This window comes from Neorhizobium puerariae, assembly GCF_042429745.1.
Classification (GTDB): Bacteria; Pseudomonadota; Alphaproteobacteria; order Rhizobiales; family Rhizobiaceae; genus Neorhizobium; species Neorhizobium puerariae.
This window is the reverse complement of sequence record NZ_JBHMAA010000028.1, coordinates 1-115343: the sequence shown is the minus strand read 5'-3', so window position 1 is coordinate 115343 and position 115343 is coordinate 1. Positions and strand designations below refer to the sequence as shown.

94 protein-coding genes and 1 other RNA gene are annotated in these 115343 nt (G+C 62.7%); 43 read left to right on the top strand and 52 right to left on the bottom strand.

Annotated features, from left to right (window positions below; all coding sequences use genetic code 11):
• Positions 1–217: 217 nt before the first annotated feature.
• The 17 genes from murB to ACFFP0_RS23245 form a co-directional block, all read right to left on the bottom strand.
• A complete protein-coding gene (gene murB, locus ACFFP0_RS23325; RefSeq protein ID WP_377264604.1) occupies positions 218–1192 on the bottom strand; it encodes a UDP-N-acetylmuramate dehydrogenase in 975 nt (324 codons plus the stop codon).
• Positions 1189–2604, bottom strand: a complete 1416-nt coding sequence (gene murC / locus ACFFP0_RS23320; RefSeq protein WP_377264603.1) for a UDP-N-acetylmuramate--L-alanine ligase — start codon at positions 2602–2604, stop codon at positions 1189–1191. The genes murB and murC overlap by 4 nt, the downstream gene beginning before the upstream one ends.
• Complete coding sequence (murG, locus tag ACFFP0_RS23315) at positions 2601–3755, bottom strand: undecaprenyldiphospho-muramoylpentapeptide beta-N-acetylglucosaminyltransferase (protein WP_377264602.1); 1155 nt, start codon at positions 3753–3755, stop codon at positions 2601–2603. Before murG ends, murC begins: the two co-directional genes overlap by 4 nt.
• A gap of 6 nt (positions 3756–3761) precedes the next feature.
• Complete coding sequence (gene ftsW / locus ACFFP0_RS23310) at positions 3762–4916, bottom strand: putative lipid II flippase FtsW (RefSeq protein WP_377264601.1); 1155 nt, start codon at positions 4914–4916, stop codon at positions 3762–3764.
• 2 nt (positions 4917–4918) lie between these two features.
• Positions 4919–6337 (bottom strand): UDP-N-acetylmuramoyl-L-alanine--D-glutamate ligase, encoded by a 1419-nt coding sequence (murD, locus tag ACFFP0_RS23305; protein ID WP_377264600.1) that lies wholly within the window; start codon positions 6335–6337, stop codon positions 4919–4921.
• A 4-nt stretch (positions 6338–6341) separates the two neighbouring features.
• Positions 6342–7445, bottom strand: a complete 1104-nt coding sequence (gene mraY, locus ACFFP0_RS23300) for a phospho-N-acetylmuramoyl-pentapeptide-transferase (protein ID WP_377264598.1) — start codon at positions 7443–7445, stop codon at positions 6342–6344.
• Positions 7446–7473: 28 nt separating this feature from the next.
• On the bottom strand, positions 7474–8907 hold the full coding sequence (locus ACFFP0_RS23295) for a UDP-N-acetylmuramoylalanyl-D-glutamyl-2,6-diaminopimelate--D-alanyl-D-alanine ligase (protein WP_377264597.1): 1434 nt from the start codon (positions 8905–8907) through the stop codon (positions 7474–7476).
• Entirely contained in the window at positions 8904–10364 is a 1461-nt protein-coding gene (locus ACFFP0_RS23290) for a UDP-N-acetylmuramoyl-L-alanyl-D-glutamate--2,6-diaminopimelate ligase (RefSeq protein WP_377264596.1), read from the bottom strand. Before ACFFP0_RS23290 ends, ACFFP0_RS23295 begins: the two co-directional genes overlap by 4 nt.
• Positions 10365–10418: 54 nt before the next feature.
• Positions 10419–12161, bottom strand: a complete 1743-nt coding sequence (locus ACFFP0_RS23285) for a peptidoglycan D,D-transpeptidase FtsI family protein (RefSeq protein ID WP_377264595.1) — start codon at positions 12159–12161, stop codon at positions 10419–10421.
• Entirely contained in the window at positions 12161–12622 is a 462-nt protein-coding gene (gene ftsL, locus ACFFP0_RS23280; protein WP_377264594.1) for a cell division protein FtsL, read from the bottom strand. The genes ACFFP0_RS23285 and ftsL overlap by 1 nt, the downstream gene beginning before the upstream one ends.
• A 3-nt stretch (positions 12623–12625) precedes the next feature.
• A complete protein-coding gene (rsmH, locus tag ACFFP0_RS23275) occupies positions 12626–13651 on the bottom strand; it encodes a 16S rRNA (cytosine(1402)-N(4))-methyltransferase RsmH (protein WP_377264593.1) in 1026 nt (341 codons plus the stop codon).
• 14 nt (positions 13652–13665) lie between these two features.
• Positions 13666–14100, bottom strand: a complete 435-nt coding sequence (gene mraZ, locus ACFFP0_RS23270; RefSeq protein WP_377264645.1) for a division/cell wall cluster transcriptional repressor MraZ — start codon at positions 14098–14100, stop codon at positions 13666–13668.
• A gap of 481 nt (positions 14101–14581) precedes the next feature.
• Positions 14582–15016, bottom strand: an RNA gene (gene rnpB, locus ACFFP0_RS23265) — RNase P RNA component class A.
• A gap of 40 nt (positions 15017–15056) precedes the next feature.
• Positions 15057–16250: an NAD(P)/FAD-dependent oxidoreductase gene (locus ACFFP0_RS23260; protein ID WP_377264644.1), complete on the bottom strand. Its 1194-nt coding sequence runs from the start codon at positions 16248–16250 to the stop codon at positions 15057–15059.
• 67 nt (positions 16251–16317) lie between these two features.
• Positions 16318–16905, bottom strand: a complete 588-nt coding sequence (locus tag ACFFP0_RS23255; protein ID WP_377264592.1) for a lytic transglycosylase domain-containing protein — start codon at positions 16903–16905, stop codon at positions 16318–16320.
• A 229-nt stretch (positions 16906–17134) separates the two neighbouring features.
• The gene (locus ACFFP0_RS23250; protein WP_377264591.1) at positions 17135–17896 is read right to left on the bottom strand and encodes an N-acetylmuramoyl-L-alanine amidase; all 762 of its coding nucleotides are present in this window, start codon (positions 17894–17896) and stop codon (positions 17135–17137) included.
• Positions 17893–18636 (bottom strand): TerB family tellurite resistance protein, encoded by a 744-nt coding sequence (locus tag ACFFP0_RS23245; RefSeq protein ID WP_377264643.1) that lies wholly within the window; start codon positions 18634–18636, stop codon positions 17893–17895. Before ACFFP0_RS23245 ends, ACFFP0_RS23250 begins: the two co-directional genes overlap by 4 nt.
• Before the next feature lie 330 nt (positions 18637–18966).
• Here ACFFP0_RS23245 and ACFFP0_RS23240 point away from each other — a divergent pair, with 330 nt between their 5' ends.
• The 3 genes from ACFFP0_RS23240 to ACFFP0_RS23230 all read left to right on the top strand — a co-directional run bounded on the left by ACFFP0_RS23240 (position 18967) and on the right by ACFFP0_RS23230 (position 22142).
• Complete coding sequence (locus ACFFP0_RS23240) at positions 18967–20178, top strand: pyrophosphate--fructose-6-phosphate 1-phosphotransferase (protein ID WP_377264590.1); 1212 nt, start codon at positions 18967–18969, stop codon at positions 20176–20178.
• Between the two features lie 48 nt (positions 20179–20226).
• Positions 20227–20862 carry a LysE family translocator gene (locus ACFFP0_RS23235; protein ID WP_377264589.1) on the top strand — a complete coding sequence of 212 codons (636 nt, stop codon included), beginning with the start codon at positions 20227–20229 and terminating at the stop codon, positions 20860–20862.
• A 212-nt stretch (positions 20863–21074) separates the two neighbouring features.
• Positions 21075–22142 carry a transglycosylase SLT domain-containing protein gene (locus ACFFP0_RS23230; RefSeq protein ID WP_377264588.1) on the top strand — a complete coding sequence of 356 codons (1068 nt, stop codon included), beginning with the start codon at positions 21075–21077 and terminating at the stop codon, positions 22140–22142.
• A gap of 19 nt (positions 22143–22161) precedes the next feature.
• Here ACFFP0_RS23230 and ACFFP0_RS23225 read toward each other — a convergent pair whose 3' ends face one another.
• Positions 22162–23514: a serine hydrolase domain-containing protein gene (locus tag ACFFP0_RS23225; RefSeq protein ID WP_377264587.1), complete on the bottom strand. Its 1353-nt coding sequence runs from the start codon at positions 23512–23514 to the stop codon at positions 22162–22164.
• Positions 23515–23679: 165 nt separating this feature from the next.
• Here ACFFP0_RS23225 and ACFFP0_RS23220 point away from each other — a divergent pair, with 165 nt between their 5' ends.
• The 5 genes from ACFFP0_RS23220 to ACFFP0_RS23200 all read left to right on the top strand — a co-directional run bounded on the left by ACFFP0_RS23220 (position 23680) and on the right by ACFFP0_RS23200 (position 28887).
• Complete coding sequence (locus ACFFP0_RS23220; RefSeq protein WP_377264586.1) at positions 23680–24927, top strand: BtaA family protein; 1248 nt, start codon at positions 23680–23682, stop codon at positions 24925–24927.
• On the top strand, positions 24927–25595 hold the full coding sequence (locus ACFFP0_RS23215; RefSeq protein ID WP_377264585.1) for a class I SAM-dependent methyltransferase: 669 nt from the start codon (positions 24927–24929) through the stop codon (positions 25593–25595). Before ACFFP0_RS23220 ends, ACFFP0_RS23215 begins: the two co-directional genes overlap by 1 nt.
• A 148-nt stretch (positions 25596–25743) precedes the next feature.
• Positions 25744–26529 (top strand): glycoside hydrolase family 25 protein, encoded by a 786-nt coding sequence (locus tag ACFFP0_RS23210; RefSeq protein ID WP_377264584.1) that lies wholly within the window; start codon positions 25744–25746, stop codon positions 26527–26529.
• A gap of 138 nt (positions 26530–26667) precedes the next feature.
• Positions 26668–27870, top strand: coding sequence for a lytic murein transglycosylase (locus ACFFP0_RS23205; RefSeq protein ID WP_377264583.1), 1203 nt, complete (start codon positions 26668–26670; stop codon positions 27868–27870).
• An 87-nt stretch (positions 27871–27957) separates the two neighbouring features.
• Positions 27958–28887, top strand: coding sequence for a DMT family transporter (locus tag ACFFP0_RS23200; protein WP_377264582.1), 930 nt, complete (start codon positions 27958–27960; stop codon positions 28885–28887).
• 410 nt (positions 28888–29297) lie between these two features.
• Here ACFFP0_RS23200 and metF read toward each other — a convergent pair whose 3' ends face one another.
• The 4 genes from metF to ettA form a co-directional block, all read right to left on the bottom strand.
• Positions 29298–30194, bottom strand: a complete 897-nt coding sequence (gene metF / locus ACFFP0_RS23195; protein ID WP_377264642.1) for a methylenetetrahydrofolate reductase [NAD(P)H] — start codon at positions 30192–30194, stop codon at positions 29298–29300.
• Between the two features lie 4 nt (positions 30195–30198).
• Positions 30199–31194 (bottom strand): ArsR/SmtB family transcription factor, encoded by a 996-nt coding sequence (locus tag ACFFP0_RS23190; RefSeq protein ID WP_377264581.1) that lies wholly within the window; start codon positions 31192–31194, stop codon positions 30199–30201.
• A 152-nt stretch (positions 31195–31346) separates the two neighbouring features.
• A complete protein-coding gene (locus tag ACFFP0_RS23185; RefSeq protein WP_377264580.1) occupies positions 31347–33668 on the bottom strand; it encodes a methyl-accepting chemotaxis protein in 2322 nt (773 codons plus the stop codon).
• 227 nt (positions 33669–33895) lie between these two features.
• Complete coding sequence (gene ettA, locus ACFFP0_RS23180) at positions 33896–35545, bottom strand: energy-dependent translational throttle protein EttA (protein WP_377264579.1); 1650 nt, start codon at positions 35543–35545, stop codon at positions 33896–33898.
• A 90-nt stretch (positions 35546–35635) separates the two neighbouring features.
• Here ettA and ACFFP0_RS23175 point away from each other — a divergent pair, with 90 nt between their 5' ends.
• The 3 genes from ACFFP0_RS23175 (at position 35636) to ACFFP0_RS23165 (ending at position 39730) form a co-directional block, all read left to right on the top strand.
• Positions 35636–36574, top strand: coding sequence for an alpha/beta fold hydrolase (locus ACFFP0_RS23175; protein ID WP_377264578.1), 939 nt, complete (start codon positions 35636–35638; stop codon positions 36572–36574).
• Positions 36575–36881: 307 nt separating this feature from the next.
• On the top strand, positions 36882–38084 hold the full coding sequence (caiB, locus tag ACFFP0_RS23170) for a succinate--glutarate CoA-transferase (RefSeq protein ID WP_377264577.1): 1203 nt from the start codon (positions 36882–36884) through the stop codon (positions 38082–38084).
• Entirely contained in the window at positions 38081–39730 is a 1650-nt protein-coding gene (locus ACFFP0_RS23165) for a thiamine pyrophosphate-binding protein (protein WP_377264576.1), read from the top strand. The genes caiB and ACFFP0_RS23165 overlap by 4 nt, the downstream gene beginning before the upstream one ends.
• Positions 39731–39789: 59 nt before the next feature.
• On the opposite strand, the gene ACFFP0_RS23160 is transcribed toward ACFFP0_RS23165, so the two are convergent.
• The 3 genes from ACFFP0_RS23160 to ACFFP0_RS23150 all read right to left on the bottom strand — a co-directional run bounded on the left by ACFFP0_RS23160 (position 39790) and on the right by ACFFP0_RS23150 (position 41461).
• Positions 39790–40131, bottom strand: a complete 342-nt coding sequence (locus ACFFP0_RS23160) for a RidA family protein (RefSeq protein ID WP_377264575.1) — start codon at positions 40129–40131, stop codon at positions 39790–39792.
• Positions 40132–40204: 73 nt separating this feature from the next.
• A complete protein-coding gene (locus ACFFP0_RS23155) occupies positions 40205–40543 on the bottom strand; it encodes a protein tyrosine phosphatase family protein (protein WP_377264574.1) in 339 nt (112 codons plus the stop codon).
• 78 nt (positions 40544–40621) lie between these two features.
• Positions 40622–41461: a DUF4432 family protein gene (locus tag ACFFP0_RS23150; protein WP_377264573.1), complete on the bottom strand. Its 840-nt coding sequence runs from the start codon at positions 41459–41461 to the stop codon at positions 40622–40624.
• Between the two features lie 194 nt (positions 41462–41655).
• Between ACFFP0_RS23150 and ACFFP0_RS23145 the strand changes: the two genes are divergently transcribed.
• Positions 41656–43041, top strand: a complete 1386-nt coding sequence (locus ACFFP0_RS23145; RefSeq protein ID WP_377264572.1) for a L,D-transpeptidase — start codon at positions 41656–41658, stop codon at positions 43039–43041.
• A 186-nt stretch (positions 43042–43227) separates the two neighbouring features.
• Here the strand turns inward: ACFFP0_RS23145 and ACFFP0_RS23140 are convergent, their stop codons facing one another.
• From ACFFP0_RS23140 to ACFFP0_RS23105, 8 genes are all read right to left on the bottom strand, one after another.
• Positions 43228–43944, bottom strand: coding sequence for an AAA family ATPase (locus tag ACFFP0_RS23140; RefSeq protein ID WP_377264571.1), 717 nt, complete (start codon positions 43942–43944; stop codon positions 43228–43230).
• A gap of 206 nt (positions 43945–44150) precedes the next feature.
• Positions 44151–45296 (bottom strand): iron-containing alcohol dehydrogenase, encoded by a 1146-nt coding sequence (locus ACFFP0_RS23135; protein ID WP_377264570.1) that lies wholly within the window; start codon positions 45294–45296, stop codon positions 44151–44153.
• A complete protein-coding gene (locus tag ACFFP0_RS23130) occupies positions 45293–46678 on the bottom strand; it encodes an aldehyde dehydrogenase family protein (protein WP_377264569.1) in 1386 nt (461 codons plus the stop codon). The genes ACFFP0_RS23135 and ACFFP0_RS23130 overlap by 4 nt, the downstream gene beginning before the upstream one ends.
• Positions 46679–46696: 18 nt before the next feature.
• The gene (locus ACFFP0_RS23125; RefSeq protein WP_377264568.1) at positions 46697–47119 is read right to left on the bottom strand and encodes a type II toxin-antitoxin system VapC family toxin; all 423 of its coding nucleotides are present in this window, start codon (positions 47117–47119) and stop codon (positions 46697–46699) included.
• On the bottom strand, positions 47106–47537 hold the full coding sequence (locus ACFFP0_RS23120) for a helix-turn-helix domain-containing protein (RefSeq protein ID WP_377264567.1): 432 nt from the start codon (positions 47535–47537) through the stop codon (positions 47106–47108). Before ACFFP0_RS23120 ends, ACFFP0_RS23125 begins: the two co-directional genes overlap by 14 nt.
• Before the next feature lie 77 nt (positions 47538–47614).
• A complete protein-coding gene (locus tag ACFFP0_RS23115; RefSeq protein WP_377264566.1) occupies positions 47615–48985 on the bottom strand; it encodes a glutamine synthetase family protein in 1371 nt (456 codons plus the stop codon).
• A 58-nt stretch (positions 48986–49043) separates the two neighbouring features.
• Positions 49044–50543: an amino acid permease gene (locus tag ACFFP0_RS23110; RefSeq protein WP_377264565.1), complete on the bottom strand. Its 1500-nt coding sequence runs from the start codon at positions 50541–50543 to the stop codon at positions 49044–49046.
• A 130-nt stretch (positions 50544–50673) separates the two neighbouring features.
• Positions 50674–51450, bottom strand: coding sequence for an N-formylglutamate amidohydrolase (locus ACFFP0_RS23105; protein ID WP_377264564.1), 777 nt, complete (start codon positions 51448–51450; stop codon positions 50674–50676).
• 172 nt (positions 51451–51622) lie between these two features.
• Between ACFFP0_RS23105 and ACFFP0_RS23100 the strand changes: the two genes are divergently transcribed.
• The 6 genes from ACFFP0_RS23100 to ACFFP0_RS23075 all read left to right on the top strand — a co-directional run bounded on the left by ACFFP0_RS23100 (position 51623) and on the right by ACFFP0_RS23075 (position 57231).
• The gene (locus tag ACFFP0_RS23100; RefSeq protein WP_377264563.1) at positions 51623–52525 is read left to right on the top strand and encodes a MurR/RpiR family transcriptional regulator; all 903 of its coding nucleotides are present in this window, start codon (positions 51623–51625) and stop codon (positions 52523–52525) included.
• A gap of 121 nt (positions 52526–52646) precedes the next feature.
• A complete protein-coding gene (locus ACFFP0_RS23095; RefSeq protein ID WP_377264562.1) occupies positions 52647–53750 on the top strand; it encodes an ABC transporter substrate-binding protein in 1104 nt (367 codons plus the stop codon).
• A gap of 69 nt (positions 53751–53819) precedes the next feature.
• Positions 53820–54695, top strand: coding sequence for an ABC transporter permease (locus tag ACFFP0_RS23090; protein WP_377264561.1), 876 nt, complete (start codon positions 53820–53822; stop codon positions 54693–54695).
• 10 nt (positions 54696–54705) lie between these two features.
• Positions 54706–55494, top strand: a complete 789-nt coding sequence (locus ACFFP0_RS23085) for an ABC transporter permease (RefSeq protein WP_377264560.1) — start codon at positions 54706–54708, stop codon at positions 55492–55494.
• Positions 55495–55506: 12 nt separating this feature from the next.
• Positions 55507–56568, top strand: coding sequence for an ABC transporter ATP-binding protein (locus tag ACFFP0_RS23080; RefSeq protein ID WP_377264559.1), 1062 nt, complete (start codon positions 55507–55509; stop codon positions 56566–56568).
• 87 nt (positions 56569–56655) lie between these two features.
• On the top strand, positions 56656–57231 hold the full coding sequence (locus ACFFP0_RS23075) for a DAK2 domain-containing protein (RefSeq protein ID WP_377264558.1): 576 nt from the start codon (positions 56656–56658) through the stop codon (positions 57229–57231).
• Positions 57232–57291: 60 nt separating this feature from the next.
• On the opposite strand, the gene metH is transcribed toward ACFFP0_RS23075, so the two are convergent.
• The gene (gene metH / locus ACFFP0_RS23070) at positions 57292–61056 is read right to left on the bottom strand and encodes a methionine synthase (RefSeq protein ID WP_377264557.1); all 3765 of its coding nucleotides are present in this window, start codon (positions 61054–61056) and stop codon (positions 57292–57294) included.
• Positions 61057–61223: 167 nt separating this feature from the next.
• Between metH and ACFFP0_RS23065 the strand changes: the two genes are divergently transcribed.
• Both ACFFP0_RS23065 and ACFFP0_RS23060 read left to right on the top strand, forming a co-directional pair.
• Complete coding sequence (locus ACFFP0_RS23065; RefSeq protein ID WP_377264556.1) at positions 61224–62480, top strand: AGE family epimerase/isomerase; 1257 nt, start codon at positions 61224–61226, stop codon at positions 62478–62480.
• A gap of 82 nt (positions 62481–62562) precedes the next feature.
• Complete coding sequence (locus tag ACFFP0_RS23060; protein WP_377264641.1) at positions 62563–63048, top strand: MgtC/SapB family protein; 486 nt, start codon at positions 62563–62565, stop codon at positions 63046–63048.
• Between the two features lie 71 nt (positions 63049–63119).
• On the opposite strand, the gene ACFFP0_RS23055 is transcribed toward ACFFP0_RS23060, so the two are convergent.
• From ACFFP0_RS23055 to ACFFP0_RS23045, 3 genes are all read right to left on the bottom strand, one after another.
• Complete coding sequence (locus ACFFP0_RS23055; RefSeq protein WP_377264555.1) at positions 63120–66044, bottom strand: hybrid sensor histidine kinase/response regulator; 2925 nt, start codon at positions 66042–66044, stop codon at positions 63120–63122.
• 173 nt (positions 66045–66217) lie between these two features.
• Positions 66218–68401, bottom strand: a complete 2184-nt coding sequence (locus ACFFP0_RS23050) for a putative bifunctional diguanylate cyclase/phosphodiesterase (protein ID WP_377264554.1) — start codon at positions 68399–68401, stop codon at positions 66218–66220.
• A 207-nt stretch (positions 68402–68608) separates the two neighbouring features.
• Positions 68609–70168 carry a UbiD family decarboxylase gene (locus tag ACFFP0_RS23045; RefSeq protein ID WP_377264553.1) on the bottom strand — a complete coding sequence of 520 codons (1560 nt, stop codon included), beginning with the start codon at positions 70166–70168 and terminating at the stop codon, positions 68609–68611.
• Positions 70169–70321: 153 nt separating this feature from the next.
• Between ACFFP0_RS23045 and ACFFP0_RS23040 the strand changes: the two genes are divergently transcribed.
• From ACFFP0_RS23040 to ACFFP0_RS23015, 6 genes are all read left to right on the top strand, one after another.
• Positions 70322–71302, top strand: a complete 981-nt coding sequence (locus ACFFP0_RS23040) for a Bug family tripartite tricarboxylate transporter substrate binding protein (protein WP_377264552.1) — start codon at positions 70322–70324, stop codon at positions 71300–71302.
• A gap of 268 nt (positions 71303–71570) precedes the next feature.
• Positions 71571–73088: a PAS domain S-box protein gene (locus ACFFP0_RS23035; protein WP_377264551.1), complete on the top strand. Its 1518-nt coding sequence runs from the start codon at positions 71571–71573 to the stop codon at positions 73086–73088.
• A complete protein-coding gene (gene fixJ / locus ACFFP0_RS23030) occupies positions 73081–73695 on the top strand; it encodes a response regulator FixJ (RefSeq protein ID WP_377264640.1) in 615 nt (204 codons plus the stop codon). Before ACFFP0_RS23035 ends, fixJ begins: the two co-directional genes overlap by 8 nt.
• 115 nt (positions 73696–73810) lie before the next feature.
• Complete coding sequence (locus ACFFP0_RS23025; RefSeq protein WP_377264550.1) at positions 73811–74155, top strand: response regulator transcription factor FixJ; 345 nt, start codon at positions 73811–73813, stop codon at positions 74153–74155.
• A gap of 115 nt (positions 74156–74270) precedes the next feature.
• The gene (locus tag ACFFP0_RS23020) at positions 74271–74924 is read left to right on the top strand and encodes a helix-turn-helix domain-containing protein (RefSeq protein ID WP_377264549.1); all 654 of its coding nucleotides are present in this window, start codon (positions 74271–74273) and stop codon (positions 74922–74924) included.
• A gap of 384 nt (positions 74925–75308) precedes the next feature.
• Positions 75309–75977, top strand: coding sequence for a GntR family transcriptional regulator (locus ACFFP0_RS23015; RefSeq protein WP_377264548.1), 669 nt, complete (start codon positions 75309–75311; stop codon positions 75975–75977).
• Between the two features lie 4 nt (positions 75978–75981).
• On the opposite strand, the gene ACFFP0_RS23010 is transcribed toward ACFFP0_RS23015, so the two are convergent.
• The 5 genes from ACFFP0_RS23010 to ACFFP0_RS22990 all read right to left on the bottom strand — a co-directional run bounded on the left by ACFFP0_RS23010 (position 75982) and on the right by ACFFP0_RS22990 (position 81259).
• Positions 75982–76719 (bottom strand): copper homeostasis protein CutC, encoded by a 738-nt coding sequence (locus ACFFP0_RS23010; protein ID WP_377264639.1) that lies wholly within the window; start codon positions 76717–76719, stop codon positions 75982–75984.
• A 1-nt stretch (position 76720) separates the two neighbouring features.
• Positions 76721–77707, bottom strand: coding sequence for an ROK family protein (locus ACFFP0_RS23005; protein ID WP_377264547.1), 987 nt, complete (start codon positions 77705–77707; stop codon positions 76721–76723).
• Entirely contained in the window at positions 77704–78570 is an 867-nt protein-coding gene (locus ACFFP0_RS23000; protein WP_377264546.1) for an ABC transporter permease, read from the bottom strand. Before ACFFP0_RS23000 ends, ACFFP0_RS23005 begins: the two co-directional genes overlap by 4 nt.
• Positions 78570–79490 carry an ABC transporter permease gene (locus tag ACFFP0_RS22995; protein WP_377264545.1) on the bottom strand — a complete coding sequence of 307 codons (921 nt, stop codon included), beginning with the start codon at positions 79488–79490 and terminating at the stop codon, positions 78570–78572. Before ACFFP0_RS22995 ends, ACFFP0_RS23000 begins: the two co-directional genes overlap by 1 nt.
• A gap of 233 nt (positions 79491–79723) precedes the next feature.
• Positions 79724–81259, bottom strand: a complete 1536-nt coding sequence (locus tag ACFFP0_RS22990) for an ABC transporter substrate-binding protein (RefSeq protein WP_377264544.1) — start codon at positions 81257–81259, stop codon at positions 79724–79726.
• Positions 81260–81404: 145 nt separating this feature from the next.
• On the opposite strand from ACFFP0_RS22990, the gene ACFFP0_RS22985 reads away from it, so the two are divergent.
• Entirely contained in the window at positions 81405–82538 is a 1134-nt protein-coding gene (locus ACFFP0_RS22985) for an ROK family transcriptional regulator (RefSeq protein ID WP_377264543.1), read from the top strand.
• Between the two features lie 19 nt (positions 82539–82557).
• Entirely contained in the window at positions 82558–84000 is a 1443-nt protein-coding gene (locus ACFFP0_RS22980; protein WP_377264542.1) for a M81 family metallopeptidase, read from the top strand.
• Positions 84001–84082: 82 nt separating this feature from the next.
• Here ACFFP0_RS22980 and ACFFP0_RS22975 read toward each other — a convergent pair whose 3' ends face one another.
• On the bottom strand, positions 84083–85003 hold the full coding sequence (locus tag ACFFP0_RS22975) for a LysR family transcriptional regulator (RefSeq protein WP_377264541.1): 921 nt from the start codon (positions 85001–85003) through the stop codon (positions 84083–84085).
• A 118-nt stretch (positions 85004–85121) separates the two neighbouring features.
• Here ACFFP0_RS22975 and mdlC point away from each other — a divergent pair, with 118 nt between their 5' ends.
• On the top strand, positions 85122–88205 hold the full coding sequence (gene mdlC, locus ACFFP0_RS22970) for a benzoylformate decarboxylase (RefSeq protein ID WP_377264540.1): 3084 nt from the start codon (positions 85122–85124) through the stop codon (positions 88203–88205).
• Positions 88206–88270: 65 nt separating this feature from the next.
• On the opposite strand, the gene ACFFP0_RS22965 is transcribed toward mdlC, so the two are convergent.
• The 4 genes from ACFFP0_RS22965 to ACFFP0_RS22950 all read right to left on the bottom strand — a co-directional run bounded on the left by ACFFP0_RS22965 (position 88271) and on the right by ACFFP0_RS22950 (position 91619).
• Positions 88271–88729, bottom strand: a complete 459-nt coding sequence (locus ACFFP0_RS22965) for a DUF3237 domain-containing protein (RefSeq protein ID WP_377264539.1) — start codon at positions 88727–88729, stop codon at positions 88271–88273.
• Between the two features lie 9 nt (positions 88730–88738).
• Positions 88739–90034: a TRAP transporter large permease gene (locus ACFFP0_RS22960; RefSeq protein ID WP_377264538.1), complete on the bottom strand. Its 1296-nt coding sequence runs from the start codon at positions 90032–90034 to the stop codon at positions 88739–88741.
• Complete coding sequence (locus ACFFP0_RS22955; RefSeq protein ID WP_377264537.1) at positions 90031–90531, bottom strand: TRAP transporter small permease; 501 nt, start codon at positions 90529–90531, stop codon at positions 90031–90033. Before ACFFP0_RS22955 ends, ACFFP0_RS22960 begins: the two co-directional genes overlap by 4 nt.
• 68 nt (positions 90532–90599) lie before the next feature.
• Entirely contained in the window at positions 90600–91619 is a 1020-nt protein-coding gene (locus tag ACFFP0_RS22950) for a TRAP transporter substrate-binding protein (RefSeq protein WP_377264536.1), read from the bottom strand.
• A gap of 709 nt (positions 91620–92328) precedes the next feature.
• Between ACFFP0_RS22950 and ACFFP0_RS22945 the strand changes: the two genes are divergently transcribed.
• A complete protein-coding gene (locus ACFFP0_RS22945) occupies positions 92329–93717 on the top strand; it encodes an FAD-binding oxidoreductase (RefSeq protein ID WP_377264535.1) in 1389 nt (462 codons plus the stop codon).
• Positions 93718–93920: 203 nt separating this feature from the next.
• Here the strand turns inward: ACFFP0_RS22945 and ligM are convergent, their stop codons facing one another.
• The 4 genes from ligM to ACFFP0_RS22925 all read right to left on the bottom strand — a co-directional run bounded on the left by ligM (position 93921) and on the right by ACFFP0_RS22925 (position 99602).
• Positions 93921–95327 (bottom strand): vanillate/3-O-methylgallate O-demethylase, encoded by a 1407-nt coding sequence (ligM, locus tag ACFFP0_RS22940; RefSeq protein WP_446692717.1) that lies wholly within the window; start codon positions 95325–95327, stop codon positions 93921–93923.
• A 188-nt stretch (positions 95328–95515) separates the two neighbouring features.
• Positions 95516–96610, bottom strand: coding sequence for an ABC transporter ATP-binding protein (locus ACFFP0_RS22935; protein WP_377264533.1), 1095 nt, complete (start codon positions 96608–96610; stop codon positions 95516–95518).
• A 90-nt stretch (positions 96611–96700) separates the two neighbouring features.
• Entirely contained in the window at positions 96701–98467 is a 1767-nt protein-coding gene (locus ACFFP0_RS22930; protein ID WP_377264532.1) for an ABC transporter permease, read from the bottom strand.
• A 73-nt stretch (positions 98468–98540) separates the two neighbouring features.
• Positions 98541–99602 (bottom strand): ABC transporter substrate-binding protein, encoded by a 1062-nt coding sequence (locus tag ACFFP0_RS22925; protein WP_377264531.1) that lies wholly within the window; start codon positions 99600–99602, stop codon positions 98541–98543.
• Positions 99603–100145: 543 nt separating this feature from the next.
• Here ACFFP0_RS22925 and ACFFP0_RS22920 point away from each other — a divergent pair.
• From ACFFP0_RS22920 to ACFFP0_RS22860, 13 genes are all read left to right on the top strand, one after another.
• A complete protein-coding gene (locus ACFFP0_RS22920; RefSeq protein WP_377264530.1) occupies positions 100146–101048 on the top strand; it encodes a LysR family transcriptional regulator in 903 nt (300 codons plus the stop codon).
• Between the two features lie 240 nt (positions 101049–101288).
• Positions 101289–102368 (top strand): amidohydrolase family protein, encoded by a 1080-nt coding sequence (locus ACFFP0_RS22915; RefSeq protein WP_377264529.1) that lies wholly within the window; start codon positions 101289–101291, stop codon positions 102366–102368.
• A 3-nt stretch (positions 102369–102371) separates the two neighbouring features.
• A complete protein-coding gene (locus ACFFP0_RS22910) occupies positions 102372–103475 on the top strand; it encodes an amidohydrolase family protein (RefSeq protein WP_377264528.1) in 1104 nt (367 codons plus the stop codon).
• A gap of 38 nt (positions 103476–103513) precedes the next feature.
• A complete protein-coding gene (locus ACFFP0_RS22905; RefSeq protein ID WP_377264527.1) occupies positions 103514–104638 on the top strand; it encodes an amidohydrolase family protein in 1125 nt (374 codons plus the stop codon).
• Positions 104635–105741 (top strand): amidohydrolase family protein, encoded by a 1107-nt coding sequence (locus ACFFP0_RS22900; protein WP_377264526.1) that lies wholly within the window; start codon positions 104635–104637, stop codon positions 105739–105741. Before ACFFP0_RS22905 ends, ACFFP0_RS22900 begins: the two co-directional genes overlap by 4 nt.
• Positions 105742–105743: 2 nt before the next feature.
• The gene (locus tag ACFFP0_RS22895; protein ID WP_377264525.1) at positions 105744–106157 is read left to right on the top strand and encodes a Rieske (2Fe-2S) protein; all 414 of its coding nucleotides are present in this window, start codon (positions 105744–105746) and stop codon (positions 106155–106157) included.
• Between the two features lie 55 nt (positions 106158–106212).
• Complete coding sequence (locus ACFFP0_RS22890; RefSeq protein ID WP_377264524.1) at positions 106213–107232, top strand: ABC transporter substrate-binding protein; 1020 nt, start codon at positions 106213–106215, stop codon at positions 107230–107232.
• Positions 107233–107410: 178 nt separating this feature from the next.
• On the top strand, positions 107411–109021 hold the full coding sequence (locus ACFFP0_RS22885; RefSeq protein WP_377264523.1) for an ABC transporter substrate-binding protein: 1611 nt from the start codon (positions 107411–107413) through the stop codon (positions 109019–109021).
• Between the two features lie 42 nt (positions 109022–109063).
• A complete protein-coding gene (locus ACFFP0_RS22880; protein ID WP_377264522.1) occupies positions 109064–110053 on the top strand; it encodes an ABC transporter permease in 990 nt (329 codons plus the stop codon).
• 10 nt (positions 110054–110063) lie between these two features.
• Positions 110064–110894, top strand: a complete 831-nt coding sequence (locus tag ACFFP0_RS22875; protein WP_377264521.1) for an ABC transporter permease — start codon at positions 110064–110066, stop codon at positions 110892–110894.
• On the top strand, positions 110891–111673 hold the full coding sequence (locus tag ACFFP0_RS22870; RefSeq protein ID WP_377264520.1) for an ABC transporter ATP-binding protein: 783 nt from the start codon (positions 110891–110893) through the stop codon (positions 111671–111673). Before ACFFP0_RS22875 ends, ACFFP0_RS22870 begins: the two co-directional genes overlap by 4 nt.
• Positions 111670–112452, top strand: a complete 783-nt coding sequence (locus ACFFP0_RS22865) for an ABC transporter ATP-binding protein (RefSeq protein ID WP_377264519.1) — start codon at positions 111670–111672, stop codon at positions 112450–112452. The genes ACFFP0_RS22870 and ACFFP0_RS22865 overlap by 4 nt, the downstream gene beginning before the upstream one ends.
• 18 nt (positions 112453–112470) lie before the next feature.
• Positions 112471–113565, top strand: a complete 1095-nt coding sequence (locus ACFFP0_RS22860) for a pyridoxal-phosphate-dependent aminotransferase family protein (RefSeq protein ID WP_377264518.1) — start codon at positions 112471–112473, stop codon at positions 113563–113565.
• Here ACFFP0_RS22860 and ACFFP0_RS22855 read toward each other — a convergent pair.
• A complete protein-coding gene (locus ACFFP0_RS22855; RefSeq protein ID WP_377264517.1) occupies positions 113553–115121 on the bottom strand; it encodes a VOC family protein in 1569 nt (522 codons plus the stop codon). The two genes, ACFFP0_RS22860 and ACFFP0_RS22855, sit on opposite strands and share 13 nt — an antisense overlap.
• Positions 115122–115343: the final 222 nt, after the last annotated feature.

Sequence of the window (115343 nt, the reverse complement as noted above, 5' to 3'; positions counted from 1 at the left end):
TTCATGCACGATTATTATGCAGCAGTCGCTTATGAATGCCTAGTTAATCAGCAATGACTAAAATAACAGCTTGCCGCGCATGCATGGCGGGTGGCGAATCTGCAACCGATACATGAAAAAGCTACCGTAGCCTGTTGATTCTACGGTAGCTCTAAAAGACGAATCCAGCCCCAGCGAGTCGGAGAACCCTGGTTTGCCTGCCCGGTGCGAAACCGGCCTATTCGGTCGTCACGCCCTGGAAGGGCTTGACCTCGCGGCCGGGCATGAAGATTCCCAGCCGCTTGATCTCCCATTCGAGCTTGATGCCGGAATGCTCGAAGACGCGCGCCCGGACGGTCTCGCCGAGATATTCCAGATCGTAGCCGGTCGCATGCCCGATATTGATCATGAAATTGCAGTGGAGCGAGGACATCTGCGCGCCGCCGCTCATCAGCCCGCGGCCGCCCGCCTCGTCGATCAGCCTCCAGGCCGAATGGCCCGGCGGGTTCTTGAAGGTCGAACCGCCCGTTTTTTCCTTGATCGGCTGCACGGTTTCCCGGTGCTGGCGCACCGCATCCATATCGGCGCGAATCCTGGCGCGGTCTTCCGGATATCCCTCGAAGACGGCATGCGTGAAGATCAGGTCCGCCGGCACCGAGGAATGACGGTAGCTATAACCCATCTCCGCCTTCGAGAGCACATGCTTGTTGCCCTTGCGGTCGACCGCGTGAACTTCCACCACCCGGTCCGCCGTCTCGGTGCCGTTGGCCCCGGCATTCATGCGCAGCGCGCCGCCGATCGAACCCGGAATGCCATAATAGAAGGCGAAACCGCCAATGCCGTTATCCATCGCCATGGCGGCGATATATTTGTCCGGGCAGATGGCGCCGGCCTGGATGCGGTTCTCACCGACGAGGTCGATACCGCCGAATCCCTTGGCGGAAAGGCGCAGCACGACGCCCGGAATGCCGCCGTCGCGAACCAGCAGGTTCGAGCCGACCCCGACCACCGTCAGCGGCACCTCTTCGGGCAGGATCTGCAGAAAGGCGATCAGGTCATCCACGTCATGGGGCTGGAACATGAGCTCGGCGAGACCGCCGGCCTGGAACCAGGTGACACGATCCATCGGAGCGTCCGGCGTCAGACGTCCGCGCAATTTCTCGACGCCATCCCCCAACGACGCCTTGAGCTTTTCCCCATTCACCTGTTTCATCCCTGTCGTCCCGATATGCTTTCCAGTTCCTTCGGCAACGCCGCCGCCCACTGCGTGATATTGCCAGCCCCCAGAAGAACCACGAAATCACCCGGCTTCGCAATGCCCGATACGATCGAAGCAAGCTCGGCGGGCGAGGCCATATAACGTGCGTCCCGATGACCGCCGGAGCGGATGCGGGCCACCAGCGCCTCGGAATTGGCTCCTTCGATGGGCTCCTCGCCAGCCGCGTAGACCGGCGCGAGGACAATGCTGTCCGCATCGTTGAAGCAGTTCGCGAAATCCTCGAACAGGCTGGACAGGCGCGTGTAGCGGTGCGGCTGGTGGACGGCGATGATGCGTCCCTTGCAGGCTTCGCGCGCGGCCCTCAGCACCGCCTTGATCTCGACCGGATGATGCCCGTAGTCGTCAAAAATCGAAACGCCGTTCCAGGTGCCGGTGAGCGTGAATCGGCGCTTCACGCCGCTGAAATTGGCAAGCCCCTTGCGGATATTCTCTTCCGGAATGCCGAGCCGGTTGGCGACGGCGATCGCGGCCGTGGCATTGGAGATGTTGTGGCGGCCGGGCATCGGCAGCGCCAGATCCTTGAAATTGAAGACCTGGCCGGTGCGGCGGCGGCGGATTTCCACATCGAAGATCGCGCGCGTGCCCTCCATGCGGACATTGGAGAAACGTGCATCGGCCTGGGGATTCTCACCATAGGTGATGATCTTGCGGTCCTCGATACGTCCGACGAGAGCCTGCACCTCCGGATGGTCGAGGCAGAGAACCCCGAAACCGTAGAACGGCACGTTCTCGACGAACTGCCGGAAGGCTGCGCGCACGGCGTCGAAATTGCCGTAATGGTCGAGATGCTCGGGATCGATATTGGTGACGACAGCAACATCGGCGGGCAATTTCAGGAAGGTGCCATCCGATTCGTCGGCCTCGACCACCATCCACTCGCCCTCGCCCATGCGCGCATTGGTGCCATAGGCGTTGATGATGCCGCCGTTGATGACGGTCGGATCGAGATTGCCGGCTTCCAGCAGCGCGCCGACCATGGATGTCGTCGTCGTCTTGCCATGCGTGCCGCCGATCGCGATCGCATTGCGGAAACGCATCAGCTCGGCGAGCATTTCGGCACGCCGGACGATCGGCAGCGATTTTTCGCGCGCAGCGACCAATTCCGGATTATTCTTCTTGATGGCGGTCGAGACGACGACGACTTCCGCATCGCCGAGATTTTCTTCCCTGTGGCCGACGAAGACCGGAATACCCTTGTCCCGCAGGCGCTGCACGTTGGCCCCGTCTGCCTGGTCGGAACCCTGCACCTTGTGGCCGAGATTGTGCAGAACCTCGGCGATGCCGCTCATGCCGATCCCGCCGATGCCGATGAAATGAACGAGCCCGATGGCTTTCGGCATCTTCATGCCTGCACTCCCCTGTCTTCCGGCGTCACGTCTTTCGACGCCTTGAATTCCGTGATCGATTTGCGTTCGGCAATAGCCACGACCATATCCGCAAGCAACCCCGTCGCGTTCGGGCGTCCCGCAGCCTTTGCGGCGGCCGCCATCTTTTCCAGCCGTTCCGGCTCCTTCATCGCCGCCGAGATGAGCGATGCGAGCTTTTCCGGCGAAAGCTCCGATTGGGCCACGACCTGCGCGCCACCCATGGCCACCAGGGCCGCGGCATTGGCCGCCTGGTCATGATCCAGAGCATGCGGGTAAGGCACGAGAATGGCGGGGCGGCCGATCACCGCGATTTCGGACACCGTGGAGGCGCCCGAACGGCAGATGACGAGATGCGCCTCGGCAAGCCGTTCGGCCATGTCCGTGAAGAAGGACGAGATGTCGGCCGGCGCCTTCAGCTTGGCGAAGCAGGAAGTGACGAGATCCCTGTCCTCCGGCCGCGCCTGTTGCGTTACCGCCAGCCGATCCCGCTCCACCTTGTCGAGCAGGCTGAGGGCGGTTGGAACGGCAGAGGAAAAGAACTGCGCGCCCTGGCTGCCGCCGAAAACGACCAGACGGAACGGATCGGAACCGCGTGAAGCGATGTAGGGGATCTTGGAGGCGGCAAGCACGGCCGGGCGCACCGGGTTGCCGGTGGTGACGGTCTTGGCCGCAAAGGGACCCTCGCCCTCGGGCAGGAAGCCGCCGGCGATCGCCTGCACCTTGGCGGCCAGGGCCTTGTTCGCGCGCCCCATGACCGCGTTCTGCTCGTGGATCATCGACGGCACGCCCATGGAGGTCGCGGCCATCAGCGGCGGCACGGTCGGATAACCGCCGAAACCGACCACGGCGAGCGGCCGGAGCCTGCCGATCAGACGGCGGGCGGCGCGAAGTCCGCTCCAGAGCCTCCAGCCGGTGCGCAGCAGCGCGACGGGATTTTTCGAGCCGAGCGTGGCGGAGGGCACCACATGGATTTCGTCGGCCGGAAACGTGCCGGCGAAACGCTCTGCACGGCTGTCGGTGACGAGATGGACGGAATAGCCCCGCGCCTTCAGCTCGTGCCCGAGCGCCTCGGCCGGAAAAACATGGCCGCCGGTTCCGCCGGCGGCAAGCAGGATGATGCCTTTGGTCATCGTTTCTTACTCCGCCGGCACGCCTTGGGCAACACGGAATAGGCTCCGTTCCTGCGCCCTCTTTTCCGGCCGGTGACGCGTCAGCGCCAGGATGAAGCCCGCCGTGACGCAGATGGCGATCATCGAGGAACCGCCATAGGAGATCAAGGGCAGCGTCATGCCCTTGGCCGGCATGAGCTCCAGGTTGACGCCGATGTTGATCAGCGACTGCATGCCGATCTGCAGCACGAGCCCCGCCACGGCGAAGCGGTTGAAGTCATTGCCTTCCTTGAAGGCGTGATTGAGACCGCGCAGCACGACGAAGGCGAAGATCGCCACCAGGGCCATGCAGAAGATAATGCCGAACTCCTCCGCGGCAACCGAGAAGATGAAGTCCGTATGGCTGTCCGGCAGGATGCGCTTGACGATCCCTTCGCCCGGCCCCTGCCCGAACCAGCCGCCCTGAAGGATCGCCTCATGCGCGGTTTCGATCTGGAAACGGTCGCCCTCGCCGGTCAGGAACTTGTCGAAGCGCGCGGTCACATGCGGCAGCATGTAATAGGCCGTGATGATGCCGCCCGCCCCGACGCCGCCGAGCAGGAAGATCCACAGCCACGGCATGCCTGCCATGAAGAACATGCCGCCCCAGACGACGCTGGTCAGAATGGTCTGGCCGAGGTCTGGCTGGGCGACGAGCAGCGCCGCGACGATGCCGAAGAGGATGATGGCGAAGAGGTTGCCGGGAATCTCCGGCTGGCGGGCGTGCTCCGCGAAAAGCCAGGCGCAGACGACGACGAAGGCCGGCTTCATGAATTCGGACGGCTGTATGGAGAAGCTGCCGATACCGATCCAGCGCCGCGATCCCTTGACCTCGACGCCGAAGAAAAGCGCCAGCACCATCATGGCCAGCGAGATGACGAGCAGGATGATCGCCGTCCGGCGGACCTGCCTCGGCGTGAGGAAAGACAGGCCGATCATCACCACCAGCGAAGGCAGGAGGAAAAGCGCATGCCTTTCCACGAAGTGGAAGCTGTCGAGCCCGATGCGCTCCGCCACCGCCGGGGAAGCCGCGAAGGAGAGCATGAAGCCGATGCCCATCAGCAGCACGAAGGCGACGAGAAAGAAACGGTCGATCGTCCAGAACCAGTCTGCGAGCGGCCCTCGGTCTGCGCGGCTTACCATGTTCAGGTCCCCTTTCCGGTCTCGATCAACATCGTGACGCCATCGAGAGCCGCGACATGGCCGACGAAGGCGTCGCCGCGAACCTCGAAATTCTTGAACTGATCGAAGCTGGCGCAGGCCGGCGACAACATCACCGCGGACGGCGTGGCATCGGCTGCCGCATCCGCGGCGGCGTGAGCCACGGCCCTTTCCAGCGTGCCCGAAATCTCGTAGGGCACCGCCTCGCCGAGGGTCGCCGCGAATGCCGGCGCAGCCTCTCCGATCAGATAGGCCTTGACGATACGGGAAAAGAGTGGTGCGAGGCTTGCGATCCCGCCTTCCTTGGGCAATCCGCCCGCAATCCAGTAGATGCGGTCATAGCTCGACAGCGCAGGGGCCGCGGCGTCCGCATTGGTGGCCTTCGAATCGTTGACGAACACCACCTGGCCGCCCCCATGGCGCAACTGGCCGACCGGCTGCATGCGATGCTTGAGGCCGGGGAAGGACCTCAGCCCGGCACGGATATCTTCCCGCGACACGCCGATGGCCAGGCAGGCGGCAATCGCCGCGGCGGCGTTCTGGGCATTGTGGCTGCCCTTGAGCGTCTGGATGCCGTCGAGATCGGCAAGAAGCGAGGACGTGCCCCCATGCGCCTCGATGATCCGGCTGCCTTCGGCATAAAACCCGTCGGCCACCACGCTGCGCTTGGAAATCCGCCTGACGGTCGTTCCCGCCCGTTCGACTCGGTCGGCGATCAGCGCGCAATAGGAATCATCGACGCCGATGACCGCCGTCCGGCTGCCGGCGACCAGCCGCTCCTTCACGTCCGCATAATGCTGCATCGTGCCGTGGCGGTCGAGATGGTCCGGCGTCAGGTTCAGCAGGATGCCGGCGGTGGGATCGAGCGTCGGGGCGAGATCGATCTGGTAGGACGAGCACTCGACGACGAAATAACGCTCGGCCTTCGGCGGGTCGAGCGTCAGGATGGCGGTGCCGATATTGCCGCCAAGCTGCGTGTCGCGGCCGCTGGAGCGGAGAATATGGGCGATCAACGCCGTGGTGGTCGATTTGCCGTTGGTGCCGGTAATGGCGATGAACGGGCAGTCCGGCGCATGCGCGCGGCGCTCGCGCACGAAAAGCTCGACGTCGCCGATGATCTCGACACCGGCGGCCCGCGCCAGATCGACGCTCCAATGCGGTTTCGGATGGGTAAGCGGCACGCCGGGCGACAGGATGAAGGCGGCCTGCGCCGGCCAATCGATGGTGCGCAGGTCGGCAGTCGCGATCCCTTCGGCCGTCGCTTTCGCGACGCTGTCCGGATTGTCGTCCCACGCGGTGACATTCGCACCGCCCGCGACCAACGCCCTGGCCGTGGCTAATCCCGAGCCGCCGAGCCCAAAGAGCGCGACCTGCCTGCCCCTGAATGTGGTGACGGGAATCATCGCGTCACCGCAGCTTGAGGGTGGAAAGGCCGAGCATGGCGAGCCCCACCGCGATGATCCAGAAGCGGATCACCACCTGGCTTTCCGTCCAGCCGAGCTTTTCGAAATGGTGATGGATCGGCGCCATCAGGAAAACGCGCCGGCCGGTCATCTTGAAGAAGCCGACCTGGATGATGACCGACAGCGTCTCCATGACGAAGAGCCCGCCGATGATCGCCATGACGATCTCGTGCTTGGTGGCGACGGCAACCGAGCCGATCAGGCCGCCGAGCGCGAGCGACCCGGTATCGCCCATGAAGATCGCCGCGGGCGGCGCATTGAACCACAGGAAACCGAGGCCCGCGCCGATCACCGCGCCGAGGATGACGGCGAGTTCACCCGTGCCGGGAACGAAATTGATCTGCAGGTAATTCGAGAAAACCGCGTTGCCGGCCAGGTAGGCGATCACGCCGAAAGAGGCGGCCGCAATCATGACCGGCACGATCGCCAGGCCGTCGAGACCGTCCGTCAGGTTCACCGCATTTCCCGCCGCCACGATCACGAAGCCGCCGAACAGCACGAAGAAGATGCCGAGATTGAGGAGCAGATCCTTGAAGAAGGGGAAGGCGATCGAGGTGCCGAGCGTCGGGTTGGTGGACGAACCGGTGGCAAGCGCCACGCGCATCATGAAGAAGACGGCGATGCCGGCGATGACGAATTCGATGCCGAGCCGCGCCTTGCCGGAAAAACCCTTCTCCGTCTGTTTCGTCACCTTCAGGTAGTCGTCGTAGAAGCCGATCGCACCGAAACCCAGCGTGACGAGCAGGGTCGCCACGACATAGATGTTGGAAAGATCGGCCCAGAGCAGCGAGCCGCCGACGATGCCGGCGAGAATCATCAACCCGCCCATGGTCGGTGTGCCGGCCTTCTTGAAATGCGTCTGGGGTCCGTCGGCGCGAATCGGCTGGCCCTTGCCCTGGCGAACGCGCAGCGAGGCGATCATCTTGGGCCCGAACAGGAAAACGATGAAAGCGGAGGTAAAAAGGGCCGCGCCCGTCCGGAAGGTGATGTATCGGAACAGGTTGAAGAATTGAATTCTATCCGCCAGTTCCACAAGCCAGATCAGCATTCAGGGCCCTTTCTCAAGCCGCGTCTAATTAAGAGTGGCGCTCCGTGTCGGAAAACGCCGGGTAGTTGTCAAGCAGTGCCGCCACAATCTTGCCGAAGCCGAGGCCGAGCGACGACTTCACCATCACCACGTCCCCGGGCATGACCGAGCGCACGACGAAATCGGCGAGATCCGCCGTTTTCTCGAAATACGCAACTTGGACGTTTCCCGGCAGCGAATCCTTGAGTGCCGCCATTTCTTTTCCCGCAAGCCATACATGCTCGATGCCGGCGGCAAGCAGCGGACCGGCCAGTTCCTCGTGCACCCTGGCGGAGAACTCGCCCATCTCCAGCATGTCGCCGAGCGCCGCGATCCGCCGGCCGGTCAGCTCTGGCGTTGCTGAGGCGAGGAGGGCGATCGCCGCGCGCATGGAAGCGGGATTGGCGTTGTAGCTTTCGTCGATCAGGGTCAGATGCCCCTCGCCGATACCGAGCAGGTGGCGCTCGCCCCTTCCCTTCACGGGCCTCAGGGCGGCAAGCGCTTCCATGGCCTTCGGCATGTCGGCTCCCATCAGGAAACAGGCGCCGAGCGCCGCCATGGCGTTTTCGGCGATGTGACGGCCGGGAGCCCCGATATGAATCTCCGACGTCTCGCCGTTCAGCACCGCCCAGACGGTCGAGCTTTCCGCATCGCCTTCGAAATCGGCCAGCCGGAAGTCCGCCTTGGCATGCTGGCCGAAGGTATAGATGTGGGAGACGCCGGCTTCCTGCGCCTTCCGTTCCAGGAAGTCGTACTGCCTGTTGTCGTGGTTGAGAATCGCTGTGCCGCCCGGCTCGATACCCTCGAATATCTCCGCCTTAGCGGCGGCGATTTCCTCCAGGTCCTTGAAATGGCCGAGATGCGCCGCCGCGATCGTGGTGATGATCGCCAGATGCGGCCGCACCATCTTCACCAGCGGCGTGATCTCGCCGGGATGGTTCATGCCGATCTCGAAAACGCCGAAATCGGCATCCGCCGGCATGCGGGCGAGCGTCAGCGGGACGCCCCAGTGGTTGTTGAAGGAAGCGACGGCGGCATGCACGGCGCCGGAAGGCGCCAGCACATGGCGCAGCATTTCCTTGGTGGTCGTCTTGCCGACCGACCCGGTGACCGCGACGATGCGCGCCCGGCTGCGCTGCCGCGCGGCAAGCGCCAGCCGCCCGAGGGCCGCAAGCACGTCGTCGACCACGATCATCGGCACGGTGAGCCGTCCGAGCGCCGGAAGCTTCGCCTCGCTGACGACGATGAGCGGAGCCCCGTTCGCGACCGCGAGACTTGCGAAATCATGGCCGTCGACACGATCTCCCCTGATCGCGAAGAAGGCCTCCCCCTCGCCGATCGTGCGGCTATCGATCGAAATGCCGGTAATGCCCTCCGGCAGGGTGCCGATCGGCCGGCCGCCCGTCGCGGCCATCATCTCCTCGCACGTCCACAGAAGGCTCATGATTTCAGCTCCTCCAGCGCCTTGCGTACCTCCACATGGTCGGAGAACGGCAGCACGGTCGCACCGATCGTCTGGCCTTCCTCATGGCCCTTGCCGGCCACGATCAGGGTGTCGCCGGAATGCAGCATCCCGACCGCCTCCCTGATCGCCGTCGCCCGGTCGCCGATCTCGATCGCCCCGGGCGCAGCCGCCATGATCTGTGAGCGAATGTCCTCCGGCACCTCGGAGCGCGGATTGTCATCGGTGACGATGACGACATCGGCAAGCCGCATCGCCACCTCGCCCATGATCGGGCGCTTGCCCTTGTCGCGATCGCCGCCGCAGCCGAAAACGACGACCACCCGGCCCGTCGTGAACGGGCGGACGGAGGTCAGCACGTTTTCAAGCGCATCCGGCTTGTGGGCATAGTCGACATAGGCGAGCGCCCCTTCCTTCGTCTGGCCGATCAGTTCGAGGCGGCCGGATGCGCCGACCAGCTTTTCGAGAGCGGCCATGGCGACGGGCGCGGCCACACCGGTCGATATGGCGAGTCCGGCGGCGACAAGGGCGTTCGCCACCTGGAAATCGCCCGCAAGCGGAATGTCGACCTCGAATATCTCGCCGCCGAAATGGATTTCCGCCGTCTGCTTGTGGCGGAAATGCTCGACGCGCTTGAGGCAGAGATAATCACCCTTGCGACCGACGGTGCGGACATCGAGGCCTGAAGCGGCGGCGACCCGGACAGCCTCGTCCGACCATGCATCGTCGGAGAAGATCACCGCCGGCGATCCCTTCGCCATCAGCGTATCGAACAGCCGCATCTTGGTCGCCATGTAGCTTTCCACCGTCGGATGGTAGTCCATGTGGTCACGGCCGAGATTGGTGAATGCGGCAGCCGAAAGGCGGACGCCATCGAGCCGGCTCTGGGCGAGACCGTGGCTCGAAGCCTCCATGGCCGCATGCGTCACGCCTTCGGCCACCAGTTCCGCCAGCAGTTCCTGCAATTCCACGGGATCGGGCGTCGTCAGGGTTCCATAGTCGTTTCGGCTCGGGGATACGACGCCGGTGGTGCCGATCTGCGCAGCGGCATAACCCGCATGCGCCCAGATCTGCCGGGTAAAGGACGCGACCGAGGTCTTGCCGGCAGTCCCGGTCACCGCGACCATGGTCTCCGGCTGGGTCCCGAAGAAACGCGCGGCCGCAAGCGCCAGCAGCCGGCGCGGATTGGAGACGCTGAGGACCGGAATGCCCACATCCGCCGGATGCCCGGCGATCGCGGCTATGGCGCCGCGCGCCGCAGCGTCGCCGATATAGGTGGAACCGTCGGCCTTCGAACCCGCAAGGGCGGCAAACAGCATGCCCGGTTTCACCTTGCGGCTGTCGGAAGAAAGCCCGGTCACATCGAGATCGCCCGCCGGCCCCGCCATCAGTTCGGCTATTTCGGGAAAGTCTCCTCCGGCGAGATCTCTAAGTTTCATCGGCTGAATGTCCATTTTGAGCGTCCACGAATCGTCCGCTCGATTTGTTATCGCTCAATAAGACACGAGCAGGGCAGAACCGTCATTGCCGAATTTCGGCTTTACACCGAGAATGGGCGCCGACCGCGCGATGATCTCCTTGACCATCGGAGCGGCGGACGTTGCCGCCAGCGCTGCGCCATTGCCCTTGTCCGTCTTCGGCTCGTCGGCAAAGCTCAGGACGACATATTGCGGATCATCCATCGGAAAGGCGGCCAGGAACGCATTGAAGTTCTTGTCATGCGCATAGCGTCCGTTGACGACCTTGTCGGCCGTTCCCGTCTTCCCGCCGACATTGAAGCCCGTCACGCGCGCGTTGCGGCCGGACCCGTTGGCGCCGTTCCACTCAAAAAGGAAGCGCATGTCCTTGCTGGTCGAGGGCTTGAGAACCTGGGTGGCCACCTTGTCCGCGTCCTCGCGGGAGCGCGGCAGGAAGGTCGGCGGTATGTATTTTCCGCCGTTGACGAGCGCCGCACCGGCGACCGCCGTCTGCAGCGGCGTGGTGGAGACGCCGTGGCCGAAGGAAATGGTGATCGAGTTGATCTTCTTCCACTGCCGCGGCTGGCTCGGCTGCGCGACTTCCGGCAATTCCGTACGCATCCTGGTGAGCAGGCCGAGCCTGGTCAGGAAATCCTTGTGGCCTTCGATACCGACGGAATCGGCGATCTTGGCCGTGCCGATATTGGAGGAATACTGGAAGATTTCCGGAACGCTGAGCACCCGGCCCTTGCCGTGAAAATCCTTGATGGTGAAGCCGCCGATGCGGATCGGGAAGCGCGCGTCGAACGTGCTCTGCAGGTTCATCTTGCCGGCATCGAGGCCCATGGCGAGGGTGAACGACTTGAAGGTCGAGCCCATTTCGAACGTGCCGTTCGACATGCGGTTGAACCAGCCCTGCTCTCCGCCTTCGGCCGGGTTGTTGGGATCGAAATCCGGTGCGGAGGCCATGCCGAGGATTTCACCGGTATGGACGTCGATGACGACGGCGCCCGCGCCGATTGCGCGATACTTGCCGATCGCCTCGACGACCACTTCCCGAACGATCGCCTGCACGCGCAGATCGATCGACAGTTTCACCGGTTCGAGAGGCTGGCCGGATGTCATCCCGACAGCCGTGAGGTCGGCAAGCCCCTGGCTGTCGACATAACGCTCCATGCCCGCAACGCCGCGGTTGTCGATGTTCACGTAGCCGACGACATGGGCCGCCGTGGGGCCGCCGGGATAGAAACGGCGCTTCTCGGGGCGGAAACCGATCCCCGGAATTCCGAGCGCCAGGATCTGGCTCTGCTGTTTCGGCGTGAGCTGGCGGCGCAGCCACTGGAAGCGCGAATTGGACTTGAGCTTGGAATAGGTCGACTTGACGTCGAGATCGTGCAGCACGGTCGAGAGCTTCTCGATCACCTCGTCCGCGTCGACGATCTTGTGCGGTTCGGCAAACAGCGAGACCGTGCGGATGTCGGTCGCGAGCACCTCGCCGTTGCGGTCCACGAGGTCCGGGCGCGAGGCCATCAGCCGGTCGGCCGGCAGGATGCTGGAGGTCACCAGCGGTTGCGCCATCCCGTACTGCACCAGGCGCCCGCCGATGACGCAATAAAAGGCCGCGAAGCCGGCGATCAGCAGCCCGACCCGGTTCTTCGCCTGGGAGGATTTCCGCTTGCGCGTCCCTTCGAAGGCCCCCCCGGCGGAAGAGCGACCGCGGCTGCCGGCGGAAAAATGCGCCCGGCTCTTCAGGACCATGATGCGAGACAGGAAAGACATCAGCGTTTCACCGATCCTGTGGAGATGATTTCGACGGAGCCGCGCGGCAACGGGACCGGGACTTTCTGGGCGGGTTTGGCCTTGGCTGCGGCAACACCCTTCAGCGCCGCGGCGACTTCGCTGTTCTTGCCGGCGATGATGTCCTCGATCGTCGTCTCCGGTTGCGGGAGCGCCGACCTGGGCATGGGCAGCTCCTTCGGCATGGCAAGCTGCGTCGTTTCGGTCGGCGCCAGGCGGAGTTCGGAATTGTAGACATTGATCAGGCGGTGCAGGCGGTTCGGCTGGGTCAGGAGCGCCCAGTCCGCCTTCAGAAGGTCGATCGTATCCTTCTCCAGCTTGATTTCCGCCTCAAGGCGCCGAACCTCGCTCAGCTTTTCGTCCGCACGATGCTTGATCGTGTAGGTCACGACGGCGGTCGCCGTCATCACGCCAATCAGGACAAGATCGAAGCTACGCAACATGTCTCAGGCTCCCATCTTTGCAAGGCTGGCGAGATCAGGCAGGTCGAAAATGGAAAGGTCGGCCGGCTGCGCCGCCGCATCGGTGCGGATGCCGGCGCGCAGTTTTGCCGAACGAACCCTCGGATTGGTTTCCGCCTCCTCGTCATCGGCGATGACCACCGACTTGCCGAGCGCTTCGAAGATTGCAGGCTTCGCCTCGACCATCGGCATATGACGGGAGCCAGAAACCTTGCCGGAGCGATCGGCGAAGAACTGCTTGACGATCCGGTCTTCCAGGGAATGGAAGGTGACGACGACGAGCCGGCCGCCCGGCTTCAGCGCCCGTTCGGCGGCGAACAAGGCCTGCGCAAGTTCGCCAAGCTCGTCGTTCACGAAGATACGCAATGCCTGGAAGACACGCGTCGCCGGATGGATCTTGTCCTTCGCCTTGCGCGGATTGACGCTTTCGACGAGGTTCGCGAGATCGCGCGTGGTGGTGAACGGCTCGGAGGCGCGGCGTTTTTCGATGGCGCGGGCGATGCGCCCCGCCTGCCTTTCCTCACCCAGGAAACCGAAAATCCGCGTCAGATCGCCAGCCTTTGCGCGATTGACGACATCGGCCGCCGAAACGCCCTCCGCCGACATACGCATGTCGAGCGGACCGTTCTTCTGGAACGAGAAACCGCGCTCGGCCTCGTCGATCTGCATCGAGGAAACCCCGATATCCAGGACGACGCCATCCAGCCCTCCCGGCGCGACGTGATCGGCAAGCCGGGAAAATTGCGAATGAACGAGCGTGAGGCGGCCTTCGCTGGCATCGACGAGCCGCTGGCCGGCCGCAATCGCCGTGGGGTCGCGGTCGAGGGCGAGGACCTGCGCGCCCTGGGCAAGGAGGGCGGATGTGTATCCGCCCGCCCCGAACGTGCCGTCAAGGATAAGCTTGCCGGATCGAGGTTCGAGCGCCTCGACGACCTGCCGGAGAAGAACCGGAATATGACGAACCGGTCCGCCTTCTGGCTCGGTCGCTGCCTCGCCTTGATTCGCCGCCATTCCGCACCTCTGCTCTACATGGGGCGAAAACTCGAACGCCCCTCTCTTGCCGCCGCCTGCGCCTCGTGAAACGCCTGCGGCCGCCAAAGCTGAAAATGATCCGAACGCCCCACGAAGGTAACTTCCGAACTGATTCCCGTGAAGTCGCGGATAAAATCCGTGACCATCAGCCGGCCCTCCGCGTCGAGCCTCATGAAGACACCGCCGCCATGAACCAGCAGCGACATCCGGTTCGCCTCCGGCGAAAAAGGGTCCACGGAGGCGATCTGCCGCTCGTAGCGATCGAGCAGATCCGGCCCTCCGACGCTGATCGCCGGATAGATGAAATCCTGAAGGCAGTAGAGCTCCTGGATTCCCCGCTCCGAAAGAATAGAACGAAAACCCGCCGGGACGGAAACCCGCCCCTTCGCATCGACCCTGTTCGTCGCATTCGACAGGAAGCGGCCCATCACGCCAAACATCCGCCCCATTCAGGTTGAGGACGGAAAACCGTCCGCGCACGCACACCGGCCCGAACACGGTTTCGCGGCCCGGACGGACAAGAAACCGCCCGGCTCGAAGGCCGAAACTCTGGGATTGGCGAGCGATCATTCGCCCTTGTGCAATGCGATTTTGGGATACCATGGGACCATATGGGCGTCAATGGGAGAAGCCCCGCTAGCCACTCCCAAACCGGATTTATTTATAAGCCGTTAAGTTTAACAAAGGGTTATCGGCAGACATGAAGAAACCGCCTTGACCGAGCGGCTCAAGTCGATCTGGAACACATCTTAAGAGACAGCAATCAAAAGAATCTTCAGGATTGCTCATATAAAATGCGGCCGCCCCCGGCTTCCGGCGGCCCGCCCCGGAGGCGCCTGAAACGTTAACGACGGGCCGTCCGTCGGGCAAGAAAGGCCGCAAGCGCCCTTGGCAAGCGAAGAAAAGAGAACCGCCAGTTGGCCTGTAAGCCGGGTTCTGTATGGCCCCGGTGCAAGCACCGGAACGCGGCAGCCATTCATCTGGGACGATGTTTGCACATCGCCTCGCGCAACCCACCCGGATGACTGGCCCGGAAACAGGCTGTAGCCCCGCTTTCGCGTAGGCCCGCGTCATCCCTATTCGGTCTTGCTCCCGGTGGGGTTTACCTTGCCACCCCTGTTACCAGGGGCGCGGTGGGCTCTTACCCCACCCTTTCACCCTTACCCCGCCATCTCTGCCGCTCGTCGCGAGCGGTAGAAAAAGCGGGGCGGTTTCCTTTCTGTGGCACTTTCCCTGGGGTCGCCCCCGCCGGACGTTATCCGGCACCGTGTTTCCGTGGAGCCCGGACTTTCCTCACCTCACCGCCTTTCGGCATTGGTGAAGCGCGGCTGCCCGGCCAACTGGCATGCGGTCCATAACCGACATGGGGAGCGAAGGCCAGAGTTTACAGGTAACTTGCAGCAAAATCCGCCGAATAGGCATCATCGACGATCCGTCCGTGGAAGATCAGCTCCGCACCGAGCCTGCCGATCTCGTCCGAACTTTTGGCGGCCGCCCCGCATCCGCCGCTCAGGATGCCGATGCGGCTCGCCTCCGTCATCGCGATCGCCGGATAACCTGTCGGCGTGAAAGACGTGACGCAAGCCGCCATGGAGGTGCGGGAAAGATCGAGCGACGGCATCAGCCGGCCGATGACCCCGCTCAGGTGCGCATGGGTGCTTTCGCGGCCGCCGGAGCGGAACCAGGCGCGGACCTCCGGCTCGCTCGGCAGCAGCAGATCGTCCGGATCGCCGCCGATCTTGAGATAGAGCCTGCCGTCGGGATAGCGTACCGGCGGCAGGAGATAGATGCCGTCCTCGCCCTCGGTCCATTTCCAGATCAGCGACGGTACGTCGCCAAGCGCATCCATCGCCGCCTCGTCCACCTCGAAGAAGGCGACCGTGCGCGCATAAACCTTCAGGTCAAGACGCACCCCCAGGAGATTCTCGTTGATGGAAAAACCGCCTGCTGCGACAAGGACCTTTTCGCCGGAATAGTGATTGCCCTCGGCCGTGGCGACCGTGACCGCATCGCCCTCCTGCCGCACGGACAGGACCGTCTCGGGAACGATCGCCGCCCCCTGCCGCTCGGCGAGCAGCGCCTGCGCCTTCACAAGCCGGCGCGGATTGATGTGACCGGCATTCTCCGGCTCCCAGACGCCTTCGCTATCCTTCGGGAAGGCAAAGAACGGGAATCGGCCCGCAAGGCCGGCATCGGCGAGGGTTTCCGTCGCGACCCCAAGCTTGCCGGCCGCATCGATAACGTTGCCGACATAGGACGGCGGCTGTCCGGTCCGCTTCGGACCGACGATCAGGCACCCGGTTCCCGAATAGAAGTCGATGCCGCTCCTGGCGGCGATGTCGCCGTAACGGGCGATGGAGCGGTTGGCAAGGCGCGCCCATACCGGATCGGGATCGATGGTCCGGGTGATGCGCGCCTCGTCATAGTGGCTGGCGAACACGCCCTCGTGGCGCCGGTAGTCCTCCGGCTCCCCCGGACCGATCAGCGCGACGCCGTCGGTCCATTCCGAAAGGTGGCGGGCCGCGGCCGCCCCCATCATCCCCCTGCCGATGACGATATACTTGTATCGTGCCGCCATGCCCTGCCCTTTCGATTCGACCATCCGAAATGCTTTTTCCTGGAGGCATTTCTAACCGTTTCCGGAATCAGAATGCTACCGTCGAAAGAGACGCAGTCTGCTCCCTTGTTTCCAGGATGGCCTCCACGCGCTCGCAATAGCGCCTGGAGACCGGGTTCATCCTCTTGGCGCCATGGCCCGCATTGTATTTGAGGATCGTGCCGCAGGTCCCGCCGTCCCCGAGTTCATGGGCGCCGGCAAGATATTTCATGCCGAAGCGAATGTTGGTCTCCGGGTCGTAGAGCCCGTAGTCAGGCCCGTCATAGCCCATCATCCTGGCCGTCGAAGGCTTGATCTGCATGAGGCCGATCTCGCCGGCCTTGCCCCTGACGGTTGGGCGAAAATTGCTTTCCACTTGGATCACCGCATTCGCGAGTTCGACAGGAACATCCAGCTCGTCCGCATATTTCCGAATGAGCGTGGCATAATGAAGCTGCCGGACGAGACGCTTGTCCTCATCGGTGGGGGCGGCAGAACCGGTCTCGCGCGTTTCCCATGGAGTGATGAGCGGCTTGGCAGGGGAAACGCCGTCGCCTCCGTCCTGAGCGCGCACGAGTTCGGTTTCCGCGACGAGCATGGCAAGGCCCGCCGCGGCAGCAATGACCAGTTTTTTCATTGAGTAAGAATGTCTCCGGACCAACAGGTTCGCGGACGTCGTTACGCAGACATTCCCTCACCGCGTCGCCGGATGGACGGCGCGGTGTTTTACGAAACCCGATTGTTTATCTCTGCAACCCCCGTCCTACATGGTGGCTGCGCGAACCGGTCCTTTAGAATGACCTAATAAGGAGATGATGTGGCGACGGGAAAATACGCCGCCTTCGGTCGGGCGACGGCAGCGCGCCCTAGCTGTATCTCGGCAACGCCTTCAGCAGCCGATGCAGCGTGTCGATCGTGGAAAAATCGGCGATTCCATCCACAAGCAGAGGGCGGAAATGCCTCTGGAACGCTTCCACCACGCCCTTTGTCCGATCGCAGAAATTTCCTGTAATTTCAAGATCGTATCCATAAAGCGAAAGCATCGATTGCAGCGCCTCCACGGGCTGGCCGATCTCGCCGTACTGGAAGAATCGCCCGCCGCTGATTTGCGCCGGATCGACCCAATGACCAATTCCGTCAATGTGCAACTTCTGCCAGGGGAAATTTTCGCCCGGATCAACCTTGCGGATGGGCGCCACATCCGAGTGTCCGAGCACCCTTTCGGGGGGGATTCCCCACCTGGTGCCGCAGTCTCGACACAATTCGACGACGGCGCCGATTTGCGCATCGGGAAAATCCGGCAGCCCTCCGGGATGGCCGGAATTGACGATTTCGATTCCGATGGAACAGGAGTTGATATCGGTTTCCCCGGCCCAGGCGCTCTTGCCCGCATGCCAGGCGCGACGCTCCTCCGGCACGAGCTGGACGATGCCTCCGTCTTCATGCACGACGTAATGGCTGGAGACCTGGCTTTCCACATTGCAGAGCCAGGAAAGCGCGCCCTCGGCATTGGGCATGCCGGTATAGTGCAGAACGATCATGTCCGGCTTGCGTCCGCCGACACGCTCACCATGATTGGGAGAAGGCCTTACCGATGCGCCGGCATGATCGGCGGTGAAGAACGTCATGCAGCGCGACGCTCTTTCGCGATCGCCGCATAGGCGGCGTTGAGAGCGGCCATCCGCTCGTTGGCGGCGGCATGCAGCGTCGCCGGCACGCCACGGGCGATCAGCCGGTCCGGGTGATGCTCGGAAACCAGGAGACGGTACTGCTTGCGGATTTCCGCAAAATCGTCGTCCGGAGAAACGCCGAGCACCAGATAAGGGTCCGCGCCGTCGAGGTGAACGTGACGCGCCATGATGCGACGGAAATGAACTTCGTCGATCCGGAATATCTCCGCGATGCGAGCCAGGAAGGCGAGTTCCTTCTCATGCACCAGGCCATCCGCCTTGGCGATGTGGAACAGTCCGTCGATCACGTTTTCCAGCATCGGGCAGTTTTCGGACGCGCCCGAGCCGCAGAGGCCCGCAAGCTTCGTGGCATAGGCCTCGTATCCCGCCACGTCCTGTCGGGCGAGGTTGTAGAGCCGCGCCACATTGCGCGCTTCCTCGTCGGGGAAGTCGAAAATCTGCTGAAAGGCCGTCACTTCGGCCGCCGTCACGATACCGTCGGCCTTCGCCATCTTCGCCGAAAGCGCGATGATGGCCACGGAGAACGATACCTTGCGGCGCGTTTCCGGATCGCCCTCGAACACCGTACGGATGGCTTCGACCACCCGCCCGAGCACACTCCCCGCCGCGTCGCCGATGGCGCCGAGGAGCCGTTCCCACAGGGAGGAGATTTGCAGACAGGCGAAATCGAAGATCATCGCCGCAATGGACCAGATTATCCCCGCGATTGCAAGGCGGCGGACAGTCCATCTCACATTAAACTATGTTCATGTTTTCCGAACAATCAACCCCCGATCACCCGCCGGTGATTACTTTTGCAGGCATAATCGCACGGCGGTTGATCCCGACCCTTTTCCACAGCCCGGCAGCCGCCTCATCATATTGAATCGATTATATTCCGCCGTCCTGCGCCGGGAAGCCGAAATGCCCGTTTTTCTTGAGAAATTCACTTTACAGGGGCTTGTCTCTGTCGCATCCATTCATCGTTTTTTGAGCTGCACGCGAGTGATGCGCGTCAAGGAGGAACGATGGCCAAACAGAAAATAGCAATGTTGACCGCCGGAGGCCTTGCGCCCTGCCTGTCTTCCGCCGTTGGCGGATTGATCGAACGCTATAACGATATCGCCCCCGAGATCGAGATGGTCGCCTACCGCTCGGGTTATCAGGGCGTCCTGCTCGGCGACAGGATCGAGATCAACCAGGACATGCGCGAGAAGGCCTATCTGCTGCACCGCTACGGCGGCTCGCCGATCGGCAACAGCCGCGTCAAGCTCACCAACGCCGCCGACTGCGTCAAGCGCGGCCTCGTCAAGGAAGGCGAGAACCCGCTCAGAATTGCCGCCGACCGCCTCGCCGCCGATGGCATCACCATTCTCCACACGATCGGCGGCGACGACACCAACACGACCGCGGCCGACCTTGCCGCCTATCTTGGCGCCAACGGCTACGACCTGACGGTCGTCGGCCTGCCGAAAACGGTCGACAACGACGTCGTCCCGATCCGCCAGTCGCTCGGCGCCTGGACCGCGGCGGAGGTCGGCGCGCATTTCTTCGACCATGTCTCGAACGAGCAGAGCGCGGCACCTCGCACACTTGTGATTCACGAAGTGATGGGTCGCCATTGCGGCTGGCTTACCGCGGCCACCGCCCGCGCCTATATTCAGAAGACCAAGGGCAACGAATATGTCGAAGGCTTCATGATGAACACGGCGATGAAGAACATCGACGGTCTCTATCTGCCGGAAATGGCCTTCGACCAGGAGAGCGAGGCCGCCCGCCTCAAGGACATCATGGACAAGCGCGGCTTCGTGACGCTGTTCGTATCCGAAGGCGCCTGCCTCGACGCGATCGTCGCCGAGCGTGAAGCCGCCGGCGAGACGATCAAGCGCGATGCCTTCGGACATGTGAAGATCGACACGATCAACGTCGGCAACTGGTTCCAGAAGCAGTTCGCCGCCCTTCTCGGCGCCGAACGGTCCATGGTCCAGAAGTCCGGCTATTTCGCCCGCTCCGCTCCGGCGAATGCCGAGGACCTGCGCCTTATCCACAGCATGGTCGATCTCGCGGTCGAAAGCGCGCTGAACAAGGTGTCGGGCGTGACCGGCCACGACGAGGAACAGGGCGGAAGACTGCGGACGATCGAATTCCCGCGAATCAAGGGTGGAAAACATTTCGATCTGACGGCAAAATGGTTCGGCGAGGTGATGGACCATATCGGTCAGCGCTTCGAGACTGCATGACGCAAGAACGTTGGCGGGCACCATCACGGTCGCCCGGGAGGACATGGGATGACGAATGATACCTGGCTCGCTTTCGCTGCGACCGCGATCTTTCTCATCCTCCTGCCGAGCCCGCTTGCCTGCCTGACTGCCAGCTTCTCGCTCCAGCGCGGCCGCCGCACGGCGGTCGCCACCGTCCCGGGCCTCGCCATCGGTCTGTCCATCGCCTTCCTCATGGCGGTCGCGCCGCTGGCTCTGGTGTCCCTCTACCTGCCCCGGCTCCTGGAGACCTTGTCCTGGGTCAGCCTCGGATATCTGATGTTCTACATTCTCTGGTCCTACCAGGACCCGAGAATCTCGGGGCCGATCGCCGATAACGACAACCTGCCGGAATGTCGGCCCGCCCGTATCTTCGGCTGTCTGGTCGGCAAATCGGTCTTCGGCCCGCGCTATGCGGCCGTTCTTGCGGCAGTACTGGTGCAGTTCATCGATCCCGGTCGCCCGCTCCTGCCCCAGATCCTCGAAATGCAGGCCACATTCCTTGCCTGCGTGGCGCTGGGAGCGGGAATCCACATCCTTTTCCCCCGTCGCGTGCTGGGTCGCAGAAGGCGCGCTTCCACCCTCAATCCCGCTTCCCGCAAGCCTCAGACGCGCTTCATCTCGCGCCGCGCGGTCACCGCCGGATATCGCCGGATCGCCGCCTGATCTTCGCTCGACCGCCGGCATCTTGCCCGCCGCCGCCCAATAGGTTAATGAAAATGTTCTTTCGGTGGCGTTTGGGCTGACTGGGGTAACGAAATTTTCATGAAAGCGACCCGATGGCGATAATCCGATTCCTTGGCCGCGGAACGGTCGTGGCATGTGCCGTGTCTTCAGCCCTCGCTGGATGCTCCAGCGTCGAACATGAGCCCAAGCTCGTGGCGGCTTCCAAGAATGGCCAGTCGACCGGTCCGGTCCAGACGGCGTCCGCGGACGGGCAGCTGAACATTCAATACAGGGCGGATCTGCCGGTCGGTTCCCAGAACCAGACCGTCGCCAATGCGGCGCCCGGCACCGGTCAGGCCCAGACCACACTGGCGGTTGGCTCCCAGCCGACGGTGGCGCTCGCCAAGACAGGCAGGTTCTCGGTGCCTGTCCCGCAGGCTGCCGATGCGGCCTCCGCCCAGACGGTCGCGATGGCTTCTCCGGCCATGGCACCGCTCGTCGCGTTTGCGCCCGCGGCGGTTCCGGCAACCTATTCCGCCTCACCTGCGCCGCAGACATCGACCCTGGTGGCCTCCGCGCCGGTCGCGTCATCCCCGGCACCCGCCACGTCAACGATACTGGCGGCGTCGAAAAGCGGCCGTCTTGTTTCTCCCGCAGTCGCGCCGGCCGTCTCCGAAGGCAGGATACAGCCTGCGGCCGCCCAGGCGATCGCGCTTGACGAAGCGGAACTCACCCCGGACATGGTGGCGCTTCAGTCGGTCATCCCGACGCCCCGGCCGGACAGGCCGACCATCACGGCAGGCCGGCAGCCTGCCGCCTCCACCGCAACGCTTGCCTATGCGGCACAGCCGCATGCCGTCGCGGCGCTGTCGGCGATGGAATTCCCCCCGGCACCCGGCGAGCCCCTGCCCTCCACCGCATCCGACGCGCCGCCGGAGATCAGCAAGCTCATCAAGCGTTACGCCGGCCTTTACGGCGTGCCCGAATCCCTGGTCCATCGCGTCGTTCATCGCGAAAGCCGCTACGACCCCAAGGCCTATCACAAGAACGGCTACTGGGGTCTCATGCAGATCAAGTATTCGACCGCGAAGTCCATGGGCTACGAAGGCACCCCGAACGGCCTGCTCGATGCCGAGACCAATCTGAAATACGCGATCAAATATCTGCGCGGCGCATGGCTCGTTGCCGACAACCAGAACGACAACGCCATCAAGCTCTATGCGCGCGGCTATTATTATGACGCCAAGCGCAAGGACATGCTCCACGTCCTGGAGAAATAAGGCATGCTGAAACGGCGCCTCAGGGCGCCGTTGTCGCCTTGACGGCCTCCGAAACCAGCCTCAGCGGGTTGTAACGCTCCCAGCCCGGCGTCAGCCCGAGCCGCACGACGACGAGGTCGAGCGACGGGACGACGATGACGTTCTGGCCGTCGTGGCCGTCCAGGATGAAAGTATCCGCGGGAAGCCCCGCATCTTTTCCCGGCAGCCAGGTCTGCATCTTCGAGTACCGGCCGTTCGAGGTCCGGTTCGGCTGGCGCATCTGCGCCACGAAATCGTCCGTCAGTATCCTTCTGCCGTTCCAGACCCCGCCGCGCGCGAGAAGAAGGCCCATCCGCGTCCAATCGCGCGCCGTGGCATACATGTAGGAACTGCCGACGAAGGTTCCGGCCGCATCGGTTTCCATCACCGCGCTCGTCATTCCGAGCGGACCGAAAAGCGCCTCGCCGGGATAGCCAAGCGCCGCCTCCCCGCCACCGATGCGGTCCATCCAGACCTTCGAGAGAATCACTCCCGTCCCCGAGGAATAGTTGAAGCGCGATCCGGGATCGGCCTCGAGCGGCTGATCGGCGGCAAAATTCGCCATGTCCCGTTCAAGATAGAGCATGCGCGTGACATCCGCGACCGTCCCGTAGTTCTCGTTGAAGGCAAGCCCGCTCTCCATGGCGAGCAGATCGGCAAGCCGGATATCGCCCCGCTGGTCGTTCCGCCATTGCGGAAAGAGGCCCTTGTCCTCCAGTGACAGCCGGCCGTCGCGGATGAGCGTGCCGACGATCGCGGCTGTGACCGTCTTGGTCATCGACCAGCCGAGCAGCGGCGTATCTTTCGAGAAGCCCGGACCGTAGGCTTCGCCGACAATCCGTCCGCCTTTTGCGACGATGACGGCCCGCATGCCCGGCCCCGTGAGGCCGGCATCTGAAAGAATGGCCGCAACCCTCGGCTCGGATTCGACTGTTCCGCCATCGGGCCAGAGAGCGGAAGCTTCGGCCACCGTCGGAGCGGAACGAGCCGCACCCGCAGCGACGACGGGCGGCACGCCATCCGGCGTGACGGCGCAGCCCAGACCATCACGATAGACCGCGTCATTGCCGGCGATAAAGCCGAGTAGAGCCGCATGCACGCGCTTTTCAGGCCTGTCGACGGAAACCTGCATCAGCCGCAATAGCGGATGGCCCGGCGCCTGAACGTCGACCGCCAGCACCTCGTCGTCGGGGCGCCCCGCGATGAAGACATTCGAGCAGACGATCTTGGCGGCATAACCGCTGCCAACCCTCAACAGTTCGGGCGGCGCCGTGTAAAGCCAGGCGCCAAGACCGATCAGACCGACGATACAGACTCCGACAAAGACCTTCACAATCCGGATCAGCAACCGCATTCCCATCTCCCGTTTCGCGACCGCATGCAATCAGGAATCCCCCCGTTGCGGAAGGGGTCATCGGAGATCGGCGCGCCGTTCCCGAGGTCGCGCACAGGCGGCGTCATCAATCTGTTGCATGACGGGTTTACACGCGCTGAAACCTTGGACAGGCGGGATTCGATCATGGCGGATATTGCACAGGAAGCCGGTTTCCGGAAAAACCAGAAACTGAAGGATGCGCTTCTGCAGCATAAAGCGCTTTCACGGCAAGGTTTTTCAGAAAGACTTTTCGGGCTGCTTTTCTCCGGCCTCGTCTATCCGCAGATCTGGGAAGATCCGGATGTCGACATGGTGGCGATGGAGCTCTCCGAGGGTCACACCATCGTGACCATCGGCTCGGGCGGCTGCAATATGCTCGCCTATCTTTCCCGCTCGCCGAAGCGGATCGACGTCGTCGACCTCAATCCGCATCACGTCGCCCTGAACCGCCTCAAGCTCGCCGCCTTCCGCCATCTGCCCGGCCACGGCGACGTGGTTCGCCATTTCGGCATGGACGGCGTCACGTCCAACAGCAGGAGCTACGACGCCTTCATAGCCCCGAACCTCGATGCCGCCACCCGCACCTACTGGAACAAGCGGTCGATTTCCGGTCGCCGCCGCATCGAAGTCTTCAACCGCAACATCTACAAGACCGGCCTGCTCGGCCGCTTCATCGGCGCCGGCCACCTCATCGCGCGCCTGCATGGCATCGATCTCAAGGAAATGGGGAATGCCCGGTCGCTGCGCGAACAGCGCCAGTTCTTCGACGACCGCATCGCCCCCCTCTTCGACCGGCCGCTGATCCGCTGGATCACCAGCCGGAAAAGTTCGCTCTTCGGCCTCGGCATTCCGCCGCAGCAATATGACGAGCTGGCGAGCCTGGCTTCCGATGGCTCGATCGCGCCGGTGCTGCGCCAGCGCCTCGAAAAACTCGCGTGCCACTTCCCGCTGCGGGACAACTATTTTGCCTGGCAGGCCTTCACGCGCCGTTATCCCAAACCGGACGAAGGCACGCTGCCGACCTATCTCAAGGCAGAGAACTATCGCGCCATCCGCGACAATGCCGAGCGCGTCACGGTTCATCACGCAAGCTTCACCGAACTCCTCGCGCAGAAACCGGCCGCATCCGTGGACCGCTACGTCCTGCTCGATGCGCAGGACTGGATGACAGACCAGCAGCTCAACGACCTCTGGACGGACATAACCCGCACGGCGGCTCCGGGCGCCCGCGTGATCTTCCGCACCGCCGCCGAAAAGAGCGTGCTCGACGGTCGTCTTTCGCCGGCGCTGCTCGACCAGTGGGCCTATCTTGATGAACGTTCCGGCGAACTCAACCTGCAGGACCGGTCGGCGATCTATGGCGGCTTCCACATCTATGTGAAAAAAGCCTGATGGCGGCGGATATGGCGGGCGCTTCCCTCACCAACGACCACGCCGAACGCATGGACCGGATGTACCGGTACCAGCGCCATATCTATGACCTGACCCGCAAATATTACCTCTTCGGCCGCGACCGGGCGATCGCCGGCCTGCATGTCCCGCCCGGCGCGGCGCTGCTCGAAGTCGGCTGCGGCACGGGCCGGAACCTCCTCCTCGCCCACCGTCTCTATCCGACGGCCCGGCTTTACGGCCTCGACATATCGGCGGAAATGCTGGAAAGCGCCCGCGCCAATTTTCGCGGCAAACCGGCCATGCCTGAATTCCGGGTGGCCGACGCCACCGGTTTCCAGGCGCGGGAATTCGGCGTCGAAGGTTTCGACCGCATCCTGGTCTCCTACGCGCTGTCGATGATTCCCGACTGGGAGAGCGCCGTCGACGCCGCGCTGGCCGCCCTTGCCCCGAACGGTTCGCTGCATATCGTCGATTTCGGCCAGCAGGAACGGCTGCCCCGCTGGTTCGGACGGATTCTGAAGGCCTGGCTCACGCGGTTCCACGTCACGCCCCGCGCCAACCTTCACGACGTGCTCGAAAAGAAGCTGGCGGCGGCCAATGCCGACATGATCTTCGAAGAGATCGGCTGGGGTTATGCCTGGCATGCGGTGATCCGCCGCCGAGGCTGATCCCGCCGCCGCACCGATGTCCCGACACGAATTCCCGCTTGCCCTAACCGATTTTTTACGACGTTATGGTGAACATGGAGTTCATGCCTCCTCGTTTCGCATCCACCGGGCAAGAGGCCTCCTGCATCGGCATAAACACGGGACATCCATGCCTCGGCTCCTTTTCGCCCTTCTTGCGACCGCAGTCCTTGCGACAGGCTGCACATCGACCAGCTACGACCTCATGGAGACCTCGTCGGTCAAGAGGATGCGCTTCAAGGACAACGATCCGCAGGATTTCGGCAAGAACAATCCGGGCCGGCACGAGATCCACGGCATAGACCTGTCCAAGTGGAACGACGAGAACATCGACTGGCAGACCGTCAGGAAATCCGGCATCGCTTTCGTCTTCATCAAGGCAACCGAGGGCAAGGATCGGGTCGACCCCTCGTTCGAACATCACTGGCACAATGCCGCCGCCGCAGGCATTCCGCATGCGCCCTATCATTTCTACTATTTCTGCTCGCCCCCGGAAGAGCAGGCCGACTGGTTCATTGCCAACGTCCCGAAACAATCGGTGAAGCTGCCTCCGGTGCTCGACGTGGAATGGAACCATGCCTCGCCCACCTGCAAACTCAAGCCGGATGCGGCGACGGTGCGCGACGTCATGAAGCGCTTCATGGACCGCATCGAGGCCTATTACGGCAAGCGGCCGATCATCTACACGTCGGTCGACTTCCATCGGGACAACCTGATCGGGGCCTTCAACGATTATCACTTCTGGTTGCGCTCGGTCGCCGCCCATCCCGGCGAAATCTATGCCGATCGCCGCTGGGCCTTCTGGCAATACACCTCGACCGGCGTCGTGCCGGGCATCAAGGGCGAGACGGACATCAATGTTTTCGCGGGCACGACCAGGAACTGGAACAGCTGGGTCGCAGCCGTCAGCAAATAAGAGGTTCTCCGAGGTCGGATTGTCATCTGGCATTGTGCGGACGGTTGCGATAAAAACTGCGCCAGCCTGTCTGCCGCCCACGTTTCGGTCACAAATTTCTTCGACATGAGGCGGTCTTATTTCACATTGGGAACCAGAATGTCCGCTGTCTTCGTCCGCCGCCTCGCGCTTACCTTCATCATCACCGGCTGTCTTTCCTCCACCGCCCTTGCCCAGACGCCCTCACCGGCCTGCGGAGGTGATCTCGGAGCCTTTCTGGAGGGAGTGAAGGCCGAGGCGGTCGCCAAGGGCATTCCCGCCAGCGCTGCCGATGAAGCGCTGACCGGCGCGCAGATCGACCAGAAGGTCCTCTCCCGCGACCGCGCCCAGGGCGTCTTCCGCCAGACCTTCCTTGAATTCTCCCAGCGCACGGTCAGCCAGGCCCGTCTCGACATCGGCCGCCAGAAGCTGAAGCAGCATGCCGACGTCTTTGCCCGCGCCGAGCGTGAATTCGGTGTGGCTCCGGGCGTCATCACCGCTTTTTGGGCCATGGAAACCGATTTCGGCGCCGTGCAGGGTGATTTCAACACGCGCAACGCGCTGGTGACGCTGTCTCACGACTGCCGCCGGCCGGAACTGTTCCGCCCGCAGCTTATCGCACTGATCGAGATGGTGCAGCACGGGGACCTGAATCCCTCGACCAATACCGGCGCCTGGGCCGGCGAGATCGGTCAGGTCCAGATGCTGCCCAAGGACATCATCGCCTATGGCATCGACGGCGACGGCGATGGCCATATCAACGTCAAGGGAAGCTCGCCGGATGCCATCCTGACGGCTGCGAAATTCATCCAGAGCCTGGGCTTCAAGGCCGGCCAGCCGTGGGTTCAGGAGGTGACGCTTCCTGAAAACCTGCCGTGGGAAAAATCGGGCCTCGGCAATGAAATCTCCGCCGGCGAATGGTTCAAGCTGGGCGTGACCCCGCGCGACGGCAATATCGGATTCGCGAACCTTCCCGCAGCCCTCATCCTGCCTCAGGGGCGCAAAGGCCCCGCCTTCCTCACCTATCCGAATTTCGCCGTCTATCTCGAGTGGAACCAGTCCTTCATCTACACGACCTCGGCCGCCTATTTCGCGACCCGGCTTTCCGGCGCCCCGACCTACCTCAAGGGCACGCCGGAGACCGGTCTGGATGATGCCGGCATGAAGGCGCTGCAAACCAAGCTCGAAGCCCTTGGCCACGACATCGGCAAGGTCGACGGCATCCTGGGATCGGGCACCCGCACCGCGGTCCAGAAGGAACAGGCGCGGCTTGGCATGCCTGCGGACGGCTGGCCGACCCAGGCGCTTCTCTCCGCTCTTTGATCGGAGCAGTCGCCTCCCACAAGAATCGGGTGGCGACTCTCTCGTCCGGCGGCTATTTCCTGTTTCTCGACACAAGGGAGAAGCCGCATGACGGGTGCCGCCAGCCCGAGGCCCAGCAATACCGCCTGGGCCCTCATTCTGCTTTTGGGACTGATCTGGGGCGGATCGTTCTTTTTCGCGCGCATCGCGGTCCTGGAAGTACCGCCGTTCACGCTCGTCTTCCTGCGCCTTCTTCTCGCGGCGCTCGCGCTCCACATCTACATTCGTGGCCGCTTCGGGCTTTATGAGGCCCTTGCCGCCCACTGGCGGTCCTTCCTGGTGATGGGCCTTGTCAACAACGCCCTGCCCCATACGCTGATCTTCTTCGGACAGACGCAGATCGGCGCAGGCCTCGCCTCGATCCTCAACGCCACCACGCCGATCTGGACGGTGCTGATCGCCAATCGCTGGACGACGGATGAGAAATTGACCTCCACCAAGCTCGCGGGCTGTCTGGCGGGCCTGGCCGGCACGGCGGTGCTGATCGGTCCCGGGGTCGCGGCAACGGCTTCCGTTCCCCTCTGGGCCCTCGTCCTGCCGGTGCTCGCCGCCATCTCCTACGGTGTTGCCGGCACCTATGGCAAACGTTTCCGCGGCCTCCCCGCACCGGTCTCCGCTACCGGTCAGCTGACCGCCTCCAGCCTGATCATGCTGCCCGTCTCGCTCATCGCCGACCAGCCATGGACGCTTCCTGCACCAACCGCTCACGCAGTGCTGGCGATCCTGGCGCTGGCGCTGCTTTCGACGGCTTTCGCCTATCTGCTCTTCTTCCGGATTCTGGGCATGGCCGGCGCCACCAACGCCTCCCTGGTCACGCTCGTCGTTCCTCCGAGCGCGATTCTGCTGGGTGCGCTTTTCCTTGGCGAGCGTCTGGAAGGGACCGATCTGATCGGCATGCTGCTGATCGGTTTCGGCCTCGCTCTGCTCGACGGAAGACTTCTTCGCATCCGCAGCAACCAGCCGAAAAAAGTTTCATAAAAGCACGGAATACTCACGGAATATGACGGACGGTAACACCCGTACACCACTTTTTAAACCTTCACCCACTTGGGCCTGACGGGAAATAATACAACAAAAATAAGACACTTAAGGGAATAGCGAGAGTATCGGGCCTCTTTTTCGACGGCGCCGCAGCATAGAATCCGCTTTCCAACCGCCACAAAAACGACATAGACTCTAACGGTCAACGCAAGGAGGCAGACATGGGACGTACATACTCTCTGAATGTCCTGGTAGTCGGTGCAGCGTTCGTGTTCGTGGCATCCATGCTCTTCATCTGAGCGCCACAGGGGTCCCGCTACCGGTCAGAAATCTGGCATCCATGACCGTTTGATATCAGCACTTAACTGAGACGCATGCTCCTGTGGGGGAGCATGCGTTCCTTATTTTCAGGCAGCCGCGATACGCGGGCTGTCGATCTGCCGGCGGCCGAGCCGCTCAAGCACCGCCGAAACGAGCGGGGCGCGGTTCATCGTATAGATATGGAAATCGCGGAGACCGCGGCGGATCAGGTCCTCGATCTGCTCGGCCGCGATGTCGGCAGCCACCTCGGCGCGATCCTCGGGCCTTTCGTCCAGGCCTTCGAAACGTGCGTCCAGGAAAGCCGGAACGGAAGAGCCGCAGCGGCTGGCAAACCGCTTGAGCTGGGTGAGGTTCTGGATCGGCATGATGCCCGGCACGACAGGGATGGCGATACCCGCGGCACGCACCTTTTCCAGATAGCGCTCGAAAACGTCGTTGTCGAAGAAGAACTGCGTGAGCGCCCGGGCGGCGCCCGCATCCGCCTTGCGCTTCAACGTTTCGATATCGGCGACAAGATCGGCGCTTTCCGGATGCTTTTCCGGATAGGCGGAAACGGAAATGTCGAAATCGCCATATTCCACCAGGCCGCGCACCAGATCGGCCGTTTGGGCATAACCTTGAGGATGGGGAACATAGGCCGTGCCGATCCCCGCCGCCGGATCGCCGCGCAGGGCCACGATGCGGCGGACGCCGGCCGCCCGGTAATCCTCGACGACGGAACGGATGTCTTCGCGCGACGCATCCACGCAGGTCAGGTGCGCGGCTGTCGCAAGCGGCGTCTCGCCGATGAGACGGCGTACGGTGTGGAGTGTCGGCGCCTTCGTCGAACCGCCCGCACCATAGGTGACGGAGACGAAATCCGGCTCCCACGCGGCGAGCTGCTCGACGGTGTCCCAGAGCTGGGCCTCCATCTCATCCGACTTCGGAGGGAAGAATTCGAAGGAAACCCTGAAAGTCTCGCGGGTGGTGTTCATGAGTTCAATTCCCTTAGAGGACGGTTTGTGTTTCTGCGGATGCATGGGAAGCGATCAGCAGCCTGCGGTCGCGCGCCAGCCATACCGTGGCCGTGAGCGCACCCTCCTTGCCGGAGCCGAGATCGATCGCCTCCTCGACTTCGAGCCCCACCTTGTCCAGCCACTCGGCGATGACCTGATGCGAAAAGCCGAGACGCACATGCGCATGCTCTTCCCGCAGATATTCAAGCTTGTGGGGCGCCAGATCGACGACGATGAGCCGCCCGCCCGGCCGCAGCACACGCGCGGCTTCGGCGATCGCCAGTTCCGGCTGGTCGAGGAAGTGGAGCACCTGATGGATGGTGACGAGATCGAAATCCTGGCCTTCCAGCGGCAGGTTGAGGATATCGCCATGACGGACCGAGGCCTTGACGATCCCGGCCTTGTCGAGATTGGCGCGGGCCACGGCAAGCATGTCGCGGCTCGCATCGATGCCGACAGCGCGGCGATAGAGATTGGACAGGAGCTGCAGAATCCATCCCGTCCCCGTGCCGAGGTCGAGCAGCGCGTCGACCGGTGTCGTGCCGATAAGCTTGCGCAGCGTCGCCTCGACCGCCGCATCGCTCACATGCAGCCGGCGAAGCTCGTCCCATTCGGAGGCGTTGCGGCTGAAATAGGCCTGGGCGCGCTCGGACCTCAGGCGCTTGACGGTCGAGAGCCGCTCGCTGTCCCGCAGGAGCACCGGATCGTCCTCGTAGGAAGCCGCCAGAAGCGTCCTGACGAGGGCCGCCGCCTTGCCTTCCTGCTTCAGACGGAAATAGGCCCAGGCGCCTTCCTGGTAGCGATCGATCAGGGCCTCCTCGGCCAAAAGCTTCAGGTGCCTCGATATGCGGGGCTGGGATTGCCCGAGAATTTCCGTGAGATCGGAGACGGTAAGGTCTCCGGCCGCAAGCAGCGCAAGCAGCCGGAACCGCGTGGGCTCGCCCGCGGTCTTGAGCACATCTACCAGCGTATCGAGCGCCAGACCCATTCGCGGCACCTCCATCCAATCAACATATAAAGATATGTTTATATGACTTCACCGCCTGATGCAAGCAAAACCGGTTGATGGAAGCGGTATCGTTCACAACGACGAAGGCGGCCGAAGCCGCCTTCCCCGGTTTTCCCGTCGATTGGCCCGGATCAGAATTCTTCCCATTCGTCCGCGGATTGGGCAACCGCCGCATTGCCCTGGGAAACCGGCACGCGTGAAGGAGCTGGACGGGCAGGCGCGGGTGTGGGTGTGGCTGAAGCCGGGCGGGACGCCTGCACAGGCGGTGCCGGTGCGCGGCGCATGCGGGCTGCCGTATCCCGGAGCAGGCTGGAGGATGCCGCGCCGCCAAGCTGAAAATGCGAGAGCAGGTCGCTGAGCTTGGTGCTTTCCTGCGCAAGGCCGGCGCCCGCCGCATTCATCTCCTCGACCATGGCGGCATTCTGCTGGGTCGACTGGTCCATGTGGTTGACGGCGGTATTGACCTGCGCAAGCCCTGCCGATTGCTCCTGTGCGGCGGTCGCTATCGCATCCATGTGGGCGTTGACCGTCTGGACGAGCTGCTCGATCATGCCAAGGCCCTCGCCGGTATCGCTAACCAGCTTGACGCCTTCGCCGACGGCGACCGCCGAATTGGAGATAAGCGCCTTGATCTCCTTTGCCGCATTGGCCGAGCGCTGCGCGAGCTCGCGAACCTCCTGGGCGACGACAGCAAACCCCTTGCCGGCCTCGCCGGCGCGAGCGGCCTCGACACCGGCATTCAGCGCCAGAAGGTTGGTCTGGAAGGCGATCTCGTCGATCACGCCGATGATCTGGCCGATCTGCTGGGAAGACTTCTCGATACGCTCCATGGCCACAACCGCATTACGGACGACCTGACCCGACTGGTCAGCGCGATCGCGCGCATCGCGAACGACGTCGCGAGCCTCGGACGTACGCTTGGAGGTCGCGACCACATTGGCGGTGATCTGCTCCAGGGCAGCGGCCGTTTCCTCCAGCGAAGCAGCCTGCTGTTCGGTGCGCTTCGAAAGATTGTCGGAAGCATCCGAGATCTCCTTCGAGCCGCTGTTGACGGTGGCAACAGAATTGCCGACGCTCAGGAGCGCGTCCCGGAGCTGGCGAACCGACGTATTGAAGTCGTGCCGCAGATTTTCGAATTGCGGCGCAAACGCCTCGTGAACCTCGCAAAGCATATCGCCATCGGCAAGACGCCGCAGGCTCGCGGCAAGCGCACCCGTCGCCTGGTTGAGGCGGGCCTCGGCTTCCGCCTCCGCCTGCCGCTGCAGTTCGAGACGCTCGGCCTCCGAACGGCGACGATTGGTGTCGGCCTCCGCTTCAAGCTCATGGTTGCGGATCGCGGCCTGGCGGAACACCTCGACCGAACGGGCCATGTCGCCGATCTCGTCCTTGCGATCGGCATAGGGAATCGCCTCGTCCGTATTTCCGGACGCCAGGCTCGCCATGCGGTTGCCGATATTGCGGATCGAGGCGGACACATTGCGCATGATCAGCAGGCTGAGAACAATGGAAACGATTATGAAGGCGCCGAGCGCGAACAGGGTCAGCCGGAGCGTGGAGGATGCGGTATTCGATTTTTCTTCGGCGAGATCGCTGAGTTGGGTCGCGCCCTCCTGTATCAGGCCGGCGACGAAATCGCGCCGCTTCACCATTGCGGCAACCCAAGCGTCGAAATCGCCCGGAGCCGGCGCGTACCCCTTCAGAGAATCCATGGCCGCGATCGTCCTGTCGATCAGCTGCCCGTCCGCTCCCTGGAAGAAGCTGTCGTATTTCTGCATCAGATCGGCTGACACGAATTGCCGGAATGCCTGTTCATAGATACGGATCTGGTGCTTGCCATGTCCGAACTTCGATAGTTCCTCCGCGTTCAGCGAACCATTCCGGGTATATTGCTGACCGATGCGATTGATGATGAGATATCCCTCATTCACCTGCATGAATGCGTGATAACCCTGCACGGCCCGGAACAGTCCCTGATCATCGATCAGATTGCCTACGCGTCCGGTTATTTCCAATCCCGCGGAGGAGATCGGCTGAAGATATCTGAGCGACATAAGAGGATCAGCCGTGCCGGCATCGATTGCCGAGCGATATTCCGAAAGCTTGCTCCACCGTTCCTCCAGGTTCGACTTGATTTTTGACAGGGCTGAATCCTGAACGCCGAAAGCCACGGTCTGGTTATAAATCTCAATAAGTTGCGCATACCGGCCGTCGGCCTTGGCGCGGATTTCCGGCCGCTGTGCCGCACTGGCCGCACCCTCGACCGGCATGATCAGCATCAGCTCGCCGCCTGCACGCGCAAGCTTTTCGAGCACCAATGCCCGCTCCAGTTCCCGATAATGCATGTAGGAGTTTCTGACAACAAACGCACCAAGGCACACCACCGCCAACAACGGCACCAGAGCAAGGAGCGTCAGCGAGGCCCGGAAAGGCAGGCGCTGGATCAAACGCAGCATGAAACAAACCCTCAAGATCGGCCTGTCTTCATGACAGCGTTAAAGGCCCGGCACGACATGGACCTCCCCCTCAAGGCACACTGGTCCGAAACCTTTGCGAATGTCTTGATCAGTCGACGCAAGAAATCCCCCCATTTTTGGGGGTGCGAATTTTACCCGGCATTAAGCATTTAAAAACGCAAAAGCCCCGGATTTCCGGGGCCTTTACTTAGAAAAACCTAAAATTGTCAGCGAGTCAGTCGCTTGTAGGTAACCCGCTTGGGGTTGACCGCGTCGGCGCCCAGACGACGGATCTTGTCCTTCTCGTAATCTTCGAAATTGCCTTCGAACCATTCCACATGGCTGTCGCCCTCGAAGGCCAGGATATGGGTCGCCAGCCGGTCGAGGAACATGCGATCGTGGCTGATGATCACCGCGCAGCCGGCGAAATTTTCCAGCGCATCCTCAAGCGCCGCGAGCGTCTCGGTGTCGAGGTCGTTGGTCGGTTCGTCGAGCAGGATGACATTGCCGCCCGACTTCAGCATCTTGGCAAGATGGACGCGGTTGCGCTGGCCGCCGGAAAGCGTGCCGACCTTCTGTTGCTGGTCGCCGCCCTTGAAATTGAAGGCGCCGCAATAGGCCCTGGAGTTCATCTCGTACTTGCCGAGCTTGATGATGTCGTTGCCGCCGGAGATTTCCTCCCAGACGGTCTTGTTCCCGTCGAGCGAATCGCGGCTCTGGTCGACATATCCGAGGTGAACCGTATCGCCGACACGGATATCCCCATTGTCGGGCTTTTCCTGCCCCGTGATGAGACGGAACAATGTCGTCTTGCCGGCGCCGTTCGGGCCGATCACGCCGACGATGCCGCCGGGCGGCAGCTTGAACGTCAGATCCTCGAAGAGGACACGGTCGCCGTAGGTCTTCGAGATGTTCTCGGCTTCGATGACCACCTGGCCAAGACGCTCGCCGACCGGAATGATGATCTGCGCTTCGCCGGGACGGCGCTCTTCGGCCGCCTGCACCAGTTCGTCATAGGCGCGGATACGCGCCTTGGACTTCGCCTGGCGGGCCTTGGGCGAGGATGCGATCCACTCCTGCTCGCGGGCGAGCGCCTTCTGGCGGGCGCCCTCCTCGCGCTCCTCCTGCGCCATGCGCTTGGCCTTGGCCCCGAGATAGGCCGAATAATTGCCCTCGTAGGGAATGCCCCGGCCGCGGTCGAGCTCGAGAATCCAGCCGGTGACATTATCCAGGAAGTAACGGTCGTGGGTGACCATCAGGATGGCGCCCGGATATTCGCGCAGGTGCTTTTCGAGCCAGGCGATCGTCTCCGCGTCCAGATGGTTGGTCGGCTCGTCGAGCAGCAGCAGGTCCGGCTGGCGCAGAAGCAGCTGGCAGAGCGCGACGCGGCGCTTTTCACCACCGGAAAGGTTCTCGACCGACGCATCGCCCGGCGGGCAGCGCAGCGCATCCATCGCCATCTCGACCTGGCTTTCGAGATCCCACAGGTTCTGGCTGTCGATGACGTCCTGAAGCTTGGCGCCTTCTTCCGCGGTCTCGTCGGAATAGTTCATCATCAGCTCGTTGTATCGGTCGAGGATCGCCTTCTTGTCGGCGACCCCTTCCATGACGTTTTCCATCACGTTCTTGGAAGGATCGAGCTGCGGTTCCTGCGGCAGGTAGCCGAGCGTCGCCCCGTCGGCGAGCCAGGCTTCGCCGGTGAACTCCTTGTCGAGCCCGGCCATGATCTTGAGCACGGTCGATTTACCGGCGCCGTTGGGGCCGAGGATGCCGATCTTGGCATCGGGATAGAAGGACAGGTGGATATTTTCCAGCACCTTCTTGTTGCCATAGGCCTTGTTGAGGCCGGCCATGTGATAAATGAACTGACGTGCCATTGGATAAACTGCTCCGCGAGGGATTTTTGTTTGCCGCTATGTAGGCGAATTGCCCGGCGGGGGCAATGCGTGAGCGACGGGAGGATTGCAATGTTCGACGAAACGAGGTGGCTTTCGAGCCCGACGGGCGCAAGCCTCGCCTGTCGCCATCAGCCGGCGACGGAGCCCGCCCGAGGCATTCTTCTGATCGCCCATGGCCTGGCCGAACATTCCCGGCGCTACAAGGCCTTTGCCGAAGCCATGGCGGGTGACGGCCTTCATGTCTACGCCTTCGACCACCGCGGCCACGGCGAGACCACGGCGTCCGACGCTCCGATCGGCCGTTTTGCCAGACGCGACGGCGGCAGGCTCGTCTCCGAGGATGTGAAAGCCGTGCGGGACATGGCCCGGGAACGTCATTCCGGCCTTCCGGTCCTGCTTTTCGGCCACTCGATGGGGGGACTGATCACGCTCAACGCCGCGGTCGACCATCCCGAGAGCTACGATGCCATTGCCATCTGGAACTCGAATTTCCATCCCGGCATCGCCGGCCGGGCGGCACAGGCCATCCTGCTCGCTGAAAAGGCCCTGAAAGGCTCGGACGTGCCGAGCGGCCTGCTTCCGAAGCTCACTTTCGGCGCCTGGGGCAATGCCATTGCGAACCATCGAACCGACTTCGACTGGCTGAGCCATGACCGCGACGTCGTGGATGCCTATATCGCCGATCTGCTTTGCGGCTTCGACGCCAGCGTCTCGCTCTGGCTCGATCTTTTCGAGATGACGTTCAGGGCGCCGAAGCTGGTCGGCCGATTGCGGAAGGACCTGCCGGTTCATCTGATCGGCGGCGCGGAGGACCCGGCAACCAACGGCGGCAGGGAAATCCTCTGGCTCGCCGGACATCTTCGAAAGAACGGTCTGTCGCAGGTCACCACAAAGATCTGGCCGGGCACGCGGCACGAAACGCTGAACGACACCGTGCGCGCCCGCGCGACCGCCGAATTCGCCGCCTGGGCGAAAACCGTGCTCCCCGTCCCGGAGCCCGCCCTCTGAAAGGGCCGCCATTCCCGGGCGGAGTCACCTGAAACGGAATGAGTTCATGACATTTATTCAAGTGCTTCCGACATCGCTCCCGGCTATAGGAATTCCATGAATTCGCCGTCCGCAAGCTCTGCCGCGTCATCGCCTGAAACCCGGATCGTCCACGGTCCCGGCCCGATGATCCCTTGCAATGCCGACAGCGCCATTCGTCGACATCTTTTCCAAGCTCGCCGCAGACACGCCGCCGCCGCCCTTCATCACCGCGGCCCGCTTCCTTTTTCAGGCGCTCCGCGTGCCGCAGCAACCGTGACCCCGTAACATGAACCAGACAGCCAAGAAACCACCGCTCTCCGGCATCCGCGTCATCGAACTTGCCCGCGTGCTGGCCGGTCCATGGGCCGGCCAGATGCTGGCCGACATGGGGGCCGACGTCATCAAGGTGGAAAATCCCGACGGCGGCGACGATACGCGCGCCTGGGGACCGCCCTTCGTCGAAGGCGGGAACGGCGAGAACCTTTCGGCCGCCTATTATCACTCGACCAATCGTGGCAAGCGCTCCATCGCGATCGACCTCAAGACAGAGGAAGGCCAGGAAACCGTTCGCCGGCTTGCGGCGACGGCGGATGTCCTGATCGAGAACTTCAAGCTCGGAGGGCTTACGAAATACGGCCTCGACTACGACAGCCTGAAGACGGTCAATCCGAGACTGATCTATTGCTCTATCACCGGCTTCGGCCAGAACGGCCCCTACGCGAACCTCGCCGGCTACGACTACATCGTCCAGGGCATGTCCGGCTTCATGTCGATCACCGGCGAGCCGGAGGGCGAGCCGATGAAGGCAGGCGTCGCGATCGCCGACATCTTCACCGGCATCTATGCGGTGACGGCAATCCAGGCGGCGCTGATCCATGCCATGAAAACCGGCGAAGGCCAGCATATCGACATGGCCCTGCTCGACGTGCAGGCCGGCATACTCGCCAACCAGAACATGAACTACCTGATTTCGGGCAAGGCGCCGGTGCGGCTCGGCAATGCACACCCGAACATCAGCCCTTACGAAGTGGTGCCGACACAGGATGGCCACCTGATCCTGGCAGTCGGCAACGACGGCCAGTTCCGCCGCCTCTGCCGCATCCTCGGGGTCGAACAGGCCGCCGACGACGTGCGTTTCGCGATCAACAAGGCCCGCGTCGCCAATCGCGGCGAAGTCCGCCAGCTGGTCACCGCCGAGACCATGAAATGGAAGAAGGCCGATCTTCTCGCCGCCTGCGGCGAGAACGCCGTGCCGGCCGGCCCGATCAATTCGATTGCCGAAATGTTCGACGACCCGCAGGTCAAGGCGCGCGGACTTCGGATCGATCTCGAAGCGGCGGACGGCACCGTTATCCCGGGCGTGCGCAATCCGATCGTGTTATCTGAAACGCCGCTTGCCTATCACCGGCCGAGCCCGGCGCTCGGCGAACACACGGCGGATGTGCTGGCCGAGCTGGCGGACATCGAAAAGAGGGGGAAACAGGCATGAAGACGGGCGGCCAACTCATCGTCGAAGCGCTGAAGGCGAATGGCGTGAAGCGCATCTCCTGCGTTCCGGGCGAAAGTTACCTTGCCGTGCTCGACGCGCTCTATGAAAGCGGCATCGACGTCCTCGTCTGCCGCCAGGAGGGCGGCGCGGCGATCATGGCGGACAGCTGGGGGCGCCTGACCGGCGAACCCGGCATCTGCATGGTGACCCGCGGGCCGGGCGCCACCAACGCTTCGGCCGGACTGCACATCGCAAGGCAGGATTCGATCCCGATGATCCTCTTCATCGGCCAGGTCGCCCGCGACATGAAGGAACGGGAGGCCTTCCAGGAAGTCGAATACCGCCGCGCCTTCACCGAATTCGCCAAATGGGTCGGCGAGATCGACGATGCCCGCCGCATTCCGGAATTCGTGACCCGCGCCTTCGCAATCGCAACCTCGGGGCGGCCGGGCCCGGTCGTCCTGACGCTGCCGGAAGACATGCTGGTCGACGAGGTCAAGGCTCCGCAGGCACGCCCCTACACACGCGTCGAAAGCCACCCGGGCAAAAGCCAGATCGCCGCCTTCGCAAAAGCGCTGGGCGAGGCGAAGCGGCCGATGTTCATCCTCGGCGGCACGCGCTGGAGCGAGGAGGCGCATGCAGACTTCGCCAGGTTCGCCACCCGTTTCAACGTGCCAGTCTCCTGTTCCTTCCGTCGCCAGATGCTTTTCGACCATCTTCATCCCTGTTACGCGGGCGATGCGGGGATCGGCATCAATCCGGCGCTCGCCGCGGAGATCAGGCAGGCCGACCTGCTGGTGCTGCTCGGCAGCCGCATGTCGGAAATGCCCTCTTCCAGCTACACCCTGCTCGACATCCCCTATCCGAAGCAGAAACTGGTCCATGTCTTTCCCGACCCGGAAGAGCTTGGCCATCTCTATCGGCCGGACCTCGCCATCTGCGCAGCGCCGGCGGAATTCATCGCGGCCCTGGGCGAGCTCGAAACGCCCTCCTCCCCGGCATGGGCCGACCGGACCGCCGCGATGCACGAATCCTATCTCAAGTGGTCCACTCCGCCGGAAGCGGGGCCCGGCCCGGTCAGGATGGGACCGATCATGACGTGGATCGAGGAGAACGTGCCGGATGATGCGATCTTCACCAACGGCGCGGGCAACTATGCCACCTGGCTCCATCGTTTCCACCGTTTCCGCAAATACAACACCCAGTCCGCTCCGACATCCGGGTCGATGGGCTACGGCCTGCCGGCAGCGGTTGCGGCAAAACAGCTTTTCCCCGACCGGGAAGTCGTCTGCTTCGCGGGCGACGGCTGCTTCATGATGCACGGGCAGGAATTCATTACCGCCGTCCGCTACGGGCTGCCGATCATCACCGTGCTGGTCAACAACGGCATCTACGGCACGATCCGCATGCATCAGGAACGCGAATACCCGGGCCGCGTCAGCGCCACCGATCTGGTCAATCCGGATTTCGTGGCCTATGCCAAAGCCTTCGGCGGCCATGGCGAGCTGGTCGAGAAAACGGAAGAATTCGGCCCAGCCTATTTACGCGCGCGGGCCAGCGGCAAGCCGGCTATCATCGAGGTGAAACTCGATCCGGAAGCCATCACGCCCGCAAGAACCCTGACGCAGATCCGGGAAAAAGCATAGCCTCCATGAAAAAAGCCGGCCCGTCGCTGGACGGGCCGGCTTTTTAGACGAACGTCAGATCAGATCGCGGCCGTGACGATGAACTCGACCTTGTACTTCGGCGCGGCGAGCTTGGCTTCGCTGGTGGCGCGGGCCGGCGGGTTGGCCGGGTCGACCCAGGCTTCCCAGACGGCATTCATCTCGCCGAAATAGGCGATGTCGGACAGATAGATGATCGTCTGCAGGATCTTCGACTTGTCGCTGCCCACGGCGGCCAGCAGGCGATCGACTTCGGCAAGCGCCGACTTGCACTGATCGGTCACGCTTTCGCCTTCACCCACCTGGCCTGCCAGATAGACGGTGTTGCCGTGGACGACGGCGCCGCTCATGCGGGCGCCCGGCTCGATGCGCTTGATGCTCATGGAAATACTCCTGAAACTGAATTGAGCTGTGGAAGGATGCCCGGCGCGTGACGCGCAAGGCGAGCGAAAAACCTCAGCCGCGAATGTGCTGGCTTTTTTCGTAGATTGCCGTCGAGCGCGCGCCGGAACGGCAGAAGCCGAGCATCGGGCGCGGGAATTCGTCGAGCGCGTCGACCATGGCCTTCACGCCTTCCGCCTCGACGCCCATGCGGCCGACCGGAATGTGACGGATATCGAGACCGAGTTCCTGGGCACGCGCCGCGATGTCGGCATAATGCGGCTGGCCCGGCTCCTCGTCGTCAGGGCGATGGCAGACGAGCGACCTGAAACCCAGGGCTTTGATCTGGTCGAGGTCCTCGACGGTGATCTGACCGGTGACCGAATATTCGTCGTTGATCTGCCGGATATCCATGGCGCAACCTCCATCTTCTTTTGAGGCGCAAGCATTACGACGGTGCCGCAGAGGCGTCAATCACGGAACTGCGCAACCTCAGACGAAGCTGAACCGCAGGCCGTATTCGATGCTCTTGCCGGGCTTCAGCAGGCCCAGTTCGCCCTTCTCGGCAAGCTCGTAGCGGCTTGCGCCGCGGTGGGAGACAGGCTCGATGCCAAGCACATGCGCCGGCGCCTTCTGGTTTCGCCAGACCTGCAGGTGCGGCAGCGTATCGGTCCTGAATTTCACCTTCAGCGTCAGCCCGCCGATCGCGGCGACCGGACCAAGCGCGATCTCCGCCCACTGCTCGTTCTCCTGCCTCGCCGGCACGCAGAAGACCCCGCCCGGCTCCTTGCCGAAGGTCCAGGGAAAGCCGCCTCCCTCAAGCATCCTTCCCGCAAGCCTCACATGTTCGTCGAACAGCCAGGCGCCGATATTCATGTGATACATGTGAACGGGCGCGAACGGCTTCGTACCGGTATTCGTGACCCGGTCCAATAGGCTCACCTCGCCGGTTCCGCCGTCGATGCGCCAGTGGCGCTCCAGGAGGGCCGGCTCTCCCGTCGCCATCGTGACCGGTATGCGGGCATGACATTCGGCATCCTCCCCCTGGGCGTCCCAGAAAAGGATCTCGGCCGGATGCGACGAGAACGACCCGTGCAGCGGATATGCCTTGCCGTCGCCCCTGCCCTCGATAGGCTCCGGGTGACGGATATGGTCCGGACCGCAGGTGAAGAGAAATCCCTCCAGCGAATGATCGATTCGCGGATCGCCATCGTCGGGAATCGCCCGTCCGGGAGAGAGGTCGGTATCGCCGATAAAACAACCTCCGATATCGAGCACGGAAGTTTCGTCGAGGAAAAGCCTGGGGCCGTTAGCCGCCGAAAACGCCTTCATAATCATCCCCTTCACGGTTTCGTCAGGACTTCTAACCGATCATGATGCAAATTTAACCCAGCGTTCATAACGAATTCACTTTTTTCACACTACGGTCAAAATTACCTTGTCTGTGGCGACAGGCGCACGAGGGCGGGAACGAACGGTCGGTTTCCCGATTACGTGTAATTAGGAAACAGGAACTCGGTGACATCGTGAAGCGGCTATTTTTCGCAGGCGTCAGCCTCGCCCTTTTGACCGCGGCCCAGGGCATCGCGCCCGCCCAGGCGCAGAGCCGGTACGATCGGTATCCGGCCGATACGATGCTCGTGGCTCCCGATGGTGCGATCCTCGACTACGTGCCGGATCGCCGCGACGTCGTCATCAGCCGCGACGGCATGGGCCGGCGGGTCTTCATCGACCGCTACGGCAATATCGTCGCCACCGAGATCCGCCAGGATGCCTATCGGCCGGCCCGCACGGAGGAATATCCTCCGGCCCCCGGCGGCTATCGAAACTTCCGCGACGCCGGCGGCTCCCGCGACGGCTACGGTTACCGGGACTACCGCGAATACCGCCCAGGCGAACCGGGCGCGGTCACGGGCGGGATACCGGGCTCCGTCACCCGCATGCCGCTGGAAAACCAGCCCATGCCCGGCGCCGAGGAGGCCTACCCGCAGGAAGCCTCGATCGAGCCGGACCAGCAGGCCATCGAGAACCTGCATCCTCAGAAACCGGTCATCACGGTCACCAAGAAACCGCAGGCCGAGATCGCCGCCCTTCAGGTCTTCCTGGATCGCGAGGGAATCTCGCCGGGCGTCATCGACGGTCACCTCGGAGACAACGTCAACAAGGCGATCGCCGCCTGGCAGGAAATGACCGGCGAAACCCTCGATCCGAACAATTCCGAGGACATCATGCAGCGGCTGACCTATTCGGGCGGCCTGCCGATCATCGACTATACGATCACCGCGGCCGATGCCGCAGGCCCCTATGTGGCGTCGATTCCCGACGACTATGCCCACAAGGCGCAGCTCCCGGCCATGTCGTTCATCTCCGTGACGGAAAAGCTCGCCGAGCAGTTCCACATGGACGAGAACTATCTGAAGGCCCTGAACCCCGGCATCGATTTCACGATCCCCGGCACGATCGTCAAGGTCATCAATCCGGGCCAGCCGAAGACCGGTCAGGTCACCCGCATCATCGCCGACAAGGGCAGGAAGCAGGTCTTCGCCTACGGCGCCGACGGCCGTCTGGTCGCCGCCTATCCGGCCACCATCGGCTCCAGCGACACGCCGTCCCCGACCGGCACGCATACCGTCGAGCGCGTCGCTCTCGACCCGGGCTATACCTACAACCCCAAGATCAACTTCAAGCAGGGCAACAACGACCAGATCCTGCAGATTCCTCCCGGCCCCAACGGCCCGGTCGGCACCGTCTGGATCGCCCTTTCCAAGCCCACCTACGGCATTCACGGCACGCCCGAGCCGTCCAAGATCGGCAAGACCAACAGCCATGGCTGCGTGCGGCTGACCAATTGGGACGCGACCGAACTCGCAAAGATGGTAAAGACCGGCGCGACGGTGGAATTCGTCGAGTAAGCCCAGCCTGCGGAGACGAAACGCCGGCGACCTCGTCGGCCTCCTTCCCGTTTCCGGAAGCCGGTATCCACGACCGTATTTGCTCGTGCGCTCCACGGTGCCGTGAAAACCGTGACGCGGCCGACTCTCTCGAGCCGACCGCGTCAGGAACAAGTTCCGGGCTGAACGAAACTTGAAGCTGTTCTGTCAGGCCGCGTTGCGCCCCAGCCCGAAAAGGCGGGATGCGACCGAGCGCGTGATCTTGACGGGCATCAGGCGCAGCACTTCCTTTGCAAAGGCGCCGGCGTTTTCCCTGGCCTTGTCGACATTGCTGACCTTCATCGGATCAAGCGTATGGAGCGTGCCGCCAATCTCGAAAATCTCCTTGAACGCGATGCGCTCGCCGATCGGCGTATCGAGAACATGAACGCCACGGGCGGCCAGCAGTCCCTTGATGGTGAGGAGCGCCTTCGTGGTGACCATGGACGTCACCCGGGTCAGAACGACCGAATGGGCGATGTTGAGATTGGCCTTGTCCTTCAGGAAGGAGAGAAGGTCGAGGATCTGCGCCGCTCCCTTGGCATCCATGGCCGAGCCCTGGACCGGGATCATCACATGGTCGGAAAGGCCGATCGCCGTGGTGACCAGCGCGTCGCGAGCGCCCGCCAGATCGATGATGAAATAGTCGGTGCGCGGGGCCATCTCGCGAAGATGACATTGCAGCGACGCGATGGTGACTTCGGAAACGACCTCGATATTCCGAATCGGGCCGGAAATCTCTGACCATTGGCTGATCCACCGCTGCGGATCGCCGTCGATGACGGTGACGCGAAAACCCTGATGGGCGAGTTCCGTGGCGAGCAGCAGCGCGGCGGTCGTCTTTCCGGCACCGCCCTTGGCATTGGCAAAAGAAATTACAGGCATTTTCGGTCCTCGAAGAAATCTGGAGCCGCATCGCTCACGAGGACACCGGGAAGCATGGTGTCATGCCTCCATCCTTTCCAAACATGGTTAACGAATGCTTAATTCAGGCAATACTAATATCATCCAACAAATTTGGGTTTTCTTCCAAAATGCAGAAAACCCGAGGCTTTTCGGGCCTCGGGCTTCTTTAATGAAGGCGCCTGAGATCAGAAACAATCGAGGAACAATGCCTTCGTGTTCTCCATCGTCATCGGCACGGGATTGCCGCCGCAGCTTGGGTCCTCGATCGCCATGGCCGTCAGCTCGTCGATTCGGTCGGCCTTGATTCCCATGGCCGTGAGATTCTCCGGTACGCCGAGCTCGGAGCGCAGGGAGAGGACATAGTCGTAGAAGCCGTCAAAACCGCCGGCGATGCCGAGATAGGCGGAAGCGCGCGCGATCTTCTCCTCGATCGCCGGACGGTTGAAGCGCAGCACCGGCGGCATCACGACCGCATTGGTCATGCCGTGATGGGTATTGTAGACCGCGCCGATCGGATGCGAGAGCGAGTGAATCGCGCCCAGCCCCTTCTGGAAGGCGACGGCCCCCATGGCAGCGGCCGACATCATGTTGGTCCGGGCTTCAAGATCCATCCCGTCCCTATACGCACGCGGCAGGAATTCCTTCACGAGCCGCATGCCCTCGAGCGCGATACCACCCGACATCGGGTGGTAGAAGGGCGAACAATAGGCTTCCAGGCAGTGGGCGAAGGCATCCATACCGGTTCCCGCGGTGATCGCCTTCGGCATGCCGACCGTCAGTTCCGGATCGCAGATGACGACGCCCGGCAGCATCTTCGGATGGAAGATGATCTTCTTCACATGGGTGGCGGAATTGGTCAGCACCCCTGCCCGGCCAACCTCCGATCCCGTCCCCGCCGTCGTGGGCACGGCGACGATCGGCGCGATTTTCGATGCATCGGCGCGCGTCCACCAGTCGCCGATATCCTCGAAATCCCAGACCGGCCGCACCTGGCCGGCCATGAAGGCGATCAGCTTGCCGAGATCGAGCCCGGAGCCGCCGCCGAAGGCGACCACGCCGTCATGGCCGCCGTCCCCGTAGGCCTTGATGCCGGCTTCGAGATTCTTCTCGTTGGGGTTGGGATCGACATCAGAAAAGACCGCACGGCCGAGCCCCGCCTCGTCCAATATGTCGAGCGCATGGCCGGTGATCGCCATGGAGGCAAGTCCCCGGTCGGTGACGAGAAGCGGCTTCTTCAAACCCAGCGTCCTGCAGGCGTCCGCCAGTTCCTTGATCCGGCCACGCCCCAGCTTGATGGCGGTGGGGTAGCTCCAGTTCGCAACGATATTCATGTCGTGACCTTCTTCAGGTGATAGGATTTCGGGCGGGTCAGGTTGTGGAAGCCGAGAACGGAGAGCGAGCCTCCGCGCCCGGTTTCCTTGACGCCGGTCCAGACAAGCGCCGGGTCCAGATAGTCGGCGCGGTTCATGAAGACCGTTCCGGTTTCAAGTTCGTGACCGATCCTGGCCGCACGGTCCGCTTCCTTCGTCCAGAGCGAGACGGTCAGGCCATACCGGCTGTCGTTCATCAGCCCGATCGCCTCCCCGTCCGTCTTCACCTTCATGATCCCCACGGCGGGGCCGAAGGTTTCCTCGCGCATGAAGGGCATCGAATGATCGACATCGACGAGAATCTGCGGCGCGAGATAGGCACCGCCATCGTCGGCCGGGAAGAGCTTCGGGTCGATCAGCGCCCTGGCGCCCTTCGAGACCGCGTCGGCGATCTGCTCGCGCACCACCTTGGCGAAACGCTTGTTGGCCATCGGGCCCAATGTCGTTTCATTGTCGAGCGGATTACCGAGCTTGTAGTTCGATACCCAGGCGACCGATTTTTCGACGAACCGGTCGTAGAGCGATTCGTGCACGTAGATACGCTCGATGCCGCAGCAGCATTGGCCGGAATTATAGGTCGCGCCATCCATAAGCACATCGACCGCCGCATCGAGATCGGCATCCTCCATCACATATCCGGGGTCCTTGCCTCCGAGTTCGAGGCCAATGCCGGTGAACGTGCCGGCAGCGGCGCGCTCGATCGAGCGCCCGCCTTCGACGGAGCCGGTGAAATTGATGAAGTCGAACAGGCCCTCGGAGATCAGCCTGGCCGTCGTGTCGTGGTCGAGGAAAAGATTCTGGAAGACGTCTTCCGGAACTCCGGCCTCCACGAAGGCCTTTACCATGCGCTCTCCGACGAGGACCGTCTGCGAGGCATGTTTCAGCACCACCGTATTGCCGGCCATCAGCGCCGGCGCCACGGTATTGATCGCCGTCATATAGGGATAGTTCCAGGGCGCGATGACGAAGACGACGCCATGCGGCTCCCGCTCGATGCGCCGCTCGAACGCCCGGCTGTCCTCGACCACGATCGGCGCAAGCGCGTCGGCCGCAATGGAGGCGACATAGTTGGAACGCTCGTTGAACCCGCGATATTCGCCCCCGTAGCGCACCGGCCGGCCCATCATCCAGGCAAGCTCCGGCACCACGTCGCCGGACATCTCGTTGAGCCGCGCGCGCCCCTTGAGGACGAGTTGCACGCGTTCTTCCAGCGGCCGTTTCGCCCAGGCCTTCTGCGCCTTGCGGGCACGCCCCACGGCTTCCGCCGCCGCCTCCGCCGTCATGGCCGGACGTTCTGCATAAACCGAGCCATCGACCGGCGAGATACATTGGATCATCGTCATTCAAACACACTCCAGTGATCAGCAGGCAAGCGTGCGCACATGGCCAGCCGCCCCATAAGCAAGGATCGCGCGATCGCGCGTGATAATGGTCAGGTCATTTTGCCGTGCAGTCGCGATCACTATACGGTCAACGGGATCGTTGCGAACGGGTTGCGGCAGGAAGGAGGATGCGATGAGGATGTCTGGGGATGCCTCGATGATTCTGATACCTACCGATGAAACAAACTCCTCGAACCAGGCCACCGCAGGTTTTGCCGTGGGAAGTCTTCCCTTGCTGATCAACATCCCAATTTCCCAAGCCGACATCACAGATGCAACCAACGGATCGCTTGCGGGATCGATGCTATCCAGCAGGGCCCTCACGTCTGCAGATACGGGTTGATCATTCGCAAGCCAAACGATGGCACAGGTGTCGAGAAGAAACCCCTCAGTCGTCTTCATACACCTTCCCCCAGTCAGGATCGGCCGGTGCAGTCAGATCGAGACCATCAGGTATTGTCATCGTGCCTTTCATGCAGCCGAATATCGGATGGCGACCGGTTTTATCGATAACAGCCGGGCGGCGGGTTTGCGGCCGGCCAGTGCCTGAAGCCCCCACCCCTGCATTCGAGGAAAACGGCTCTTGGCCGCGCTCGTGAAACCCATGGACCTCCCCGCGACGTCGCGCCGCAACTTCGTCAAGCGGCACATCAAGATAGGCGGCAACCTGATCCTGCTCCTCTGCGCTCATCTTCCGCCCGCCGTTCAACATCCTCGATACCGCACTCGCATCAAGTTTCATGAAACGAGCCATGTCGCGCAAGGATACCCCCTTGTCTGCCAGCTTTTTATGAAACCACGCGCTGTCGATAGTTCCCATGGCAACCTCCAAACCGTCGACCAGCAGCCTAGCAAAATGCGATGCAAGCAACAAGACCACGGTTCGTTGTGATAATCTCAAGACCTCTCGAAGCCGCGCGCCACTTCCCAGTCCGTCACCCGACGGTCGTATTCCTCCTGCTCCCAGTGAGCGGCCCGGACGTAGTGGTCTATGACGTCGTCGCCGAACGCGGTCCGCAGGAGTTCGGACGAGGACATCAATTCGGTCGCGTCCCGAAGGGTCTTGGGAATTTCCCGCACGTCCTTGCCGGAATAGGCATCGCCGACGAAAGCCGGTTCCAGCTCCATCTTCCTCTCGATCCCGTCGATGCCCGCCGCGATCAGCGCGGCCATGGCGAGATGGGGATTGAGATCGGAGCCGCCGACCCGGCACTCGACGCGGATCGCCTTGGTCTCCTCGCCGCAAAGGCGATAGCCGGCGGTGCGGTTGTCCTTCGACCAGACGGCCTTTGTCGGCGCGAACGTGCCTGCCATGAAGCGCTTGTAGGAATTGATATAGGGCGCCAGGAAATAGGTGATCTCGCCCGCATGGTTCAGCAGCCCCGCCATGTAATGCTTCATGACCTCGGACATGCCGTGCTCGCCCTGCCTGTCGAAGAAGAGCGGCGTCGCGCCGTCCGCGCTCCACAGCGACTGATGAATATGCGACGAACTGCCCGCCGCATTGTAGTTCCACTTGGCGAGGAAGGTGATGGCCCTGCCCTTCGACCAGGCGATCTCCTTGCAGGCATTCTTGATGATCACATGGCGGTCGGCCATCGTCAGCGCATCCGCGTAACGGACGTTGATCTCCTCCTGGCCGGCGGAAGCCTCGCCCTTGGAGTTCTCGACCGGTATGCCCGCGCCCTGCAGGCCGGTGCGGATCGCCCGCATCACCTCTTCTTCCTTGGTCGTCTGGAAGATGTGGTAGTCCTCGTTGTAGGCGCTGGCGAGCCTGAGGTTGCGGTAGCCCCCTTCGCGTGCGCTGTCATAGGTCTGGTCGAACAGGAAGAATTCCAGCTCGGTCGCCATGAAGGCGGCCATGCCCATCGCCTCCAGCCGCTTCACCTGCTTCTTCAGGATGGCGCGCGGCGAATGCGGCACCTCCTCGTGCGTATGGTGGTCCAGCACGTCGCAGATCACGAGCGCCGTGCCTTCCAGCCAGGGAAGCTTGCGCAGCGTCGAAAGATCCGGCTTCATCGTATAGTCGCCGTAGCCCTGTTCCCAGCTCGCCGCCTTGTATCCGGAGATGGTTTCCATCTCCATGTCGGTCGCCAGCAGGTAATTGCAGCTATGGGTTTCCCTGTAGGCGCCCTCGACGAAATATTCCGCCTGGAACCGTTTGCCCATCAGCCGGCCCTGCATGTCGACCTGGGCGGCGACGACGGTATCGATACGTCCCGCGGCGACATCGAGTTTCAGATCGTCGAAAGAATAACTGGCGGTCATGCCTCGCATCCGTTCCTTTGAAAAATGGGACGCGGCCCGAAAGCCGCGCCGGGAAAGACTAGATGAGTGAAGCGGCCTGCTTGTGCTCCATCGCGAACTCCTCTTCCGGCGAGAGGATCAGGCGGTGGCGGCCGACCATCGCGAAATAGGCGATCGCCACGGCGAACCAGACGACGACCCACAGCACGCCCTTGGTGAAATTCGGGTCCTGCGTCTGGTAGAACAGCGTGACGACGGCGATGACGATCGTCAGGACGGCGCCGGGAACGCCGAGCGGCGAGCGGAAGGGCCGCTCGATATTCGGCAGCTTCTTGCGCAGGATGATGAAGGAGATCGCCTGCATGATGTAGGAGAACATCGCGCCGAAGACCGCCATGTTGAGCAGCACGCTGCCGATCACGCTGCCTCCCTGTTCCGCGCCGAGCGAGAACCAGATCACCAGCATCACCGCCAAACCGACCAGCGAACCCGTCATCATCGCCAGATAGGGCGTCTTGTAGACGGGGTGGGTGACGGACAGCACAGTCGGAAAATATCCGGCGCGCGACAGCGAATAGACCTGACGGCCCTGGGCATAGAGGATCGTGTGGAAGCTGGCGATGAGACCCGTCAGCGCCACGAGCCCAAGGACCACGACGCCGCTATCGCCGTAGATCGCCTTGAAACCGTCGAGCAGCGGCTCCAGCGACGAACCGAGATGGAAGGAACCGACCCCCGGCAGGGATGGATTGAGAAGTACGATCATGAAGGCCGAGACCATCAGCGTTACCATGCCGAGCATGATCCCCTTGGGCATGTCGCGCTTCGGGTCCACGGATTCCTCGGCTGCAAGCGGCAATTGCTCGATCGCCAGAAACAGCCAGACGGCGAAGGGAAGCGTCGCGAGCACGCCCGAAAAGCCGAAGGGGAACCATGAGCCATTGCCCTCCGGCAGTTCCACGGCCGCGCCGTCCGGGCCGACGCCGATGTTCAGCGCCCAGCGCGAGAAGTCCATGCCCGGGATCGCGCTGATCCAGAAGAACACCAGCACGGCCAGGGAAAGCACGGTGATGACCAGCGTCACCTTGAACGAGAGCTCCAGGCCGAACACGTTGAGGCCGAGGAAGATCGCATAGAAGATGATCCAGACGAGCGGTGAATAGGCGGGATCGAGCCCGAGGATCGAATTGACATAGGCCGTGATGAAGGTGACGACGACAGCCGGCGTCAGCACGTATTCGACATTCTCGCAAAGTCCGGTGATGAAACCGCCCCATGGCCCCATGGCCGTGCGTGCGAAGGAATAGGCCGCCCCCGTGTGCGGCAGGGCGGGGCTCATCTCGGCGATCGAGAAGGTAAGCCCCAGATACATGATGGCGATGATGATGCCGGCGACCAGCATCCCGCCCCAGCCGCCGGTCGAAAACCCGAAATTCCAGCCCGAAAAATGGCCGGAGATGACCGCCCCGACGCCCAGCGCCCAGAGCGACCAGACGCCTGCATAACGGGAAAGGCCGCGCTTTTCGAAATAGGATGCGTCCGCCTTCTTGTAGCTGACGCCTGCAGATGAACTTTCCATGCCCTTCTCTCCTGATCAAAGAAACGGGCGGCCAGCCGTCATGGCCAGCCCCACCCCAGTCGACATGTCATGGCGCCGCCCGCTTCTTGTCGGTGTCGGCGTGCCTGCAGCTTTCACTGCTCCCCGGGTCTTATCCTTGGATGTCCGCGAGCCCCTCCCGCAGCAATCCTGCCAGGAAATCGGCCACGACCCCTTGGCCGGTTTCGTCCGCTATCAGGTCGTTCCTGATCTCGATCATCACGTTCAAAAGCCCGGCCGGCAGGGCATGGACTTCCAGCGTGTGGGTGACGCCGTCCGCCGGCCCGTAAGGCTCGTTGCGTTCGACGCGATAAAGATGTGTGCCGCCCGCCGCTTCCAGCATGCGGTCGGCAAGCCGGCTGTCCCTGTCGTGCAGGATGCCGATCTCCACCGGCCTTTGTCTGCCGAAATAGACGGGGGTGAAACTGTGGACGGTGACCAGCACCGTCCGTTGCCCCCTCGCCCGCCGTTCCGCAATCTCTTCGCGGATGCGGGCGTGAAAGGGCAGATAGAGCGCCGTGGTCCGGCGCGACTTCTCCGCCGGCGAAAGGTTCTCATTGCCGGGAATGCGGAAGACCTCGCTCACGCCGGGCATCGCGGAAGGCGATTCCGGCGGGCGGTTGCAGTCGTAGACGAGGCGCGAGAAACGCTGGTGGACGAGCGCCGCATCGAGGCTCCTCGACATCAGCCTGGCAACCGCGAGCGCGCCGGGGTCCCAGGCGATATGCGAGGCAAGCGCCTCGTCCGGGAGCCCCAGATTGCCGTAGCGCTCCGGAAGGCGCCGCGAGGCATGCTCGCAGACCAGCAGAACCTCTCCCGCGCCTGCGGCGTTTTCAACCGCGACGGGCTCCCCGTCTGCCTTTGAGAAGAATTCCGACTGAACCAGCATGAATGCGTTCCGCACAATCCGACCGAAATGGGAATAAGAAGAGAATTCTTCACTTTCCGGCCGACGTCAACGTAAATCTGAAAACTTCTCTTCAACGCCCCCGTTGACTTCTCGCCGGAAACGATTGTTAATCTTTCCGGCAAACCGGCGGAGACCGGAGGGGAAAGCTTTCGTGCCACCAACCGCACGCACCGTATCGGATGTCATTCGTGTTCGTTACGACAGCCTGACGCGCGCGGAAAAACAGTTGGCCGACAGCCTGTTGGAGAACTATCCGGTGTCGGGGCTCGGCAGCATCACGACGATCGCGGAAAACGCCGGCGTATCGACGCCGACGGTCGCGCGCATGGTGCAGAAGCTCGGCTACAAGGGCTATCCCGAGTTCCAGTCGCACCTCCACCAGGAACTCGAGGCGACGATCTCCAACCCGATCGCCAAGCACGACCGCTGGGCCTCGAACGCACCCGGCACGCATATCCTCAACCGCTTCGCCGATGCGATCACCGCCAATCTGCGCGACACGCTGTCGGATCTCGACACGACGACTTTCGAAGGCGCGACCGCCCTGCTGCGCGACAGGGACCGCAACATTTATTTCGTCGGCGGCCGCATCACCGGGGCGCTCGCCGAATATTTCTTCACCCATATGCAGGTGATCCGTCCGAAGACGACGCTGATTTCCAACAATTCCAGCTCCTGGCCGCAGCATGTGCTCAACATGAGCCCCGGCGACGTGCTGGTGATCTTCGACATTCGCCGCTACGAGCAGGAGATGGCGACGCTGGCAGAGGCCGCAAAGGCCAACGGCGTCGTCATCGTCTTGTTCACGGATGTCTGGGCTTCCCCCGTCGCCAAACATGCGCAGCATGTCTTCAAGGCGCGGATAGAAGCACCATCCGCCTGGGATTCCTCGGTTGTCACGCTCTTCATCGTGGAGGCGCTGATCGAGGCGGTGCAGAGCGCCACCTGGGAGGAAACCCGCGAACGCATGAACTCTCTGGAAGGCCTGTTCGAACGGTCAAGACTGTTCCGTCGGCCCAGCCGCCAGATACGCCCCGACCAGTTTGGGGGATAAGCGGAATATGCCGGCAAACCGGGAGATCCATGAGCAAATGCTCACGCTCCGAGCTGTCATATACGATACATAAACTGGCTCTACGAGTCGCGCCGACACGACCTGAACCTAGGAGGATACCGTGCTCAACAGGACCCAACGTCTTCTTTCGATGACGACCGCCATCGTCATCGCCTCGGCCAGCCTCGCTGCCGCCGAGCCGAGCGCCGAGCTGATCGCTGCCGCCAAGAAGGAGGGCACGCTGACCACGATCGCCCTGCCCCATAGCTGGTGCGGCTATGGCGACCTGATCGCGGCCTTCAAGGCCAAGTACGGCATCGAAGTGAACGAGCTGAACCCGGATGCCGGTTCGGGCGACGAAATCGAAGCCATCAAGGCCAACAAGGGCAACAAGGGCCCGCAGGCTCCGGACGTCATCGACGTTGGTCTCTCCTTCGGCCCGTCCGCCAAGGCCGAAGGCCTGCTGATGCCCTACAAGGTCTCCACCTGGGACAGCATTCCGGACAGCGCCAAGGATGCCGAAGGCTACTGGTACGGCGATTACTACGGCGTCCTGTCCTTCGTCGTGAACACCGACATCGTGAAGAACGTGCCGAAGGACTGGGCCGATCTGAAGAAGCCGGAACTGGCCAATTCCGTCGCGCTGGCCGGTGATCCGCGCGCTTCGAACCAGGCTGTCCAGGCCGTCTATGCCGCCGGCATCGCCGCTGGCGAAAAGGATGCCGCCAAGGCCGGAGCCGCCGGTCTTTCGTTCTTCGCCGACGTCAACAAGGCCGGCAACTTCGTTCCGGTGATCGGCAAGTCCGCCTCGCTCGCCCAGGGCTCGACCCCGATCGTCATCGCCTGGGACTATAACGGCCTGTCCTGGCGCGATAGCCTGAAGGGCAACCCGCCGGTCGAGGTCGTCGTCCCGGCTTCCGGTGTTGTCGCCGGCGTCTATGTCCAGGCGATCTCCGCCTTCGCGCCGCATCCGAACGCCGCCAAGCTCTGGATGGAATTCCTCTATTCGGACGAAGGGCAGCTCGGCTGGCTCAAGGGCTACTGCCACCCGATCCGCTTCAACGATCTTGCCAAGAACAACAAGATCCCGAAGAACCTGCTCGACGCCCTGCCGCCGGCTGCGGCTTATGAAAAGGCCGTCTTCCCGACGCTTGCCGAACAGGAAGCCGGCAAGTCCGCCATCACCACCAAGTGGGACGCGACCGTCGGCGCCAACGTACAGTAACATGACCGAACAGGGCCTTCCCGCAGCATGGCGGGAAGGCCTCTTCCTCCGGCAGAGGCCCCGCGCCATATGAGCACCGCCACCGCGCCCCTGATCGATCGCCGCACCGTCATAGACTGGCTCGGAATCGCGCCATTCATGATCTTCGCGCTGATGTTCCTGATCGTTCCGACGCTCTATCTGGTCACGGGGGCGTTCTTCACGCCGGACGGCCAGTTCACCTTCAAGAACATCGCCGACCTTTTCACCCCCTCGATCATGAGCGCCTACTGGATCAGTATCCGGGTGTCGGTCGCCTCCGCGCTCGGCGGCGCGCTGATCGGTTTCTTCCTCGCCTGGGCGATCGTGCTTGGCGGCGTCCCCTCCTGGGTTCGCTCCGGCCTGCTGACCTTCTCGGGCGTCGCCTCGAATTTCGCCGGCGTGCCGCTCGCCTTCGCCTTCCTCGCCACCTTAGGGCGCACCGGCCTCCTAACCGTGCTGCTGCGAGACTGGATCGGCTTCAATCTCTATTCGACCGGCTTCAACATCCTCTCCTTCTTCGGCCTCACCATCACCTACATGTTCTTCCAGATCCCGCTCATGGTGCTGATCCTCACGCCGGCGCTCGACGGAATGAAGAAGGAGTGGCGGGAAGCCTCCGAGATCCTCGGCGCCTCGACCTGGCAATACTGGCGCATGGTGGCGCTGCCGATCCTCTGGCCGAGCCTGATGGGCACGACGCTGCTGCTCTTCGCCAATGCCTTCGGCGCCATCGCCACGGCCTATGCGCTCACCGGGTCGTCGCTCAACATCGTGCCGATCCTGCTTTATGCCCAGATCCGCGGCGACGTGCTGCACAACGCCAATCTCGGCTACGCGCTGGCGCTCGGCATGATCGTCATCACCGGCGTTTCGAACATTCTCTACATCCTGCTGCGCATGCGCGCCGAACGCTGGCAGAAATGAGGGGGCGGAAATGAAGACAAGCAGGGCCCTCGCCTGGTTCGCCATCGCCATAGGCTGCATCTATTTCTTCGTGCCGCTGATCGGCACCTTCGAATTCTCGCTGCGCATGCGGCGCGGCGAATATTCCCTCGACGCCTATCAGTCGGTCTTTGCGGACGTCCAGTTCCAGCAGACCTTCGGCTTTTCCATGCTGATGGCGCTACTCACCATCATCTTCGGCATGCTGCTCGTCGTGCCGACGGCCTACTGGGTGCGGTTGCGCCTGCCGCAGATGCGCCCAGTGGTGGAATTCATCACCCTGATGCCGCTGGTCATTCCGGCGATCGTCATCGTCTTCGGTTACCTGCGCCTTTACAATTCCTCGTCCTGGATTCCGTTCACCGGCTCCACGCAGGGCACCAACGTCCTGCTGGTGCTGTCGTACATCACGCTCTCCCTGCCCTACATGTATCGTGCCGTCGACACGGCCATGCGCGCCATCGACGTGAGGACCCTGACGGAAGCCGCCGAAATCCTCGGCGCCAAGTGGCCGGCCATCCTGTTCCGCTGCATCTTTCCGAATGTCATGTCGGGCGTGCTGTCGGGCGCCTTCATTACCTTCGCCATCGTCATGGGCGAGTTCACCATGGCGGCGCTCCTCAACCGGCCGGCATTCGGCCCCTACCTGCAGCTCGTGGGCGCCAACAAGGCCTATGAACCCTCGGCGCTGGCCATCATCGCATTTGCCGTCACCTGGCTTTCCATGGGGCTGATCCAGCTCGTCACCCGCTTCAGCAAATTGGCGCCCTCCCGCCCTTAAGGAATTTCCTGCATGTCGTTCCTGATACTCGAAAACATCAAGAAGAGTTTCGGCCAGACGCAGGTCGTCAAGGATTTCAACATGGCGATCGAGAAAGGCGAATTCATTTCCTTTCTCGGCCCGTCCGGCTGCGGCAAGACAACCGTCCTGCGCATGATCGCCGGTTTCGAAACACCGAGCGGCGGCGAGATCACGATCAACGGCAAGAACCAGAACCGTCTGAAGACCAGTCAGCGCAACATCGGCATGGTCTTCCAGGCCTATGCGCTGTTCCCGAACATGAACGTGTTCGACAACGTCGCCTTCGGCCTCAAGATCGCCGGCAAGCAGAAGCCGGAAATCGAGGCGCGCGTGACGGAGATGCTGAAGCTCATCCATCTGGAACATCTTGCCGATCGTTATCCCTACCAGATGTCCGGTGGCCAGCAGCAACGCGTGGCGCTGGCCCGCGCGCTGGCACCGAAACCGCAGGTCCTGCTGCTCGACGAACCGTTGTCCGCGCTCGATGCCAAGATCCGCGTCTCGCTACGCGAGGAAATCCGCCAGATCCAGAGGCAGCTCGGCATCACGACGGTCTTCGTCACACACGACCAGGAGGAGGCCTTGTCCATTTCCGACCGGATCGTGGTCATGAATGCCGGTCGCGCCGACCAGATCGGCACGCCGTCGGAAATCTACAACCGCCCGACCACCCGCTTCGTCGCCTCCTTCGTCGGAACGCTCAATATGATCGAGGCGACCGTCGCCGATCCGGACGCCAACACGGTCAAGGTCGGTGAAAACGTGATCAGGCTCCGCGAGTCTGTCGGCGCATTGAAGCCCGGCGACAAGCTGTCGATCGCGCTTCGCCCGGAAGCCGGTTCGCTTTCCGAAAGCGCCAAAGGCGACACGTCCCTGACGGGCTCGGTGATCTCGTCGCATTTCCTCGGCTCCGTCATCCGCACCAAGATCGATGTCAGCCGCAATCAGATTTCCTTCGACATGTTCAACGCCCCGGATGCAGTCTTGCCCCAGGCCGGCGAAACGGTGACCTTGCGGTTCAACGCCAGCGACTTCCTGATCGTTCGCGACTGACAAGCCGATTGCCCGCATTGCCACTTGCAAACAACCCGCCTGTTCCTCCACGCTTGATGCGAGAGGACGCAATCAGAGGCAGGATGGATGAAGGCGGCCGATAGCATCTCCATGGTCGAAATGTTTTCCGAGATCGCTGTCGCGATCGACGAGAACCGTTCCGTGCTGTCCGGGAAGAACCAGGCCGAATGGGAGCATGGCGCAACGATGAGCGCCATGTTCGGCGCGATCGAAACCGCGCTTGCCGGCCTGGAGCCCTCCGAATGGAGCCCCGGGCGCTATTTCGATTTTGCCGCCGAAACCTTGCTCGCCATGGAGGGTATCGAGCCACGGCTCTACGCCGCCGCCTTCCGGCGCGCGGGAACCACGCTCCTCAGACGCAAGCGGCTCGGGCCTGAGGAATTCGGCCTGGCCTTTACCGCCATGGCCTCGGGCATCCGCGACCATGCCGGCAACCAGCCAAGGGACCAGGTTATCGCCGACGTCTGGGAGAAGGCCGCGGCTGCCTATCTCGACGCAAGCAAACGCGATCTGCCGCTGGCCGACTGTCTTCAGGCCGCCGCCGCGGCGGCAAGAGGCCTTGCATCGACAACCGAACACGGAAGGCCCTTTGCCCTTTCCGCGAGCCTCATTATCCGCGCCATGCACGACGCGCTGAAATAGCCGGCTTGCCGGCTGCCGTGGCCAGATGCAAAGGCATCCGGCCCCGAATGCCTCGCGCGGTCAGGCTGCGTCTTCCACGGCGGAAGACGGCACGTAGTTGAGGACCGGGCTCAGCCAGCGCTCAACCTCTTCGAAAGACATGCCCTTGCGCCTGGCATAATCCTCCACCTGATCACGCTCGACCTTCGCAACGCCGAAATAGTAGGATTCCGGATGTCCGATATAGAGACCCGAAACCGATGAACCGGGCCACATGGCGTAGCTTTCGGTAAGCTCGACGCCTGTCGCCGCCGTCGCATCCAGCAGCCCGAACAACGTCGCCTTTTCGGTGTGGTCGGGCTGCGCCGGATAGCCGGGAGCCGGACGGATGCCGCCATAGGCTTCGGTAACCAGATCCTCCGAGGAAAGCTCCTCGTCCGGCGCGTAACCCCAGAACTCCTTGCGGACACGCTCGTGCATGCATTCCGCGAACGCTTCGGCGAAACGATCGGCCAGTGCCTTGACGAGAATCGACGAATAATCGTCGTTGGCCCGCTCGAAACGTTCGGCGATCGCGACTTCCTCGATGCCCGCCGTCACCACGAAACCGCCGACATAATCCTGAAGGCCCGTCGAAAGCGGCGCGACGAAATCGGAAAGCGCCACGTTGGGGCGGCCGTCCCGCTTCGAAAGCTGCTGGCGCAGGGTGAAGAATGTCGCAAGCTCGTCCTTGCGGCTGTCGTCCCCGAACAGCCGGATATCGTCGCCCACGGCATTGGCCGGCCAGAAGCCGATCACGGCCCGCGGACGGAACCACTTTTCGGCGATGATCTTCTCAAGCATCGCCTGGGCATCGGCATAAAGCTGGCGGGCGGCCTCACCCTGCTTCTCGTCTTCCAGGATCGCCGGGAAACGGCCTTTCAGTTCCCATGTCTGGAAGAACGGCGTCCAGTCGATATATCTGGCCAGCTCCGCAAGGTCGTAGCTCTCGAAAACCTTCGTACCGGTGAACTGCGGCCTCACCGGCTTGTAGTTCGACCAGTCGAGCTTTTCTGCATTGTCGCGGGCGCGCGCGATCGAAAGACGGGTCTTCTCCGCTTCGGAACGCGCATGTGCCGCCGCCACCTTGGCGTATTCCGCCTGTATGGTGCCGACATAGCCTTGCTTCGCCTCCGGCGAAAGCAGCGAGGACACGACGCCGACGGCACGGCTAGCATCGTTGACATAGACCGCCTGGCCGCGATCGTATCGCGGATGGATTTTCACCGCGGTATGGACGCGGCTCGTGGTGGCGCCGCCGATCAGAAGCGGGATATCGAAACCCTGCCGCTCCATCTCGGACGCCACATGAACCATCTCGTCGAGCGATGGGGTGATCAGGCCGGAAAGCCCGATGATGTCGACCTTCTCCGCAATCGCGGTTTCGAGGATCTTGGTCGACGGCACCATGACGCCGAGATCGATGATCTCGTAATTGTTGCAGGCCAGCACGACGCCGACGATGTTCTTGCCGATATCGTGGACGTCGCCCTTCACTGTCGCCATCAGCACCTTGCCGGCGGACCTCCTCTGATCGCCGCCGTTCTGGCGCTTTTCTTCTTCCATGTAGGGAAGCAGGACGGCAACCGCCTGCTTCATCACGCGGGCGGATTTCACCACCTGCGGCAGGAACATCTTGCCGGAGCCGAAGAGATCGCCGACGATGTTCATGCCGGCCATCAGCGGGCCTTCGATGACGCTCAGCGGCCGATCCGCGTTCTTGCGCGCCTCCTCGGTGTCCTCCTCGATGAATTCGGTGATGCCGTTGACCAACGCATGCGACAGGCGCTTCTCGACCGGCCATTCACGCCAGGCGAGATCCTGCGCCTTGGCTTCCTTGGAGCCGGTCCCGCGATAGCGTTCGGCGATTTCCAGCATGCGCTCGGTCGCATCGTCGCGACGGTTCAGCACGACGTCCTCGCAGGCCTCGCGCAGCTCCGGCTCGATGTTCTCGTAGATCGCCAGCTGACCGGCATTGACGATGCCCATGTCCATGCCCGCCTGGATGGCGTGGTAGAGGAACACAGCATGCATCGCCTCGCGCACCGGCTCGTTGCCGCGGAAGGAGAAGGAAAGGTTGGAGACGCCGCCCGAGACATGCACCAGCGGCATGCGCTCGCGGATCGTCCGTGTCGCCTCGATAAAGGCCACGCCGTAGTTGTTATGCTCCTCGATACCGGTGGCCACCGCGAAGATGTTCGGGTCGAAGATGATGTCTTCGGGCGGAAAATCCGCCTCCTCGGTCAGAAGCTTGTAGGCGCGCTCGGCGATCGCCACCTTGCGCTCGTAGGTATCCGCCTGCCCATGCTCGTCGAAGGCCATGACGACGACAGCCGCGCCATAGTTGCGCAGCAGTTTCGCCTGGGCGATGAACTTCTCCTCGCCCTCCTTCATGGAGATCGAATTGACGACCGGCTTGCCCTGCACGCACTTGAGACCGGCCTCCATGATCTCGAACTTGGACGAGTCGAGCATCAGCGGCACGCGGGCGATGTCGGGCTCGGCGGCGATCAGGTTGACGAATTCGACCATCGCCTTTTCGGAATCGATGAGGCCCTCGTCCATGTTGATGTCGATGACGGCTGCACCGTTCTCCACCTGATCGCGGGCGACGGCGAGCGCCGCCGTGTAGTCGCCCGCCGTGATCAGCTTGCGGAATTTCGCCGAGCCCGTGACATTGGTGCGCTCGCCGACATTCACGAAGGGCACGTCCTTGGTGAAGACGAAGGGCTCCAGGCCGGACAGCGCCATGAACGGCTTGTGCTCCGGCACTTCGCGCGGCTTGAACGACGCGACGGCATCGGCGATCGCGCGGATATGTTCCGGCGTCGAGCCGCAGCAGCCGCCCACCACGTTGACGATGCCTTCCTCGGCAAAACCATGGATCTGGCGGGCCATGTCGTCCGGCGTCTCGTCGTAGCGGCCGAACTCGTTGGGCAGGCCGGCGTTCGGATAGGCCGAGATGAAGGTGTCGGCAACGGCCGACAGCTCCTGCAGGTGCGGACGCATGGCATCGGCGCCGAGGGCGCAGTTGAGGCCGATGGTGAAGGGCTTCGCATGCCGCACGGAATACCAGAAGGCGGACGGCGTCTGGCCCGACAGCGTGCGGCCGGAAAGGTCGGTGATCGTGCCGGAGATCATCACCGGCAGATGAATTCCCTTGGCCGCGAAACGCTCCGCGCAGGCGAAGATCGCCGCCTTGGCGTTCAGCGTGTCGAAAATAGTCTCGATCAGGATAATGTCCGCGCCGCCATCGATGAGCCCGTCGAGCTGCTCGCAATAGGCGATGCGCAGGTCGTCGAATGTCACCGCCCGGTAACCGGGATTGTTGACGTCGGGAGAGATCGAGGCGGTACGGTTGGTCGGGCCGATGGCGCCGGCCACGAAACGGCGGCGGCCGTCTTCCTTTTCGGCCCTGAGCGCCCCGCGCCGCGCCAGCCGGGCGCCATCGCGGTTCAGGTCGTAGACCGCATTCTCCATCTGGTAATCGGCCTGCGCGATGCGGGTCGAGGAGAAGGTGTTCGTCTCGATGATATCGGCGCCGGCCTTGGCATAACGATAGTGGATTTCCTCGATCGCCTGCGGCTGGGAGAGGATCAGAAGGTCGTTGTTGCCCTGCTGGTGGCAGGCGCAAGCGGCAAAGCGATCGCCGCGGAACTGCTCCTCATCGAAGCCGAGCCCCTGGATCTGGGTACCCATGGCCCCGTCGATGACAAGGATGCGCTCCCGCGCGGCTGCCTGGAGCGCGGCAAGGATTTCAGCGCCGTCGCGGCGGGCGCCTTCCGGACCAAACAGTTCATCAAACATGGGCGCTCTCCCGTAATCGCAACGAACAGACTTAACCATATAAAGATGTCTTTATGTGAAGTCCAGCAGCTTGAAGCATTCAACCTCAGTTTTGCCGATGACAGACCATTGCAGGGAAGTTATAGCCTCCAGTGAGACACGACAAACGAAGAGACCGGGAGACGGATATGAGCGAAGGCGGAGCGGCGGTACACCACTGGAGCAACCTTCCCTACCATCGTCGCTGGCTCATCGGGCAGGCGGATGGCCTGTTCGATTTCTTCCAGTACCGTGCGATCAACCCGAAAGGCGGCTTCTTCGACCTCGACGACCAGGGCTCGCCGATCGGCGGGGCCAATCCGACGCGCGGCATTCATGCCTCGGCGCGCATGGTGCATTGTTTCTCGATCGGCTACCTGCTTGGCCGTCCGGGCTCGGGCGACATCATCGACCATGGCATGCGCTACCTCTGGGAACGGCATCGCGATGCAGAACATGGTGGCTATTTCTGGCAGGTCAATGACGACGGCGCGGCCGACGCGAACAAACAGGGCTACGGCCATGCCTTCGTGCTTCTGGCGGCCTCATCCGCAAAGGTCGCCGGCCATCCTCTTGCCGACAGGATGCTCGCCGACATCACCGATATCCTGGAGACGAAATTCTGGGAGCCGCGCCACGGCGCAATCGCGGAAGAGTTTAATCGCGACTGGTCGCCGATCGACGGCGGCAGCTATCGCGGCCAGAATTCCAACATGCACCTGACCGAAGCTCTGATGGCGGCTTACGAGGCGACCGGCGAGAAGACCTATCTCGACAAGGCCGAAAGCATCGCCGATCTCGTCATCCGCCGCTCGGCCGGCAGCGTCGGTTTTCGCGTCGCGGAGCACTTCGATCCGGAGTGGCGGATCAACAAGGACTATTACCATCCCGACGAGATGTTCCGCCCGGCCGGCACCACGCCTGGCCACTGGCTGGAATGGGCGCGTCTCGTGCTGCAGCTGTGGGCGCTCGGCGACAAGAAGCAGGCCTGGATGCCGGACGCGGCCAAATCGCTCTTCGTCCAGTCCATGTCACTTGGCTGGGACAAGGAGAAGGGCGGCTTCTTCTACACGCTCGACTGGCAGGACAAGCCGGCCAAGACCAACAAGCTCTGGTGGCCGATGTGCGAGGCCGCGGGAGCAGCCCATTTCCTGAACGAGCACCTGCCGGCCGACCGTTTCTACGAAGACAGCTACCGGCTGATCTGGGGCACGATCGCCAACCGCTTCATCGATCGCAAGAACGGCGGCTGGCACGAGGAACTGACGGAAGAGCTCGCTCCGGCTCACACGCTCTTCCCCGGCAAGGGCGATATCTATCACGCCTTGCAGGCCTGTCTCATTCCCCTCTTTCCGGCAACGGGCAGCTTGACCAGGGTCATCGTAGAGGCCGACGGACGCATCTGATCCCTCATCGCAAGACGGCGGAACCATCGACGTCCGGATCGGTTTCCAGTGTCACGGAACGGTGACACTGGAATTCAGCGCCATGCTCAACAGCCTTGCCGAAGAATTTTCCCACGAGGCCCCGGTCGCGATCGACATATTGCTGGTGAGGCTGGTCGGAGCCGCGATCCTCAGCGGCCTGATCGGCCTCGAACGGGAGTTCCGCAACAACTCCGCCGGGTTGCGCACCAACATGCTGATCGGCCTTGCCGCAGCCGTCTTCGCGCTGATCGGGCTGCAGCTGATGCATGAATTCGCCAACCAGCCCAACACCGTCCAGTTCGATCCGATCCGCCTCATCGAAGCGATCACGGCAGGGATCGCATTCCTGGCCGCCGGCGTCATCATCCATACCCGTGGCGATGTAAGGGGGCTGACCACGGGCGCCAGCATGTGGCTGTCCGGCGCGATCGGGCTCTGCGTCGGTCTCGGCATGTGGGTGGTCGCGGCCATGGCGACGGGCGCGGGCATCGTCATCCTCTGGCTGCTGCGCAAGACCGAGGTCGCTGCCGGCACGAAGGAGAATTGACCGCCTGGAGTCCTTCGGCCATCCGGCTCCGTTTGAGCCGTCAGAACGCGTCAATTCAATCCCGAAAGGATCTAGTCACCCGACCGCAGCACGACCATGGCGCGGATACGGGTGAGGAGCATTTCATAGTCGTAGGGCTTTACTATCAGTGCGGCATGGCTGAGCGCCTCCGCCTCCGGCACGTTCTGGTCGCCCGTCGCGAAGATGACCGGCAAGAAGGGCAGCGCCTCCCGTATCTTCAGGACGAGCTCGGGGCCGCTCATCTCCGGCAGATGCACATCGGTGATGAGGATATCGACGGACTGGCTGCCGATCACGGCCAGAGCTTCGTTGGCCGATCCCGCCTCAACGACGATCATGCCGGAATCCTGCAGAAGATCCGCCGTCGATATCCGGATCAGCACCTCGTCTTCGACCAGGAGCACGGTGATCGGCAAATCCGCCAGTGTGGCTTGCCCGGCAGCGGATGCGGCAATCGCCGAAACCGGCCGTTCCACCGAACGCGATGGCGCGCCCTCCCGCCCCTGCTCGATCACCTGCCTGATCTTCCGCGCCAGCGCCTCGCGCGTATAGGGCTTGCTCAGCAGGTTGACGCCGGGATCGAGCCGTCCGCCGTGGACGATCGAGTTCTCCGTGTAGCCCGACGTGAAGAGTATCCCGAGATGCGGCAGCCGCTCCTTGGCCTTCCTTGCGAGGTCGCGACTTTTCAAACGCCCGGGCATGACGACATCGGTGAAAAGAACATCGATCGGAACACCGCTCTCGATGATCGCCAGTCCGCTGTCGGCATCCCTGGCCCTCAGCACCCGGTAACCGAGCTCGGAAAGCAGGCCGATGGTGATCTCGCGCACGGCTTCGTCGTCCTCGACCACCAGAACTGTCTCGTCGCCGCCCGATGCTCCACCGCCGAGGCTTTCGGCAACGGCGTCTTCCTCCTCCATCGATCGCGGCAGATAGATGCGGACGGTCGTTCCGCTGCCGGGCTCGCTATAGATCCTGATATGGCCTCCCGACTGCTTGACGAAGCCGTAGACCATGGAAAGGCCGAGACCGGTGCCCTTGCCCTCCGGCTTGGTCGTGAAAAAAGGATCGAAGACCTTTTCCAGAACGTCCGGCGTCATGCCGTCACCGGTATCGGTCACGGCGAGCATCACATATTGCCCGGCCCGCACGTCGAAGGCCTGACGCGCATATTCGTCGTCCAGGAAGGCGTTGCCGAGTTCTATCGTCAGCTTGCCCTGCCCGTTCATCGCATCCCGCGCGTTGATCGCAAGGTTGAGCAGGGCGTTTTCCACATTGCTGGGGTCGACGAGCGTGTTCCAGAGCCCGCCGCCGACGATCGTGTCGATCTCGATCGCCTCGCCGAGGCTGCGCCGCAGGAGATGGTCCATTTCGCGGATCAGCCGGCTCAGATTGATCACCTTGGGCTGAAGGGGCTGACGCCGGCCGAAGGAGAGAAGCTGGGAGGCGAGCCGCGCGCCGCGCGAAGCGCCGGCAAGCGCACTCTCCAACCGCTTCTCTGCAGCCTCGTTGCCGGCGACCTCACGGGCGAGGAGCTGCAGATTGCCGGTAATGACCTGCAGCAGGTTGTTGAAGTCGTGCGCGATGCCGCCGGCCAGATTGCCGATCGCCTCCATCTTCTGGCTCTGGCGAAGCACCTCCTGCGTCCGCTCGAGCTCGATCGTCCGTTCCTCGACACGGTGGCCGAGAGTGACGGCAAGGTCGGACAACTGCGTCTCGGTCTGTTTCTGCTCGTCGATATCGGTATTGGTGGCGACCCAGAGGGTTATCTCACCGTCATCCTTCCGGATCGGCACGGCACGGCTGATAAACCACCGGTAGATGCCATCATGCCGGCGCAATCGGATCTCCGTCTCCAGCCAGTCGCCGGTGCGCAATGCCTCGCCCCAGGCCGCCGCGATCCGGGGCACGTCGTCGGGATGCAGCATCTCCGAACGCCTGTCCTTGTCGAAATAGAAGGACTCCAGTCCGCTATAGGCGAAGATCTGGTCGTTGCACCATTGCATCCGGCCATCCGGTGTCGCCGTCCAGACCTGCGTCGGCAGCGACTGCGCAAGCGTCCGGAAACGATCCTCGTTGTCGCGCGCGGCCTCCTGCGCCCGCCGCAGGTTGGTCACGTCATGCCCCTGCACGAAAATTCCCGTCACCGCCCCGTTGCGATCCCGGATCGGCTGGTAGACGAAATCGAGGAAGCGCTCCTCGGGAGCCTTGTCCTCGCGCGGCTGGAGAAGAATACGGGTGCTGTGCGCACTGTAGGGAGTGCCCGCCCGGTAGACCTCGTCGAGCAGTTCGTAGAAACCCTGGCCGGCAATATCCGGCAGGGCTTCCCGCACGGTCTTGCCGATCAGGTCCTCCCTGCCGACCAGCACCCGGTAGGCCTTGTTGGCGATGACGAAGATATGCTCCGGCTCGCGCAGCACCGCCATGAAACCCGGCGCCTGCTCGAACAGCATGCGCAGATATTCGCGTTCTGCGCCGAGAGCCGCGTTCTGCCCCTGTACCGCGTCGGCACGACGCAGGAGCCCGGCATGGACCTGAAGGGAGCCGTCATCCGCCAGCCGGCTGCGCAGCAGGTGCAGTTCGGTCACATCCACCGTATGCTGCAGGATGAAAACGACCTCGCCAGCCTCATCCTTGAGCGGCGTATGCGTAGCGCTCCAGTAGCGCTCCTCCATCTGCCCGTCCGAACCGGCAATCGGATAGGATACGAGCGACATATGGTCCACCTCGCCCGTCGAAAGGACCTTGGCGAAGGATTGGCGCAGCATGCGCCCCGGCACGGATTCCGGATCGCTTGGAAAGGCGTCGAACATATTGCGTCCGAGAAGCTCCCCGCGGCTGCGTCCGGTGACGGCGAGATAGGCATCATTCATCCCTACGAGCCGCAATTCCCTGTCGAGAATGACATAGGGATTGGGCGAGAGGTTGAACAACTGATCAAGGTCGATGTCGGAAAGCTCCGTCAATCGGAACATGCGTCGTCCCTATGCCACTACGGCGGCAGGTTACAGGCTTTCCGCGACGATTGACAATTGAAATCAAGAGAATGCTGAAAAGCACCATCGGGGATTGTCGCGATACGCTAAGAAATACCTAACGTGGCAATTCCGCTTCCAGCTCCGGTACGAAAGGAAACTCCGCTGCGGGGTCAATGGGCGCCGAGACGCCGTTCCTCCTCCCACTGGACGAACAGCATCGCCACCTCATCGGCCGGCATCGCCCTTCCGTAGCGATAACCCTGCCCCGCCTCGCAGCCCATCAGGCGCAACGCCTCCTCCTGCTCGAACGTCTCGATCCCTTCGGCGATCGTCCTCAGGCCCAGTTCCCTGCCGAGCATGATGAGAGCCCGCGTGATGGCGGCATCGCGCGGTTTGGTCAGCAGGTCGCGCACGAACCCCCTGTCGATCTTCAGCGTCGTCAGCGGATAGCGTTGCAGCGACCCCAGCGAAGCATAGCCGGTGCCGAAGTCGTCGAAGGCGATGCCGACGCCGAGTTCACGCAAGGACTGGATCGCTTCCAGCGACTGATCGTCATCCTTGAGCGTGATCGTTTCGGTGATTTCGATCTCGAGGCAACGCGGATCGAGGTCATATCGGGCAATCAGATCGGCCACGCCACGCGACAGGTCGCCCGCCCTCACCTGCGCGGGAAACAGATTGACGCCCATCTTCACGGAAGGATAACCAGCCGCCTTCCAGGCCGCCATCTGCCGGCCCGCCTCCTCCAGCACCCAGAAACCCACATCGAGCGCGATCGAACTCTGCTCCAGCGCCGGCAGGAAAGCAGCCGGGGCCAGGAGCCCACGTTCGGGATGCTGCCAGCGGATCAGCGCCTCGACCCCGAACACCTCGCCGGTCCCGATGATCACCTGCGGCTGGTAATGCAGTACGAGTTCCCGGCGCTCCAGAGCCCGCAGCAGCTCGTCCCTGAGCGTTCGTCTTGCGAGCGTCTCGTTGCGCATCGCCGGCTCGAACATGCGAACCATGCGCCCGCCCGCCTGCTTCGCACGGTAGAGCGCGAAGTCGGCGCTGGCGACCAGTTCCTCCGCATCCGAGCCATGATTGGGAGCAAGCGAAAACCCGACGCTCGCCCCCACACGGAACGTGTGGCCGGCAACCTCGAAGGGCGTATCGAAAGCGCCGATCACGACATTTGCCGTCTGTTGCACGATGCGCGGATCGCCCGTCGCCGGAATGAGGGCCGCGAATTCATCCCCGCCGAAACGGGATACCGTGACATTGCGATCCAGGACGGACGGCAGGCGCACGCCGATTGCCTGCAGCAGCGCATCTCCAACCCCGTGGCCCAGCCGGTCGTTGACGTCCTTGAAACCGTCGAGGTCGAAGAGAAGCACCCCGAACGGCCTGCCCTGCCGGAGCTCCTCGCGCAACAGGTCCTCGAAGCGGCGGCGGTTGCAAAGTCCCGTCAGCGTATCCTGGCTGGCGAGCCTGAGAAGCCGGACATCCCGGTCCCGCCGCTCGGAGATGTCGCTGATGATGGCGCCCATGCCGACGCCACGTTCGTCATGCCAGATCGACAGGGCGATCTCGATCGGAAATTCGCTGCCGTCCCGGCGGCGGGCGGAAACCTCGACGGTCTTGCCCTTGAGCTTGGAATCCCCGCCAGCCGCCACGCGCGCCAGACCGGCATTGTGAGCCGCCCTGAAACGCTCCGGCACGATCAGGTCGAGCGTGCTGCCGATCATCTCCTCCCGGTCGAAGCCGAACATGTCGAGCGCCGCCCGGTTCACGAATTCGATCCGGCCCTTGGGATCGACGGTGATGAGCGAAAGCTCGGTCGCATCGGCAAATCTGGCCGCCGTCGCCTGGGGAATGCCCTCCCGGCGCAGTTCGATATGCTCCATCACCATGGTGGCGAGCCCGGCAAGGGTCCTTCTCTCGCGCTCGGAGAAACTCTCCCTCACCTTCGTATCGGCGATGCAGAGCGCCCCGATCCGGTAACCGTCCGGCGTGGTCAGCGGCGCTCCGGCGTAGAAACGGATGAACGGTTCCCCGGTGACGATCGGCAGGCGCGAAAAGCGCACATCAAGTCGCGCATCCGGGACGACCAGCACGCCGTCGGCCCTGATCGTGTGATCGCAGAGGGATTCCGACCGCGGGGTTTCCTCCATCTCGAACCCCGAGCAGGCCTTGAACCACTGGCGGTTCTCCTCGATCAGGGTCACGAATGCCATGCGCGTGGAAAAGAGCTCCGACGCGAAGCGGCAAATGCGGTCGAAGCGGCTCTCAGGCCCGGTGCTGGCGATACGGTAACGATCCAGAGCGTCGAGTCGTCTGCGCTCCGCAATATCCATGCTGTCGGCGTGAGACATCTCTGCTCCAGGAACTGGCTGCGGACGCCCACCATACGACCTATACATTAGAAAAAGGATAACAACACAACCCCAAGAAATGAATGATACGAGGGGCAGGCAAAGTTATCCGGTCGGCTTGTACTTCCGTATCCGGTTCAAAATGAACGCTTCCGGACCCGTTTCTCCAGAAGATCGTATCGAATTGGCACGATGCCCCGATAGGGATCACGCCTGTTTTGGCAAATAGTAACGCCCGCGTTCGTCGCGCTCCAGTCCCCCGGAGCGGAAGGCATCGAGTTCACGCACCACCTCGCGGCCATCACGGCTGCCGACGGCCGCCATCAGCTCCTCGAAATGCTTCGGACCGTCCTTCAGCGCCGCTTCGAGCGAAGGGAAACGGCTCCCCGGATAGCTCGGAGCCTGCGGCGTCACCAGTTCCCAGTTCTGGGCATGCTGCACCGGCCAGGTGAGGTCGTAACCGGCCTTGGCGCCGGAGCGCGCGCCGTGCAGCGACGGATCGAGCGGCGAGAGGCGCACACCGGTGGCGATCACGAGATCGCGGTCCGCCTGGAAACGCGTGCCGAACGCCCACTCCATCTGGCTGTCGTCGAAAATGTCGATATCCGGATCGACGACGAAGACATTCTTGACGCCGACTGCGCCGAGAACGGCATAGAGCGCCGAACGGGCCTCGCCAGGATAGGTCTGGCGGATGGCAAAACGCATGCTCATCGAACCGCCGGCCGCGACCGGCGCATAGACGGCGACCGGCTGCCGCACGACCTCGCCGAGGATCTTCCAGACATTCATTTCCATGCGAAGCGCTTCGAGATTCGACGTGTCCGTATAATCCATGCGATTGCCGCTGATCGTCGCCGTCTGGAAAAGCGCGTCCTTACGATGGGTGATCGCGGTCACATGGAAAACCGGATTGGTCTTCACGACGCCGTAATAGCCAAGATACTCCCCGTAGGGACCTTCCTTTTCGACATAACCGCGTTCATCGAAATAACCTTCGATGACCATTTCGGCATCCGCGGGAACCATGATGTCGTTCGTCACGCACTTGACCACCGGCAAAGGCGCGGCCCGCAGCGAGGAAATCAGTTCGAGTTCGTCGACAGGTTCCTTCATAGTCGCGGAAACCATGTCGATCGGATGGCAGCCGACCACGTAAGCGACGTTCAGCCGCTCGCGCCGTCCGGCGGACGCCATGTACATGACCCGAAGATCGCTCGGCGCGATGAGGTCGACGCCGGCCTCCCGCGGTCCGCGCAGCATCAGGCGGCGCAAGCCGCAGTTATAACGGCCGTCCTTCGGATCGATCGTATAGTCTATCGTCGCGGAAATGTAAGGCGCGCCATCGAGAGCATGCTGCACATGGACCGGCAGCCTGAGCAGGTCGGCGTCCGCGCCGGTCAGCACGACCTCCTGCACGGGAGCCTCGTTCCCGGAAAGCTTCACCAGCTCCGGCTTCAACGACAGACGACGGCGCATCTCGAGCGCGACCTCGCCCGCCGGCACGCCGAAGGCTTTCGCAAGCCGCGACCGGCTGCCGACGACATTGCCGGTCAGCTCCTGCCCCTCCGGCCCGACGTTCCTGAACCAGACCGCCTTCGGATTGTTCTGGAGGATGGCGGCGACATCGGCAAGGTCGACCTTCTCCTCCCGGATATCCAGCTCGTCGCCTCCCAGGCTCTCGACGAAACGCCTCAACCGGAAACGGTCGAGGTCGAGCGCGCCGGCCGATTTGCCAGCGGATCTGGTTGTCGCATTGACGGTCATCTTGTCCTCCCGAAACGCGTTTTCCGCGCCGGTGTTTTCTATCCGTAATAGTTGATTAAATCAAATATAATTATACAATGTTGCATGACGTCGCATTGGGAGGTGCGACCGGCCGGCTTCGATCGGAGCTGGATCACCTATGGGAGGGACTTCATGTTGCACATCACCCGTCGCGTCATGCTGGTGGCTGCAGCCGCCCTGGCAGGCAATGCATTCGGCCTTTCGCAAGCGAACGCCCAGGCGAATTATCCAGGCCAGACCATCAGCATGATCTGCGCCTTTCCGGCAGGCAGCGGCGCGGACGTCATCGTCCGTTATTTCGCCGAAAAGATCGCCAGGCTTTCAGGCGCCACGATCATCGTCGAGAACAAGCCGGGCGCAGGCGGCAACATCGCTGCCGAATATGTCGCCCGCGCCAGACCGGACGGCTATACGATCTTCTTCCATACCGGCAGTGCGGTCGCCGGAAACATGCACATGTTCAGGAAGCCGCCGATCGACGTGGTGAAGGACCTGCAGGTTGCCGCAACGATCAACAAGCAGCCGCATATGATCGCCGTTCCGGCCTCAAGCCCCGTCAGGAACATGCGGGAGCTTACGGAATATCTGAAGAAGGAAGGTTCGAACGCCAGCTACGCCGTCAACAACACGTCGGGAAAGGTCCTCGCCGCCATCTACAAACAGGAAGCCGGTCTGGAAACGGTCGAGGTCGCCTACAAGACCAGCGCCGATTCGGTGAACGACATGATGAGCGGCGCCATGGCTTTCGCAGCCCAGGACCCGGTCTTCTCCCTCGCCCAGCTTCGGGAAGGCCGCTATCGCCTGCTTGCGGTCAGTTCCGGCAAGCGCATTCCGGGTGCCCCGGATGTCCCGACCATGACCGAGGAAGGATATCCCATGGATCAGGTCGGCTGGTTCGCGATGATGGTTCCCTCCGCGACGCCAAAGGAAATCGTCGGCAGGATCAACGGCTGGACAAAGGAAGTCCTCGGCCAGGACGAGGTCAGGAAATTCGTGACCGACCAGGGCGGCGACGTCTTTGTCAGCACGCCGGAGGAAGGGCAGGAATATCTGAAAAAGGAAGTCGCGGCCTGGGCGGATTATGTCAAGATCGCCAATATCCCCCAGCAGTGACACCGCCGGGAGCTTGCGCTAGGCTCGATGCGGACGCCGCCCCGCGGAAGCGCCTGCGGGCGCGGCTCCCGTCTGCCGAAGGCGACGCATGTCAACCTTTTCATAAGCAAGTGCCTAAAAGCATGTGCATTGTTGAGAATGTGATCGCTTCCACCATTGGACGTTGTGTTATGCATCGTGCTAGAACGCATTTCGGCATAGGTGGTCGGGTTTCGCATGCACGAACAGAAGGGAATTCTTTTCACACGGTCGATCGCGGGTGGACGCTATGGACACACGGACGATCGCCGATAAGACGGATGATTTTATCCAGTCTTTTCTGAGCCGCCGGTTTTCTGCCGCTGAAATTTGTCTTGTCACGGCAGCGGGCGTGCTGATCGCGTTTGTGCTGCGCCTTGTCTTTTATGGCGTGCTTGCCGACGGGCCGACATTCATCTTCTTCATCCCGCCGATTCTCTTTGCCGCCGTCATCGGCGGCATGCGCTTCTCCCTTTTCGCCGTCATCCTTTCGCTTCTGGCGATCTATGCGATCAGGGAGTTCTCGCCGCGAGGCGCCACGTCGTCGGAAATGGTCACTATCGGCATTGTCGGCGTGATCATCGCTCTGATCGGGCAAATCCTTCACTCCGCCCACAAGACCATCGAAAAAACGCAGGCCAGGGCGGATTCCCGCGAGGCCCATCTGCGTTCCGTTCTCGACACGGTGCTCGACGCGAGCATCGTCAGCACCAGGGACGGGACGATCGTCTCCTTCAATGCGGCGGCGGTCCGTCAGTTCGGTTACACCGAAGAGGAAGTGGTTGGACAGAACCTCCGGATGCTGATGCCGGAACCCTATCGCCAGGAACATGACGGATATCTGGAAAGATACCTCCGGACCGGCGAAAGGAGAATCATCGGCACCGACCGGGTCGTGGTCGGACGACGCAAGGACGGTTCCACCTTTCCCATGAAGCTTGCCGTTGGAGAAACCCGGTCGGAAGGGGAAACCTTCTTCACCGGCTTCATCCGCGACCTGACGGAGCGGGAGGAATCGGCCGCCCGCCTGCAGGAGATCCAGGGAGAGCTGGCGCGGCTGGCGCGCCTCAACGAAATGGGCGAAATGGCTTCCACGCTGGCCCATGAACTCAACCAGCCGCTTTCGGCAATCGCCAACTATGTGCACGGGTGCGCGCGCCTCCTGCGGGACCTGGACGAGCCAGTTGCGGTCCGCATGCGCGAAGCCCTGCAGGAAACGGCCAAGCAATCGCTCCGCGCCGGACAGATCATCAAACAGCTCCGCGAGTTCGTCACCAAGGGCGAGACGGAGAAATCGCCGCAGAACATCCGCCGGCTGGTCGAGGAAGCCGGTGCATTGGCCCTGGTCGGCTCGCGCGAAAAAGGCGTCCGGACGATCTTCGAGTTTACGCCGGGACCGGAAACGGTCGTGGCCGACCGCATTCAGATACAGCAGGTGCTGACAAATCTGATACGCAACGCCATCGAGGCGATGCGGGACTCTCAGCGGCGCGAACTGATCATCCGGACCGTCCAGGAGAACGACGGCATGATCGCCGTGATCGTCCAGGATACCGGTCCCGGCATTCCCGACGAGATCGCGGAACAGCTTTTCAAGCCTTTCGTCACCACCAAGCCGGGCGGCATGGGGATAGGCCTTTCGATTTCGAAACGCATCGTCGAGGCCCATGGCGGCGAGATGACGGTGTCACGCAATCCGGCCGGAGGAGCGACATTCCGCTTCACGCTTGCGATCGACAAGGAGGAACGTGAGAATGCAGATGGATGATTATACGGTCCACATCGTCGACGACGAGGAGCCGGTCAGGAAGTCCCTCGCTTTCATGCTGACCATGAACGGCTTTGCCGTACGCGTCCATGAAACCGCTTCATCTTTCCTGCAGTTCGCACCGAGCATCCGCAACGGCATACTGGTGACGGACCTTCGCATGCCGGACATGACCGGCGTCGAGCTGATTCGCAGACTGACCGAAAGCCGGGCGAAGATCCCCGCAATCGTCATCACCGGCCATGGCGACGTTCCGATGGCCGTGGAAGCGATGAAAGCCGGCGCGATCGATTTCATCGAAAAGCCCTTCGAAGACACGATCATCGTCGATGCGATCCAGCGCGCCGCCGGGCAGCTTTCGGAGAAACTGATCGACGTCGAGGACATGACCGAAGTCCAGACACGCCTCGAAAGCCTGAGCGACCGGGAACGCCAGGTGCTGGCCGCCGTCGTTTCCGGACTGCCGAACAAGTCGATCGCCTATGACCTCGATATCAGCCCCCGGACGGTCGAGGTGCATCGGGCGAATGTCATGTCCAAAATGAAGGCGAAAAGCCTGCCCCAGCTCGTCCGCATGGCAATCGCCGTGGGTTTCAGCATCCACTGACGGTTCGGTAAATAAATCCTGATTTCTTGATCTATCGCAAAGCGCGCGGTCCCGTGAGGCCCTAGATGCCTGAGGCAGGCGGTAGTTTGGCCGTCCCACCCGCGCGGGAAGTTTTGTGCTGGCAGCATCGGGAAAAATCATTGTCATCGCGCCGGATCTCGGTCTCCGGCAATCGCTGACATTTGCGCTTGAGGTAGAAGGGTATCAAGTTGAAGCCCATGCCTCATGGGGCAAGAATTATGCCCCCTCCAAATCGGCGCTTTGCATTATCGTCGACGACCAGGTGCTCCGGTTCCGCAACGACGCCCTGCAATTTCTCCTGCATTCGGGCCATGCAGTCATCCTGCTGACCGACGGCCTTTCTCCGCCTCTCGAAAACAGCCCCGGACAGACCCTCACGAAACCGTTCGACGGAGCTGCCCTCGTGGGCATGGTGAAGCGCTTCGCGCGAACCTCCTGAAATCATCCATCAGCACCACCACCGCCGCTACGTAAATACCCGTAGTGATACAACCGAATTTTTCCCTTTCCCGTCTTGAGGCATCTTGAGATCACAGCAAGGGGAGAAACTGACGATGCAGACCGCAACCGCCTACGCCACGAGACGAGACCTCGCTCCGAACCGGCCGATGACGATCGCATCTCCGGCAGTGACCTTTCCACGGACATACCCCACCGTCACCTTCAATACCGGAGCGGAAATCTACGCGCCGGGCGACAAGGCCGGTACATTCTATCAGGTTGAATTCGGCGCAGTGCGTGTTCATCGCCTGCTGTCGGATGGAAGGAGGCAGGTCATTGCCTTTCATCTGGCCGGGGAGACCTTTGGGTTCGAGGCGGACCGGACCCACAGTTTCTTCGCCGAAGCGGTTAGCCAGACGGGGCTGCGGGCGATCAGCCGTCCCGCCAACGACGAAGCTTCACCGGAGCTTCTCACCCTGGCGCTGCGCGGAATGCTGCGCGCCCAGGAACATATCATGATGATCGGCCGCCAGACGGCGGTGGAGCGGATCGCCGGCTTTCTCATCGACATGGCGGACCGCCAGGGCGGGCTCGAATACTTCGACCTGCCGATGAGCCGGCTGGATATCGCCGACTATTTGGGCCTGACGATCGAAACGGTGTCGCGCGTCTTCGCAAAACTCCGTTCGTCCGGCCTGATCAAACTGCGGAGCATTCGTTGCGTCGAATTCAAGAAGCCCGAAGCACTCCGCAGCCTCTGTGCATGAAGTGAGCAGTAATACCCGGCGAGAGCAATACCATTCATTCGCCGGTTCGGAAGTGCATATCGAAATACCCTGAGTGCATATCGTAATATCTCAAGACTCTCCTCTCTCTGACTGCTTGGCGGCAGGTCGTCTACCCCCTCGGACGGCCTGCCGTTGAGTTTTTCGAACTCTCCGGGAAACCCTTTCCGACAACACGATCGGCAGCACTCCTCCATGGAGCGGCACGACAGGCCCTGTTCCCGGCCACCCCGTTTCCTTCCGCAATCCGGACCAGCCGACCGCTCCGGCGGAAGCGATATCACGCTTGACGATATATTCGTGAAAATATATCGATTGTCGTAAGCTCTCCCGAAGGGCATGTCGATAAAAGCGAGCAGGCGCACCATGACCATCCTTGGAATGAACATCGTGCCGGAACCCCTTCTCCGCCAGAAGGTCACCGAAGCCATCCGTGCCTCGATCGCCGCCGGAAACCTGGCCCCGGGACAGAAATTGGTCGAACGGGAGATATGCGGCGAGCTCGGCATCAGCCGAACGGTCCTGCGCGAGGCCCTGCAGCATCTCGAAGCCGAAGGCCTGATCGTCAACCGATCCCGCCGTGGCCGGTCGGTGGCCAGCATCGGCCGCGAGGAGGCAAGGCAGATCTACGAGGTTCGCAGGGCGCTGGAAGGATTGATCGGAGCGGGGTTTGCCGAAAACGCGACCGCCTTGCAGATCGGCAGGCTCAAGACCCACCTCCAGTCAATCAGGAACAGGCCCCCGCGCGATATCTTTGCCGCCGAACAGCAGTTCTTCGCGATGATGCTCGAACATTGCGGCAACCAGGTCGCCGCCGACTTCGCACGCCAGCTCGACGGCCGGATCATGATCCTGAAACAGCGTTCGGCCTTCCAGAACATCCCGCTCGCCGAACGCCTTTCGGAACTCGGCGCGATCGCCGCTGCCGTCGAGGCGCGCAACGGCCGCCTGGCCGGAGATCTTTGCATGAAGCGGATCGAGCGGTTGTCCGAAAGTGTCGATCTGCTGACCCTGCCGGAGGCCGTGGCCTCCTGAGGCATCAGGCCGGGACCGCATCGATCCCGTCGAGGAGGCTGCGCATCCCGCACACGATGCCGCGATCCGTCACATGGGATACGGCGGCTTCGAAGCCGAAAGCTATCGAGCGCTCGTCCCTGCTCTCGACCGGCCGGCGGCAGGAACTATGCACCTCATGCACGCCGGTCCCGCGCACGACCTGTTCGACGGTCGAGAGATTGATGCCCCCGCCGGGCATGATCGAGACGCGCTCCCCGGCCCGTTCGACAAGCTGCCGGATGAGATCGGCGCCTTCGGGACCGGTCACCTTCAAGCCCGACGTGAGGATGCGCTCGACACCGAGGTCGACCGCCTGCTCCAGGGCTTCGAACGGATCGGGCACCAGATCGAAAGCGCGATGCAACGTCACCCCGAGCCCCCCGGCCTTTTTCATCAGCCGTCCGAGCATGGGTCGGTCAAGCCGCATGTCCGGGCGGCTCGCGCCGATGACGACGCCTGCCAGTCCCGCCGCCCGCGCCGCATCGATATCGGCCGACATCGCGGCTTCGTTGTCGGCATCGTAGATGAAATTGCCTGCACGCGGCCTGATGATCGCGTAGACCGGAATTGGCGCCTTCGCGGCCAGCGCCATCATGCCCGGCGACGCCGTAAGTCCACCGACATCGAGCGCGGCGCAGAGCTCGATCCGGTCCGCGCCGCCGGCGATCGCAGCCGCCATGCCCTCCGGGCTATCCACACAGACTTCCAGCAGAACCGGCAACTCAGCCTCCCTGGCGGCCGTAGACGGCACTCTGATGTCCGAGCACGGCAGCACCGAGCAGCCCACCGTCATCCTGCCGAAGGGCGGGCGTCACCAGCGGATGGTCGAGACGGTTGAGAATGCGCCTGCGCACGGCCAGGTCAAGCACATCGATGAGCGGCGTAACGGAGGCAAGCCCGCCACCGACCGGCACGATCGAGGCTCCGGTGACGTTGACCGCCAATGCCAGGGGATCTGCGATCAGCTCGATATGGACGGCGACTGTTCTTGCTGCCCTCGCCTCGCCCGCCTGCCAGTCTTCGAGAATGCGATGGCTCGTTTCCTCGCAACCATGCAGGAAATGATGCAGCCGCTCGATACCCCGCGCTCCGCCGATCGTGTCGACGCAACCCGATTGGCCGCAGCCGCAGGAAAAGCGCGGAACATGCAGCGTCTCGCCGTCGATCTCGACGGTCGTGTTGAGGATCGGACCATGGCCCCATTCGCCCGTGACGCCGCCTGCACCGCGCACCAGCCGGCCGTCGATGGCGAGCCCGCCACCGATCCCCGTCCCCATGATGGCGCAGAAGACCACGGAATGCCCGCGCCCTGCCCCTTCATTGGCCTCCGCCAGCGTCAGGCAGTCCGCATCGTTGGCCGCCAGGACCTGACGGCCGAGGAGCGACGCAAGATCGGCGCTGATTCTCCGCCCCGTGACACAGGGAATGTTGGCCGATGTCGCCTTACCGTCCCGCGGATCGATCAATCCCGCGATCGATACGGCCAGAGGAGACCCCGCTTCCCCGGCATGGAGGTTCCGGTCGATCAGCAGCGCAAGCGAGGCTGCCAGCTCGCTCCAGCTTGCCGCCGGCGTTGCGACCTTGTCGAGCGGAACGAGCACGCCCGGCTCCGGCGAGACCGCGAACTTCATGAATGACCCGCCGATATCGACGCAGAAGACCGGCAGGGTCGGGCCTGTGGTGCGTGGCATGGCTGCAGCGATACTCATTTGCGGGGGTCCAGGAGGTCGCGCAGGCCATCGCCCAGGATGTTGAAGCCGAGCACGGTGATCATGATGGCAAGGCCCGGAAACAGCGACATCCAGATATTGAGGCCGAGATAGTTGCGGCCGTCGCTCATCATCGCGCCCCATTCCGGCAGCGGCGGCTGTGCGCCGAGGCCGAGGAAGGACAGGCTCGCCGCCGACAGGATGACGGTGCCGGCGGTCAGCGTCGACTGCACGATGATCGGCCCGATCGCGTTGCGCAGGATGTAATGCGTCATGATGCGCCGGCGTGAGATGCCGAGCGAAACGGCGGCTTCGACATAATCCATGCTTTTCAGGCCGAGGGTCAGGTTCCGGCTGAGACGGGCGTAGACCGGCACGGAAAAAATGGCAATGGCGATCAGAAGATTGACGAGGCTGGTGCCCAGCACGCTGACGATCAGGATGGCCAGCACGATGCCCGGAAAGGCGAAGAGGATGTCCATCATCCACATGATCGCCTGGTCGACATAGCGGCCGCTCATGCCGGACAGGATGCCGAGCGGCACGCCGGCCAGCACGGCCAGCCCGACGCTCAGCACCACTTCGACGAGCGAGATGCGCGCCCCGTGGACCACGCGGGCGAAGATGTCCCGGCCGTTGTCGTCCGTTCCGAAAGGATGAGCCCAGGACGGCGGTTCCATGGTTGCGAGCAGGTCCTGGGCATAGGGGTCCGCCGGTGCGATCAAAGGCGCGAAGATCGCCCCCAGCACGATGACGCCGATCAGAAAGCCGCCAAGGGCGATGCCACGATGTCCCGCGAGCCAGCGCAAGGCCCTGAAGGCGATCGGCCGGCGCGGTGCGCTGTCTGTATCGATCGACGCCATCAGTCGAACCTTATCTTCGGGTTGAGGAAGGCGATCAGCAGCTCGGCCAGGAAATTCATGGCCACCACGCCGGTGACGGCGACCAGCGTGACGCCCTGGATGACGGGATAGTCGCGATAACGCACCGCATCGACGAGGAAGCGCCCGATACCCGGCCAGTTGAAGACGGATTCGGTGACCACCGCCCCGCCCATGAGACTGCCGAAATTGAGGCCGACGATGGTGATGATGGGAATGAGCGCATTGCGCAGCGCATGGCTCCAGTAGATCGACCGCGGCGCGACGCCCTTGGCATAGGCCGTGCGGATATAGTCCTGCCCCATGACCTCGATCATGCTGGAGCGGGTCATGCGGGCAATCACGGCCGTCGGCAACACGGCGAGCGTGATCGACGGCAGGATAAAACTCTTCCAGGATTGGACGCCGAGCAGCGGCAGCCAGCCAAGCTGGACGGAAAAGGTGTTCATCGCCATCAGCGCCAGCCAGAAATTGGCGATCGACGCTCCGGCAATGGCAAGCACCATCACGAACTGATCCGGCCAGCCGTGCCGATAGATGGCGGCGATCATGCCGGCCGGCACACCGATGCCGATCGCGATGATATAGGCCGTGATCGCAAGCCCGATCGTGAACGGCAGGCGTTCGGCAATCTCGTCGACCACCGGCAGCTTGGACTTGATGGAGATACCGAGATCGCCCCTGACGGCGCCAGAGGCGAAGGATGCATATTGTTCCGGCAGGCTGCGGTCGAGGCCGAGCCTGCGCGTCATGTTGTCGACCGCCTCCTGCGTCGCCTCAGGCCCCGCCATCAGCCGCGCCGGATCGCCCGGCAGCGCGCGGATCGCAATGAAGACAAGCAGCGACACGCCGATCAGGATCAGCGGCAGGGCCAGCAGTTTCTTGACGATATAGGCCTTCATCCGCCTTCTACATTTTCATTTCAGGCTCTCCCATACCGGAAAGCTTCAAGATCTATCGACATGGCCACACCACCCGACGTCATCCTCGGGCTTATCCCGAGGATCTGGCCACGTCCAATGTGGATGGATGCCCGGGACAGGCCCGAGCATGACGAACGGCAGGGCCGACACCTTTCCAATTGACCGGAGCAGATGACGGACGGGACAGACCCACCCGCCGCATGCTCCTTGTATTACTTCCTGGCTTCCTTGACGACGATCAGGCCGCCGGGGATGACCCATGCGCCCTTGACGCCGGCGCGCGTCGCGAAGAGATCCTGCTTCGTATAGAGCAGCACATGCGGCGCCTCGTCGTTCACCAGCTTCTGCGCATCGACATAGATCGCGTTGCGAGCCTTTTCATCGAGCGTCGAGGCGGCCTTGTCGATCAGTGCATCGAGGTTCGGATCGTTGAAGAAACCGAGATTGGCACCGGCCGGAGATGCGCTCTTCGAGTAGTAAAGCGGCCGGAACTGCAGATCGGCGCCATTGACGCCGGAAGACCAGGAGGCGATCGAGGAACCTATATTGTCCTTCTCCTTACCTGCCGGATCGAGGAAGGCCGCCTTGGACCAGACGCCGCCTTCCATCTTGCGGACTTCCAGCTTGACGCCCGCCTTGGCCCACATTGCCTGCAACAGCTCGCCGATACGGGCTTCCTGCTCCTGCACGATGGTGGTCATCGAAAAACCGTCCGGATAACCGGCATCCTTCAGGAGCTGCTTGGCCTTTTCGACGTCATAGGTGTAGGGCGCGAGCGACTTGTCGTATCCCGGCGTGACCGGTGCGAGCGGCGAATTGGCAGGCGTTGCGAAACCCTGCGTGAAGGCCTTCACGATGCCTTCGCGGTCCGTCGCATAATTCAGCGCCTGACGGACGCGGACATCGTCGAGCGGCTTCATCCTGGTGTTGAGCGAGACCCAGAAGACGGCCGAACCGTCGGTCGTCGAAAGCTTCATTTCGGGATTTGCCTTCACCTGCTGGGCAAACGCGGAGGGAAACGGGTTTATGACGTCGGCGTCACCGGTCTGCAGCGCCATGTTCATGACCGAGGGCTCGGCCGTCCAGCTCCACCTGATCTCGTCCTCCCCCTTTGGCGCGCCGCCCCACCAGTCGGTGTTCCTGACCTGAAGCACGTATTCGCCGGACTTGTATTCCTGCAGTTTGTAAGAGCCTGTGCCGACCGCCCTGGCGCCGATCGTGCCGGCGGCATCCGCCGCCGGGCTCACCATCAGGCACGGACCGGTGGACAGCAATGCAAGAAACGCCGGATACTGGGTCTTCAGCTTGAACTGCACGGTCATCGGATCGACGGCGGTGACGCCTTCGAGGAAGGTACGCAGACGGCCGCTCGCGGCAAGGCCGCGCTTGGTATCGAGATGGCGGGCGAAATTCTTGACCACGGCGTCGGCATCGAAGGGCGTACCGTCGTGGAACTTGACGTTCGGGCGAAGCTTGAAGGTCCAGACGAGGCCGGAAGCGTCCGCCGACCATTCGGTGGCGAGCGCCGGCTTCAGCGAAAGGTCCGGATCGCGCTTGAGGAGGCCCTCGTACATCGGGTCGAGCAGCGCGGCCGTATAGGTGGCGGTCTGGTCGCCCGGGTCCATGGAACGCGGCGCCTCGCTCTGCATCACATTGAGCGTGGCCGCCCCGGCGGCGATCGGGAACGCAAGGCTGCCTGCTACCGCGCAGGCATGTGCAAAATGACGACTTTTCAGGAACATGGCCATGATTGTTCACCCTTTTGTTTTGTTGACGTAATGGCGGCGTCAACCGCCTTAGATCACATTTATAATTTATTGGCGTTGATTTGTTCATTTTCTGAACTTAGTGTCAAGCCACAATCCCAACCTGCGAGCCGCCGCTTTGAACGCCATGCTCACCTCATCCCAGCGCCAGTTGCTGCGTGTCATCAGCACATCGGGCCCGCTCAGCCGGACCGAGATGGCGCATATGCTGGGCTTGAGCAAGGCAGCCATGAGCGGCATCGCCCGCGACCTGATCGATCTCGGCGTGCTTCACGAGACGGAGACCATCTACGGTCAGGGCCGGCCGTCGGTCCTGCTCGATCTGCACCCGGAATGCGCTTTCTTCGTCGGCATCTCGTTGCTCGAAGATCCGGCGCCGATGATCCTCAGCGACCTGAACGGCCGGATCATCGCAAGGCGGGCAATGCCCCTGTCGCGCGACCCGGCCGTCATCGCCGATGCAATCGCCGAAGGCCTGCCGGGCCTGCTCGAAGCCCATCCGGAGGCCCGGGAGAAACTCTCCGGCATCGGCGTGGCGCTGTCCGGTTTCGTCGACGAGACGCAATCGAACTGCGTCCAGTCGACATTGCTCAACTGGCAGGACGTGCCGCTCGCAAGGATCATCCGTGAACGCTCCGGCGTCGAGACCTTCATCGAGAACGACGCCAAGGCCGTCGCTGTCAGCGAAAAACTGTTCGGCAGCGCCCGGGAAATCCAGAACTTCAGCGTCGTCTCTCTCGGCGACGGCATCGGCTGTGCCCATTTCATCGACGGCAAGCTCTATCGCGGCAACCACGGCGGCGCCGGCGAAATCGCCCATTGCACCATAGAGCCCGGCGGGGCTCCCTGCCGCTGCGGCAAGCGCGGCTGCCTGGATACCATCGCCTCCATGAAGGCGATCAAGGAAATGTCGCGCGCGGAAGGGCTGGAATGCGCCTCCCTTTCCGGTATCGAGGATGAAGCCTCGACCGGCAATGCGGCGGCGATCCGCATCCTGCACCGCGCCGGCTCGGCACTGGGTCTCGCAATCGCCAACCTCATCCAGATGAACGACCCCGGCCTCATCCTGATCACCCATGTCGAAGGTTCGTTCGACGGCCTGCTGGGCACGGTGGTCAACCAGGCGGTCGAAACCAACGTGCTGCCCCGCTACGCCGGCCAGACCCCGATCCGCATCAAGCGCGTCGACGGCGATGTCTGGGCGCGCGGCGCGGCGAGCATCGCAGCCCACAATTTCCTGATCGGCCCGAATACGAACTGAACACCAATCGAGGTTTCCCATGCGCATCGCTGTCGGCGGCATCCATATCGAATGCAGCACCTACAATCCGGTCCTGAACGAAGAGAAGGATTTTCGTATCGTGCGCGGTCCGGAACTGACGGCGGCGCCCTATTTCGCCTTCCTCAAGGATTACGACGCCGAATTCCTGCCGACCATCTATGCCCGCGCGATCGCCGGCGGGCCTGTGGCCCGTTCCACATACGAGCGCTTCAAGACGGAATTTCTGGAAAGGCTGAAACCTCTCCTGCCGCTCGACGGACTCTATCTCGCCATGCATGGCGCCATGTACGTTCAGGGCATGGAGGATGCGGAGGGCGACTGGATCACCGCCGCACGCGAACTGGTCGGTCCGGATTGCACGATCTCGGCAAGCTACGACCTGCACGGCAATGTCAGCCAGCGCATCATCGACGCGCTCGACATGTATTCCACCTATCGCACCGCGCCGCATATCGACGTCGAGGAAACCATGCGCCGCTCGGTGAGTATGCTGGTGGAAAGCCTGAAGACCGGCGTGAAGCCCGTGCTGCTCTGGGCGCCAATCCCGGTCGTGCTGCCGGGCGAGCGCACCAGCACGGTCGATGAACCCGCCAGGAGCCTCTATGCCATGATGCCGGAGATCGACGCGATCGACAGCGTCTGGGATGCATCGCTGATGGTCGGTTACGTCTGGGCGGACGAGCCGCGCACTACTGCGGCGGCAATCATGACCGGCACGGACCGGACCGTACTGGAGCGGGAAGCCAGGCGCGTCGCCAGGGCCTATTGGGATGCCCGCGAACAATTCGTTTTCGGCTGCGAAACCGGCTCGATCCGGGAATGCGTCGACAAGGCGATCGCCTCGAAGACGGCTCCGGTCGTGCTCGCCGAATCCGGCGACAACCCGACCGGCGGCGGTGTCGGCGACCGCGCCGAAGTGCTCGCCGAACTGATCGCCAGGGGCGCGACCGGCACCGTCTTCGCCGGCATCGCGGACAAGGAAGCCTGCGACGCCTGTTATGCGGCGGGCGTGGGCGCCGACCTCGATCTTTCCATCGGCGCTTCGCTCGACAATCTCGGCAGCAAACCCGTGCGGGTGAAGGTCAAGGTAAAGTTCCTGCACGAGGGCTCCGACCTCGCGGACCGGCAGGCCGTGGTGGCGATCGGCGGCATCGAACTTGTGCTCTCGGCCAAACGCCGCCCCTATCACAACATCGTCGACTTCACCCGGCTCGGCCTTGATCCGCATAACGCCAGGATCGTCGTCGTCAAGTCGGGCTATCTATCCCCGGAACTGGCGCCGATCGCCAATCCGAACCTGATGGCGCTGTCACCCGGTGTCGTCGACCAGTTCGTCGAACGTCTGGAGCGTCACCGCAAACAGCGCCCGACCTATCCTTTCGACAAGGACTTCGCCTACGAGCCGCAAGTCTTCCTGTCGGCACGCTCCGTGGCCCGCTGACCCGGAGCCGGTTAGGCATTGGCTTCTTGTTTTCATGCATGCCGTCGCCGCCAAACCGCTGCACAGCTTTGCGCGACATGGGTTAAACCACCTGTTCTTTCCACGTTTCGCTGATGCGCCGGACAGCCCGCAGCAGATTGGCGGTCGGCGGCGTCATCAGTCCCTTCTTGCGGCGGTAAACGCGGAATGTCCTCTGCCAGTCGAGGTCCGGCACGTTGACACGCATCATGTCGCCACGTTCGATCTCCTGCCTCACCAGCGGCAGGGGCATCCAGCAGAACAGCGATTCCGCGAGGACGGCCGCCTTCAGCACCGGCACCGATCGCGAAATGATCGACGGAGCGTTCGGCTCCAGCGCATTGTCGTGAAACCGGCGCTGCCATTCGCGCACCGTCGGTGTTCCGGGAGGGGGCATCGCCCAGCCGAACCGTGCCGCGTCGTCAAGCGACAGGTGTTCCCGCCTGCAGAAGGGATGATCGGAGCGCGCAAAGACCGAAACCGTATCGTGCATGATATCCGGGGTCGCGATGACGATGTCGTCGTCGAGATAGGGTTCCGGCGAGATGGCGATATCGATCGTGCCGCCCTTCAGCCCTTCCAGCACACGGTCTTCCAGATCTTCGATGATCTGATACTGCACTTCCGGGTGCTCCCGGCGCATTTCATGGATGACGGCGAGAATGAAACCGCTGACGACGCTGGCCACCCCGCCAATCCTGACGACGCCGCGGCTCGCCCCGCGCATCTGCTGGATCACGTCAGCGGCGTTCCCGACTTCCGAGACCACCAGTTTGGCATAAGGCAGCAGCGCTTCGCCGAACACGGTCGGCACCACGCCCCGCGTCGTGCGCTCGAACAGAGGCACGCCATAGCCGTCTTCAAGACGCTTCAGCATGCGGGTGATCGCCGGCTGCGTCATGTTGAGCGCCGCCGCCGCCGCGCCGAGACTGCCGCGGCGGGCACATTCCAGCATGATCTGGGCGGAACGCACATCCAAAGTCATGCCTTCGTGTAATGGATTCTTGGAAATTCTTCAATTCCAGGGCAAGGCTTTATCTGCGACACTGATAATGATGTGCAGGCGCGAGCCGAGGGCTCGTAGGCCGGGAGGAGGCCTTTGCATGAACAAGATGACGCGCGATTTCCTGTCCGGCAGCACGAGGATGCAGGACAGGACGGTGGCTGAGGCGGTGTTCGAGTTTCTGCAGCAGAAGGGCATCGACCGGATCTTCGGCAATCCGGGCTCGACGGAACTGCCGATGTTCATGAACATCCCGGAAGATTTTTCCTACGTGCTAGGACTGCAGGAATCGATCGTCGTCGCGATGGCGGATGCCTATGCGCAGGTGAGCCGCGGCCCGGCTTTCGTGAACCTGCATTCGGCCGCCGGCCTCGGCCATGCGCTTGGCAGTATCTACACCGCGTATCGCAACCGCGCGCCGCTGATCATCACCACCGGGCAGCAGAGCCGCGAACTCCTCCCTCACGACCCGTTCCTGTTTGCCGAAAGCGCGACGGATTTTCCGAAACCTTACGTGAAATGGGCCTGCGAGCCCGCCCGCGCCGAGGACGTGCCGGCGGCGATCGCCCGCGCCTACTATATGGCAATGCAGGCGCCTCGCGGCCCGGTCATGGTTTCCGTCCCCTTGAGCGACTGGCAGGCGCAGGCGGAGCCGGTGGCGATCCGCGCCGTCGAGACCGCGATCGATGCGCCGGCGGCGGCGCTCGATCGTCTCGCCGGCCGGCTGAACGATGCCAAGGAGCCGGTACTGGTGGTTGGGCCCGGCGTCGATATCGACGATGCCTGGGATTCGGCTGTGCGGCTTGCGGAAATCCTGCAGGCCAAGGTCTGGGTCAGCCCGCTTTCCTCGCGCTGCAGCTTTCCGGAGCGGCATCCGCTCTTTGCCGGTTTCCTGCCCGCCTTCCAGCCGAAACTGACCCAATGCCTTGGGGATGCGGACCTGGTGCTGGTTCTCGGCGCTCCGGCCTTCACCTATCATTTCGCCGGCTCCGGCCCGGATATTCCGGAAGGCGCCGACCTCTGGCTGATCACCGACGATCCGGCGCAGGCCGCAGGCGCGGTCATCGGCAATGCGATGATCTCCAATCTGCGTGCGGCTATCGAGGGTCTCGTCCATCGCCTGCTCTGCCGGCCACGCCGGACCGGCGGTCCGGCCCGCGCCATCCAGCGCCTCAGGCCGCCGAAAGGCATCACCCAGGAATTCCTCTACCAGACACTCGCCGATATCCGCTCGCCGGACAGCATCGTCTTCGAGGAGGCTCCGGGCGCACGGGACGCGCTGCATGATTTCCTGCCGATAGAGCGGCCGGGCGGCTTTTTCGCGACGGCCAGCGGCGGCCTGGGATATGCCCTGCCCGGCTCGGTCGGCGCTGCCCTGACAAGGCCGGACCAGCCCGTCATTGCCGTCATCGGCGATGGCTCCAGCCTCTACTCCATCCAGTCGATCTGGTCGGCGGTGGAATACGACGCCAACCTGATGATCGTGATCCTCAACAACGGCGGCTACAAGGTTCTGAAGGCGATTGCCGAAAAGACCGGCTCCGGTCGCATCGACGGCGTCGATATCGGCCACATGGATTTTGTGCGTGTCGCGGAAGCCCAGGGCTGCAAGGCCATGCGCTGCGAAAAGGGAGAAGAACTGGCCTCGTGCCTGCGGTACCTTCTGAGCATGAAAGGACCGCGTCTTTTGGAAGTCATTCTATCAGAGGAGGAGACTGAAATGAATGTCGCTGTCAGAAACGAGAAGATCCTGAAGACCCCGGAAAAGTTCTTCATCAACGGCGAATGGGTCGCGCCGTCGGGAACCGGCAAGCTCGACGTCATCTCGCCGGTAACCGAAGAACTGCTGATGAGCTATCCGGAAGCCGGCAACGCCGATATCGACAAGGCCGTCGCCGCCGCCCGCGACGCTTTCGACAACGGTCCCTGGCCGCGCCTGAGCAACAGGGAGCGCGCCGCATACCTGCGCAAGATCGCGGAACTGCTCACCGCCCGCCTTGACGAGATCGCCAATGCCTGGACCACCCAGGTCGGTGCGCCGATCTTCCTGACCAAGAAACTTGTCGGGCAGAATCCGGGTCTCTTCAACTATTATGCGGATCTGATCGAGAAGGATGACTTCGTCAGTCATCGCAAGCGCGCCGATGGCGGAGACGTTCGGGTCGTGCGCGAACCGGTCGGGGTCTGCGCCGCGATCACGCCGTGGAATGCCCCCATGGTGCTGCTGAACTACAAGGTCTCGGCAGCGCTCGCCGCCGGCTGCACGGTGGTTGCCAAGCCCTCCCCGGAAACCCCGCTGGAAGCCTATATCCTGGCGGAATGCATCGAGCAGGCCGGCCTGCCGAAAGGCGTTTTCAATCTTGTGCCGGCCGGTCGCGAAGGCGGCGACCATCTCGTCCGCCACAGGAGCGTAGACAAGGTGTCTTTCACGGGCAGCACCATCGCCGGACGGACGATCGCCGCGGCCTGCGCCGAGCGCCTCGCCCGCGTAAGCCTGGAGCTTGGCGGCAAGTCGGCAGCCGTGCTTCTCGATGACGCCGATTTCACCAAGGCGCTCCCGAGCCTGATGGTCTATTCCATGCCGATCACCGGTCAGGTCTGCTTCTCACTGACCCGCATCCTCGTGCCGGAATCCCGCAAACAGGAATTCACCGACCTGTTCGTGGGGGCGGTGAAGAACATCAAGGTCGGCGATCCGTCCGATCCGGCCACCCAGATGGGCCCGCTGACCATGGCCCGCCAGCTCGCCCGCGTCGAAGGTTATATCGCCGCCGGCCGCGAAGGCGGGGCGACGGTGGCCTGCGGCGGCGGACGCGTCAAAGGCATGGATCGCGGTTATTTCATCGAACCGACCGTCTTTACCGGGGTGACGATGGACATGAAGATTGCGCAGGAGGAAATCTTCGGGCCGGTCGTGTCGATCATCAGCTACAAGGATGAGGAGGAAGCCGCGAAAATCGCCAACGACACCATGTACGGCCTCTCCGGTGCGGTCTTCACTGCCGATCCGGAGCGCGGATATGCCTTTGCCAGGCGCATGCGCACCGGCAGCGTGACAGTGAACGGCATGATCGTCGACATCCACCATCCGTTCGGCGGCTTCAAGCAATCCGGCATCGGTCGTGAAGGCGGCCCCGAAGGGCTTGAGAACTATTTCGAGGTGAAAACCATTCACATGGCCTGATTGCGAGCCGGCCGGCAGAATTGGAAAAGGCAGTCGGATATCTCCGGCGGCCTTTCCTGTTTCTGTCAGATCACCTCGAAAACGCCGACCCGAACGGCGTTCGCCATGCGCTCTCCAGTGCCGATGAATATCGTATGGTTGAGCCAGCGGTAACGCGGATCGCCGGTCTGAAAACGCGGGTTGGTGCGCATGTAGTAAAGCGACGGATCGACATCCTCCCCCGCCGCAAGCCGGGCCAGCACGTCCGGCGGGCCGTGCCGGAAGCCGAAATTGCGGATATCGATCATCGCGCCGTCATGGGTTTCGATCACATAACGCGTATCGAGTTCGGCATGACCGGCATCGTAGACGCTCTGCCAATCCGCGCCGAGGTTGAGTATCCTTCCCGAGAGACGTTCGCCTTTCACCATGCCGCCGATGATCGGAATGATCCGCCAGCGGCCACCGGGACCATCTCCCTTCTCGATCGGCGGACCGAGCTCCGCATGGATTTCGCAGAGCAGCCTGAGGCCGGGAACCTGCATGGCGTCCTCCTATCGCATCGTCATCGGCAGCCAGAGCGCGATCATCGGGAACAAGACGAGCAGGATCAGGCGGATGATGTCGGTCAGAATGAAGGGCATCACCCCGCCGTAGATCGTCGTGAGTTTCACATCCTTGGCGATCGAGTTGATGACGAAGACATTGATGCCGACCGGCGGCGTGATCATCCCGAGCTCGCAGGACACGACGATGATGACACCGAACCATACCGGATCGAAACCGAGATGCGTGATGACGGGAAAGACGATCGGCACGAGCAGGATGATCATCGCCATCTCGTCCATCAGCGCGCCTGCGATGAAGAAGATCACGAGGATCAGCATCAGCGTGCCATAAGGGCCAAGGTCGAGCCCGACCAGAAGCGTCGTCAGCTTCTGGGGCGACTGGGTGATCGCCAGGAAATAGCCGAACAGGATCGCGCCGATCAGCACGCTGAAGAGCGACACCGAGGTCCTGAGCGATTCCACGAGACTGGCCATGATGAGCTTTGCATTGAGCCGTCCGCGCAGGATGCCGATCAGCATCGTGAGCAGCGCGCCGACCGCTGCCGCCTCGGTTGCCGTGGCGATGCCGAGATAGATGACGCCGATCACGGCAACGAATAGCACCAGCACGGCCCAGACGTCGCGAAGCGACGCGGCCGCCTCCTTGAAATCAAACGTCCTGCCGGGCGGCAGGCGCTTGCCGTGCGCGATCAGCACCGTCGCCATATACATCAGCGTCGCCAGGATGCCGGGCACGACGCCGGCCATCAGAAGCTGACCGACATCCGTCTCCGTGAGGAACGCATAGACGACCATCATGACGGACGGCGGGATCAGGATGCCGAGCGTGCCGCCGGCGGCGATCACACCGGTCGAGGTGGCGTCTTCATATCCGGCCTTTCGCATTTCCGGCAGGGCGATGCGGGTCATGGTCGCGGCGGTGGCAATCGAGCTGCCGCAGATCGCCGCAAAGCCGGCGCAGGCGGCGATCGTCGAAAGCGCCAGCCCGCCGCGGAACTGCCCCAGCCAGGCATTGCCGGTCCTGAACAATTCCCGCGACATGCCGGAATTGGTGGCGAACACGCCCATCAGGATGAAGAACGGCACCAGCGTGAGGTTGAAGTCCGTGATGACGCGGATCGGCGAGGTCGTCAGGAGATTGAGCGCCGGCCCGATGCCCCGCATCGAGGCGAAGCCGAAGACGCCCACAAGCCCCATCGAAACGCCCAGCGGCACGCGCAGGCCCATGAGCACGAACATGGCGACGAAGCCGCCGATGGCTACGATATCAGCGGTACTCATACGCCATGGCCCTCGAGCGGACTGGGCTCCTCCACCCTGCCGCGCGCGAACGGCACGACCGCGGTGGTCACGACGGCCGAGGCACAGCCGAGCCAGATCAGGCCGATCAGTGGCCAGACGGGAATACGCAGGTCGAAGGTAGCCTCATTGCTGTTGTAGGCGCTCGTCAGACGGAAGAACATCATGTAGGCGAGCAGGACCGTGAAGATCAGCAGCGCTCCCCAGGCTATGAAATCGAGAATGCGCCGCCCCGTCGGCCCCAAAGGCTCGTAAAGCAGGTCAACCGCGATATGTCCGCCGCGAAACCCGAGCGAGGCGAACCCCCACATCATGCAGGCGCCGATGAGATAACGAGAGAGGTCGAAGGAATCCGGGATGGCCCAGGAAAAGACGTAGCGGCCAACCGTCGAGGCGACGATCAGGATCGTACACAGGCCCAGCAAAAGGCCGGCGATCATATCCACCGCTTCGCTGAAGCGTTCGAGATATCGGTTCATGGCATAAGCTCGATCTATGAAGTACGGGAAGGCAGATGCGATCACCGCACCTGCCCTTGTGCCGAAGGTCACTTCACGTCGGCACCGTATTTCTTCAGCGTTTCGCCGAGATTCGCCCAGGCAGCCTTGGCATCGACGCCGGCCTCGGTCGCCGCGGCCTCCCACTCGCCCTGAAGCGTGGCCGTTGCCCTCTTCCAGAGGTTCACGTCATCAGGCGTCGGCTTGTAGAAAGTATGATTGCCGGCATCGATCATCTTCTGGCGGCCGGCAGCCTCGGCATCCGCCCACCTGGTTGCCATCTTCTCCGCCCATTCCGGCGTGCAGTGATCGTCCATCACCTTGCGGTCGGCAGGCGAAAGACCATCGATCTTGGCCTTGTTCATCACGAAGGCAAAGGTCGTAACGTAGAACGGCAGATCGAGATGATGCTTCGTGACATCCTGAAGGCCGAAGGTGTAGATCGAATTCCAGGGCGATGCAGTCATGTCGGCAGCCCCCTTGGAAATCAGCTCGCGCATTTCGCCGGCGGGAACCTGCACCGAAGCCGCCCCGAGCGAATTGACCAGCCGCGCCATCGTCGCATGCGCCGGACGGATGTTCTTGCCCTTGAGATCGGCCGGCACCTGGATCGGTCCCTTCGTCCCATGCAGCGTGCCCGGATCGTGCACGATGACCATGCAGGTATAGACGTCCTTCATCTCCCTGGTGGCATATTGGCGATACCATTCGTCAAGCGCCCTGGAACCGCCCTTCGCATTCGCGACCAGAAACGGAATTTCCCCCGCCGCGATGATCGGAAACCGCCCGGGCTGATAGCCCGGATTGATGAAACCGATATCGACGATGCCGTCGCGCGCCATGTCGTAGTGATCCGGCGCGGCCCCCAGCTGAGAGGCGGGATAGATGGTGATCGCGATACGCCCGCCGGACGCCTCGCCGATCGACTTTGCCCAAGGTTCCATACCGCCGGGCTGCAGCATGTGAGTGGCCGGCACCCAGTGCGACAGGGTGAGTTCCACTTCGGCCGCCTGAGCCGTCGCGGCGAATGCCGCAAGGCCGGCTGAAGCAAGCAATGCCTTCAGTTTCATGATTTCTCCTCCCGTTGAAATCGGAACCGGCGGAACTCCCCTTCCGCCGGACTGATGAAATACGTGACCCGGCCCGCGCGCTGCGCCGGAACCGCAGGAAACCCGATCAGGCTATGCGAAAGGCCGGAAACGCATGGTTGTCCGGTGCCGAAAAGCAGTTCGGCGAAATCTGCGCCTTGGAATGTCCGGAGACGAAGTTCTCCGTCCCTGCAATCGAAACCGGTCCTGCCAACTGAGCGGTAGGCGCCACTGCGCCGAATAGTCGTGTATACATCGACTCCCTCCCATGCCCGGTCTCCCGGAACGATCCATTCCTCCATGGTTATCGTCCACCCGAGCGTCCGAATTTCAACACATCCATGTAGAAACGACAAGTTTCCTTTTATGTCCGGGGCATAAAAAATCAGGCAACCTGAGAATTTCCCGCCGCGCTCTTCCCAAGAAGCATGAACCGTCTAGAATGCGTTGAATACCATTCTTGCATACACTGTGCGGGATGGCGGCGCGGCAACCGGAGGCCGGTTAAGGAGGACGGCCTGGGCTTGCGGCCTTCCGATCGTCGGGAAATTGGAGATATCGAAACCGCGAACCTGCCGGCGACATCCGGCGCCGGGACACGGGCGGAAGTTTCGGTTTTCGATCACATATCGGCGCAAGGCGTCAAAGACATTCACGTCACCATTGCGGCCCTCGGGGAGGAGGAAAACACATGGACGATCTCGTTACAGCCGCCACCAGGGTGGTTGCCGAACTCAAGGCCGTTCTCGGCGACAGGCTGATCACGTCCGCCGCGGTCCGCGAGCACCACAGCCACGACACCTCCCGGCTAAGGCCTCACCTGCCGGATGCCGTCGCCTTCCCGCGCACCGAAGAGGACGTGCAGGCGATCGTTGCGGCTTGCGCGGCGCATGGCGTGCCGGTCGTCCCCTTCGGCGCCGGCTCCTCGATGGAGGGCCATACGATTCCCGTGCGCGGCGGCATCACGCTTGACACCCGCGAGATGAACCGCATCCTGGAAATCCGCCCGGAGGATCTGCTGGCGGTGGTGCAGCCGGGCGTCACCCGCAAGCAGCTCAATGTGGAACTGCGCGAAACCGGGCTGATGTTCTCGGTCGACCCAGGCGCGGATGCCTCGATCGGCGGCATGGCTTCGACCCGTGGCAGCGGCACGACGGCGGTCCGCTATGGCACCATGCGCGAGAACGTGCTGGCGCTGAGGGTCGTGACGCCCGACGGCACGGCGATCCAGACCGGTTCGCGGGCGCGAAAGTCATCAACGGGCTATGACCTGACGCATCTTTTCGTCGGCGCCGAAGGCACGCTTGGCGTCATCACCGAACTCACGGTGCGCCTGCATCCCATTCCCGAAGCGGTCTCCTCCGCCATCTGCTCCTTTCCAACCGTCGCAAATGCCGTCGAGGCGGTTATCGAAGCTGTGCAATACGGCATCCCGGTCGCCCGCGTGGAATTCATGGACGAGGTGGCGATCGCCGCCACCAACAGCTATTCGAGGCTCGATCTGCCGGTAGCCCCCACCCTCTTCTTCGAATTCCACGGTACGCAGGCCTGGGTCGAGGAGCAGGCGCGGCTGGTTGAGGAAATCACCCTGGGGCATGACGCAATCGGCTTCCGATGGACGGCGGATGCCGACCAGCGCACGAAACTCTGGCAGGCCCGGCACGACATGTTCTGGGCGACCAAGGCGATCATTCCCGGCTACGATCTCTATACCGGCGATATCTGCGTGCCGATCTCGCGTCTTGCCGATAGCATCGTCGCCGCGCGCGCCGATATCGACGCATCCTCGCTGAAGGGCCAGATCATCGGTCATGTCGGCGACGGCAACTTCCATACAGCCTATCTGATCGATCCCGACAATCCGGCACATCTGCAGGAAGCCGAGGAAATGGCTGACCGCCTCGTCGAGCGCGCGCTTGCCGTCGGAGGCACCGCAAGCGGCGAACATGGCATCGGCATGGCGAAGCTCAAGTTCATGCGCAAGGAACACGGCAAGGCCGTCGACGTGATGAAGAAGATCAAGGCCGCGCTCGACCCGCTGGGCATCATGAACCCCGGAAAGATGGGGGATGAAGGGTAAGGAGTGGTGCTGCGAAACAGCGGCGGTCAATCCAGCGATCGCTCGCTGCGGCGAACGCCGGGAACCCAAGCGAGCGGCCAGGAGCCGGCGCGGCATGTTCCGCCCGCATTCCCGCCCCGGCGCGTAGGCCGCGTTTATTTACCAAACATCCAGACGAGAAACGGCGCCCGAAGGCGCCGCTTTGTCTTGGGCTGAAAAGACTGTCAGTCGTGCTTCGTACGCCAGCTTTCGGCGTAGTTCTCGCGGGCTTCACGCGCATAAGGCGTCGGCGAAACCCGGACGCGAATCTCGGCCTGCTTATGCCCCTTCTCGATCGACGTCTTGTCGGTGCCGCCGTTCGGCTCGCCCCAGATCAGGGTCAGCACATCGCCTTCCTTGATGTCGGGATCGACAACGCCGAGGGAAAGCATGCAACGCTCATTGTAGCTGTAGCCGTTGAACATCGACATGCCGACGACCTTGCCGCCCTTCATGATCCGGTCGGCACTGGAAGACGCATAGTTCGGCTGCGGCAGGTCGATCCACTTGTAGGCCTCGCCGCCGGGCACGAAGTTCGAGGCGATGACCTTCATCACATCCTCGGCGTTCCACTCGAAGGTTACCTTCTTGCGCTGCGGCTTGGCCTTCATGGCCTCAAGCGCCTCGCGGCCGACAAAGTCATGGTCGAACTTGACGTAGATGCCGTAACCTAGCTCGTACGGATTGACGTAATAGTCCTCGATATTGTCCGAGACTAGGCTGCCGCCGATCGAGCCTGTGGCTTCATAACTGTCCTCGGTCAGCCAGTCGCGATATCCTTGCAGTTCCGCACCGGTATAAATCCCCGGAAGCGGCGACGGAATCCAGCCGGATTCCAGCGTGTTGGTGGAATAGGCGCGGGCGCCGACGAGGTAAAGATCGACACCTGCATCCTTGGCGGCCTTGACGATGATGTCGCGGACCTCGTCCTTCTCCGCATAGGGACCCCAGATTTCGAGACCCGGAGCGCCCGCCATGCCGTGACGCAGGGCCTGCACTCTCCTGCTGCCCACATTGATCCAGTCGACGTGGAAGAACTTGATGTCCGGGATCGGGCCGCCATTCATCTTCTCGAAGATCTTCGGCGCATCCGGACCCTGGATCTGGAAGCGGTAGTGCACGCGGTCGACCTGCTTGCCGTCCGGACGCGAGGGGGAGCGCGGATCGTGCGTCAGCTTGACGTCATGCTTGCCGAGCGAGGCATTGTAGCGCAGCCAGTTGGCGGTCGGGGCGCGGCCGACGAGAACGAACTTGTCCTGACGCTCGCGGAAGATGATCATGTCGCCGATGACATGGCCGGCCGGCGTTACCGGAACGTAGTGCTTGGCGCGATTGGTGTCGAAATTGGCAAAGCTGTTGATCGACAGGCTTTCGAGGAACTTGGCCGCATCCGGGCCTTCGACGATCAGCTCGTCCATGTGGTGCGACTGGTCGAAGAGAACGGCGGATTCGCGCCAGGCGACCTGTTCCGTGCGCCAGTTCGAAAACTCCGGCGCCACGACCGGATAGATATACATGCCGATGCGCGAATTGCGCAGCATCTCCACGGTATTGCCCTTTTCCTTCAGGATCTGGGTCAGATTCTTGGCCACTCTTCGTCCTCCCGATAACAAACCGATACGTCCGAGCTTCAATTTCCGGAAGCGCAGCGCGTCCTGTCCGCAGCATCTATGCATACATAAAACAGGCCAGCGCCATTAAAAATCGGCAGAAATCATAATTTTCCCTGATTACCGAAAGATTCGGGCCCATCATGTACACAATTCAAGACGACGCCCATTCAGTTGCGGACAGCCCATGCGGCGCTGGAAGGCGCGGCAACCGTCACCGGACGACCGATACCGACATCCGCGAGCGACGGCGTTTCCACATGCAGCGTCTGGGCCGGCGTCTTGACCATGATCGAGCGATGCGGTCCCCGGAAGATTGCCTGGGAAATTTCGCCCGACCACGAAAGTCCGCCGTTCGCTGCGCCGATTTCGCGAATCTGCAGGTTCTCCGGCCGGACCATTACGGTGACGTCCGTGCCCCTCGGCATTTCGGTCGCCGCGTGACATTCGCCCGACCATCCCTGACCTTCGACATCCAGTTTGTAGTATTGGCCGCTGTTGGGGCGGCAATCCTTGACGGTCGCGCTGAGCAGGTTCGGGGTGCCGAAGAAGGCAGCCACCTGGCGGTTCTCGGGCCGGCGATAGATGTCCTCCGGCGCTCCGACCTGCAGGATCTTGCCGCCGTGCATGACAACGACCCTGTCGGAAAGCGCCATCGCTTCCGACTGATCGTGGGTGACATAAAGCGCGGTGATCTTCAGCCGCTGCTGCAGCGCCCGGAACTCGTCGCCCATCTGGGTGCGCAGCCGCGCATCGAGGTTCGACAGCGGCTCGTCGAGAAGCAGAACTTCCGGCTCGAAAACCAGCGCGCGGGCGATCGCGACACGCTGCTGCTGGCCACCGGAGAGCGCGGGCGACGGACGGTCCGCATACTGATCCATCTCGACGAGGCGAAGCGCGTTCATCACCCGATCGCGGATTTCGCTGTCCGGCCGGCGTCGGATGCGCAAGGGGTAGGCGACGTTGTCGAACACCGTCATGTGCGGCCAGATCGCATAGGATTGGAACACCATGCCGAGGCGGCGGCGCTCGGAGGGCACGAAATAGCCCTTGTCCGCATCTGACACGACATTGTCCCCGATGCTGATGCGGCCGCCGGTATTCTTTTCGAGTCCCGCCACCATGCGCAATGTCGTGGTCTTGCCGCACCCGGAGGGGCCGAGCAGCGTCACGAACTCCCCGCTTCTGATTTTCAGGTTCACATGGTCCACCGCGGTCACCGCGCCATACATGCGGCTCACGTTTTCGAGCGTTACCGAAGCCATACTTCTTTTCCTCATCGAGCGCGGAGCAGATATCCGCGGACTGAAACAATCGACTGCCGCCGGCGATACCGACCCCGCCGGCCCGCAAGATCAGAGCTTGCTGATGCGCGCCTTGATGAACCTGAGCTGCACCCAGCGGAACAGGATGACCAGCAGCATCATCAGGAGGCCGATGACGCTCACCTGCTCGGCATTGCCGTTTGCCCAGAGTTTCATCAGCACGACGGCGAGTGTTTCCGACCCGACCGAATAGAGCAGGATCGAGGCGGAAAGCTCGCGCATGATGCCGAAGAACGTCAGCACCCAGCCGACTGCGAAGGCCGGCCACGCAAGCGCCACCAGGATGCGCCACATGGTCTGCAGCCAGCTTGCGCCGTGAACCCGCGAACATTCCTCCAGGTCATAGGAAAGCTGATGGTAGGAACCCGTCATGACGCGCACCGCGACCGGGGTCCCAAGCGCGATATAGGCAAGCAGCAACGCCCAGACGGTGCCGTAGATCGGAATTGGCCCCGGCAGCATGGCGAAGGCCCAGAGGAAACCGACACCGAGCACCATGCCCGGCATCATCCACGGCAACCAGGCCATGCCGTCGATCAGGCTGCGGCCGCGCCATTTGGTGCGGATCGAAATGTAGGCGACGATGGCTCCGAGCGCCATGGTGGCGGTCGCCCCGAGCAGGCCGAGCATCATCGTGTTGCGCACGGCCCGCCAGAACTCGGAATTCGAAAAGACCGCCTGATAGTGCTCCAGCGTCAGCATGTCATAGGTGTAGAAACCGAAGAAGCGGAAGAAGGAACCGAGCAGAAGCTGGCCGACCGGCAGCACCACGGTAACGAGGAAGAACAGCACGCAGAATGCGAAGGTGACCCAGCGCCACGGACCGAGTTCCATCACGTTCGGGCGGAACCCCTTGCCGGTGACCGTCTGGAAACTCTTGCCGCGCAGGATCGCCCACTGCGCGACGACCAGCAGGAACATCAGCCCCATGATCGCGAAGGAGAGCGACGTGGCATACTGGTAGTCCGGCGTGGCGCGGTGGTTGATCGACTCGTAGATATCCGTGGTGATCACCTTGATACCGGCGGGCAGGCCGAAGAACAGCGCGGACTCGAACGTCTCGATGCCCTTGATGAAGCTCAGCATGAAGGAGCTGGTAAGAACCGGCAGCATCAGGAGCAGGGTGATCTTGCGGAAGGTGGTCCAGCGCGAGGCGCCGCACATGCGGCTCGATTCCTCGAGCGACGGGTCCATCGCCCGGAATGCATCGACCATGAAAAGGAAAAGGAACGGGATGGAATACTGGCACATGTGCCAGATGACCCCGCCATAGGAGTAGATGTTGAAAAGCGGGTCCTGCGCGCCGGTGAGCCAGCGCCAGACCATGTTGATGACGCCGACCTGCGGATTGGCGAGCATGCCCCAGGCCATGGCCGTCAGGATTGGCGGGATGAAGAACGGCAGCGTGATCAGCACTTCCAGCGTGCCGCGGAAAGGCGTGTCGGTGCGCGCGACGATCCAGGCGAGAAACACGGCGATCGTCAGCGACGGAATGGTCTTCGCCAGCGAAATGCCGATCGTGTTGACCAGAACCAGAAAGTTCTGGGTCGTCATGATGGCGCGATAGCCGTTGAGGTTGAATTCGCCCGCCATGCCCGGAGGCGTGGAATGCAGGCTGCCGTAAAGCAGCATGGAAAGCGGATAGATCGTCAGGAAGCCGAGTATGAGGATCAGCACCAGCATGCCGATCACGCGCGTCAGCGAACCGCCCGAGAAGGCCCGCGTGACGGCGTTGCCGCCAAGAACCGGTGCCGTGTCGTTGATATCGTCTAGGGAGCGATTATGGATAATCGTCATAGGATTCCTCGCTGCTCCGATGTCATGAAAAGCGGCACCGCCGCCCGCCGCATGCCGGCGGCGGTACGGCTCTTTACTTGAAGATTTCCTTGGACTTGGCGAGCATCTCGTTCTGGCGTCGGGAGTCGGTGCTGCCAAAGAGCTTGGCCTCCGAAATCGCCTTGGTGTCAGGCGGCAAGCCCTCCGTCGCGCCTTCCGTCACCGCGCCGTATCCGAGCTGGGCATAGATCTTCTGCGAGACCGGCCCCTGCAGGAAGTCGACATAGAGCCTGGCCGCATTCGGATGCGGGGCGTTCTTGAGAACCACGTTGCCATAGAGAACGTAGCCGACGCCCTCTTCCGGAACGATGAACTTGACGGGCAGGCCCTTCAGGTCCGAGAAGTCCGTCAGGATGACCGGCATGTAGATCGAATATTCGCCGCGCGCGGTGCGGCGCTGCGACTCGCGCTGGTCGCGCGTGAAGACGAGCTTCTGCGTGGCCACCTTCCTCACATAGTCTTCGCCGATCTTGTCATAGGTCGAGAAGAACCACAGATATCCGGCGCCGATCGCCCGCGGATCGTCGGCAAGAATCTTGCCCTGCCACTTCGGATCGGCAAGGTCCTTCCAGCTTTTCGGCTCGTCGGCCGGCTTGACGAGACCGGTATTGACCATGATGCCGTAAGGTATGGTCATGACGGGCGCCATCGGCACATCGAGCTTGAATTGCGACTTGACCTTCGCAGCGTTCGGGGTGACCGGCAGAGGATCGACGGACTTGTCTTCCTGAACGTAAAGGCGCGTCTGGCCATCGCTGGTGAACATCACATCGGCGGCGAAACGGCCGGCCGCCTGCTCGACACGGACACGCTCGCGGATCTCGCTGGCGCGAGCCTCGAGAACCTCGACGTTGATGCCATATTCCTTGGTGAAGGCCGCGGCGATCGCCTTGGTGCTGGGCTGGCCGACGAGCGCGGTATAAAGAACGAGCGTCCCCTCCTTCTTGCCCGCCTCGATCACCTTCTGCCATTCGGCATCCTGTGCGTGGGCCGGCAGGCCGGCCGCCACCGCCATGGCGGCACCGCCCGCAGCCGCCAGAAAAAAACGCCGCGACCATTCGCAAATGGCCGATGTCATCGATGTCGTTCTCGTCACGTCTCTCTCCTCCCTGGAACTGACGATAGGATGCAGCGGCAGGCATTCCCCGGCATTGCATCCCAAACTTCTCGGCGGCGGACACGCCGCGATCTCCTTCACCCGTTCAGGCGGCGCCGCTTTCCCGATCGGCTCCGCCTTCCCTGCCTCCAAACAACCAGCTTATCGGCGCCTGCCTCACGTTCCGTGCCTGCGCATATCGGCTGGAAAGCGATGGTGCATTGCCCATATTTGACAAGCTCCCTGATACGCGCAACATGAAACGGGCCTGCGGCCCCGGATTTGGGGCAAATCGATCGATACCGGCTGAAACTTCCTCTTCTCCGAATTCCGATCGGCCTCCGCAGATGAAGCTGGCTTCCCTTCGGGCGCGAGATCGCTGCGGGGGGATTCGAAATTCCCTCTGTTGCTACATTGACCTTTTCCCATGCACGGGAAAAGCACCATTTTTTTACATTCACTTTTCTCGAAAACAGAAAGATAAGCTGTGCTAGACTCGACACGGAGGATTGCCCGCGAAAACGGCTTGGGAGGGCCAAAGGCTTGGATACACTTATCAATATTCGCACGTTTCTGACCGTTGCCCGCTCCGGCAGCTTCTCGGCCGCTGGTCGCCACATGGGCGTCGCACCCTCCGTGGTCACGAAACGCATCAGCCGGCTCGAAGATCAGATGCGGGTGAAACTCTTCATCCGTTCGACACGCCAACTCAGCCTGACGGAAGTCGGAGAGCGCTATCTGCCCCGCTATCAATCGCTTGTGAAGGAGATAGACGATGCGATCAGCGGCGCCGCCGCCGTCGCCCAGCGGATCGAAGGGCATCTGCGGATCAAGGCTCCGACCACGGTCACCATCGCTTTCCTCGCCCGTATCCTCAGCGACTTCCAGCAGGAACATCCGAACGTCACCATGGATCTTGCCCTCGTCGACCGCTCCGTCAACCCGGCGGAGGAAGGTTATGACATCGCGCTCGGTGCCTTGCCCGCCTCCTATTCCAATGTCATCGACGAACCGCTTTGCCCCTATCCGCGAAAGCTTTGCGCGGCTCCCGCCTATCTTGAAACGCGCGGCATTCCGAAACATCCCCGCGACCTCGTCAACCATATCTGCCTGACCTTCCATGCGACGGGTTCGACCTGGTCCTTCCTCAGCCCCGGTGGGCCTGTCGATGTGGAGGTGCGCTCCGCGTTCAGCGCCAACGACACGCAGATCCTGCACGACCTCGCGCTGCGCGGCCGTGGCGTTGCCATGGTGGCAAGCTACGTCGCGGAAGAATCCATCAAAACCGGCAGGCTCGTCGAGCTTCTGCCGGAATATCCGGTTTCGGAACTCTGGCTGAAGGCGCTGATCCCCCAGACCCAGGCACGCAAGCCAACCGTCAAGGCCCTTCTCGAATGGCTGCGCATCCACATGCATACGGCCCTGGTGACCGGTCGCCCCGCCTGAATCGCGGGCATCTTTGCCATTGGGGAAAAGCCGGAGGCCCTGCAGCTTTCTCGAATCGCGAAAGCCGCTAAGACAAAAAAGAGTATTCTCACCTTTCCGCCTCGCCCTTACCCTCCCGAATTGAGGAAACGCATCACGGATGCGGTGGTCGGTTGTGTTCGTGGACGCACCGACCGGGGAGTGAGGATCGGTTGCCGCCGGACGAGAAGGCGGTCGACCGACAAAAGGGAGGTTTGCGCGGTGGATACTGCTGCGATCCAGCGGGGCCCGGTTCTGTCGCAACTGGGCGCGATTGACTGCGACGTTCATCCGGACGCGCCTCAGCGCGCCGATCTGCTGCCCTACTTCGATGACTACTGGCGGGAAATCGTGGTTTCTCGGGATGTCGATCGTCTCGAACTGACCGGCTTCCCGACGCGCACCAGGCCCTTTTTCCGCGAAGACTGGAAAGCGACGGAAGGCAAGGGCGTCGAGAAGCTGCGCAAGAACCTGCTCGACCCCTATGGCCTCAAATATGCGATCCTCAACTGCGTTACGGGCGTTCACGCGATCTACGATCCCTATCTCGCGGCAGCGGTTTGCCGCGCCACCAACGACTGGCTGAAGGCGGAATGGCTGGATCGGGACCCGCGCCTGCGCGCCTCGCTCGTCCTGCCGATGCAAAATCCCGAGGCGGCGGTCGAGGAGATCGAGCGGTTTGCCGACGATAAACGCTTCGTGCAGGTGCTGGCGCTCTGCATGGGCGAAATGCCGCTCGGCCGGCGCTTCTACTGGCCGATCTACGAGGCAGCCCAGCGCCACGGCTTCACATTTGGCGTGCATGCCGGCAGCGCCTATCGCCATGCCCCCAGCCAGAGCGGTTTCCCGTCCTACCTGGCTGAGGACTACGTCCACCAGATCCAGGGCTTTGCGGCTCAGGTCGGCAGTTTCGTCGCCGAAGGCGTGCTCGGCAAATTCCCGGACATGAAGATCGTGCTGATCGAATCCGGCGTGTCGTGGCTGCCCGGCCAGATGTGGCGCATGAGCAAGGACTGGCGCGGCGCCCGCATCGAAGTGCCGTGGGTCAAGGAACCGCCGGCATCGCTGATCCGCCGTCAGATCCGCATGACCACGCAACCCTTCGACGCCCCGCGCGATCCGCGGGAGCTGGAACGCATCATCGAACATCTCGACGCCGACGACATGCTGCTCTTCTCCACGGACTATCCGCACGCGCAATTCGAAGGAGACGCCGCCATTCCCCCGGGCTTTCCGGAACGCCTGCTCGACCGCCTCCTTCGGGAGAACGCGTTTGCCACCTATCCGAGACTGGAGGACTAAGCCATGAACCAGGCCGTTCTGGAAAAGGATGCCAAGTCTGAAGCCAGGCTCGGCATCGTCGATTGCGACATCCACCCCGCCTTCGGCACGCCGGGCGAGCTTTCGAAATTCCTGCCCGTGCGCTGGCGCGACCACCTGACGGACTACGGGCAGCGCAGCGCCAATCCCGTCGTCGGCACGCTCCCCTATCCGCGCATGACCCCCGGCAACGGCATGCGCCGCGACGCCTGGCCGCCGAACGGCGGACCGCCGGCGTCCGATCTTGCCTACCTGCGCGAACAGCTCCTCGATCCGCTGGACATCGAATACGGCGTCCTGCAGCCATTGGCGGCCGGCTCCTCTACATTGAACCAGGAACTTGGGGCGGCCATGTGCGCCGCAGTCAACGACTGGCAGATCGACAAGTGGATGGCTCCGGAACCGCGCCTCAAGGGCTCGATTTCGGTCACGCAGGAAGATGTGCCTGCGGCGCTTGCGGAAATCGAAGCGCGCGTCGGCGACAAGCGCTTCGTCCAGATCGCCATCCCGCCGCGCACGATCGAACCGGCGGGCCGACGCCGCTACTGGCCCATCTACGAAGCGGCCGAGCACCATGGCCTGCCGATCGGCATGCATTCGGCCGCCTATGGCTGGCATACCAACAGCGGTGCCGGATGGTTGTCCTTCTATATCGAGGAACATTACGCATTCTCCCACAGCCTACAGTCCGTCGTCATCAGCATGATCTTCGAGGGTGTCTTCGAACGCTTCCCGAAGCTCAAACTGGTGGTCGTGGAGGGCGGCTTCGCCTGGGCCGCCCCGCTTGCCTGGCGGCTCGACAAGCAGTGGGAGCGGATGCGTTCTGAAGTGCCGCATGTGAAACGCCCGCCTTCGGAGTACCTGCGCGAGAACATCTGGTTCACGACGCAGCCGATCGAGGAGCCGGAAAACAACCGCCATCTTCTCGATACGCTGCGATGGATCGGCGCGGACCGGCTGATGTTCTCGACCGACTACCCGCACTGGGATTTCGACGACCCACGCTACGCCTTCAAGGTTCCGCTTTCCCCGACGGAGCGGACCCGGATCTTTCGCGAAAACGCAAGGCAAGTCTACCGCCTGCCCTGAAATGCCAATGCCTGAAATGCCAACAAACGAGTGTCCGCATGAATGAGATGATCCGATCACTCGGCAAGGAGCCGGGCCTTTCCACGGTTGGCGGCATCGACTGCGACCTGCATCCGGCCTCACCGGCGACAGCGGCGCTGCTCGCCTATCTGGACGACTATTGGCGTGAGACCTTCGTGATGCGCGGCGTGGACCGGCTGAGCCTCGCCATGACGTCCTCGCCGGCCCGCGCGCCGATCAATGTCCGCCCCGAATGGAAGGCGAAAAGCGGCTTTGCCGGCGACACGCTCGAAGCGGTACGCGCCCAGGCGCTCGATCCGTTCGGCACGCGGCTTGCCATCTGCAACGTGCTGCATGGCTCGATGGTCATGCATTCCGACGACATGGCCGCAGCACTTTGCGGCGCGGTCAACGAATGGCTGTCGCGCGAATGGCTGGACAAGGAGCCGCGCTTGCGCGGTTCCATCATCGTCTCGGCCCAGAATACCGAACTCGCCGTCGCGGAAATCGAAAAACGCGCCGACGACGAGCGTTTCGTCCAGGTGCTGATCCTCGCCCAGAACGACGAGCCGCTCGGCCGCCGGCGCTACTGGCCGATTTACGAAGCCGCAGCCCGCAACAAGTTGCCGCTCTGTATCCACGCCGGCGGCAGCAACCGCCACGCGCCGACGGCCACCGGCTGGCCGAGCTTCTTCGTGGAGGCTTATGTCGCACAGGCTTCGATCTTCGAAAGCCAGCTCCTCAGCCTTGTCGCCGAAGGCGTCTTCCACAAGGTGCCCGATCTGAAGGTCGTTTTCGCCGAAAGCGGCTTCACCTGGCTGCCCTCCTTCTTCTGGCGGGCGGACAAGACCTGGCGCGGTGTGCGCGCCGAGACGCCCTGGGTCAGCGAACAGCCGAGCGACATCGTGAAAAGGCATGTGCGCTTCACGCTGCAGCCGGTCGAGGCGCCCCTGGAGACGGATGCACTCGCACGCACGCTCGAACATATCGACTGCGACGACATGCTTCTCTTCTCGACCGACTACCCGCATGCGCAGTTCGAAGGCTTGCACGCTCTTTCCTCTGCTTTCGGCGAGACGCTCGCCAAGAAAATCCTGATCGACAACCCGCTCGCCACCTATCCGCGGATCGCTGCGGATTTTCAGAAGGAGGTCGCGAAATGACGGAACCGCAAACACTCGAACGCCCCGTCGAAACGAAGACCAAATACAATCTGATCGACTGCGACATTCATCCGGCTATGAAGTCCCCTGCAGAAATATTGCCCTATCTCTCGCAGCGCTGGCGGGATCATCTGGCGACCTATGGCGGCCACACCCGCCAAGGACTGGCCGAAACGCTTTCCCATCCGCGCATGGTGCCGGAAGTCTCCCGGGTTGATTCCTGGCCACCCGCCGGCGGACCGCCGGGTTCGGACCTCCCGTTCCTGCGGGAACAGCATCTCGACGGCCTCGGCATCGATATCGGCGTTCTCGTGCCACTGCGCTTCAATGCCAGCGGCCAGCGCCATCCGGATTTCAGCGTGGCAATTGCCACCGCGATCAACGACTGGCAGCTCAGTAAATTCCTCGAACCGGAGCCACGCCTGCGCGGTTCGATCATCGCCACGCAGGAAGATCCGGCCAACGCCGTCGCAGAGATCGACCGCCGCGCCTCCGACAAGCGCTTCATCCAGATTCTCCTGCCGCCGCGCTCGATCGAGCCTTTGGGCAAGCGCCGTCACTGGCCGATCTTCGAGGCGGCCGTCAGCCATGGCTTGCCTATTTCACTGCATGTCGGCGGTGTCGGAGGCCATCAGGCCACAGGCGCGGGCTGGCCGTCCTACTATATCGAGGAACATCACAGCCAGGTGCAGACCATGCAGGCGGTGATCGCCAGCCTTATCTTCGAAGGCGTTTTCGAACATTTTCCGGAGCTCAGGATTTCCTTTGTCGAAGGCGGCTTTTCCTGGGTGCCGTCCTTCGGGTGGCGCATGGACAAGGCCTGGGCCGCGATGCGCGACGAGGTTCCTCATGTGAAGCGGCCGCCATCGGAATATCTGCGCCGCAACATCTGGTTCACCACGCAGCCCATGGAGGAACCCAATCCGGCCCGGAACCTCGCGGACACGCTGAAATGGATCGGCTCCGATCGGCTGATGTTCTCGACCGACTACCCGCACTGGGATTTCGACGATCCCCGCTACGCCTTCAAGATACCGCTCACCGCGGCTGAGAAAACGGCGATCTTCGCCGGAAACGCTGTCAACTTCTATGGATTGAATTGAGAATGGCTCGTCACGTCGTCGCCAGGGTCGATGAACTTCACGTCGGCAAATCCAAATTGGTGAAGGTCGCAGGCCGCGACATCGCCCTTTTCAACGTCAAGGGCGAATTCTTCGCGATCGCCAACCGCTGCCCGCACGAGGGGGCAGACCTTTGCCGCGGCCAGATGGTCGGGCTCGCCGAATCCGACGAACCCGGCCAATACCGCATGACGCGGCACGGCGAACTGGTCCGCTGCCCCTGGCACGGCTGGGAGTTCGACATCCGTACCGGAAAATCCTGGTGCGACCCGGCGCGTACCCGCGTGAAAAGCTTCGACGTGACCGTTGCCAGCGGCGGTGCCCTCACGGAAGGCCCTTACCAGGCGGAAGTCTTTCCGGTCTCCATCGACGAGGACTACGTGGTCGTCGAGATCTGAAAACCCGATATCTGAAAACCATCGAAATTCAGGCGAATATTCTAGGGAGGAGAACATGTCGCTTATCCGGAAACTGGCCGCGTTCACGCTCGGCATGATGCTCGCGGCACCCGCGCTTGCGCAGGACGCCGACTGGAACAAGGTCGTCGAGGCCGCCAGGAAGGAAGGAACGGTCACCGTCTACAATTCACAGCTCGGCGCTCCGAACTTCGTCGCAGTCATCGATTCCTTTCAGAAGAAATACGGCATCAAGGTTGAATCGCTCGATGTCCGCGCCAGCGAACTGACCGAGCGCCTGCGCTCTGAACAAGCCGCGGGCCGTTATATCGCCGACATCCAGATGCATTCCGCCAATTCGATCGAAACGGGAAAGGCGCAGGGCATAGCCGTCGAGCCGCTCGGCAATATCCCGAACGTCGCCAATATCCGCGACGACATGAAGAAGGAGGTCGCCGGCGACCATGTGCCCGGCTTCCTGCAGGCTTACGGAATCCTCGTCAACACCGGCCTCGTGAAGCCGGAAGACGAACCGAGAAGCTGGAAGGATCTCGCCGACCCGAAGTGGAAGGGCAAGATCCTCTCCGACGACATGCGTCCGCTCGGCTCCGGCGGCACCATGTTCGTGGTATTCAACAAGTCCTTCGGCCAGACCTTCAACGAAAAGCTCGCAGAGAACAAGCCGGTCTTCAGCCGGGACCTCCGCAATGACGCCCGCCGCGTCGCCCGCGGAGAATATCCGGTCTACATCCCGCAGATGTTCGCTTTCGCCAACGACCTGAAAGGCCTGCCGATCAAGGTCATCGTTCCTCCGGAAGGCGTGCCCTACGTATCGATCCACTTCGCGATCATGAAGAACGCCCCGCATCCGAACGCGGCGAAGCTCTTCATCAATCACTTCCTGGATATGGAATCGCAGGTCACTTATGCGAAAGCCTGGATGCTGCCGGTCGCCAAGGGCGTGGAAGATCAGCTAGATCCGGAATCCAGGCGCTTTGCCAGCGCAAAGCTGCTCGGCACCCGCGAGATGGACGAATACGGCCCGATGATGGACCTCGCGAAAAAGATTTATCCCTGATTTCCTCCCAGGGCGCCTAACCCCGGCGGAGAGCTGTCTGCCGGGGCTTTTTTTGGCATTCGCTATCTGCTTTCAAACGAGAATTTGTTCCCGAATGCGGCGTGGAGGAATTTCCTGCCTGTGCTGACGGAAATTTCGCTGCCAATATGACGGCAAAGAGTGCGCGCAGGAGAGAGCCATGACGATCGCCAACCTATCCAGAAGAACCCTTTTGCAGACAGGCGGCGTGCTGCTTGCATCGACGGCGCTGCCCGGCCTTGCCCGTTCGCAGAACGCCCACTCCGGCGGCCGGCTGATCGTCGCGGCGGATTCCGAGCCCAAGAATCTCAATCCGGCGATCGTCGCCTCGAACGGTGTTTTCTTCATCGCGAGCAAGATCGTCGAACCGCTTGCCGAGGCCTCCTTCGACGGCAAGGACGGGCTGAGCCCCCGTCTCGCCACGTCCTGGGAAGGCTCCACGGACGGCAGGTCGATTACCTTCAAGCTGCGCGACGGCGTGAAATGGCATGACGGCAAGCCATTCACGTCCTCTGACGTCGCCTTCTCGGCGCTCAGCATCTGGAAGCCGCTGCAGAACCTCGGCCGCATCGTCTTCGCCAATCTCGAAGCCGTGGAGACGCCGGATGCGACCACCGCCGTCTTCCGCTTTTCCAAACCCACCCCGCTTCAGCTCATCCGAAACGCGCTTCCCGCCGTCAGCAGCGTGGTGCCGAAACATGTCTACGAAGGCACCGACATCGCCACCAATCCGGCCAACGTGAAGCTCATCGGCACGGGACCGTTCAAGCTCGCCGAATACAAGCCGGGCGAATATTACCGCCTGACCAGGAATGCGGATTACTGGGCGAAGGGCGAACCCAGACTGGACGAGGTGATCTTCCGCGTCCTGCCCGATCGCGCCGGCGCAGGCGCGGCCCTGGAAGCGGAAGAAATCCAGCTCGCGGCCTTCTCCGCCGTGCCGCTGACCGACCTCGCCCGCATTTCCAAGGTGCCGGGCATCAAGGTGATCTCGAAAGGCTACGAAGCGCTGACCTACCAGCTCGTTGTCGAGATCAATCATCGCCGCAAGGAGCTGGCGGACGTGAAGGTGCGGCAGGCGATCGCACATGCGATCGACAGGAAGTTCGTGGTCGACACGATCTTCCTCGGTTACGCCGCCGCTTCCACCGGACCGGTGCCGAAGAATGCACCGGAATTCTACGATGCAAGCGTCCCGACCTACGCTTTCGATCCGGCCAAGGCCAATGCCCTGCTGGACGAGGCCGGCTACAAGAAAGACGCCAATGGCACCCGTTTCTCGCTGAAACTGCGTCCCGCCCCCTATTTCAACGAAACGAAGCAGTTCGGCGACTATCTGCGCCAGGCGCTCGCCGCCATCGGCATCGACGCGCAGCTCGTCAACGCCGACTCCGCCGCGCACCAGAAGGCCGTCTATACCGAGCACGATTTCGACCTTGCCGTCGCGCCGCCTGTCTTCCGCGGCGACCCGGCGATTTCGACGACCATTCTCGTGCAGTCCGGAATTCCGGCCGGCGTGCCTTTTTCCAATCAGGGCGGCTATGCCAACAAGGAGCTCGACGGCATCATCGCCAAGGCGGCGGAAACCATCGATACGACCGCCCGCACCAACCTTTACAAGGAGTTCCAGAAGATCGTCGCCACCGATCTGCCGCTGATCAACGTCGCGGAATGGGGCTTCATCACCGTCGCTCGCGATACAGTGCTGAACGTTTCCAACAATCCGCGCTGGGCGGTGTCGAACTGGGCGGATACCGCACTGCAATCGTGATAGGTTCGGGTTTCAAAAAAGAGTCCCGAGGCGTTCCGCAGCGTGAACCGTGCCCTTCGATTGATCAGGCGTCGTGTGATCAGCAGCATTCCGGTGCTGCTGATCGTCGTCATATTGACCTTCCTGCTTCTGGAATCCGCTTCCGGCGACGCGGTGGATGCCTATCTCCTCTCGATCGGCGGCGGAGACGCGGCTGTCGCCCGGTCGCTGCGCCAGTCCTATGGGCTCGATCAGTCGACGCTTGCGCGGCTCTGGCTCTACGTCTCCTCGCTTGCCAGGTTCGATCTCGGATGGTCGGTCGCCTTTGGAAGGCCGGTGCTCGACCTGATCCTCGAACGGCTACCGAACACACTGCTCTTGATGGGCAGCGCCACCGCGCTTTCGTTCGGCCTCGGCTCGGCGCTCGGGATCATCGCCGGCGCCAGACCGGAAAGCCTAAGGGATAGAGCGCTTTCGACCCTTTCGCTGATTCTCTATGCGATCCCGAGTTTCTGGCTCGGTCTCGTCCTCAGCATCGTTTTCGCGGTCCAGCTCCGCTGGCTGCCGACATCGGGGATAGAAACCATCGCGTCGGGAAAAACGGGACTTGCCCGCGCCGCCGATATCGCCACGCATCTCGTCCTGCCGGTCGGCGCACTGGCATTGATCTATACGGCGCTTTTCCTGCGCGTGATGCGCGCCGGCATGACGGAGGTCTGGGCGCTGGATTTTGTGCTCTTCGCCCGCTCGAAAGGCCTTTCGCGCGCCCGCATCGTGCTGCGGCATGTGGCCCGCAACGCGCTCCTGCCCCTTGTCACCATGCTCGGCCTGCAATCGGCCACCATGCTCGGAGGCAGCGTGGTGATCGAAAGCATATTCGCCATTCCCGGCTTCGGCCGGCTGGCGCAAGAGGCGGTCGGCGGGCGCGACTCACCGTTGCTGATGGGCATCATCGTCGTCAGCGCCGTTCTGGTCATCTGCATCAACCTTGCCGTCGACATCGTCTATGCCGCGCTCGACCCGCGCGTCGGGGCTTCTGAGCCCGGTTTGTGAGAGGCATGGCATGAGCTTGATTCGAAATCTCATGAAAACACCGGAAGGCGCTGCAGGCATTGGCATTCTCTCCCTGCTGGTGCTGGTCGCGCTCTTTGCGCCGGTCCTTTCTCCCGGCGATCCGCTGAGGATTGCGGGCGCACCGCTTCTGCCGCCGTTCACCGACCCGACCTTTCCCCTGGGCACCGACCGGCTGGGCCGCGACGTTCTCGCCGGCATCGTCCACGGCACGCGCACGTCGCTCGTCGTCGGGCTCGCGGCGGCCCTTGCCGCCATCGCCATAGGCTTGTGCGTCGGTCTTGCCGCCGGGTTTGCCGGCGGGCTTGTCGACGAGGCGCTGATGCGCGTGGTCGATGCCTTCCAGATCGTCCCCGGCTTTCTGCTGGCGCTCGCCTTCGTCAGCGTCATCGGCGCGTCCGCTCCCATCGTGGTGCTGGCGATCGCTCTGGGAGCCTGGCCAAACCCCGCGCGCCTGACGCGCGCGCAGGTCCTGTCGATCAGGGAACGGGATTATGTCGCCTCGGCACGGGTCATCGGCATGCATCCTGCGGAGATTGCCTTCAGAGAGATCCTGCCCAACGCATTGCCGCCGGTTCTGGCTCTGTCGGCCATCATCGTCGCAGCCGCGATCCTGACCGAAGCCGCACTTTCCTTCCTTGGCCTTGGCGATCCGAACGCGGTCACCTGGGGTTCGATGATCGCCGAGGGCCGCAACATCCTGCGTTCCTCTCCGTCGCTGTCGATCTTTCCCGGCATCGCGCTGGTAGTGACTGTCGTCGGCGTCTACCTCTTCAGCGAGGGTCTCACCAAGGCCCTGGCGGACCGGAGGGCGGACGCATGAGCACCCTTTGCGAAATCAGGGGCGTGTCGGTCACCTATGGAAAACAGCCCACGCCGGCGCTGAGGAACGTCGATCTTGATATTTTCAAGGGAGAGAGGCTGGCGATCATCGGCGAAAGCGGCTCGGGCAAGAGCACGCTCGCCCGCGCGCTGGCCGGGCTTTTGCCGCCCGCGTCAAAGGTCACGGGCGATATGCGCTGGTCCATGGGCAGGCCACCACAGCCCGGCCGCGACCTCGGGTTCGTTTTCCAGGACCCGTCCTCCAGCCTGAACCCGGTGCTGACGATCGGCGAACAGGTGGCGGAGGGTGCAAAGCGGCATCTGGGCCTCACCTGGAATATCGCCTATGTCCGCGCCCGGGAGATGCTGGAGCATGTCCGCATACCGCAGGCTGCGAGGGCGATGAAAGCTTTCCCGCACCAGCTTTCGGGCGGCCAGAGGCAGCGGGTCGCGATTGCCGCGGCACTGGCGGCCAAGCCCGGCATCCTCATTGCCGACGAGGCGACCAGCGCGCTCGATATGGTCGTGCAGACGGAAATCGTGTCGCTTCTCGGCGAACTGGTGCGGGAAGCCGGGATGACGCTCATTTTCATCACGCATGACATTGCGCTGGCATCCGGTTTTGCCGATCGCGTCGCGATCTTCAAGGACGGCAGCCTGATCGAAGCCGGGCTGACGGGCACCGTCCTGACCGCGCCCGGTAGCGCTTATACGAAAGCCCTGATCGCCAGCCATCGCGATCTGAATACCCCGCCCCTCATCCGCGAGGGCGCCTCATGACGCTGCTCGCCATAAAGGACCTTTCAAGGCATTTTTCCTCTGGCGGCCGCGACGTCACGGCGCTGAACGAGGTCTCCCTGACGCTTTCGGCAGGCGAAACGCTCGGCCTCGTCGGCGCTTCGGGAAGCGGGAAATCGACGCTGGCCCGCATCCTCATGCGTTTGATCCCTGCCGATAAGGGAACGATCCGCTTCGAGGACGAGGACTGGCTTGCGCTTTCCGGCGCGGAACTGCGAAGGCGCCGGGCGAAGATGCAGATGGTCTTCCAGGATGTGCTCGGCGCATTCAATCCGCGCGCCACGGTCGCCTCCGTGCTCGACGATCCGCTGCGCATCCACGGGATCGCCCCGAAGGCCGGACGTCCGAAGGAAATCGCAGCGCTGCTCGATCGCGTCGGCCTGCCTGCGGGTTACACCACGCGCTCGATCCGCGAGGTCTCGGGCGGCCAACGGCAACGGATCGCGATCGCCCGCGCCATCGCCACACGGCCATCGCTGATCGTGCTGGACGAAGCGGTCTCGGCGCTGGATGTCTCGATCCGCGGGAAAATCCTTGAACTTCTGGTCGAGTTGCAGGAAGAACGTGGGATTGCATATCTCTTCGTCTCGCACGATCTCGCCGTGCTTCGTGCGGTCTCTCACCGGATCGCCGTCATGGATGCCGGACGACTGGTGGAATCCGGCACGGCGCGGCAGGTGATAGAGACTCCTCGATCCCCGGCGGCCAGGGCGCTGATTGCGGCCGTGCCGCGTCTCGTGACCGGAATGCCGGAAAAATAACGCCAGAAGGATGGAGCCATGACGTTTGACCGCTGGAATCCGCTGAACGACACCCCCGTCTTTCCGGCAAGGCGCTATGCTTCGATCGCCGATCGGATCGGCAAGGTCCTGCATACCCGCAACGATGTCCTCCTGATTCAGGCCGAAGCGGTCGTGGCGCTGGAAGCCGTCGCGACCAGCCTTGCCCGGCCCGGCCTCAGGACACTCAATATCGTCACCAGCCCGTACGGTCTCTGGTTCGGCGGCTGGCTGCGGCGAGGCGGCGCGGAAGTCATCGATCTTGCGGCCGAACCGGCACATCCGATCGCCCTTGCCACCGTGGAAGCCACACTCCGGGCCAACCCGGATATCGCGGTTCTCTCCCTCGTCCATGCGGAATCGGCAAGCGGCATTCTCAATCCGTTGAAGGAGATCGTCGCCCTCGCCCGTGCCCGCGGCATCGTGACCGTCGTTGATGCTGTCGCCTCCGTCGGCGGCCACGCGCTCGATGTCGACGAACTGGGCATCGATATCGCGGTCATCGGGCCTCAGAAGTCGCTGGCCGGGCCGGCTGGCCTGTCGGCCCTTTCCGTCAGTCCCGCCGCATGGGAACTGATCTCTCAAGAAAACGGTCCAAGGGATTCGATTCTTTCGCTTCTCGACCAGAAGACCTGGCTCGACGGGGATCGGGGAGCCCTGCCCGGCACGACCGCGCCGCTGGAATTCTTCGCCCTGGAAGCGGCCCTCGATCGCGTCGAGGCGGAGGGTTTGGGGGCGCTCGTCGCCCGGCATGAACGAGCGGCCAGGGCAACCCGCACGGGGCTGACCGCGCTCGGCGCCGAACCCTGGACACAGCAGCAAAAGGCTTCTCACCTCGTGACGACGGCGGTAGTTCCGCGCGCGGCCGATCCGAAGGCCCTGCTTGCCGCCGCAGCGCCGCTCGGCATGGAGCTTTCCTCAGGCGTCGGCCCGGGCGCGGAACGCCTCGTCCGGTTGAACCATACCGGTCTTCGCGCCCGTTTCGACATCGTCCTCGGAAATGTCGCGGCCTATGGCATGGCGCTCGGGAAACTCGGCTTTCCGGCCGATATCGCAGCCGCAGCGGATGCAGTCGCCAGCATTTACGCCGATTGACCGGGTCCGACCCCATCCAGCCAGTTGCGGACGATCGCCTCATCCTCCGCGTTAAGCCCGTGGTTGGCGTCGAGCTTGATCGCCGTCACTCCCACCCCCGCCGCCGCAAGCCGGCGCTCCAGTTCCGCCGCATAGGGGCCGTAGAAATCGTCGGTGGCACTGACCGACAGGACCTCTGCGCCGGAAAGGTCCACGGCCGATGTGTCTTCCAGCACGTTCACCGCCCGCAACAGAACCGCCTTGCGGACGATGCCCGGATGAAGCTGCATCACCGCCCCCAGCATGTTCCCGCCGTTCGAATAGCCGAGAAACGCCGTGCGCGCCGGGTCGACGTCATAGGCATGCCCCAGAGCCTCCGCGAAAGCGACAAACGCCTCCGCTTCCGACGCGATGTCGCTCTGGTCGAAGCGCATCTGGCTGAGCCGGCGGAAGAAACGCGGCACGCCTTCGTCGATCGCTCGACCGCGTATTCCGATCAGCATCGCGTTCGGCGCGACCTTGCGGCCAAGCGGCAGCATGGTCGTCTCGTTGCCGCCGGTGCCGTGCAGCAGCACCAGCGTCGAACCGTCCCATTTCTCAGGCATATGGATACGATGGACGAAAGGCAGGTCGCGATAGGTGATCCGCTCTTCGCCGGGAAGGCCGAACTGCGGCAGCATCGCCGTCAGTTCCTCATGGTCTTCCTTGAAGTGCGCCGGGATGAACAGTTCTGACCCGAGCGTCTCCAGCGGCTCGTCAGCCGCAAAACCCGGCCCGTCCGTCGCAAGCTCGATCAGCGTGCCGGACGGTTCGCGGACATAAAGCGAGTAGAAATAGTGGCGGTCGTGCATGTTCATCTCGCCGGCGTCTTCCGCCAGCAATCCCGCATGCACGGCCTCGACCTGGGGCCGGTCAACGGCGCGAAGGGCGATGTGGTCGATCGTGCCGGTGCCGGGTGCCGCGGTCCAGAAACCACCCGCATCGCGGACATCGACGATATCCCGTGCATCCGACACCAGCCGCTGGATGTTGCCTTCCTTCACCCCGAGCCGGAGACCCATGTGGCGCGTCAGGAATTGCGCCGTCTGCTCCGGCTTTTCGGAAAGGATCGTCGCGCCGTGGAGCTTTCGGATCGCATCCGCTTCCGCGATACCGCCGCCGCTCCACCAGACCCAGGGCGTCGTTTCCTCGACGCCGACGAGCTTGACGATGATGCCGTCCGGGTCGGTCAGCCGCAGCACCGTTTCGCCGAATTCCTGGGCGGGGCCGGCAAGCTTGACGTTGAACTGCAGCGCCCGCGTCAGCCAGAAGCCGATGGCCTCGGGCGCAACCGAAAAGCTGATCTCGCTCGGCGCCCCGTGCCCGACACGCCCAAGCGAGCCGTCTTCCCAGGCAAGGAAAGTGACCAGCGAGCCCGGCGTCGCCGCCCCGTCTCCGTAGAACAGGTGAAGCTGGCGGGCATCCTCGAAACCGGCGGTCCGCTTGACGAGCCTGAGGCCAAGGAAGCCCGCATAGAAATCGACATTCGCCTGGATTTTCCGGGTGATGGCGGTGATGTGATGCAGGCCACTTGTCATGCGAATGTCGAACCTTTTTATACTGAACATGGCGCAACGATATCAGCCCGGACTTCTCCTAGCGATATGCGAGGCTCAAAAGAACCCGTGGAAACATCTAGATCGTGGTGACGATTTAGGGAATTGGGATTCCCAAAGTTGAGCAAATCGGATTCAACGTTGATTTTGGAGATCAGCGATGGATTGTGATGCACTTCGAGACGATCAGTGGGAACGGATCAA

What these genes read in the sequence shown, in the direction of transcription:
- ACFFP0_RS23250 (WP_377264591.1), bottom strand. Translation starts at nt 17,896, where the DNA reads ATGACGTTCTTCACCGCCGATCATGCCGGCGCATCGGTAAGGCCTTCT.
- ACFFP0_RS22930 (WP_377264532.1), bottom strand. Translation starts at nt 98,467, where the DNA reads ATGACGATTATCCATAATCGCTCCCTAGACGATATCAACGACACGGCA.
- ACFFP0_RS23000 (WP_377264546.1), bottom strand. Translation starts at nt 78,570, where the DNA reads ATGGCGTCGATCGATACAGACAGCGCACCGCGCCGGCCGATCGCCTTC.
- ACFFP0_RS23165 (WP_377264576.1), top strand. Translation starts at nt 38,081, where the DNA reads ATGAAGACGGGCGGCCAACTCATCGTCGAAGCGCTGAAGGCGAATGGC.
- murD (WP_377264600.1), bottom strand. Translation starts at nt 6,337, where the DNA reads ATGATTCCCGTCACCACATTCAGGGGCAGGCAGGTCGCGCTCTTTGGG.
- ACFFP0_RS22885 (WP_377264523.1), top strand. Translation starts at nt 107,411, where the DNA reads ATGACGATCGCCAACCTATCCAGAAGAACCCTTTTGCAGACAGGCGGC.
- ACFFP0_RS23160 (WP_377264575.1), bottom strand. Translation starts at nt 40,131, where the DNA reads ATGAGCATCAAGCGCATCGAGCCGGGCGCCCGCATGAGCGGCGCCGTC.
- ACFFP0_RS23210 (WP_377264584.1), top strand. Translation starts at nt 25,744, where the DNA reads ATGCCTCGGCTCCTTTTCGCCCTTCTTGCGACCGCAGTCCTTGCGACA.
- ACFFP0_RS22875 (WP_377264521.1), top strand. Translation starts at nt 110,064, where the DNA reads ATGAGCTTGATTCGAAATCTCATGAAAACACCGGAAGGCGCTGCAGGC.
- ACFFP0_RS23015 (WP_377264548.1), top strand. Translation starts at nt 75,309, where the DNA reads ATGACCATCCTTGGAATGAACATCGTGCCGGAACCCCTTCTCCGCCAG.
- ACFFP0_RS23060 (WP_377264641.1), top strand. Translation starts at nt 62,563, where the DNA reads ATGCTCAACAGCCTTGCCGAAGAATTTTCCCACGAGGCCCCGGTCGCG.
- ACFFP0_RS22895 (WP_377264525.1), top strand. Translation starts at nt 105,744, where the DNA reads ATGGCTCGTCACGTCGTCGCCAGGGTCGATGAACTTCACGTCGGCAAA.
- ACFFP0_RS22900 (WP_377264526.1), top strand. Translation starts at nt 104,635, where the DNA reads ATGACGGAACCGCAAACACTCGAACGCCCCGTCGAAACGAAGACCAAA.
- ACFFP0_RS22950 (WP_377264536.1), bottom strand. Translation starts at nt 91,619, where the DNA reads ATGAAACTGAAGGCATTGCTTGCTTCAGCCGGCCTTGCGGCATTCGCC.
- ACFFP0_RS23150 (WP_377264573.1), bottom strand. Translation starts at nt 41,461, where the DNA reads ATGAAGGCGTTTTCGGCGGCTAACGGCCCCAGGCTTTTCCTCGACGAA.
- ACFFP0_RS22995 (WP_377264545.1), bottom strand. Translation starts at nt 79,490, where the DNA reads ATGAAGGCCTATATCGTCAAGAAACTGCTGGCCCTGCCGCTGATCCTG.
- ACFFP0_RS23240 (WP_377264590.1), top strand. Translation starts at nt 18,967, where the DNA reads ATGGCCAAACAGAAAATAGCAATGTTGACCGCCGGAGGCCTTGCGCCC.
- ACFFP0_RS23185 (WP_377264580.1), bottom strand. Translation starts at nt 33,668, where the DNA reads ATGCTGCGTTTGATCCAGCGCCTGCCTTTCCGGGCCTCGCTGACGCTC.
- ACFFP0_RS23295 (WP_377264597.1), bottom strand. Translation starts at nt 8,907, where the DNA reads ATGAGCCTTCTGTGGACGTGCGAGGAGATGATGGCCGCGACGGGCGGC.
- ACFFP0_RS22985 (WP_377264543.1), top strand. Translation starts at nt 81,405, where the DNA reads ATGCTCACCTCATCCCAGCGCCAGTTGCTGCGTGTCATCAGCACATCG.
- ACFFP0_RS23065 (WP_377264556.1), top strand. Translation starts at nt 61,224, where the DNA reads ATGAGCGAAGGCGGAGCGGCGGTACACCACTGGAGCAACCTTCCCTAC.
- ACFFP0_RS22945 (WP_377264535.1), top strand. Translation starts at nt 92,329, where the DNA reads ATGGACGATCTCGTTACAGCCGCCACCAGGGTGGTTGCCGAACTCAAG.
- ACFFP0_RS22855 (WP_377264517.1), bottom strand. Translation starts at nt 115,121, where the DNA reads ATGACAAGTGGCCTGCATCACATCACCGCCATCACCCGGAAAATCCAG.
- ACFFP0_RS22870 (WP_377264520.1), top strand. Translation starts at nt 110,891, where the DNA reads ATGAGCACCCTTTGCGAAATCAGGGGCGTGTCGGTCACCTATGGAAAA.
- ACFFP0_RS23135 (WP_377264570.1), bottom strand. Translation starts at nt 45,296, where the DNA reads ATGAATATCGTTGCGAACTGGAGCTACCCCACCGCCATCAAGCTGGGG.
- ACFFP0_RS23035 (WP_377264551.1), top strand. Translation starts at nt 71,571, where the DNA reads ATGGACACACGGACGATCGCCGATAAGACGGATGATTTTATCCAGTCT.
- ACFFP0_RS23130 (WP_377264569.1), bottom strand. Translation starts at nt 46,678, where the DNA reads ATGACGATGATCCAATGTATCTCGCCGGTCGATGGCTCGGTTTATGCA.
- ACFFP0_RS22935 (WP_377264533.1), bottom strand. Translation starts at nt 96,610, where the DNA reads ATGGCTTCGGTAACGCTCGAAAACGTGAGCCGCATGTATGGCGCGGTG.
- metH (WP_377264557.1), bottom strand. Translation starts at nt 61,056, where the DNA reads ATGTTTGATGAACTGTTTGGTCCGGAAGGCGCCCGCCGCGACGGCGCT.
- ACFFP0_RS23050 (WP_377264554.1), bottom strand. Translation starts at nt 68,401, where the DNA reads ATGTCTCACGCCGACAGCATGGATATTGCGGAGCGCAGACGACTCGAC.
- ACFFP0_RS22955 (WP_377264537.1), bottom strand. Translation starts at nt 90,531, where the DNA reads ATGAACCGATATCTCGAACGCTTCAGCGAAGCGGTGGATATGATCGCC.
- murB (WP_377264604.1), bottom strand. Translation starts at nt 1,192, where the DNA reads ATGAAACAGGTGAATGGGGAAAAGCTCAAGGCGTCGTTGGGGGATGGC.
- fixJ (WP_377264640.1), top strand. Translation starts at nt 73,081, where the DNA reads ATGGATGATTATACGGTCCACATCGTCGACGACGAGGAGCCGGTCAGG.
- ACFFP0_RS23285 (WP_377264595.1), bottom strand. Translation starts at nt 12,161, where the DNA reads ATGTCTTTCCTGTCTCGCATCATGGTCCTGAAGAGCCGGGCGCATTTT.
- murG (WP_377264602.1), bottom strand. Translation starts at nt 3,755, where the DNA reads ATGACCAAAGGCATCATCCTGCTTGCCGCCGGCGGAACCGGCGGCCAT.
- ACFFP0_RS22865 (WP_377264519.1), top strand. Translation starts at nt 111,670, where the DNA reads ATGACGCTGCTCGCCATAAAGGACCTTTCAAGGCATTTTTCCTCTGGC.
- mraZ (WP_377264645.1), bottom strand. Translation starts at nt 14,100, where the DNA reads ATGGGCCGCTTCCTGTCGAATGCGACGAACAGGGTCGATGCGAAGGGG.
- rsmH (WP_377264593.1), bottom strand. Translation starts at nt 13,651, where the DNA reads ATGGCGGCGAATCAAGGCGAGGCAGCGACCGAGCCAGAAGGCGGACCG.
- ACFFP0_RS22910 (WP_377264528.1), top strand. Translation starts at nt 102,372, where the DNA reads ATGAACCAGGCCGTTCTGGAAAAGGATGCCAAGTCTGAAGCCAGGCTC.
- ACFFP0_RS23120 (WP_377264567.1), bottom strand. Translation starts at nt 47,537, where the DNA reads ATGGGAACTATCGACAGCGCGTGGTTTCATAAAAAGCTGGCAGACAAG.
- ACFFP0_RS23110 (WP_377264565.1), bottom strand. Translation starts at nt 50,543, where the DNA reads ATGGAAAGTTCATCTGCAGGCGTCAGCTACAAGAAGGCGGACGCATCC.
- ACFFP0_RS23105 (WP_377264564.1), bottom strand. Translation starts at nt 51,450, where the DNA reads ATGCTGGTTCAGTCGGAATTCTTCTCAAAGGCAGACGGGGAGCCCGTC.
- ACFFP0_RS23255 (WP_377264592.1), bottom strand. Translation starts at nt 16,905, where the DNA reads ATGAAAAAACTGGTCATTGCTGCCGCGGCGGGCCTTGCCATGCTCGTC.
- mdlC (WP_377264540.1), top strand. Translation starts at nt 85,122, where the DNA reads ATGAACAAGATGACGCGCGATTTCCTGTCCGGCAGCACGAGGATGCAG.
- ACFFP0_RS22965 (WP_377264539.1), bottom strand. Translation starts at nt 88,729, where the DNA reads ATGCAGGTTCCCGGCCTCAGGCTGCTCTGCGAAATCCATGCGGAGCTC.
- ACFFP0_RS23080 (WP_377264559.1), top strand. Translation starts at nt 55,507, where the DNA reads ATGTCGTTCCTGATACTCGAAAACATCAAGAAGAGTTTCGGCCAGACG.
- ACFFP0_RS23005 (WP_377264547.1), bottom strand. Translation starts at nt 77,707, where the DNA reads ATGAGTATCGCTGCAGCCATGCCACGCACCACAGGCCCGACCCTGCCG.
- ACFFP0_RS23115 (WP_377264566.1), bottom strand. Translation starts at nt 48,985, where the DNA reads ATGACCGCCAGTTATTCTTTCGACGATCTGAAACTCGATGTCGCCGCG.
- ACFFP0_RS23220 (WP_377264586.1), top strand. Translation starts at nt 23,680, where the DNA reads ATGGCGGATATTGCACAGGAAGCCGGTTTCCGGAAAAACCAGAAACTG.
- ACFFP0_RS23085 (WP_377264560.1), top strand. Translation starts at nt 54,706, where the DNA reads ATGAAGACAAGCAGGGCCCTCGCCTGGTTCGCCATCGCCATAGGCTGC.
- mraY (WP_377264598.1), bottom strand. Translation starts at nt 7,445, where the DNA reads ATGCTGATCTGGCTTGTGGAACTGGCGGATAGAATTCAATTCTTCAAC.
- ACFFP0_RS23190 (WP_377264581.1), bottom strand. Translation starts at nt 31,194, where the DNA reads ATGGGTCTGGCGCTCGATACGCTGGTAGATGTGCTCAAGACCGCGGGC.
- ACFFP0_RS23040 (WP_377264552.1), top strand. Translation starts at nt 70,322, where the DNA reads ATGTTGCACATCACCCGTCGCGTCATGCTGGTGGCTGCAGCCGCCCTG.
- ACFFP0_RS23215 (WP_377264585.1), top strand. Translation starts at nt 24,927, where the DNA reads ATGGCGGCGGATATGGCGGGCGCTTCCCTCACCAACGACCACGCCGAA.
- ACFFP0_RS23290 (WP_377264596.1), bottom strand. Translation starts at nt 10,364, where the DNA reads ATGAAACTTAGAGATCTCGCCGGAGGAGACTTTCCCGAAATAGCCGAA.
- ACFFP0_RS23075 (WP_377264558.1), top strand. Translation starts at nt 56,656, where the DNA reads ATGAAGGCGGCCGATAGCATCTCCATGGTCGAAATGTTTTCCGAGATC.
- ACFFP0_RS22960 (WP_377264538.1), bottom strand. Translation starts at nt 90,034, where the DNA reads ATGAGTACCGCTGATATCGTAGCCATCGGCGGCTTCGTCGCCATGTTC.
- ACFFP0_RS22905 (WP_377264527.1), top strand. Translation starts at nt 103,514, where the DNA reads ATGAATGAGATGATCCGATCACTCGGCAAGGAGCCGGGCCTTTCCACG.
- ACFFP0_RS22975 (WP_377264541.1), bottom strand. Translation starts at nt 85,003, where the DNA reads ATGACTTTGGATGTGCGTTCCGCCCAGATCATGCTGGAATGTGCCCGC.
- ACFFP0_RS23020 (WP_377264549.1), top strand. Translation starts at nt 74,271, where the DNA reads ATGCAGACCGCAACCGCCTACGCCACGAGACGAGACCTCGCTCCGAAC.
- ftsL (WP_377264594.1), bottom strand. Translation starts at nt 12,622, where the DNA reads ATGTTGCGTAGCTTCGATCTTGTCCTGATTGGCGTGATGACGGCGACC.
- ACFFP0_RS23090 (WP_377264561.1), top strand. Translation starts at nt 53,820, where the DNA reads ATGAGCACCGCCACCGCGCCCCTGATCGATCGCCGCACCGTCATAGAC.
- ettA (WP_377264579.1), bottom strand. Translation starts at nt 35,545, where the DNA reads ATGGCACGTCAGTTCATTTATCACATGGCCGGCCTCAACAAGGCCTAT.
- ACFFP0_RS22860 (WP_377264518.1), top strand. Translation starts at nt 112,471, where the DNA reads ATGACGTTTGACCGCTGGAATCCGCTGAACGACACCCCCGTCTTTCCG.
- ACFFP0_RS23125 (WP_377264568.1), bottom strand. Translation starts at nt 47,119, where the DNA reads ATGAAGACGACTGAGGGGTTTCTTCTCGACACCTGTGCCATCGTTTGG.
- ACFFP0_RS23260 (WP_377264644.1), bottom strand. Translation starts at nt 16,250, where the DNA reads ATGGCGGCACGATACAAGTATATCGTCATCGGCAGGGGGATGATGGGG.
- ACFFP0_RS23245 (WP_377264643.1), bottom strand. Translation starts at nt 18,636, where the DNA reads ATGATCTTCGATTTCGCCTGTCTGCAAATCTCCTCCCTGTGGGAACGG.
- ACFFP0_RS23200 (WP_377264582.1), top strand. Translation starts at nt 27,958, where the DNA reads ATGACGGGTGCCGCCAGCCCGAGGCCCAGCAATACCGCCTGGGCCCTC.
- ACFFP0_RS23205 (WP_377264583.1), top strand. Translation starts at nt 26,668, where the DNA reads ATGTCCGCTGTCTTCGTCCGCCGCCTCGCGCTTACCTTCATCATCACC.
- ACFFP0_RS22890 (WP_377264524.1), top strand. Translation starts at nt 106,213, where the DNA reads ATGTCGCTTATCCGGAAACTGGCCGCGTTCACGCTCGGCATGATGCTC.
- ACFFP0_RS23155 (WP_377264574.1), bottom strand. Translation starts at nt 40,543, where the DNA reads ATGGATATCCGGCAGATCAACGACGAATATTCGGTCACCGGTCAGATC.
- ACFFP0_RS23140 (WP_377264571.1), bottom strand. Translation starts at nt 43,944, where the DNA reads ATGCCTGTAATTTCTTTTGCCAATGCCAAGGGCGGTGCCGGAAAGACG.
- ACFFP0_RS23055 (WP_377264555.1), bottom strand. Translation starts at nt 66,044, where the DNA reads ATGTTCCGATTGACGGAGCTTTCCGACATCGACCTTGATCAGTTGTTC.
- caiB (WP_377264577.1), top strand. Translation starts at nt 36,882, where the DNA reads ATGAACCAGACAGCCAAGAAACCACCGCTCTCCGGCATCCGCGTCATC.
- ACFFP0_RS22980 (WP_377264542.1), top strand. Translation starts at nt 82,558, where the DNA reads ATGCGCATCGCTGTCGGCGGCATCCATATCGAATGCAGCACCTACAAT.
- ACFFP0_RS23225 (WP_377264587.1), bottom strand. Translation starts at nt 23,514, where the DNA reads ATGCGGTTGCTGATCCGGATTGTGAAGGTCTTTGTCGGAGTCTGTATC.
- ACFFP0_RS22990 (WP_377264544.1), bottom strand. Translation starts at nt 81,259, where the DNA reads ATGGCCATGTTCCTGAAAAGTCGTCATTTTGCACATGCCTGCGCGGTA.
- murC (WP_377264603.1), bottom strand. Translation starts at nt 2,604, where the DNA reads ATGAAGATGCCGAAAGCCATCGGGCTCGTTCATTTCATCGGCATCGGC.
- ACFFP0_RS23045 (WP_377264553.1), bottom strand. Translation starts at nt 70,168, where the DNA reads ATGACCGTCAATGCGACAACCAGATCCGCTGGCAAATCGGCCGGCGCG.
- ACFFP0_RS23235 (WP_377264589.1), top strand. Translation starts at nt 20,227, where the DNA reads ATGACGAATGATACCTGGCTCGCTTTCGCTGCGACCGCGATCTTTCTC.
- ACFFP0_RS23175 (WP_377264578.1), top strand. Translation starts at nt 35,636, where the DNA reads ATGTTCGACGAAACGAGGTGGCTTTCGAGCCCGACGGGCGCAAGCCTC.
- ftsW (WP_377264601.1), bottom strand. Translation starts at nt 4,916, where the DNA reads ATGGTAAGCCGCGCAGACCGAGGGCCGCTCGCAGACTGGTTCTGGACG.